The 113797-nt window shown below is 72.1% G+C and carries 102 protein-coding genes, 1 pseudogene and 1 riboswitch (2 of these 104 only partly in view); of the genes and pseudogenes, 52 read left to right on the forward strand and 51 right to left on the reverse strand.

Annotated features, from left to right (window positions below; translation table 11 throughout):
* Both HCN51_RS01025 and HCN51_RS01030 read left to right on the forward strand, forming a co-directional pair.
* A protein-coding gene (locus HCN51_RS01025) for an HAD family hydrolase (RefSeq protein WP_168005725.1) crosses the window boundary here: on the forward strand, positions 1-180 show its final stretch. 420 nt of this gene lie to the left of the window's left edge; only the last 180 of its 600 coding nucleotides appear in the window; its start codon lies off the left edge, out of view; its stop codon occupies positions 178-180.
* A gap of 107 nt (positions 181-287) precedes the next feature.
* Complete coding sequence (locus tag HCN51_RS01030; RefSeq protein ID WP_168005727.1) at positions 288-1847, forward strand: alkaline phosphatase D family protein; 1560 nt, start codon at positions 288-290, stop codon at positions 1845-1847.
* A 263-nt stretch (positions 1848-2110) separates the two neighbouring features.
* Here HCN51_RS01030 and HCN51_RS01035 read toward each other — a convergent pair whose 3' ends face one another.
* Positions 2111-3880, reverse strand: coding sequence for an efflux RND transporter periplasmic adaptor subunit (locus HCN51_RS01035; protein WP_168005729.1), 1770 nt, complete (start codon positions 3878-3880; stop codon positions 2111-2113).
* A gap of 146 nt (positions 3881-4026) precedes the next feature.
* On the opposite strand from HCN51_RS01035, the gene HCN51_RS01040 reads away from it, so the two are divergent.
* The 6 genes from HCN51_RS01040 to HCN51_RS01065 are packed head-to-tail and all read left to right on the forward strand — an operon-like array spanning position 4027 to position 9965.
* Positions 4027-5175 carry a permuted SH3 domain-containing protein gene (locus HCN51_RS01040; protein ID WP_168005731.1) on the forward strand — a complete coding sequence of 383 codons (1149 nt, stop codon included), beginning with the start codon at positions 4027-4029 and terminating at the stop codon, positions 5173-5175.
* A complete protein-coding gene (locus tag HCN51_RS01045) occupies positions 5172-5930 on the forward strand; it encodes an ABC transporter ATP-binding protein (RefSeq protein WP_168005733.1) in 759 nt (252 codons plus the stop codon). The genes HCN51_RS01040 and HCN51_RS01045 overlap by 4 nt, the downstream gene beginning before the upstream one ends.
* Positions 5927-7177: an ABC transporter permease gene (locus HCN51_RS01050; RefSeq protein WP_168005735.1), complete on the forward strand. Its 1251-nt coding sequence runs from the start codon at positions 5927-5929 to the stop codon at positions 7175-7177. The genes HCN51_RS01045 and HCN51_RS01050 overlap by 4 nt, the downstream gene beginning before the upstream one ends.
* A 30-nt stretch (positions 7178-7207) precedes the next feature.
* Complete coding sequence (locus HCN51_RS01055; RefSeq protein ID WP_168005737.1) at positions 7208-7768, forward strand: hypothetical protein; 561 nt, start codon at positions 7208-7210, stop codon at positions 7766-7768.
* The gene (locus HCN51_RS01060) at positions 7765-8457 is read left to right on the forward strand and encodes a response regulator transcription factor (RefSeq protein WP_168005739.1); all 693 of its coding nucleotides are present in this window, start codon (positions 7765-7767) and stop codon (positions 8455-8457) included. The genes HCN51_RS01055 and HCN51_RS01060 overlap by 4 nt, the downstream gene beginning before the upstream one ends.
* Positions 8454-9965 carry a sensor histidine kinase gene (locus HCN51_RS01065; protein WP_168005741.1) on the forward strand — a complete coding sequence of 504 codons (1512 nt, stop codon included), beginning with the start codon at positions 8454-8456 and terminating at the stop codon, positions 9963-9965. The genes HCN51_RS01060 and HCN51_RS01065 overlap by 4 nt, the downstream gene beginning before the upstream one ends.
* Before the next feature lie 89 nt (positions 9966-10054).
* Here HCN51_RS01065 and HCN51_RS01070 read toward each other — a convergent pair whose 3' ends face one another.
* Positions 10055-11473, reverse strand: coding sequence for an FG-GAP-like repeat-containing protein (locus HCN51_RS01070; RefSeq protein WP_168005743.1), 1419 nt, complete (start codon positions 11471-11473; stop codon positions 10055-10057).
* A gap of 104 nt (positions 11474-11577) precedes the next feature.
* Positions 11578-11745: a hypothetical protein gene (locus HCN51_RS01075; protein WP_168005745.1), complete on the reverse strand. Its 168-nt coding sequence runs from the start codon at positions 11743-11745 to the stop codon at positions 11578-11580.
* A 299-nt stretch (positions 11746-12044) separates the two neighbouring features.
* Between HCN51_RS01075 and HCN51_RS01080 the strand changes: the two genes are divergently transcribed.
* Positions 12045-13274, forward strand: coding sequence for a cytochrome P450 (locus tag HCN51_RS01080; protein WP_080040796.1), 1230 nt, complete (start codon positions 12045-12047; stop codon positions 13272-13274).
* Positions 13275-13310: 36 nt separating this feature from the next.
* On the opposite strand, the gene HCN51_RS01085 is transcribed toward HCN51_RS01080, so the two are convergent.
* The 4 genes from HCN51_RS01085 to HCN51_RS01100 all read right to left on the reverse strand — a co-directional run bounded on the left by HCN51_RS01085 (position 13311) and on the right by HCN51_RS01100 (position 17228).
* Positions 13311-14717, reverse strand: coding sequence for an MFS transporter (locus tag HCN51_RS01085; protein ID WP_168005747.1), 1407 nt, complete (start codon positions 14715-14717; stop codon positions 13311-13313).
* Between the two features lie 149 nt (positions 14718-14866).
* Positions 14867-15463 carry a TetR/AcrR family transcriptional regulator gene (locus HCN51_RS01090; RefSeq protein ID WP_168005749.1) on the reverse strand — a complete coding sequence of 199 codons (597 nt, stop codon included), beginning with the start codon at positions 15461-15463 and terminating at the stop codon, positions 14867-14869.
* Between the two features lie 225 nt (positions 15464-15688).
* Positions 15689-16339 carry a biliverdin-producing heme oxygenase gene (locus HCN51_RS01095; RefSeq protein WP_168005751.1) on the reverse strand — a complete coding sequence of 217 codons (651 nt, stop codon included), beginning with the start codon at positions 16337-16339 and terminating at the stop codon, positions 15689-15691.
* 127 nt (positions 16340-16466) lie between these two features.
* Complete coding sequence (locus HCN51_RS01100) at positions 16467-17228, reverse strand: alpha/beta hydrolase (protein WP_168005753.1); 762 nt, start codon at positions 17226-17228, stop codon at positions 16467-16469.
* 577 nt (positions 17229-17805) lie between these two features.
* Between HCN51_RS01100 and HCN51_RS01105 the strand changes: the two genes are divergently transcribed.
* Genes HCN51_RS01105 through HCN51_RS01130 form a run of 6 tightly spaced genes read left to right on the forward strand, consistent with a single transcriptional unit; the run spans position 17806 to position 23643 of the window.
* Entirely contained in the window at positions 17806-18645 is an 840-nt protein-coding gene (locus HCN51_RS01105) for an STAS domain-containing protein (RefSeq protein ID WP_168005755.1), read from the forward strand.
* The gene (locus tag HCN51_RS01110) at positions 18645-19010 is read left to right on the forward strand and encodes an STAS domain-containing protein (protein WP_168005757.1); all 366 of its coding nucleotides are present in this window, start codon (positions 18645-18647) and stop codon (positions 19008-19010) included. The genes HCN51_RS01105 and HCN51_RS01110 overlap by 1 nt, the downstream gene beginning before the upstream one ends.
* On the forward strand, positions 19007-19408 hold the full coding sequence (locus tag HCN51_RS01115; RefSeq protein WP_080040789.1) for an anti-sigma regulatory factor: 402 nt from the start codon (positions 19007-19009) through the stop codon (positions 19406-19408). Before HCN51_RS01110 ends, HCN51_RS01115 begins: the two co-directional genes overlap by 4 nt.
* On the forward strand, positions 19405-20427 hold the full coding sequence (locus tag HCN51_RS01120; protein WP_168005759.1) for an ATP-binding protein: 1023 nt from the start codon (positions 19405-19407) through the stop codon (positions 20425-20427). The genes HCN51_RS01115 and HCN51_RS01120 overlap by 4 nt, the downstream gene beginning before the upstream one ends.
* Complete coding sequence (locus tag HCN51_RS01125; protein WP_168005761.1) at positions 20414-22078, forward strand: ATP-binding response regulator; 1665 nt, start codon at positions 20414-20416, stop codon at positions 22076-22078. Before HCN51_RS01120 ends, HCN51_RS01125 begins: the two co-directional genes overlap by 14 nt.
* Positions 22075-23643 carry a SpoIIE family protein phosphatase gene (locus tag HCN51_RS01130; protein WP_168005763.1) on the forward strand — a complete coding sequence of 523 codons (1569 nt, stop codon included), beginning with the start codon at positions 22075-22077 and terminating at the stop codon, positions 23641-23643. Before HCN51_RS01125 ends, HCN51_RS01130 begins: the two co-directional genes overlap by 4 nt.
* A 2-nt stretch (positions 23644-23645) precedes the next feature.
* On the opposite strand, the gene HCN51_RS57920 is transcribed toward HCN51_RS01130, so the two are convergent.
* Positions 23646-25793, reverse strand: a complete 2148-nt coding sequence (locus HCN51_RS57920) for a hypothetical protein (RefSeq protein ID WP_206066384.1) — start codon at positions 25791-25793, stop codon at positions 23646-23648.
* Between the two features lie 112 nt (positions 25794-25905).
* Positions 25906-27267, reverse strand: a complete 1362-nt coding sequence (locus tag HCN51_RS01140) for a phenylacetate--CoA ligase family protein (RefSeq protein WP_168005765.1) — start codon at positions 27265-27267, stop codon at positions 25906-25908.
* A gap of 97 nt (positions 27268-27364) precedes the next feature.
* On the opposite strand from HCN51_RS01140, the gene HCN51_RS01145 reads away from it, so the two are divergent.
* On the forward strand, positions 27365-27820 hold the full coding sequence (locus HCN51_RS01145) for a hypothetical protein (protein ID WP_168005767.1): 456 nt from the start codon (positions 27365-27367) through the stop codon (positions 27818-27820).
* Positions 27817-28650, forward strand: a complete 834-nt coding sequence (locus tag HCN51_RS01150; protein ID WP_168005769.1) for a hypothetical protein — start codon at positions 27817-27819, stop codon at positions 28648-28650. Before HCN51_RS01145 ends, HCN51_RS01150 begins: the two co-directional genes overlap by 4 nt.
* A 73-nt stretch (positions 28651-28723) precedes the next feature.
* Here the strand turns inward: HCN51_RS01150 and HCN51_RS01155 are convergent, their stop codons facing one another.
* Both HCN51_RS01155 and HCN51_RS62045 read right to left on the reverse strand, forming a co-directional pair.
* Positions 28724-29380: a response regulator gene (locus HCN51_RS01155; protein ID WP_168005771.1), complete on the reverse strand. Its 657-nt coding sequence runs from the start codon at positions 29378-29380 to the stop codon at positions 28724-28726.
* The gene (locus HCN51_RS62045) at positions 29377-30954 is read right to left on the reverse strand and encodes a histidine kinase (protein ID WP_168005773.1); all 1578 of its coding nucleotides are present in this window, start codon (positions 30952-30954) and stop codon (positions 29377-29379) included. The genes HCN51_RS01155 and HCN51_RS62045 overlap by 4 nt, the downstream gene beginning before the upstream one ends.
* A 175-nt stretch (positions 30955-31129) precedes the next feature.
* Here HCN51_RS62045 and lon point away from each other — a divergent pair, with 175 nt between their 5' ends.
* From lon to HCN51_RS01190, 6 genes are all read left to right on the forward strand, one after another.
* Positions 31130-33490: an endopeptidase La gene (gene lon / locus HCN51_RS01165; RefSeq protein ID WP_168005775.1), complete on the forward strand. Its 2361-nt coding sequence runs from the start codon at positions 31130-31132 to the stop codon at positions 33488-33490.
* A 507-nt stretch (positions 33491-33997) separates the two neighbouring features.
* Positions 33998-34951: a methionine ABC transporter ATP-binding protein gene (locus HCN51_RS01170; protein ID WP_080040754.1), complete on the forward strand. Its 954-nt coding sequence runs from the start codon at positions 33998-34000 to the stop codon at positions 34949-34951.
* A 46-nt stretch (positions 34952-34997) separates the two neighbouring features.
* Positions 34998-35654 carry a methionine ABC transporter permease gene (locus tag HCN51_RS01175; RefSeq protein ID WP_186404057.1) on the forward strand — a complete coding sequence of 219 codons (657 nt, stop codon included), beginning with the start codon at positions 34998-35000 and terminating at the stop codon, positions 35652-35654.
* Positions 35655-35663: 9 nt separating this feature from the next.
* Entirely contained in the window at positions 35664-36491 is an 828-nt protein-coding gene (locus HCN51_RS01180; protein WP_168005777.1) for a MetQ/NlpA family ABC transporter substrate-binding protein, read from the forward strand.
* 75 nt (positions 36492-36566) lie between these two features.
* On the forward strand, positions 36567-38102 hold the full coding sequence (locus HCN51_RS01185) for an acyl-CoA synthetase (protein WP_168005779.1): 1536 nt from the start codon (positions 36567-36569) through the stop codon (positions 38100-38102).
* Positions 38103-38255: 153 nt separating this feature from the next.
* Positions 38256-39485: a S1C family serine protease gene (locus tag HCN51_RS01190; protein WP_168005781.1), complete on the forward strand. Its 1230-nt coding sequence runs from the start codon at positions 38256-38258 to the stop codon at positions 39483-39485.
* Positions 39486-39588: 103 nt separating this feature from the next.
* On the opposite strand, the gene HCN51_RS01195 is transcribed toward HCN51_RS01190, so the two are convergent.
* Genes HCN51_RS01195 through HCN51_RS01220 form a run of 6 tightly spaced genes read right to left on the reverse strand, consistent with a single transcriptional unit; the run spans position 39589 to position 44458 of the window.
* A complete protein-coding gene (locus HCN51_RS01195; protein WP_168005783.1) occupies positions 39589-40329 on the reverse strand; it encodes an ABC transporter permease in 741 nt (246 codons plus the stop codon).
* Entirely contained in the window at positions 40322-41203 is an 882-nt protein-coding gene (locus tag HCN51_RS01200) for an ABC transporter ATP-binding protein (protein ID WP_168005785.1), read from the reverse strand. Before HCN51_RS01200 ends, HCN51_RS01195 begins: the two co-directional genes overlap by 8 nt.
* Positions 41200-41523, reverse strand: coding sequence for a transcriptional regulator (locus HCN51_RS01205; RefSeq protein WP_346433482.1), 324 nt, complete (start codon positions 41521-41523; stop codon positions 41200-41202). The genes HCN51_RS01200 and HCN51_RS01205 overlap by 4 nt, the downstream gene beginning before the upstream one ends.
* Entirely contained in the window at positions 41520-42140 is a 621-nt protein-coding gene (locus HCN51_RS01210; RefSeq protein ID WP_168005787.1) for a hypothetical protein, read from the reverse strand. Before HCN51_RS01210 ends, HCN51_RS01205 begins: the two co-directional genes overlap by 4 nt.
* A 57-nt stretch (positions 42141-42197) precedes the next feature.
* Entirely contained in the window at positions 42198-43532 is a 1335-nt protein-coding gene (locus tag HCN51_RS01215; RefSeq protein ID WP_168005789.1) for a cytochrome P450, read from the reverse strand.
* Between the two features lie 14 nt (positions 43533-43546).
* Entirely contained in the window at positions 43547-44458 is a 912-nt protein-coding gene (locus HCN51_RS01220; protein WP_168005791.1) for a phosphatase PAP2 family protein, read from the reverse strand.
* Between the two features lie 157 nt (positions 44459-44615).
* On the opposite strand from HCN51_RS01220, the gene HCN51_RS01225 reads away from it, so the two are divergent.
* On the forward strand, positions 44616-45389 hold the full coding sequence (locus HCN51_RS01225; protein WP_168005793.1) for a hypothetical protein: 774 nt from the start codon (positions 44616-44618) through the stop codon (positions 45387-45389).
* Between the two features lie 30 nt (positions 45390-45419).
* Here HCN51_RS01225 and cydC read toward each other — a convergent pair whose 3' ends face one another.
* From cydC to HCN51_RS01245, 4 genes are read right to left on the reverse strand one after another with little or no spacing between them, the layout of a single operon-like run.
* Positions 45420-47210, reverse strand: a complete 1791-nt coding sequence (gene cydC, locus HCN51_RS01230) for a thiol reductant ABC exporter subunit CydC (RefSeq protein ID WP_240972295.1) — start codon at positions 47208-47210, stop codon at positions 45420-45422.
* Entirely contained in the window at positions 47207-48991 is a 1785-nt protein-coding gene (cydD, locus tag HCN51_RS01235) for a thiol reductant ABC exporter subunit CydD (protein ID WP_346433483.1), read from the reverse strand. The genes cydC and cydD overlap by 4 nt, the downstream gene beginning before the upstream one ends.
* Before the next feature lie 6 nt (positions 48992-48997).
* Positions 48998-49762, reverse strand: coding sequence for a cytochrome d ubiquinol oxidase subunit II (locus HCN51_RS01240; protein WP_168005795.1), 765 nt, complete (start codon positions 49760-49762; stop codon positions 48998-49000).
* Positions 49763-49777: 15 nt separating this feature from the next.
* Entirely contained in the window at positions 49778-50950 is a 1173-nt protein-coding gene (locus HCN51_RS01245) for a cytochrome ubiquinol oxidase subunit I (RefSeq protein WP_168005797.1), read from the reverse strand.
* A gap of 87 nt (positions 50951-51037) precedes the next feature.
* Between HCN51_RS01245 and HCN51_RS01250 the strand changes: the two genes are divergently transcribed.
* A complete protein-coding gene (locus tag HCN51_RS01250) occupies positions 51038-51373 on the forward strand; it encodes a helix-turn-helix transcriptional regulator (protein WP_080040727.1) in 336 nt (111 codons plus the stop codon).
* 13 nt (positions 51374-51386) lie between these two features.
* On the opposite strand, the gene HCN51_RS01255 is transcribed toward HCN51_RS01250, so the two are convergent.
* Positions 51387-52058, reverse strand: coding sequence for a permease prefix domain 1-containing protein (locus HCN51_RS01255; protein ID WP_168005799.1), 672 nt, complete (start codon positions 52056-52058; stop codon positions 51387-51389).
* A 101-nt stretch (positions 52059-52159) separates the two neighbouring features.
* Between HCN51_RS01255 and HCN51_RS01260 the strand changes: the two genes are divergently transcribed.
* From HCN51_RS01260 to HCN51_RS01270, 3 genes are read left to right on the forward strand one after another with little or no spacing between them, the layout of a single operon-like run.
* Positions 52160-52513: a VOC family protein gene (locus HCN51_RS01260; RefSeq protein ID WP_168005801.1), complete on the forward strand. Its 354-nt coding sequence runs from the start codon at positions 52160-52162 to the stop codon at positions 52511-52513.
* Positions 52510-52866, forward strand: coding sequence for a metalloregulator ArsR/SmtB family transcription factor (locus HCN51_RS01265; RefSeq protein ID WP_168005803.1), 357 nt, complete (start codon positions 52510-52512; stop codon positions 52864-52866). The genes HCN51_RS01260 and HCN51_RS01265 overlap by 4 nt, the downstream gene beginning before the upstream one ends.
* The gene (locus HCN51_RS01270; RefSeq protein WP_168005805.1) at positions 52844-53290 is read left to right on the forward strand and encodes an SRPBCC family protein; all 447 of its coding nucleotides are present in this window, start codon (positions 52844-52846) and stop codon (positions 53288-53290) included. Before HCN51_RS01265 ends, HCN51_RS01270 begins: the two co-directional genes overlap by 23 nt.
* Before the next feature lie 9 nt (positions 53291-53299).
* On the opposite strand, the gene HCN51_RS01275 is transcribed toward HCN51_RS01270, so the two are convergent.
* Positions 53300-54667 (reverse strand): pentapeptide repeat-containing protein, encoded by a 1368-nt coding sequence (locus HCN51_RS01275; protein WP_168005807.1) that lies wholly within the window; start codon positions 54665-54667, stop codon positions 53300-53302.
* Between the two features lie 220 nt (positions 54668-54887).
* On the opposite strand from HCN51_RS01275, the gene trxA reads away from it, so the two are divergent.
* Positions 54888-55262, forward strand: a complete 375-nt coding sequence (gene trxA, locus HCN51_RS01280) for a thioredoxin (protein ID WP_080040719.1) — start codon at positions 54888-54890, stop codon at positions 55260-55262.
* A 70-nt stretch (positions 55263-55332) separates the two neighbouring features.
* Here trxA and HCN51_RS01285 read toward each other — a convergent pair whose 3' ends face one another.
* From HCN51_RS01285 to HCN51_RS01295, 3 genes are all read right to left on the reverse strand, one after another.
* Positions 55333-56100, reverse strand: a complete 768-nt coding sequence (locus HCN51_RS01285; RefSeq protein ID WP_168005809.1) for an SAM-dependent methyltransferase — start codon at positions 56098-56100, stop codon at positions 55333-55335.
* Positions 56101-56297: 197 nt separating this feature from the next.
* On the reverse strand, positions 56298-57635 hold the full coding sequence (locus HCN51_RS01290) for a class II 3-deoxy-7-phosphoheptulonate synthase (protein ID WP_168005811.1): 1338 nt from the start codon (positions 57633-57635) through the stop codon (positions 56298-56300).
* A 91-nt stretch (positions 57636-57726) separates the two neighbouring features.
* The gene (locus tag HCN51_RS01295) at positions 57727-58923 is read right to left on the reverse strand and encodes an FAD-dependent oxidoreductase (RefSeq protein WP_168005813.1); all 1197 of its coding nucleotides are present in this window, start codon (positions 58921-58923) and stop codon (positions 57727-57729) included.
* 121 nt (positions 58924-59044) lie between these two features.
* On the opposite strand from HCN51_RS01295, the gene HCN51_RS01300 reads away from it, so the two are divergent.
* The gene (locus HCN51_RS01300; RefSeq protein WP_168005815.1) at positions 59045-59980 is read left to right on the forward strand and encodes an anti-sigma factor; all 936 of its coding nucleotides are present in this window, start codon (positions 59045-59047) and stop codon (positions 59978-59980) included.
* Between the two features lie 47 nt (positions 59981-60027).
* Positions 60028-62265, forward strand: coding sequence for a M64 family metallopeptidase (locus HCN51_RS01305; RefSeq protein WP_168005817.1), 2238 nt, complete (start codon positions 60028-60030; stop codon positions 62263-62265).
* A gap of 44 nt (positions 62266-62309) precedes the next feature.
* Here HCN51_RS01305 and HCN51_RS01310 read toward each other — a convergent pair whose 3' ends face one another.
* The 7 genes from HCN51_RS01310 to HCN51_RS01340 form a co-directional block, all read right to left on the reverse strand.
* Positions 62310-63293: a phosphotransferase gene (locus HCN51_RS01310; protein WP_168005819.1), complete on the reverse strand. Its 984-nt coding sequence runs from the start codon at positions 63291-63293 to the stop codon at positions 62310-62312.
* A gap of 10 nt (positions 63294-63303) precedes the next feature.
* A complete protein-coding gene (locus HCN51_RS01315; RefSeq protein WP_080040709.1) occupies positions 63304-64302 on the reverse strand; it encodes a LacI family DNA-binding transcriptional regulator in 999 nt (332 codons plus the stop codon).
* A complete protein-coding gene (locus HCN51_RS01320) occupies positions 64283-65692 on the reverse strand; it encodes a GH1 family beta-glucosidase (protein WP_080040708.1) in 1410 nt (469 codons plus the stop codon). Before HCN51_RS01320 ends, HCN51_RS01315 begins: the two co-directional genes overlap by 20 nt.
* Positions 65689-66519 (reverse strand): carbohydrate ABC transporter permease, encoded by an 831-nt coding sequence (locus tag HCN51_RS01325; protein WP_080040707.1) that lies wholly within the window; start codon positions 66517-66519, stop codon positions 65689-65691. The genes HCN51_RS01320 and HCN51_RS01325 overlap by 4 nt, the downstream gene beginning before the upstream one ends.
* Positions 66516-67472: a carbohydrate ABC transporter permease gene (locus tag HCN51_RS01330; RefSeq protein ID WP_080040706.1), complete on the reverse strand. Its 957-nt coding sequence runs from the start codon at positions 67470-67472 to the stop codon at positions 66516-66518. The genes HCN51_RS01325 and HCN51_RS01330 overlap by 4 nt, the downstream gene beginning before the upstream one ends.
* A gap of 58 nt (positions 67473-67530) precedes the next feature.
* Positions 67531-68868, reverse strand: a complete 1338-nt coding sequence (locus HCN51_RS01335) for an ABC transporter substrate-binding protein (RefSeq protein ID WP_168005821.1) — start codon at positions 68866-68868, stop codon at positions 67531-67533.
* A gap of 618 nt (positions 68869-69486) precedes the next feature.
* Entirely contained in the window at positions 69487-69999 is a 513-nt protein-coding gene (locus HCN51_RS01340; RefSeq protein WP_168005823.1) for a PadR family transcriptional regulator, read from the reverse strand.
* A 56-nt stretch (positions 70000-70055) separates the two neighbouring features.
* On the opposite strand from HCN51_RS01340, the gene HCN51_RS01345 reads away from it, so the two are divergent.
* A complete protein-coding gene (locus tag HCN51_RS01345; RefSeq protein WP_346433484.1) occupies positions 70056-71498 on the forward strand; it encodes an MDR family MFS transporter in 1443 nt (480 codons plus the stop codon).
* On the opposite strand, the gene HCN51_RS01350 is transcribed toward HCN51_RS01345, so the two are convergent.
* A complete protein-coding gene (locus HCN51_RS01350; protein ID WP_168005827.1) occupies positions 71499-72845 on the reverse strand; it encodes a sigma-70 family RNA polymerase sigma factor in 1347 nt (448 codons plus the stop codon).
* A 322-nt stretch (positions 72846-73167) separates the two neighbouring features.
* Positions 73168-73608, reverse strand: a complete 441-nt coding sequence (locus HCN51_RS01355) for a YciI family protein (RefSeq protein ID WP_168005829.1) — start codon at positions 73606-73608, stop codon at positions 73168-73170.
* 174 nt (positions 73609-73782) lie between these two features.
* On the opposite strand from HCN51_RS01355, the gene HCN51_RS62050 reads away from it, so the two are divergent.
* Positions 73783-74190 carry an RNA polymerase sigma factor gene (locus tag HCN51_RS62050; RefSeq protein ID WP_346433485.1) on the forward strand — a complete coding sequence of 136 codons (408 nt, stop codon included), beginning with the start codon at positions 73783-73785 and terminating at the stop codon, positions 74188-74190.
* 64 nt (positions 74191-74254) lie between these two features.
* A complete protein-coding gene (locus HCN51_RS57930) occupies positions 74255-74614 on the forward strand; it encodes a hypothetical protein (RefSeq protein ID WP_206066387.1) in 360 nt (119 codons plus the stop codon).
* 128 nt (positions 74615-74742) lie between these two features.
* Here HCN51_RS57930 and HCN51_RS01365 read toward each other — a convergent pair whose 3' ends face one another.
* On the reverse strand, positions 74743-75603 hold the full coding sequence (locus tag HCN51_RS01365) for a LysR family transcriptional regulator (protein ID WP_168005831.1): 861 nt from the start codon (positions 75601-75603) through the stop codon (positions 74743-74745).
* A gap of 58 nt (positions 75604-75661) precedes the next feature.
* On the opposite strand from HCN51_RS01365, the pseudogene HCN51_RS58830 reads away from it, so the two are divergent.
* Positions 75662-76183 (forward strand): annotated as a pseudogene (locus tag HCN51_RS58830) (alpha/beta fold hydrolase); the annotation flags it as partial.
* A 41-nt stretch (positions 76184-76224) separates the two neighbouring features.
* Positions 76225-76455, forward strand: coding sequence for an alpha/beta fold hydrolase (locus HCN51_RS58835; RefSeq protein WP_240972380.1), 231 nt, complete (start codon positions 76225-76227; stop codon positions 76453-76455).
* Here the strand turns inward: HCN51_RS58835 and HCN51_RS01375 are convergent, their stop codons facing one another.
* Positions 76456-77040 carry a TetR/AcrR family transcriptional regulator gene (locus tag HCN51_RS01375; RefSeq protein ID WP_206066388.1) on the reverse strand — a complete coding sequence of 195 codons (585 nt, stop codon included), beginning with the start codon at positions 77038-77040 and terminating at the stop codon, positions 76456-76458.
* 103 nt (positions 77041-77143) lie between these two features.
* On the opposite strand from HCN51_RS01375, the gene HCN51_RS62055 reads away from it, so the two are divergent.
* Positions 77144-78856 (forward strand): ATP-binding cassette domain-containing protein, encoded by a 1713-nt coding sequence (locus tag HCN51_RS62055; RefSeq protein ID WP_168005842.1) that lies wholly within the window; start codon positions 77144-77146, stop codon positions 78854-78856.
* Positions 78853-80724 (forward strand): ABC transporter ATP-binding protein, encoded by a 1872-nt coding sequence (locus HCN51_RS01385; protein WP_168005844.1) that lies wholly within the window; start codon positions 78853-78855, stop codon positions 80722-80724. The genes HCN51_RS62055 and HCN51_RS01385 overlap by 4 nt, the downstream gene beginning before the upstream one ends.
* A 30-nt stretch (positions 80725-80754) precedes the next feature.
* Here the strand turns inward: HCN51_RS01385 and HCN51_RS01390 are convergent, their stop codons facing one another.
* The gene (locus HCN51_RS01390; protein WP_168005846.1) at positions 80755-81312 is read right to left on the reverse strand and encodes a CGNR zinc finger domain-containing protein; all 558 of its coding nucleotides are present in this window, start codon (positions 81310-81312) and stop codon (positions 80755-80757) included.
* An 85-nt stretch (positions 81313-81397) separates the two neighbouring features.
* Here HCN51_RS01390 and HCN51_RS01395 point away from each other — a divergent pair, with 85 nt between their 5' ends.
* Positions 81398-82270: an alpha/beta fold hydrolase gene (locus HCN51_RS01395; RefSeq protein WP_206066389.1), complete on the forward strand. Its 873-nt coding sequence runs from the start codon at positions 81398-81400 to the stop codon at positions 82268-82270.
* Positions 82271-82291: 21 nt separating this feature from the next.
* Here the strand turns inward: HCN51_RS01395 and HCN51_RS01400 are convergent, their stop codons facing one another.
* The 4 genes from HCN51_RS01400 to HCN51_RS01415 form a co-directional block, all read right to left on the reverse strand.
* Positions 82292-83062, reverse strand: a complete 771-nt coding sequence (locus HCN51_RS01400) for a DUF6928 family protein (protein WP_168005850.1) — start codon at positions 83060-83062, stop codon at positions 82292-82294.
* Positions 83063-83544: 482 nt separating this feature from the next.
* A complete protein-coding gene (locus tag HCN51_RS01405) occupies positions 83545-84255 on the reverse strand; it encodes a CHAP domain-containing protein (RefSeq protein WP_168005852.1) in 711 nt (236 codons plus the stop codon).
* Positions 84256-84267: 12 nt separating this feature from the next.
* Positions 84268-84405, reverse strand: a riboswitch (cyclic di-AMP (ydaO/yuaA leader).
* A gap of 117 nt (positions 84406-84522) precedes the next feature.
* Positions 84523-85476: a Gfo/Idh/MocA family protein gene (locus HCN51_RS01410; RefSeq protein WP_168005854.1), complete on the reverse strand. Its 954-nt coding sequence runs from the start codon at positions 85474-85476 to the stop codon at positions 84523-84525.
* A gap of 75 nt (positions 85477-85551) precedes the next feature.
* Positions 85552-86373 (reverse strand): aldo/keto reductase, encoded by an 822-nt coding sequence (locus HCN51_RS01415; protein WP_168005856.1) that lies wholly within the window; start codon positions 86371-86373, stop codon positions 85552-85554.
* Positions 86374-86471: 98 nt separating this feature from the next.
* Here HCN51_RS01415 and HCN51_RS01420 point away from each other — a divergent pair, with 98 nt between their 5' ends.
* Complete coding sequence (locus HCN51_RS01420) at positions 86472-87416, forward strand: hypothetical protein (RefSeq protein ID WP_168005858.1); 945 nt, start codon at positions 86472-86474, stop codon at positions 87414-87416.
* Positions 87417-87418: 2 nt separating this feature from the next.
* Complete coding sequence (locus HCN51_RS01425; protein ID WP_346433510.1) at positions 87419-88585, forward strand: DUF6716 putative glycosyltransferase; 1167 nt, start codon at positions 87419-87421, stop codon at positions 88583-88585.
* On the opposite strand, the gene HCN51_RS01430 is transcribed toward HCN51_RS01425, so the two are convergent.
* The 5 genes from HCN51_RS01430 to HCN51_RS01450 form a co-directional block, all read right to left on the reverse strand.
* Entirely contained in the window at positions 88569-89810 is a 1242-nt protein-coding gene (locus HCN51_RS01430) for a polysialyltransferase family glycosyltransferase (RefSeq protein WP_168005862.1), read from the reverse strand. The genes HCN51_RS01425 and HCN51_RS01430 overlap by 17 nt on opposite strands.
* Positions 89811-89812: 2 nt before the next feature.
* The gene (locus HCN51_RS01435) at positions 89813-90793 is read right to left on the reverse strand and encodes a glycosyltransferase family 2 protein (RefSeq protein ID WP_080040685.1); all 981 of its coding nucleotides are present in this window, start codon (positions 90791-90793) and stop codon (positions 89813-89815) included.
* A gap of 28 nt (positions 90794-90821) precedes the next feature.
* On the reverse strand, positions 90822-92858 hold the full coding sequence (locus HCN51_RS01440; RefSeq protein ID WP_168005864.1) for an N-acetylneuraminate synthase family protein: 2037 nt from the start codon (positions 92856-92858) through the stop codon (positions 90822-90824).
* 73 nt (positions 92859-92931) lie between these two features.
* Complete coding sequence (locus HCN51_RS01445; RefSeq protein WP_168005866.1) at positions 92932-93597, reverse strand: response regulator; 666 nt, start codon at positions 93595-93597, stop codon at positions 92932-92934.
* Positions 93594-95090, reverse strand: a complete 1497-nt coding sequence (locus HCN51_RS01450) for a sensor histidine kinase (protein ID WP_240972296.1) — start codon at positions 95088-95090, stop codon at positions 93594-93596. Before HCN51_RS01450 ends, HCN51_RS01445 begins: the two co-directional genes overlap by 4 nt.
* Positions 95091-95183: 93 nt before the next feature.
* Between HCN51_RS01450 and HCN51_RS01455 the strand changes: the two genes are divergently transcribed.
* Complete coding sequence (locus HCN51_RS01455) at positions 95184-96512, forward strand: cation:dicarboxylate symporter family transporter (protein WP_168005868.1); 1329 nt, start codon at positions 95184-95186, stop codon at positions 96510-96512.
* 40 nt (positions 96513-96552) lie between these two features.
* On the opposite strand, the gene HCN51_RS01460 is transcribed toward HCN51_RS01455, so the two are convergent.
* From HCN51_RS01460 to HCN51_RS01470, 3 genes are all read right to left on the reverse strand, one after another.
* Positions 96553-97371, reverse strand: a complete 819-nt coding sequence (locus HCN51_RS01460) for an SAM-dependent methyltransferase (RefSeq protein WP_168005870.1) — start codon at positions 97369-97371, stop codon at positions 96553-96555.
* Positions 97372-97405: 34 nt separating this feature from the next.
* On the reverse strand, positions 97406-98755 hold the full coding sequence (locus HCN51_RS01465) for a sensor histidine kinase (protein WP_168005872.1): 1350 nt from the start codon (positions 98753-98755) through the stop codon (positions 97406-97408).
* A gap of 63 nt (positions 98756-98818) precedes the next feature.
* Entirely contained in the window at positions 98819-100312 is a 1494-nt protein-coding gene (locus HCN51_RS01470) for a glycoside hydrolase family 13 protein (protein WP_168005874.1), read from the reverse strand.
* 318 nt (positions 100313-100630) lie between these two features.
* On the opposite strand from HCN51_RS01470, the gene HCN51_RS01475 reads away from it, so the two are divergent.
* From HCN51_RS01475 to HCN51_RS01500, 6 genes are read left to right on the forward strand one after another with little or no spacing between them, the layout of a single operon-like run.
* Positions 100631-101893, forward strand: coding sequence for a sugar ABC transporter substrate-binding protein (locus HCN51_RS01475; RefSeq protein ID WP_346433486.1), 1263 nt, complete (start codon positions 100631-100633; stop codon positions 101891-101893).
* A gap of 4 nt (positions 101894-101897) precedes the next feature.
* A complete protein-coding gene (locus tag HCN51_RS01480) occupies positions 101898-103466 on the forward strand; it encodes an ABC transporter permease subunit (protein ID WP_168005878.1) in 1569 nt (522 codons plus the stop codon).
* 2 nt (positions 103467-103468) lie between these two features.
* Complete coding sequence (locus HCN51_RS01485; protein WP_206066390.1) at positions 103469-104317, forward strand: sugar ABC transporter permease; 849 nt, start codon at positions 103469-103471, stop codon at positions 104315-104317.
* A 20-nt stretch (positions 104318-104337) separates the two neighbouring features.
* On the forward strand, positions 104338-106116 hold the full coding sequence (locus tag HCN51_RS01490) for a glycoside hydrolase family 13 protein (RefSeq protein WP_346433487.1): 1779 nt from the start codon (positions 104338-104340) through the stop codon (positions 106114-106116).
* A gap of 58 nt (positions 106117-106174) precedes the next feature.
* Complete coding sequence (locus HCN51_RS01495; RefSeq protein WP_240972297.1) at positions 106175-107431, forward strand: right-handed parallel beta-helix repeat-containing protein; 1257 nt, start codon at positions 106175-106177, stop codon at positions 107429-107431.
* A gap of 21 nt (positions 107432-107452) precedes the next feature.
* Positions 107453-107755: a hypothetical protein gene (locus HCN51_RS01500; RefSeq protein WP_168005880.1), complete on the forward strand. Its 303-nt coding sequence runs from the start codon at positions 107453-107455 to the stop codon at positions 107753-107755.
* Here HCN51_RS01500 and HCN51_RS01505 read toward each other — a convergent pair.
* Complete coding sequence (locus tag HCN51_RS01505; RefSeq protein ID WP_168005882.1) at positions 107712-108317, reverse strand: TetR/AcrR family transcriptional regulator; 606 nt, start codon at positions 108315-108317, stop codon at positions 107712-107714. The two genes, HCN51_RS01500 and HCN51_RS01505, sit on opposite strands and share 44 nt — an antisense overlap.
* 53 nt (positions 108318-108370) lie before the next feature.
* On the opposite strand from HCN51_RS01505, the gene HCN51_RS01510 reads away from it, so the two are divergent.
* From HCN51_RS01510 to HCN51_RS01525, 4 genes are all read left to right on the forward strand, one after another.
* Complete coding sequence (locus HCN51_RS01510; RefSeq protein WP_168005892.1) at positions 108371-111487, forward strand: bifunctional cytochrome P450/NADPH--P450 reductase; 3117 nt, start codon at positions 108371-108373, stop codon at positions 111485-111487.
* A gap of 126 nt (positions 111488-111613) precedes the next feature.
* Positions 111614-112219 (forward strand): ACT domain-containing protein, encoded by a 606-nt coding sequence (locus HCN51_RS01515; protein ID WP_080040672.1) that lies wholly within the window; start codon positions 111614-111616, stop codon positions 112217-112219.
* Positions 112220-112290: 71 nt separating this feature from the next.
* The gene (locus tag HCN51_RS01520; protein ID WP_168005894.1) at positions 112291-112803 is read left to right on the forward strand and encodes a MaoC/PaaZ C-terminal domain-containing protein; all 513 of its coding nucleotides are present in this window, start codon (positions 112291-112293) and stop codon (positions 112801-112803) included.
* A 16-nt stretch (positions 112804-112819) separates the two neighbouring features.
* Positions 112820-113797 carry the 5' portion of an acyl-CoA dehydrogenase family protein gene (locus HCN51_RS01525; protein WP_168005896.1) on the forward strand. The gene runs 186 nt beyond the window's last position, so 978 of the gene's 1164 nt are visible here — the first part of the coding sequence; it begins with the start codon at positions 112820-112822; the stop codon falls past the right edge of the window.

Raw genomic sequence — 113797 nt, forward strand, 5'->3', positions numbered from 1 at the left:
CGGGAGATCTACGACGCGCTCGCCCAGGGCCTCGGCGCCGACCCGGCCGAGATCGTCTTCATCGACGACCGTCCCGAGAACGTCGAGGGGGCCGAGCGGGCGGGCATGACCGGCCTGCGCTTCACCGACGCCGCCGCACTCCGTACGGCACTGGAGAGCGTGCCGCGCGCCCGCCTCTGACGGGCGATGATCGCGCGCTGACGTCGCACGCTGACCGACCGGTGCTGTTCACCCGCGCTTGACTCCGCCGTCACGGCGGAGTCAGCGCGGGTGGACATACCTGGATCGTGGACCGCAGAGCCTTCCTGACAGCGGCGACAGCCGGCCTTCTCCTCCCGCAGCCCGCCGCCCCGGCGTGGGCCGCATCCTCCTCCCGAACGCTCAGATCCGACCCGTTCACGCTGGGCGTGGCCTCCGGCGACCCCTCCGCCGACGGCTTCGTCCTGTGGACCCGGCTGGCCGTGGACCCGCTCGGCGGCGACGGCCGCGGCGGCATGCCCTCCCGCGACGTGGAGGTCGACTGGCAGGTCGCCACGGACGAGCGGTTCGCCAAGGTGATCAAGAGCGGAACGGCCACCGCCAGGGCGCGCGACGCCCACAGCGTGCACGTCGAGCTGAAGGGCCTGGAGCCGGGACGCGACTACTTCTACCGGTTCAGGAGCCAGGGCCGCCTCTCGCCCGCCGGCCGCACCAGGACGACGCCGACGGGGGAGACGACGCCGCTCAGGTTCGCGGTGGCCGCCTGCGCGCACTACGAGCACGGCTACTACACCGCCTACCGCCGCCTCGCCGAGCAGGAGCCCGAGCTGGTGGTCTTCCTCGGCGACTACATGTACGAGTACGGCCCCAGCGGCTACACCGCGCTGGCCGGCCGCGTCCGCACCCACACCCCCGGCAAGTGCCAGACCCTGGCCGACTACCGCCTGCGGCACGCCCAGTACAAGAGCGACCCCGATCTCCAGGCCGCGCACGCCGTGGCGCCCTGGCTGATGTCGTTCGACGACCACGAGGTGGAGAACAACTGGGCCGGCCCCGTCTCCAGCACCGGCGCCCCCGGCTTCGAGCAGCGGCGGGCACAGGCGTTCCGGGCGTACTACGAGAACATGCCGCTGCGCCGCGCCAGCCTTCAGGGCGCCGTCCTCAAGGTGAACCGGCGCGTCTCCTGGGGCACGCTGGCGCGCTTTCACCTGCTCGACACCCGGCAGTTCCGCGACGACCAGGCGTGCCTCGACGGCGTGCGCGCCGGCTGCGACGAGCGGCTGGCGGACCGGCGCACGCTGCTCGGCGGCGACCAGTGGCGCTGGCTGGAGAGCGGCCTGAACGACTCCACCACCCGCTGGAACCTCCTCGGCCAGCAGATCATGGTCGCGCAGCGCGACTACAAGATCGGGCCGGGCCGCGAGGTGAACCTGGACTCCTGGGACGGCTACGCCGCCGAGCGCACCCGGCTGCTGCGCTCCCTCGCCCGCACCCCCAACCCCGTCGTGCTGACCGGCGACGCGCACATGCACCACCTGGCCGAGCTCAAGACCGACTTCGACGACCCCGACTCGCCGGTCGTCGCCAGGGAACTGGTGGCCTCCTCCATCGCCAGCGACGGCGACGGGTACCGGGACCGTACGTGGATCTCCGAAGCGCTCCAGGAGAACCCGCACATCTCCTACATCGACCAGCGGCGCGGATACCTGATGGCGCGGCTGACCAGGGACGAGCTGTCCGTGGACTTCCGGACGCTGGACTACATCTCCCGCCGGGGCGCCCGCGCCCGCACCGCCCACCGCCTCACGATCCCGGCCGTCACCGGGGCCGCGGCCGCAGGGCGGGCGGCGGCGCCTCCCGCGGGGTGAGATTGCCGGGCCGTTGCCTGAACGTCCGCTGGGAGCGCGCTGAGGATTCGCTCAACCGTTTCCGCCCGCATTCGGCCCGCATTCGGCCCGCATTCCGCCCGCATTCCGCCCGCACGATGAGACCCGGCCGGACTCCAGGTGGCAGGTGTGTCGGAGTCCGGCCGGGGGTGGCCGGCCCGGGCGGGCGGGTGGTTTCCGCCCGGACCGGCCGGCTCAGGTGCCGCGGCTCCCGTCCGGCGGGAATCGCCCGGCATGCTCGCAGGTCATGCGTCCGGCCAGCTTCCGTCGGGGAACTCGCCCGACGCCGCGCCCGACATGACCACCTGGTCGGCCTCCGACAGGCCGGAGACGACCTCGACGTACTGGTCGCCGCGCACGCCCGTCCGCACGGCCTTCGTCGAGTCCCGGCCGCCCGAGCGCACCGTGACCACCTGCGTGCCGTCCGCCCTGGTACGCACCGCCGCGGCCGGCACGTAGACGGCGTTCCTGGACTCGCCCGTGGTGATCGTCACCGACGCGGTCTGGCCCAGCATGAGCCCCGACGGCGGCTCGTCGAAGGCGAGGGTGACCGCGTAGCGGACGAGCTGCCCGTCCACCGTCGCGGTCGGCGCGATGGCCGTCACCGAAGCCTGGTGCTTCTCACTACCCCGGGTGGCCAGGGTGATCTGGGCTTTCTGACCGAGCTTGAGCCGGTTCACGTCGGACTCGGTGACCATGGCCGAGACCTGCAGCTCGTTGAGGTTACCGAGGCTGATGAACGTGCCGGTGCCCGCCGCGTCGCCCGCCCGGCCGGCGATCGACAGGACCGTGCCGGACGCGGGCGCCACGATGCGGGTGCCGCGCACGGCGTCGGCGGCCTCCTCCAGCGCCGCCTCGGCGCGGTCCACGTTCGCGGCGGCCTGCTCCTCACTCGTCCCCGCCCTGGCACCTGTGCTTGTGGCGCCGCCCGGGGTGCCGGTGCCCGTGTTCCTGGTGCCGGCCGGGGTGGCGCAGGCTTGCCCGCTGCTCCTGGCCGTGGGCTTCGCGCCCGCCGTGGGCTTCCCGCTCGCCGACGGCTTCCCGCTGGTGGACGGCTTGGCGCCGGCCGACGGCTTGGCAGTGGACGGGCGCGCGGTGGTGGAGGGGCCCGTGCTCGCGGAGGGGCCGCCCGTGCTGGACGGCTGCCCGCCGGGCTGCCCAGCCCCGTCGCCACCGGTCCCACCGGTCCCGCCAGTCCCGCCGCCGGGCGTGCCGTGCGTAGGAGTGGCGGTGACCGTCGTGGTGACGGTGGCGGTCGCCGTCACAGTAGCCGTCACTGTGGCCGTCACCGTGGCCGTCGCCGTGGGCTGCGGCTCGGGATCCGTGGTGCCGGGCGTGGGCGTCGGGTGCGGCGTGAGGTCGGGCGTGGGGCTCGTGCCGGTCCCGTCGCCGGAACGCGCGGCGGGCCCCAGCACGCCACCAGCGCCGCCGCCGTGCCCGGCCGGACCGCCGGTGGACGCGCTGGAGGCGGTGCCGGTCGCCCTGCGGGAGGGAGCCGGGCTCGCGCCCTTCGCGGGCGTCGTGCCGCCGGTCTTCACGGGCACACAGGCCGAGCCGGAAGCACCGCTCCCAGCGGGTGACGAGGCCCGGCCGCTGACCGCCGTGGAGCTGCCCGTCGGGCTAGCGGCCGGGGTGCCGGAGGACGCGGCCGGGGTGCCGGAGGACGCCTGCTCCAGCGCCTCCTCGGCGGCCGCCAGGTCGGCCTTGGCCGCCGCGTACGCCTCGCGCGCCGCCCGCCCGTCGATCCTGGCCAGGACCTGGCCCTTCTTCACCTTGGTCCCGACCTTGACGTACACCTTGGTCAGCGTCCCCGGGGAGCCGAACGCCAGGTCCCTGCGCGAGCCGTCCACGGTGCTCCCCGCCGCGCTCACCGAGGCCGTGACCAGGCCGCGCTGGGCGGAGGCCAGCCGTACCTGGACGGTGGGCGGGGTGTCGTCGCGCAGCGCCAGCACGAGGCCGGAGCCGGCCACGAGCACGGCGAGGGCGAGGCCGCCCAGCGCGAAAGTCGGTCTCATGACGGCACATCCTGGCCGAGCAGGATCGCGCCAGCCTGCGAGGACCCTCAGAGTTACCTGTGGGCCGGCGTGGCGCGCGGGGCTCCCAGCGGACGTTCAGCTTGCCCACGGCTGCGGCGCAGCATTGTGTGCAAGGGTCCTCGCTCGTGAAGGTGTCGATCAGGCGCAGAGCGCTGATTACCAACGGGGCGCTCGCGGTGCTCCTGCTGGGCGGTGCCGGGCTCGCCTACGCGCAGCTCGGCACGGGCCAGGCCGCCGGTGAGACCACCGTGCGGACGGTGACCGCGGGCCGCGGCTCCGTGACCGCCTCGGTGACGGCGTCGGGGGCGGTCGAGAGCTCCCGGTCCAGGGCGCTCTCGTTCGGGACGAGCGGGACCGTGGAGAAGATCTACGTCAAGGCCGGGGACAAGGTGGCCAAGGGCGACATCCTGGCCAGGCTGGACGATTCCGCCGCCCAGGAGAGCCTGGCGGCGGCGAAGGCCACGTACCAGAGCGCCCTCGACGACGGGACGGACACGGCCGCCCGCTACGCCGCCTACATCAAGGCCCGCAACGCCTACCGGGAGGCCCAGCGCACGGTCGCGGGGACGGTGCTGAAGGCGCCGTTCAAGGGCACGATCACCGCCGTGAACGGCTCGGTTGGGGGCACGTCCTCAGGCTCAGGGTCGGGCTCGGGCTCCAGTGCGGGCGGTGGCCAGGGCTCCGGGCAGACGACGAGCGCCACGAGCGGCTCCTCAGGCTTCATCGAGCTGGCCGACACCACGAAGCTGCAGCTCGTCGGCACCTTCACCGAGTCCGACGCCGGCAAGCTCAAGCAGGGCCAGGAGGCCACGATCACGTTCGACGCGCTGCCGGGCGTCACCGCGACCGGCGAGGTCACGCAGATCCAGCCGGTCGCCTCCACCAGCAACAACGTCGTCCAGTACCCGGTGACGATCACGTTCACGAAGGCCCCCGAGCAGGTCAGGCTGGGGCAGACGGCCACCGTCGAGGTCGTGGTCGGCCAGGCGGAGAACGTCGTCACCGTCCCCTCCACGGCGGTCTCCACCAGCGGCGGCCAGACCACGGTCACCGTGCTGCGCGACGGCCGCCAGACCAGGACCCCGGTCGAGGTCGGCGTGCAGGGCGCCACGCTGACCGAGATCAAGTCGGGCGTGTCGGAGGGCGACGAGATCGTGCCCCCGTCCACGACGACCGGCACCACGGGCAGCGGCGGCGGCGGGATGCGCGGGGTCGGCGGCACCGGCGGCGGGTTCCCCGGAGGCGGCGGCATGCCCGGTGGAGGAGGGCGATGACGGCCGCGGGGCCGCGCGTCGTGGAGCCCGTGCCGGTCCTGCGGGTGCGGGACCTCGTCAAGGAGTACGGCGACGGCGACGCCCGGGTGCGCGCCCTGCGCGGCATCAGCCTGGACGTCCAGCAGGGCGACTACGTGGCCATCATGGGCGCCTCCGGCTCCGGCAAGTCGACGCTCATGAACATCCTCGGCTGCCTCGACGTCCCGACCTCCGGCACGTACCTCATCGACGGGACCGACGTCGGCCTGCTGAACGAGCACCAGCTCGCCATCCTGCGCAACCGCCGGGTCGGGTTCGTCTTCCAGTCGTTCAACCTGATCCCGCGCATGAGCGCGCTGGCCAACGTGGAGCTGCCGCTCGTGTACGGCGGCGTCGGCCAGGCGGAGCGGCGCGCGCGGGCGCTGGCCGCGCTGGAGCAGGTCGGCCTGACCGACCGCGTGCACCACGAGCCGAACCAGCTCTCCGGCGGCCAGCAGCAGCGCGTCGCCGTCGCCAGGGCCCTGGTCACCGCGCCGGCGCTGCTGCTGGCCGACGAGCCGACGGGCAACCTCGACACCGCCTCGACCGGCGACGTCCTGGAGATCATGGACCGGCTCAGCGCGACCGGCCGGACGATCGTCCTGATCACACACGAGGACGACGTGGCCGCGCACGCCAAGCGGGTGATCAGGCTGGTGGACGGCGAGATCGTGGCGGACCGCCGCCAGGCGCCGGTGGACGGCCCGCCGCCGCGGCTCGTGGAGGCGACCACGTGAACCAGATCGAGATCCTCCGCTTCGCGCTGCGCGGCCTGCTGGCCAACAAGATGCGCAGCGCGCTGACCACGCTCGGCATCCTCATCGGCGTGGCCGCGGTCATCATGCTGGTCGCGGTCGGCGAGGGCTCCTCGCAGAGCATCCAGCAGAACATCCAGCGCCTCGGCGCGAACACGCTGACGATCTCGCCGTCCTTCTCCGGCGGAGGCGGCGCGATGCGCGGCCCCGGCGGCGGCGGGGGCGCGAACACCGGGCCGCGCACCCAGGCCAGGCAGCTCAGCCTCGCCGACGCCAAGGCGCTGACCGACAAGACGCTCGCCCCGTCGGTGAAGAGCGTCTCGCCGGTGGTCAACGCCTCCTCCTCCACCGCCACGTACGGCGCCGCCAGCCACTCCGTGGCGCAGTTCGTCGGCACCTACCCGAGCTACTTCGAGGCCGTCAACAAGCCCGTCGCCAAGGGCACGTACTTCTTCAACGACGACGTGCTGGCCGCCAGGAAGGTCGTGGTGCTCGGGCAGACGGTCGTGGAAGAGCTGTTCGGCGCCGTCGATCCCATCGGCAAGCAGATCAGCGTGTCGGGGGTGCCGTTCACGGTGGTCGGCGTGCTGAAGGAGGCCGGCTCCACCGGCATGCAGGACGCCGACGACATCGCCATCGCGCCGCTGCCGGCGGTGCAGCAGAGCCTGAGCGGGTTCGGCTCGCTCGGGCAGATCGTCGTGCAGGCCACCGGCGCGGGGACGACCACGTCGGCGCAGGCCGAGGTCACGGCTATCCTCAACCAACGACACGGCATCACGAACGACAACCCCGACTACCGCGTACTCAACCAGGCCACTCTGCAGGAGACCGTCAGCGAGGCGACCGGCACCTTCACCGTGCTGCTCGGCGCCGTCGCCGCGATCTCGCTGCTGGTGGGCGGTATCGGCATCACCAACATCATGCTGGTGACGGTCACGGAGCGCACGCGCGAGATCGGCATCCGCAAGGCCATCGGAGCACCCAGGAGCGCCATCCTGGGCCAGTTCCTGATGGAGGCGACGCTGCTGAGCCTGGTCGGGGGGCTGTCCGGGGTGCTGGTGGCGTTCGTGGGGACCAGGTTCACCATCGCCGGCATCGAGCCGGTCCTCGTGCCGTCATCGGTGGTGCTGGCGCTGGGCGTGTCGCTGGGCATCGGGCTGTTCTTCGGCAGTTATCCCGCCAATCGGGCGGCCAAGCTCAGGCCGATCCAGGCTCTGCGCCACGAGTAGGCCTCGCGCCACGAGTTAGGAGACAAGGACATGGACAAGCTGGACTCCTCCCCGTTCCGGGACGACCTGCGGGAGGAGCTCGCCGTCCAGCCCGCCAAGGGCACCTCCAAGGTCACGCTGGCGCTGGCCGCCGGCGTCGTCCTGGTGGCCGGGATCCTGATCGGCATCCAGGCGGAGAGCTGGTTCGGCGCCGCCGACGCGCCCCCGCAGGCCGCCGGTGCCGCGCAGCAGCGCGGCACCGGCGCCATGGGCGGCTACGGGCAGCGCGGCCAGTTCCCCGGCGGCGCGCAGCAGCCCGGCGGGCAGCAGCAGCCGGGCGGTGGCGGGGGGCAGCGCATGGGCGGCGGCACCGTCGGCACGGTCGAGAAGATCGAGGACGGCAAGGTGTACGTCAGGACCATGGACGGCGCCACCGTCACGGTCACCACCACCGACCGGACCACCGTGCAGATCTCCAAGCCCGGTAAGGTCTCTGACCTGGAGACCGGCACCACCATCGTGGTGCGCGGGCAGCAGGGCGCCGACGGCGCGGTCACCGCCACGTCGATCAGCCAGGGGAGCCAGGGATTCCAGGGAGGAGGCCCGCGATGAGCGAACCCGAGGCCAAGCTGCTGGTGGTCGACGACGAGCCCAACATCAGGGAGCTGTTCTCGGCCAGCCTGCGCATGGCCGGGTTCGAGGTGCTGACCGCGGCCGACGGCATGGAGGCCCTGCGGGTGGCCGAGGAGAGCTCGCCCGACCTGGTGATGCTCGACGTGATGCTGCCCGACCTGGACGGCCTGGCGGTCGCGGGAAGGCTGCGGTCCCGCGGCCGCCGGGTCCCGGTCCTGTTCGTGACGGCCAAGGACACGCCGGAGGACCGCATCGCCGGGCTGGGGCTCGGCGAGGACTACGTGACCAAGCCGTTCAGCCTGGAGGAGGTCATCGCCCGCATCCGGGCCGTGCTGCGCAGGACCAGGCGCGGCGCGCCGCCGCCCAACCGCCTGCGCGTCGCCGACCTGGAGCTGGACGAGGAGAGCCACGAGGTGTGGCGGGACGGCGTGCCCGTCCGGCTGTCGCCGACGGAGTTCCGGCTGCTGCAGTACTTCATGCTGAACGTCGGCCGGGTGCTGTCCAAGACCCAGATCCTCGACCACGTCTGGAACGGCGACTGGCGCACCGACGTCGGCCTCGTCGAGTCGTACGTGTCGTACCTGCGCCGCAAGGTGGACACCGGCGAACGCAAGTACCTGCACACCCTGCGCGGGGTCGGCTACATCCTGCGCCCGCCGCGAGTATGAGCCGGCACCCGTCGAAGGCCGTGCGCGGGATCGCCGGTGGCCTCAGGAGGCAGCTGTCCAGGGCGCCGCTCTGGCTGCGCCTCGTCTCGGCCACCCTCCTGCTGGTCACCCTCGCCATCACCGCCACCGGCCTGTTCGCCGTCCGCCTGCTGCGCAGCTACCTCGTCGAACGCGTCGACCAGCAGCTCCGCGTGGCCACCGCGCCCCGCGACCCGCCCCCACCACCGGTGGACCTGCGCCCCGACGGCCGGCCGCAACGCTACTTCGGCCTCTTCCACGGCGTCGTCCTCGGCCCGGACGGCCGGCTCGCCAGGACCATCAGCGAGTCCACCGAGGAGCACACGCCCGACCTGCCCGCCCTGACCCTCGCCGAGGTCATCGAGCTGAGGGGGCGGCCGTTCACCGTCGAGTCGCGCGACGCGGGCGGCCCGAGCTGGCGGGTCGTCGCCGTGCCGACCCGCGACGGCCAGAGCCGCATGATGGCCATCAGCCTCGCCGACGTGGACGCGACCGTCTCCCAGCTCATCCTGATCGTGGCGGTCGGCGGCGGCAGCACCCTGGTCGTGCTCGGCTTCGTCTGCTACGGCCTCGTCCGCCGCAGCCTGCGCCCCCTGCGCCAGATCGCGAGCACCGCGAACGACATCGCCGGCGGCGACCTGTCACGCCGCGTCCCCCTGTGGGCCGGCACCACCGAGGTCGGTAAGCTCGGCCGCTCGCTCAACACCATGCTCGCCCAGATCGAGGTGGCGGTCCGCGAGCGCGAGGAGGCCGCCGAGTCCGCCCGCGAGTCCGCCACGGCCGCCCGCCGCTCCGAGGAGCTGATGCGCCGCTTCATGGCCGACGCCTCCCACGAGCTGCGCACCCCGCTGACCTCGATCAGGGGCTTCGCCGAGCTGTACCGGCTGGGAGAGGAGAAGGACCTGGCCGAGGCCGTACGCCTGCTGAGCCGCATCGAGGGCCAGGCCGCCCGCATGGGGCTCCTCGTCGAGGACATGCTCCTGCTGGCCCGGCTCGACCAGCGGCGCGAGCTGGGCCAGCGCCCCGTCGACCTGCTCAGCCTGGCCGCCACCGTCGTCATCGACGCCCAGACGCTCGCGCCCGACAGGAAGATCGAGCTGGTCCGGCTGTACGGCGGCGAGGGCGACGTGATCGTGACCGGCGACGAGCCGCGCCTGGCGCAGGTGCTCAACAACCTCGTCACCAACGCCCTCACCCACACCCCGCCCGGCACCCCGTTCCAGGTCCGGGTGGGCGTGCACGGCGACCAGGCCGTGGTGGAGGTGGCCGACGAGGGCCCCGGGTTCTCGGAGGAGGTGGCGGAGCGGGTCTTCGAACGCTTCTACCGCGCCGACCCCGCCCGCAGCGCCGGCGGGTCGGGGCTGGGGCTGTCGATCGCGGCCACGCTGGTGGAGGCGCACGGCGGGATCGTGATGGCGGAGAGCGAGCCGGGCAAGGGCGCCTTGTTCCGCGTCATCCTCCCCCTGGAGCCGCCGCGGCCGAAGGCGTAGCGGGGCGGGCCCGGGCGCGGACCGGACCGGGAGCCCCGGCGCGGACCGGGAGCCTCGGCACGGACCGGACCGGACCGGGAAACGGGCCCTCAGCCGAAGGTGTAGCCGTAAAGACCGGCACCCTTGTCGATCTGCCGCACCTTCCCCAGCTTGACCTTCCCGGACCCCCGCCTGCTACCTGCCGCGTACATGATCAGCCCTTGGTCCGGCGCCGCCACCACCAGCCCGTACACGGCGGGCCGCTTGGCCAGCGACCGGTACCGCTCCCACCCCGGCAACGCGGTCACCGCCGCCCCGAAGTCCTGCCCCTTACCTTTGACCAGCAGATTCCCGACCCGGGTCAGCCCACCCTCGGACCGACCGGCGAGCACCTGCACCGCCTTCTCACCCGGCACCCCGATGGCCAGCTCGTCGTTGCCGTCCCCGTTGAAGTCCCCGGCGGCCAGCGCCGCCCCGAACCGGTCGTAGTAGCGGGGCTTGCCCTCCAGCGTGTTCTGCGACCACGCCTCGGTCCTGTCGGTACGCAGCCCGCCCCGCGACCCGTACAGCACGTCCACCGTGCCGTCCCCGTAGTCCATGGCCCGCTGATTGGCACTGAGCCCTTCGCCCGGCACGCCGATCGCCAGGTCGGCCTTCCCGTCCCCGTTGAAGTCCCCGGTCGCCAGCGCCGCACCGAAGTTGTCCCACTTCTCGGAGGCCCCCTTGATCCCAGGCGTGCTCTGCGTCAACAACCGGGCCCGCTTCCGCCGCACATCGATCACGGTCACGGACCCCTGCCCATCCACCCGCACACTGTCGGCAGGAGCCCCCACGACCAGCTCATCCCGCCCGTCCCCATCGAAATCCCCGGCCGCCAGCGACGCCCCCCACTGGTCGGTGACGCTCGCCGCCTGCCCCACCCATGCCGTCTTCTGCGTGATCCGGTATGCCTTGCGCCCCTTCATCCCGTACACCGTCACGACCCCGCCCGACCGATGACTGGGCGCCCCCACGACCAGCTCGTCCTTCCCGTCCCCGTCCAGATCCCCCGCCGCCAGCGAAGCCCCGAACCGGTCACTGGACGGCTTGTCCAGCCTCAGCTCCTTCCCCGCCACGAGCCCGCCCGGCCCGCCATCGAAGACTTGCACCACCCCGTTCCCGTCACCTCCCGGCACCCGCTCACCGAGAAACTCCTCCGACACCCCCACCGCCAGATCGGTACACCGATCCCCGTTGAAGTCCCCCACGGCCAGCGCCGACCCGAACGAGTCGCCCGCCTCCGCCCCCTCCTGCGTGAGCTTGACCTTCTTCCCCGACCCATACATAACGGTCACGGACCCGGCCCTGGCACCGTCGTAGGGCGCCGCCACAGCCAGATCAGGCCGCCCGTCCCCATCGAAGTCGAGCGGATGCCCGCCACAGGCGCGAACGGCGGGCCCCCGCTCGGCTGTGAACGAGCCGATTCCGGCGACCGGAGCTGCTCCTGAGGCGAGCGGAACGATCAGGCAGGCGGCGAGCAACGCATTCATACCGGAAGTAATGACCAGCGATGCCGAACCAGGCCTGAACGGCACGAGAACGCCCCAGGAGGACAGAATGCACATCACCCCCCACCACCGCCCACCTCCCGCCCCTACTCGCCTCCCGCCCCCGCGCCGCTCACCGCCACGCCGCTCACCGCCACGCCGTTTGCGTTCGCGCTCCCGCCTGTGCTGGCCGCCCGCCCGTCCGTCCGCGCCCGCACGGTGTTCGTGCCTGGGCCGCCCTCGTGCTGCACCGCCCACCACCACACTGCCCGCACCGCTCGCCCTCCTCGCTGCCCGCCGCGTCACACCAGCCGCCCCTTGGGGCCGCATGATTGCGGTTGTGGCCCGCCGTGACGGTAGTGCGCTGGGGGTGGGTGCGCGGGGCGATGGTGGGCAGGGTGGGCGGGTGTGGGGCGGAGCGGAGTGGGTGGGGAGCCGAGGGGCGGCGGGAGCGCGGGGCGGCGTGGGGCCCGGCGGGGCGGGCGTGGAACGAAGGGCACGGGAGTGCGGGCCGGGAGGCGATCCGGGACGCCGATGGGCCCTTCGGGGCGCGGGAACGTGCCAGGATAGATGGGTGGACATCGACCTCGCTGATCTGGATTTCTGGCGCAAACCCCTCAAAGAGCGGAATGAGGCGTTCGCCCGGCTCCGGCAATTGGAGCACCCGGTGTTCTTCCCGGAGAAGAAGGTGCCGTTCCTCCGTTCGGGCAAGGGCTTCTACGCCCTCGTACGCCACGCCGACGTGGTGGAGGCCAGCCGGAACGCCAAGGTCTTCTCCAGTGAGCCGGCCGTCACCAACCCCGAGCCGCCGAGCTGGGTGAAGCAGGTGTTCGGCGAGTCGATGGTCAACATGGACGACCCGCGTCACGCCCGGCTGCGCCGCATCGTGACCCGTTCGTTCAGCCCGAAGATGCTGGCGGGGCTGCAGAGCGACATCGAGGCGGCGTGTGCCCGCATCGTGGACGACGTGGTGCGGGACGGCCCGCGCGACTTCGTCAGCCAGGTGGCCGCGCGGCTGCCGATCCACGTGATCTGCGACATGCTGGACATCCCGCAGGAGCTGCGGGAGAAGGTGCATCAGCACGTCGACATCTCCACCGCCTACACGGGCGTGCGCCCCAGCCTGGCGCGTAGCGTGCAGATGGCCGGCCAGAACATGCTGGCCCTGCTCGCCCTGCAGCGCATGGTCATCAAGCTCGGCCACGAGCGGGTCGCCAACCCGAAGGGCGACCTGGTCTCGCTGCTGGTCAACGCCAACGTCGACGGGGAGAAGCTGACCGACAAGGAGCTCGGCTCGTTCTTCTCGCTGCTGCTGGTCGCCGGCAACGAGACGGCCCGCAACACGATGGCCCACGGCATCAGGCTCCTGACGGAGAACCCGGCGCAGCGCGAGCTGCTGATGAGCGACTTCGACGCGCACATCAACGGCGCCATCGAGGAGATGGTCCGCTACGTGTCGCCGATCATGCAGTTCCGCCGCACGGTCACCGAGGACTATTCGCTGCGCGGCCTGGAGCTGAAGAAGGGCGACAAGGTCGTGCTGTTCTACGGCTCCGCCAACCGCGACGAGTCGGTCTTCCCCGACGCCGACACGTTCGACATCACCCGCGACACCAAGCCGCACGTCGGCTTCGGCGGCCCCGGCCCGCACTTCTGCCTGGGCGCGAACCTGGCCAGGCAGGAGATGCGCACGATGTTCCGCGAGCTGCTGACCCGGCTGCCCGGCATCCGCTCGGTGGGCGAGCCGGAGCTGCTCCTGTCGAACTTCGACAACAGCGTCCGCAGCCAGGCGTTCACCTTCTGACCGCGACGGGGCCCGCCGTCGTGGCCTGGTCGGGAGCTAGTCGTCGGCGGCCAGGACGTTCGTCCTGATGGTGAGGAGCGTGATCAGCGCGGCCACCACCATCATCACCGCGCTGATCAGCATGGCCGTCCTGAACCCGGCGTCGAACACCTGGGGCTGCTCGAACGCGTCGCCCACCAGCCCCACCAGCGGCGGCACCGCCGCCACGGCCAGGAGGCTGCCGGTGCGGGCGACCGCGTTGTTGATCCCGCTGGCCGTGCCCGCGAGGTGGTCGTCGGCGGTGGCGAGGACGGTGGCGGTGAGTGGCGCGACCGCCGCCGACAGGCCCAGCCCGAACACGAAGACCGCGGGCAGCACGTGCAGCAGGTAGGAGGCGCCGGGCCCGATCGTGCTCATCAGCACGAACCCGCAGCCCGCCACCAGGATCCCGATCGTCATGGGCCAGCGCGGCCCCACCCGCTTGGCCAGCTCGCCGGCCCGGGCCGACAGCAGCAGCATCAGGATCGTCGTCGGCAGCATCGCCAGCCCGGCGGCGATGGGGGAGAACCCGGACACCACCTGGAGCTGCACCACCAGCAGGAAGAACACGACGCCCATGGCCGCGTACATGATCAGCGTCACGACGTTGACGGCCGTGAACGCCCGGTCCCGGAACATGCCGACCGGCACCAGCGCGTCGGGTGACCGGCGGATCTCCAGCGCCACGAACGCCGCCCCGACCGCCAGCCCGGCCACCAGCGGCACCGAGATCCCCTTCTGGATCAGCCCGTACGTGATGCCGGCCAGCGCCAGCGCCGCCAGCACCGAGCCGAGCACGTCGAACCGGCCCGCCGCCTCCTCGTCCTTGCTCTCGGGCACGTGCCGCAGCGTGACGAACACGACGAGCGCCGCGAACGGCAGGTTGATCAGGAACGCCCACCGCCATCCGGCCGACTGCACCAGCCAGCCGCCCAGCAGCGGCCCGATGGCGCTGGCGACGCCGCCGAGGCCGGACCACATGCCGACCGCCCTGGGCCGGTCGTGCCGGACGAAGGACGCCTGGATGATCGCCAGCGAGCCGGGCGTGAGCAGCGCGCCGCCGATGCCCTGGAGCGCGCGGGCGCCGATGAGGAACTCGATGTTCGGCGACAGGCCGCACAGGGCCGAGGCGATGGCGAACCAGACGGTGCCGACGAGGAAGAGCGTGCGGCGCCCGTAGCGGTCGCCGAGCGAGCCGCCCAGCAGGATCAGCCCGGCCAGGGTGAGGGTGTAGGCGTTGATCGTCCACTGCAGGCCCGCCATGCCCGCGTCGAGCTCCCGCCCGAGGAACGGCAGCGCGACGTTGACCACCGTGCTGTCGAGCATCGCCAGGCCGGAGCCGAGCACGGTGGCGAACAGGATCCACCGGCCGCGCGCGGACTTCAGCTCGACATGGCCGTGCAGCAGGGTGGGGTCGTCGGTCATGCAGGCCATCCTGTCACCGGCCTCCGACAGTCTCGCCGCCGAGGGTCACCTCCCGCTCACCGCCGAGAGTCACCTGCCGCTCGCCGCCGAGAGCCGCCGTCCCGCCGCATCCTGCCCGGCCGACCGGCCGCCGGTCGGCGGGGCAGGAGTCAGCCGTTGCCCAGCGCCCGCAGGACGAACTCCGACACCAGCTCCCCGGCCCCCTCCACCGTCACGTCCCCGCTGATCAGCGGCACCCGCTCGGCGCCGATGACCGCGAGGATCATGCGGGCCGTGGCGTCGACGTCGACCGTGCGGAAGTCGCCCGCCGCCATGCCGCTCTCGAGGATCTCCACCAGGACGCGCTGCATCGGCGCCACGTGCTCGGCCAGCCGCTGGTAGGCGTCGGGCCCGAGCGCCGCGCTGAGGTCGGCCGCGCCGGGGTGCGGGTGCGCGAGCAGCCCGGCGAGCTGCAGCCGGACGAACGCGCGCAGCCGGTCGGCGGGGGAGGCCCCGTCGGGCAGCTCCCGCTCGTAGCTCTCGATGAAGTAGCCGGTGACCCGCTCGGTGAACGCCAGCAGGAGCGCCGCCTTGTCGGGGAAGTAGTTGTACAGGACCGTGCGGGTGATGCCGGCCTCCCCCGCCACGTCGGTCATGGAGATGGCGTCGATGCCCTGCGTCCGCGACAGCCGCGAGACGGCCTGGAGGATGCGGTCTCGCGTCTGGGCGCGGTGCTCGCCGATGGTGGCGGCCGAGATGCGGGGCATACGCCCATGGTAGGCCGACCCCGACGACATGGCTTGTCGGATTCTTGCGTTGTTCATTTCGGTTCTTGCAGTACGGCTTGTGGCATCGTCGCCATGCCGAGACGCCTTTCCGACGTGGCCGCGTTCATCGGGCTCAGCGTGGCCACCGCCGGCCGCGTGCTGCACGACAAGCCGGGCATCGCCCAGGCCCCCCGCCGCGGCGCGTCGCTCACCCCGGTGGGCCGCTCAGGCGGCGGCCTTCACCACGTGCCGGAGCTCCGCCAGCACCTCCGTGTTGAGCTGGTATGCGAGCCTGACCTCGCCGATCATGCGTTGCTGCTCCCGCTCGTCCAGCTCCGCCCCCAGGGCGTCCAGGCGGGAGCGGTACTCGTTCTTGAAGCGGGGCAGGCTGCCCAGCTCGTCGAAGAAGTAGAAGTCGACGCCCCCGCCCTTCGTGTAGCCGTAGATCTTCTGCAGCTCCATCCGGATGAACTGCCCGCCGGACAGGTCGCCCAGGTAGCGGGTGTAGTGGTGGGCTACGTAGCCGCCGGGCCAGTCGGAGACCTGGTGGATGCGGGCCACGAGGGTGCGGGTGGACTTCGACGGGGTGATGCGCTCGCGCCAGGACGGTCCGTAGATCGTGGTGAGGTCGCGTTCGAGTGCCTGCTCGCGGTACAGCTCGGGGAAGACGAAGCGGCCGGCGACCGGGTGGTCGGCGAGCTGGCGGGACACGGCGTCGAGTGCGGTGTAGGCGAAGTAGTGCTGGGCGACCATCTCGCCGTAGTCGTGCTCGCTCAACCGGCCGCCCATGAGCGCGGAGAGGTAGCCCTCCGACTCGGCCGACTGGTGGTCGGCCCAGGTGGCGTTGCGCAAGGTCTCGGAGAACGGCGTGGTCACGGCCCACCTCTGCTCGTACTGGCGTTATATGACGAAGTGTCACAAACGGCAGCGCTAGACGTCAAGCTGATGACGACACCATGTCATCAAAGCCTGCCTCCCCCTCCCGTACCCAGGAACGGGTACGTCAAGAGCCGTCGTCGTCGGGGATCACCTCCTGGTCGCGGCCGAGGGAGATCAGGGCCAGGTTGTGCAGGGACGGGGTGCCCGGCGTGTAGTAGTCGCTGTGGCCGCCCGCGCCCGCCTCGAAGCGGCGGGCGCCGTACGCCGCGTTCATCGGGTCGGCGCCGAAGCCCAGGTGGCCGAGCTTGACTTTGGGCACGAGCCTGATCCAGTCGGTGTCGCCGAGCCCGGCCCAGACGCGCGCGCGGAGTGCGGGAGCAGGGCCCGCCGCGCCGACGCCGGGGCTGCCCATGAAGGCGAGGTCGGCCAGCGGTAAGCCGGGGGCTGCGCGGGCGCAGACGAAGGAGCCGTAGCTGTGGCACAGCAGGGCGACCGGGGCCGTGGTGCGCCGGTGCAGGGCCGTGACCGTGCGGCGCAGCTCCCGCGCGCCGGTGATGGCCGCGTGGTCGGTGAGGGCGCCCAGGCTCAGGGTGGGTGGTGAGTCGTAGCCCAGCCACGCCACCACGGCCAGCCGCACGCCGGGAGCCAGCCGGGCCGCCTCCGCCAGCAGGGCGCGCGCGGCCCCGCCGGGGTGCCTCGTGCTGGAGTCGAACGTCGCCACCCTGGTGTCGGCGCCGGGCACGATGATCGCCACCCGGTCGGCCGTCGCCAGGTCGCTGCCGTAGAACCGCACCAGGCGCTCCGCCGGCTGGGACGGCAGCGTCAGCAGCATCAGCAGCGTGCCGGTGAGGATGTGGCCGGCGGCGATGGCAAGGTTTCTGGGCATGCTGTGACGTTATGGAGAAGGGGGTGTGGCCCGCGTCCCCGCAGGGTTTGAACCTTGGCGTCATACCGGAGGGGGATGCGGCCGGCCCGATGGGTGAGAGGGCCGATGATGGGTGAGACGCCCGATGGGTGAGAGGTGCGCCTGGATATGGGGTGCTGCGGGATACGCCCCGGCGTAGGGTGGGGTCGCAGGCACGTCCCCCGTCCAAGGTCGCGGGCACGTCTCCCGCCCAAGGTCGCCTGCACGTCCCTCGCCCAACGCAAGATCACGGGCGCGTCCCCGACCCAAGGAGAGGTGGCGGGCACGTCCCGTCAAGGCAAGGTCGCGAGGCACGGGAGCGCCTTGCCCGCCCGCGAAGAGCCCCCGCCCACCACAGTGCCCCGGCACCACACTGCCGCCGCCCACAGAAAGCACCCCCGGCCAGCACCGGCCCCCGCCCACCCGGCCCAGCAGGGCCGGATCGAAGCCACAGTCGCACCCCCCAGGACCAGTGCGATGGATCTGATCGGAGTCCCGGGTACCGGGGGAACCGCACTAGCATACGAGCAACTGCCAGCCGCCCTCTCTGGAGAGTTCCTTGTCCGTTCATGCCGATGTAGCCAGGCGACGCATAGAAGAACTGCTCCGCACCCATGAGGAGCGGATCGTCCGTCGCTGGGCCGAGATCGCCTCCGCGCCGTCCGAGGAGCTCAAGGAGCTCTACCGGGCGCTGCTCGCCGCACTGGAAGAGGGCAAGAACGACCTGGCGGACGTTCGGGGCCTGCTCGCCGAGCTGTCCCGTTCGCGGGCCCGCGCCGGTTTCGCCCCGTCCGACACCGCGAGGGCCGTGTTCGGCCTGAAGGAGGCCATGTACGAGATCGTCGAGGCCGACACGGAGGGCGTCGAGGCCGCGCGCGGCTTCGTCTGGTTCTCGCGGCTGATCGACGACCTGGGGCTGTTCACGTTCGAGACGTACGCCGAGGCCCGCGAGAAGATCATCCTCGACCAGGCGGAGCAGCTTCTGGAGCTGTCCACCCCGGTGGTCAAGCTGTGGGAGGGCATCGTGGCGGTGCCGCTGGTGGGCACGCTCGACTCCGCCCGTACGCAGGTGGTGATGGAGAAGCTGCTGCAGACCCTGGTGGAGACGGGGGCGGAGCACGCGGTGATCGACATCACGGGCGTGCCGGCGGTCGACACGCAGGTCGCCCAGCACCTGCTGAAGACGGTGGTCGCGGCCCGCCTGATGGGCGCGGAGTGCGTCATCTCCGGCATCCGCCCGCAGATCGCGCACACCATCGTCACGCTCGGCATCGAGTTCGGCGACATCGTGACGAAGGCGTCGCTGGCCGACGCGCTGGCGCACGCGTTCAAGCGGGCCGGCATCGAGGTGAGCGGCGGCGGCAACGCCCGCGTCGTGATCCGGGCGGAGAGGGTCTAGTGCAGCGCGTTCCCATCCTCAAGCTCGGCGACATCCTGATCGTCTCCATCCAGATCGACCTGGAGGACCAGGGCGTGCTCGCCCTTCAGGAAGACCTGGCCGACGCGGTCGTCCAGCACGGCGCCAGGGGCGTCATCATCGACATCACCGCCGTGGAGATCGTCGACTCGTTCATCGGCCGGATGCTGGCCACGATCGCCTCGATGTGCGGCATGCTCGACGCGCAGACCGTCGTGGTCGGCATGCGTCCCGCCGTGGCGATCACGCTGGTGGAGCTCGGGCTGTCGCTCGGCGGCGTCCGTACGGCGCTCAACCTGGAGAAAGGGGTGGCGCTACTCGACCACATCAGGAGCGCCACCCCGTGAGCGGCGAGCGGGAGGTGGTCATCGCCGGCAGCGCGGACGTCGTGGGCGTCCGCCAGCTCGTCAGGAGCGTGGCCGTCGAGATCGGCCTGTCCCTCGTCGACCAGACGAAGATCGTCACAGCGGCCAGCGAGCTGGCGCGCAACGCCCTGGTGTACGGCGGCGGCGGTGACGTCCGCATCGAGATCGTCACGAACGGCCCCAGGCGCGGCCTCAAGCTGATCTTCACCGACGAGGGGCCGGGGATCCCCGACATCGAGCAGGCGCTCACCGACGGCTGGACCACGGGCGGCGGCATGGGGCTGGGCCTGGGCGGTTCGCGCCGGCTGGTCGACGAGTTCGACCTGGTCTCCGAGCCGGGCAAGGGCACCACCGTGACGGTGACCAAGTGGTCCCGATGACCACCTGGGTCCGCGCCGAAGACCCCAGCGCGGTCGGCGCGGTCCGCAGGAAGGCCGTCGAGCTGGCCGAGGCGGCGGGCTTCGACCAGGTGCTCATCGGGCAGACGGCCGTGGCGGTGAGCGAGGCGGTCTCCAACCTCGTCAAGCACGCGATGGAGGGCACCGTCATCGTGCGCCCGCACCCGGAGTCCGCGACCACGGTGGAGCTGATCACGGTGGACCGGGGGCCGGGCATGGCCGACGTGGCGCGCGCGTTGCGCGACGGCTACTCGACCTCCGGCACGCTGGGCATCGGCCTGGGCGCGATCTCCCGCATCGCCACCGGCTACGACGTGCACTCGCTGCCGGGCAAGGGCACGGTGCTGGCCATGCACTTCACCGGCCGCCCGCCCGCGCCGCCGCTGCGGGCCAGCGGCCTGACCAGGCCGATCGGCGAGGAGACGGTGTGCGGTGACGGGTTCGTCATCGCGCAGTCGGGCCCGGTCACGACGGTGCTGGTCAGCGACGGGCTCGGCCACGGCCTCATCGCCGCGCAGGCCACGCAGCGGGCGGCCGAGCTGTTCGGCGCCGTACGCGACCTGGAGCCGGCCGAGATCGTGGCGCGCCTGCACGCCGGCATGAGGGCGACCCGTGGGGGCGCGGTCGCGGTGGCGCGCGTGGAGCCGGGCCAGGTGAGCTACGCGGGGCTCGGCAACGTCTCCGGCTGGATCACGCACGCCGAGGGCCGGCAGGGCATGGTGTCGGTGCCGGGCATCGCCGGGCACCAGGGGGGCCGGCTGCGCCAGTACACCTACGACCTGCCCGCCTACGCCACCGTCGTCCTGCACACCGACGGGCTGACGGAGCGGTGGGACCCGTCGCTCCTTCCGGGGCTGTTCTCCCGCACGCCCGCCGTGATCGCCGCCGGGCTGATGCGCGAGGCGGGCAGCAGGCGCGACGACGCCTGCGTGGTGACGGTACGACCGAACCGTCAACAGGACCGAGCCGGTGGGGAGCCCAACAGCGATGGACAAGGCTGAAGCGGCCGAGCTCGTCCGTGTCCGGCTCGACACCGACCAGGACGTCTTCGTCCTGCGCGGCATCGGCAGGGCCGCCGCCGAGCTGGCCGGCCTGGAGCCACAGGACCAGATCCGGGTGGCGACGGCGCTCAGCGAGGCCGGCCGCGAGCTCTTCGGCAACGCTTCCAGCGCGGTCCTCATGCTCGGTGACCGCCACCTTCTCATCCGGCTGGAGCACTCGAAGCGCTCCGACGTGTCCGCGCTGGAGGGCCTGAGGCTGGCGGGCCGGCTGGTCGACGAGATCACGGTCGGCGAGGGCAGCGTGACGCTGGCCAAGCGGCTGCGCCCGCGCAGGACGTCCGCGTCGGTGGCGGAGATCCGCGCGAAGCTGGCCGCGCTCTCCCCGGTCTCCGCCCTCGACGAGCTGCGCGAGCAGAACAGGGAGCTGGCCGAGACGCTGGAGGACGTCCTGCGGCTCAATGCCGAGCTGCAGGAGACCAACACCGGCGTGATGGCGATGTACAACCAGCTCTCGGCCGAGCTGGAGGAGACCAACCGGGGCGTGGTCGCCCTGTACGCCGAGCTGGATGAGAAGTCGAGCCGGCTCAGGGAGGCCCAGGAGGCGAGAAACCGGTTCTGGGCGACGGTCAGCCACGAGCTGCGCACCCCGCTCAACTCCGTCATCGGCCTGGTCAGGCTGCTGATCGGCCCGGGCGGCGACCCCATGACGGAGGAGCAGGCGCACCAGGTGCGGCTCATCGGCACCTCCACCGAGACGCTGCTGGAGCTCGTCAGCGAGCTGCTCGACATGGCCAAGGCCGAGTCGGGCCGCCTCGACCCGCAGCCGTCGGCGGTGGATCTCGTCCGGATGGCCGACCAGCTCCACGTGATGCTGCGCCCGACGAGCGCGAGCACCGGCGTCGAGCTGCGCCATGAGGTGGCGCCCGAGGTCGCCGAGCTGTACGTGGACGAGGGCATGCTGCTGCGCATCCTGCGCAACCTGCTGTCGAACGCGGTCAAGTTCACGCTGAGCGGCGAGGTACGCCTGGAGGCCCGCCTCGACGAGGCCAAGGACGAGGCCGTGATCACGGTGACCGACACCGGCATCGGCATCCCTCAGGAGCACCTGACCCGCGTGTTCGAGGACTTCTACCAGGTGCCGGGCTCCCTCCAGGTCAGGTCCAGGGGCACGGGCATCGGCCTGCCGTACGCGCGCAGGCTCGCCGAGACGCTGGGCGGCACGCTGGAGCTGACCAGCACCGAGGGCGAGGGCACCACGGCCACGCTGCGGCTGCCGCACTACAGCGGCCCGCCGGAGCTGGAGCGGGTGCTGATCGCCGACGACGACGAGGTCTTCCGCGCCACCGCCCGCCGCATGCTGCACGGCTTCGCCGCGCACGTGGACGAGGCCGCCGACGGCGCCGCCGCGCTCGAAGCGATGGCGGCGGAGCGGCCCGACGTGATCCTGGTGGACCTGCTCATGCCGCGCGTGGACGGCAACGTGCTGCTGCAGCGCATGGCCGAGGACGACGCGCTGCGGGACATCCCCGTGGTGGTGGTGACGATCGCCCCCCAGCGCGCCCCGGATGACATGGTGGTGCTGGACAAGCACGGGCTGCGCAGGGACGACCTGCTCCAGGCCGTCCGGAGGGCGAGGGGGGAGCGGGTGTGAGCGAGACGGCGACCGTCCTGGTGGTGGACGACACGCCGACCAAGCGGTACATCCTGTCGAGCTGGCTGCGCCGCGCCGGCCACGAGGTGGTCGAGGCGGGCGGCGGCGAGGAGGCACTGGCCACGCTCGCCGCACGGCACGTCGACCTGGTCATCCTCGACGTGCGGCTGCCCGACATCCCGGGGCACGTGGTGTGCGAGCGCATCAAGGCGGACCCGGCGACCGCCTCGATCCCCGTCATCCAGGTGTCGGCCAACGCCATCACCGTGGCCGACCGGGCCGAGGGCCTGGAGCGGGGCGCCGACGCCTATCTCGCCGAGCCGATCGAGCCGGCCGAGTTCTCCGCCACGGTGGAGGCCATGCTGCGGTACTACCGGGCTCGGTGGCGGGCCGAGCGGATGGCCGAGCGCCTGGCGGGGCTGGCGGACGTGACGCTGCGCATGAACGAGGCCGACACGTTCGACGCGCTGCTGTCGGTCGCCGTGGAGGGCGCGGCCGGCGTGCTGGGCCGCTACTGCGGCACGCTGGTGCTGCTGCCCGACGGCCGCACCCGCCGCTACCGGGCCCGGCCCGGCGAGCGGGCCACGACCCACACGGCCGGCCCCGACCTGCTGCACCGCCTGAGCGGGATGGTGCAGCGGGAGACGCAGCGCGCCCACGTGTTCACGCTGCACGCGCGGGAGTGGCGCGACCTCGTGCCGGACGTGCGCTTCGACGGCGAGACCACCGGCGTGCTGTGCCGGACGAAGAACTCCGGCGCGCCCGTCTACCTGGGCGTGGAGAGCGACCCGCCGCTCGACGCCGACGAGGTGAACCTGCTGCGCCAGCTCGGCCAGCAGCTCGCCCTGGCCGTCGGCGCGCTGCGCGCCTACACCGAGGAGCACGCGATCGCGCTGACCCTGCAGCGCAGCCTGCTGCCCACCCGCATCCCCCAGGTGCCCGGCCTGCGCGTCGCGATGCGTTACGAGCCGGCCGCCGACAACATCGAGGTGGGCGGCGACTTCTACGAGGTGCTGCCGATCGGCGAGCGGGTGCTGGTGGCGATCGGCGACGTCGAGGGCCACTCGCTGCACGCCGCGACCGTCATGGCGGAGCTGCGGCACGCCATGCGCGCCTCGTTCATCGGGCAGGCCGACCTCAGCGCCTCGCTCGACCTGCTCAACCAGATGATGCGGCGCTACCACCCGCGCATGACGGCCACGCTCTGCCTGATGCTCATCGACCCGGCCACAGGGGAGGTCGAGATCGGCAACGCCGGCCACATCCCGCCCCTGTTCGCCGGGCCCGGCGGCACCTACCACAACCTGGGCAACCTGCTGCTGGGGGCGCTGCCGGAGACGTACACGGTGGACCGGCTGAAGCTGCCGCCCGGCGGCACGCTGCTGCTGTTCACCGACGGGCTCGTCGAGGACCGCAGGATCTCGCTGGACGAGAGCCTGGAGAAGGCCAGGAAGCTCGCCGAGGTCGTCGAGGACGACCTGGAGGACTTCGCCGACCGCATCCTGAGCGCGTTCGGGGTGCGCGAGGACGACGTCGCGCTGGTGGCCGTCCGCCGCGAGCCCTGAGCTCAGGGTTCCTGGAGCGGCGGCGGGAGGCCGCGCGTGTCCAGGTGGAAGGAGCCTCGCGCCGGGTCGAGCCGGCGGCCGTCGCCGTGGTCGGGCAGCAGCTCGTACGGCAGCGTGAACCCGCGGCTCGCGGACACCTGGCGCGGCCACTCGTGCACGTACTCGACGGAGGCCCCGCCCTGGGCGCGCAGGTGCGCGACCAGCGCCTGCTCGGCGGCGTCGCCCCAGGTGTCGGGCGAGCCGGTGAACAGGCCCGGCTCCTGCCTGATCGCGGCCTCGCACGCGGCCCGCAGGACGGGGCCCGCGCGGCCGATCCTCCTCGTCTCGGGCGGCTCCGAGGCGGGGCCGGCGGACACCATGTTCGCCGGGGCCCTGATGTGCCAGCGGTAGACGATCGCCATGCCCCGCTCGGAGGTGATCACGTCCTTGATCCTGGCCGGGCGCGGGCCGTCCGGGCCGGGGACGGTCCAGGCGGGCGGCCCCGCCGGGCCGTCCCAGGGCGTCTCGCCGACGTCACGCAGGCGCAGCCGCGCCATGTCCCACATCGCGCGGCGGAAGCCGTCCACGGTACGGCCGGCCATCTGCAGGCGGTAGAACCAGTGCCAGCCGCGGAACAGGTCGTACTCCTCGACCTTGCCCAGCTCGTACCGGCCGCCGCCCTCGCGGGGCAGGGCGGGGCGGCCGGTGTACTTGCGCTGGCCCGGCTCGAACAGCGCCGCGCCGTCCTGGCCCCACTCCGTGCCGACGTCCACCCCGAACCGGCCCACGGCCTGGGCGAACGCGTACCGGTCCGTCGCCTTCAGATACGCGATGAAGCCCCACAGCTCGCCCTCGTCCACGGCGCTGGCGGGGGAGGGGCCGGTGGCCAGGCCGGCCGTCCAGTGGCACGGGCCGAGCGAGACGAACGCCCGGTCGTAGGCGTTCATGCAGTCGAAGTAGCCGATGGCCTCGACCTCGCTGACCGCGCGCACCACCTTGTACGTACCGAGCGCCGCCTTATCGCCCACGCTGTCGCCCGCCTCGATGAGGTGCCCCAGCGTGGGGCCGGACCCGCCCGGCTCCGTGGCGGGCAGCAGGTGCTCGGGCAGCATCTCGCCCTCCGGCCGCCACGTGTGCCCGAACTCCGGCCACGCCCGCGGGCCCGCGTAGTCGCCGAGCACGCGGTAGTCGCCGGTCACGTCCAGCTCCGGACGTTCGGGCACGATCGGCGGGCGGGACGGGCGCCGCCACGTGCTCGTCAGGTCGCGGACGTACAGGCGCGGCCCGGCGGCGGTCACCTCGCGCGCGCCCCAGACGTTCCCGGCCCGGCGGGCGGGGCGGCCCTCGGCGGCGGGGATCGTGTGGAGGCGGTCCGGCCGGCCCTCCCGCAGCTCCCACGCCTCCACCACGATCGGGCAGCGCCGCCGCCCCTCCTTCCAGCGGCGCAGCACGAACCTGGTCCAGGCGTTGACGACCCCCGTGACCGGGTCGGCGTACCGCTCGTAGAAGGGGGCGTGCACCGGCACGAGCCGGTCCGACCAGCGGATCAGCGCCACCTCCGCGCCCCGCGCGTGGGCGGCCGCCGCCGTGCCCTCCACGCCGCGCGTCACCTTGAGCGCGGCGTCCGTCCCGATGGTCCGGGCGGTGGTGACGGCGGTGACCTCCATGATCTCCTCGCCCGCGAGCACCCGGAACGGCCCCCGCGGCGGGAAGGCGGAAGCGGCGCTCACGTGGAGGAGGGAGGCATCGGGCGGCACCTCGTCCAGGAGGGTCGCCGCGCGCGGCGCACGCTCGGTGGCCGCGTCCGACAGCGACGCGTACCGCTGGAACTCCATCACCGCGAGCCACGTGGCCGTCGTGAACTCCGCAGTGTCCTCCGCAGTGTCTGCCGCAGTGTCCGCCGCAGTGTCCGCCGCAGTGTCCGCCGCAGCGTTCTCCGCCGCTTCCTCCGGCGCGAGCAGGAAACCCAGCTCCCGCAGGTCCCGGTGCAGGTCACGGACGTGCGTGGTGCCGGACACGCCGGGCCGGTCCGCGCCGCCGTACCGGGCGGGCCGCCCCGGCCCCGGATCCCGGTCGCCGGGCCGCAGGTCGAACTCGCCGTACAACCCGGACACCGGCCGCACCAGGGCCGCCACCAGCCAGGAGAACATCCGGCCGAGATCATCCAGCATGAGGCGTCACCTGCTCCCTTCCGTCGGGTCCGCCCACCCGACGGTAGGCCCCGGGGCGCGCACCCGCCTCAGGGGTCGCACTAGGGAAAACTCTGGGCCCGCGGCCCCGCCCCTACCGGGTGTAACGGTGCTTGGCGCCCGGCGGGAAGTACTCCGGGTCGCCCGCCTCGCGCAGCCGGACGAACGGCGCCTGCCGCGGCACCGGCACGTACGCCGCGAACTCGCTGTTCAGCCGCAGCAACTGGGCCAGGATCGACGCGCCGACCGCCTGGGCGGTCTCCTCGGACGGCTTCTCCCCGGGCATCAGCTCCACCGTCACCGTCAGGTGCCGGTCGCGCCGCTCGTCCTCGGCCGCCTCCAGCACGAACTTGCCCGTCACCCGCTCGCTCACCCCGGGCTGCTCCAGGCCGATCGCGATGTTCTCCGGGTAGATGTTCGCGCCGTAGTAGGACACGGTGAAGTGCGAGCGGCCGAACACGTACACGAAGGGCCGCCGCGGCCCGTCCTCGCGCGGCTCGAAGCCGTGCCGCCGGACAAAGCCCAGCAGCTCCTCGTACGGGATGACGCCGCCATCGTCGGCGATGTGGTAGCGGACGAGCGGGACCCCGTTGTCGCCCGAGAACAGCAGGGTGCCCTCGTGCTCCTCGAAGAAGCGCACCTCCGGGTCGTACTGCACGAGCGTCGGCAGCCGCGACTCGCCGAACAGCTCCCTGGCCGTGCCCGGGCGGGCCGACAGGAACCGGCGCAGCTCCACCGACAGCGGCGTCTCGTTGCCGAGCACGCCCGCGTCGGCGGTGCCGTACAGGGAGGCGATGCCGCGCACCGGGTCCGCGATGCCGGCCCGCTCGGCGACCAGCGTCCGCCACTCCTCGCTGAACACCTCGCCCGCCGTCACCAGCTTGACGTCCCAGCTCGCCCAGGGCAGGTCCTCGGTGTCGACGACGTTCTTCAGGAACGGCGGATAGCCCAGCAGCACGACCTGCTCGAAGTACGGCGCCAGCTCCGGCAGCACCCGCGCGATCTCCCGCCGGTCCGTGCCGGGGGCGACCACGGTGATCGGCAGGCCGCGCTCGGCCAGGTGGCGGCAGCAGGCGACGGTGAACAGGCCGCCCACCCACGTGCCGAGCGCGAAGCAGACCACGGCCAGCGTGCGGCGCTCCCGGGCGCCGAACGAGCCGCCGAGCACCTCCTCGAACCGGTCGGCGATCACCCGCTCGTCCGCCGCCGAACGCGGCCAGAACGACGGCACGCCCGTGGACCCGGAGGAGACGGCGATCATGTCCCCGATCACGCCGTTCCTGCACAGGTCGGGGAGGGGGTGACGGCGGGTGTAGGTGTCCTTGGTCGTCATGGGCAGCCGCGCGAAGTCCTCGAACGTCACGACCTGCGCCGGATCGACCTGATGCTCCGCGAGGAACCTGCCGTAGGCGGGCACGGTGGCCGCCACCTGATGGAAGAGCTCAACCGGGTCCATCCGCCGACTGTACGACAAACCGCGCGCATGATCATCCTCTGTAACGAACCGGCAGCCGAACGTGATGACTTCTGTGTCATCACGGGGGGAGCCCACCATGAACATCGACCACCGGACGGCCGGGGCGGCGGCGGCCTTGGGCATCGCGGCGGTCCTGGCGCTGGGCGCGTGCGGAAGCGAGCCGTCCGGCCCCGCCGGAGACCCGGCGAGCAGCTCCATCGGGCAAGGGGCCGAGGGGCCGCGTGCGTCCGGCTCGGCGACGGTGAAGAAGAAGCGGCCGAAGAAGGGATCCTCGGCGGCGTGCCCGGCCGGGGGCGGCGACGTCGTCGCGGCGGCCTGTCCCAGCCTCGACACCGGGCACAGCCCGCGCGGCCGTTTCACCGAGCCCCGGACGGTGGGCACGTCCGAGACCCCGCAAACCGGGCTGACCGGACCGCTGGCCCCGACCGAAACGCCGGAAACGCCGGAACCACCGAACCCCGAACCCGGGCAGAAGCAGTCGCCGACCCCCGAACCGGAAGAGCAGCCGACGCCCGAGCCCGGAGACACGTGAGCGAGAACCCGTCCGGCCCGGCGGCCCCGGCGCGGACCGCCGCCACGATCGACCCGATCGCCCTGAGCACCTTCCTGCTGACCTCGTCCGCGACGGTCATCATCTACGTGGGCTGGGTCTACACCGACAGCTACCTGGAGCTGTTCCAGCTCGACGCCTCCGCCATCGGCTACCGGCTCGACGAGTACGCCCTGCGCGGCCTGAACCTCTTCCGCCCCGAGGTGCTGCCCTGGCTGGTCGTGCTGCCCCTCGTCGTGCTCGCGGCCGGCCTGCGCCGCGACGTCGCCCTACGGCGCAGGCTGCTCGGCGGTGCCGGGTCGGGCGCGACCGCGCTCGGGCTGGTGCTGGCGGCGGTGGCGCTGGCGGGCGGCTCGGTCAACACGATCCTGATCCTGCTGCTCATCGCGTGCGGCCTGCCCATGCTGGTCGCCCTCTTCCGCGAGCGGCCGCTCGGGCGGGTCGCGTTCATCATGGCGGCCGGAGTCGCCATCCTGTGCCTGCTCTGGAGCGCCGCCCTGTTCGCCCAGGTCCGCGGCGCCGAGGCGGCGCGCGCCTTCGCCGAGAGCCTGCCCCGCCGCACGCAGGTCTCGATCTTCGCCAAGGACCAGCTCGCACTCAACGCCGTGGGCGTCACCAGGACCGACCTGCCCAAGGGCATGTACCGCTACCGCTACGACGGGCTGCGCCTGCTGCTCAGCCGGGAGAGCAAGCACTACCTCGTGCCGGCGATGACGTACGACCAGTGGCGGCGCGGCCTCGGCCGGGTCGTCCTGCTGTCGGAGAGCGAGTCCGTACGCATCGAGCTGCTGCCCGGAGTCCGCTCCGGCTGAGCCACCGAGGCTCCGGCGTCCGCTGCGGCTGAGCCGTCAAAGTCCGGCGGCCGGGCCACCCCGGCACGCCCGCTCACTCGCCCGGCCGCACCAGCCCCGTCTCGTACGCGAACACGATCGCCTGCGCCCGGTCGCGCAGCCCCAGCTTCATCAGCACCCGCCCCACATGCGTCTTGACCGTCTGCTCGGCCACGAACAGCTTCTCCGCGATCTCCTGGTTGGACAGCGCCTGCGCCACCAGGCTCAGCACCTCGGTCTCCCGCTCGGTCAGCTCGTCGAGCCGCCGCCCCGTCACCGGCCGCGGCGCCCCCATCCGGGCGAACTCGGTGATCAGCCGCTTGGTGATCGCGGGCGCGATCAGCGCCTCCCCGGCCGCCACCACCCGGACCGCCTCGGCGAGCTGCGCGGCCGAGGCGTCCTTGAGCAGGAACCCGCTGGCGCCCGCCCGCAACGCCTCGTAGACGTAGTCGTCGAGGTCGAACGTCGTCAGGATGAGCACCTTCGCCGTGCCCTGCCGGGCCATCAGCTCCCGGGTGGCCTCCAGGCCGTTCATGACCGGCATGCGGACGTCCATGAGCACCACGTCGGGGCTCAGCTCGGCGGCCCGCTCGACCGCCTCCCGCCCGTCGGCGGCCTCGCCCACGACCTCGATGTCCGGCTGGCCGCTCAGGAACACCGTGAACCCCGTGCGCACCATGCCCTGGTCGTCGGCGATCAGCACCCGGATCAAGCGCTCTCCCTCTCCGTGATCGGTAACGTCGCGCGTACCTCGAAACCCCCGCCGCCGGTGGGCCCGGCCTCCAGCCTGCCACCGAGCAAGGCCGCCCGCTCCCGCATCCCCACCAGCCCCTGCCCGGCCCCGCCGGACGCCTCGCGCGGGCCGGTGCCGGGGCCGTTGGCGACGCGCAGCCGCAGCTCGCCGCCGCGGCGGGTGATCTCCACCACGACGGTGGCGCCGGGCGCGTGCCGCATCACGTTCGACAGCGACTCCTGCACGATCCGGTACGCCGACAGCTCCACCGCCTGCGACTGCCCGCCGAGCGAGCCGGACCGCTTCACCACCACGGCCAGCCCGGCGGCCCGCGCGTTGGAGACCAGCTCGTCGATGCGGTCGAGCCCGGGTTGCGGCGCCGTGTCGGTGCGGCCCTGCGAGTCGCGCAGCACGCCGAGCACCTGGCGCAGCTGCGCGATCGCCTCCAGCGACAGCCCCCTGATCTCCGCCAGGCCCGCTTCGAGCTGCGCCGCGTCACCGGCCGCCTTGAGCGGCACCGCCTCCGCCTGGATCGCGATCACCGACATGTGGTGCGCCACCACGTCGTGCAGCTCGCGGGCGATGCGCGCCCGCTCCTCCAGCACCGCCTGCGCGCCCTCCGCCTGCCGGGTGCGCCGCTCCTCCTCCGCCAGCCGGCTCGTGGCCATGCGCCGCGCGCGCACGTTGTAGCCGAACAGCACCGCGACCGAAGCGATGATCGAGGACAGGAACATCGAGTCGGGATGGACGATCCAGACGGCCAGCACCGTCAGCACCCACACGCCCGCCACGATGCGGCGCTCGCACCGCACCGCGACCGAGTAGAGGACCAGCAGGTACATGATGATCGCCATGATGGGGTAGGGCGGCTCGGTGCGGCCGACCGAACCGGTCGCCCAGATGATGATGGGCGCCATGACGGCGGCGACCCGCCAGGCCGCCAGCGGCCACCGGTCGCGCAGCGCGACGGGCAGTGAGACGCCGATCGCGGCCAGGTACAGGAAGATCACCGGGACGGGCCCGTGGACGGCGGGGTTGGCCGCGCTGACGCGGCCGGCGGTGTCGTTCCAGTCGAAGCCCATGCTCAGCATGAGGCCGTAGAGGATGAAGGCCAGCACGAGGTCGGCGGCCTGCACGGCGCTGTAGGACGTGAACGGCACGAGCGGCCTGAGCCGGCGCGGCACCTCGAACGTGAGCCGGCGCGCGGCCGGCGGCGGGTCGGCGTCGCCCTCGAACAACGCCAGCGCGAACGGCTGCCCGAGCGCCCGCCCGGCGCCCAGGACCCTCTCCCACGCACTCTCCCGCGAGAGCTTCCGCGCCGTCTCCCGCGAAGCCTCCCGCACCGCCTCCCGCGCCGTCTCCCGCACCGCCTCCCGCGCCGTCTCCTGCGCTGATTCCCCGGCACCCTTCCGCGCTTCCTCCTGGACCCCTTCCTGGACCCCTTCCTGGACCCCTTCCTGGACTCCTTCCTGGGCCCCTTTCCGCGCGCCCTTCCAAGGGCGGCGGCGGGTGAGGGACCGGCCGAGTGAGCGGGCGCGCTGGACGAGGATCACCTGGTCAAGCTTAGGAGCGCGACCGCGGCCGGTCGTCACACCAGGGTCTGATGTTCCCTCACCCTCAGGTATCGCTTACAACATTACGATCGCCGTGAGCGAACATCGGCAAGGAAGGGAACAGTCCCGGGCTCCAATGAGTTGAGCCGGTATAACTCAACCCTTTGGAGTTCGCATGAGTGAGAGCTTGATCCTCCCGGTCCTGCCGCTGGACGACGCCGTCGTCCTGCCGGGCATGGTGGTTCCGCTGGACCTGTCCGACTCCGAGGTGCGCGCTGCCATCGACGCGGCCCGTGCATCCGGTGGCAACAAGCCACGGGTCCTCCTCGTTCCCCGCATTGACGGCCGCTACGGCGCGATCGGCGTCCAGGCCGTCGTCGAGCAGGTCGGAAGGCTGCCGGGAGGCGAGCCCGCCGCCGTCGTGCGCGGCGTGAACCGGGTGCGGGTGGGCACCGGCACGACGGGCCCCGGCGCCGCACTGTGGGTCGAGGCCGAGACGATCGACACGGTCGCCGCCGGTGAGCGCGCCCAGGAGCTGGCCAAGGAGTACAAGGCGCTGGCCACCACCATCCTGCAGAAGCGCGGCGCCTGGCAGGTGGTCGACCAGGTCAACACCATCGACGACCCGTCGGTGCTGGCCGACAGCTCCGGCTACACGCCGTGGCTGACCACGGCGCAGAAGGTCGAGCTGCTGGAGGAGGCCGACCCGGCCGAGCGGCTGGCCAGGCTGATCGAGTGGTCCCGCGAGCACCTCGCCGAGCTCGACGTCGCCGAGACGATCCGCAAGGACGTCCAGGAGGGCATGGAGAAGCAGCAGCGCGAGTTCCTTCTGCGCCAGCAGCTCGCCGCCGTCCGCAAGGAGCTGAAGGAGCTCAACGGCGACTCCACCGAGAGCGAGGAGGAGGACTACCGGGCCCGCGTCGAGGCGGCCGACCTGCCGGAGAAGGTGCGCGAGGCCGCGCTTAAGGAGGTCGACAAGCTGGAGCGGACCCCCGACCAGTCCCCTGAGACCGGCTGGATCCGCACCTGGCTCGACACCGTCCTCGACATCCCGTGGAACGAGCGCACGGAAGACAACTACGACATCACCGGCGCGAGGGCCGTGCTCGACGCCGACCACACGGGCCTCGACGACGTCAAGGACCGCATCATCGAGCACCTGGCCGTGCGCAAGCGCCGCCAGGACAAGGGCCTCGGCGTGGTGGGCGGCCGGCGCAGCGGTGCCGTGCTGGCCCTGGCCGGCCCTCCCGGGGTCGGCAAGACCTCGCTGGGCGAGTCCGTGGCCCGCGCGATGGGCCGCAAGTTCGTCCGGGTCGCCCTCGGCGGCGTCCGCGACGAGGCCGAGATCCGCGGCCACCGGCGCACCTACGTCGGCGCGCTGCCCGGCCGCATCGTACGCGCCATCCGCGAGGCCGGCTCGATGAACCCGGTCGTCCTGCTCGACGAGGTCGACAAGGTCGGCGCCGACTACCGCGGCGACCCCACGGCCGCCCTGCTGGAGGTGCTCGACCCGGCTCAAAACCACACCTTCCGCGACCACTACCTGGAGGTCGAGCTCGACCTGTCCGACGTGCTGTTCCTGGCCACGGCCAACGTCCTGGAGGCCATCCCCGGGCCGCTGCTCGACCGCATGGAGGTCGTCACGCTCGACGGCTACACCGAGGACGAGAAGGTCGCGATCGCCCGCGACCACCTGCTGCCCCGGCAGCTGGAGCTGGCCGGGCTGACCGCCGAGGAGGTCACGGTCGAGGACGCGGCGCTGCGCAAGCTCGCCGGCGAGTACACCCGCGAGGCCGGCGTGCGCTCGCTGGAGCGCTCGGTCGCGCGGATCCTGCGCAAGGTGGCGGCCAAGGACGAGCTGCCCGTCACCGTGGGCGAGGACGACCTGGTGGGTTACATCGGGCGGCCCCGGTTCGTGCCCGAGTCGTCCCTGCCCGAGGCCAAGCAGCGCACCTCGGTGCCCGGCGTGGCCACCGGCCTGGCCGTCACCGGGGCGGGCGGCGACGTCCTGTACGTCGAGGCGTCCCTGGCCGACCCGGAGACCGGCGAGACGGGGCTGACCCTGACCGGCCAGCTCGGCGACGTGATGAAGGAATCGGCGCGGATCGCGCTGTCCTACCTGCGCTCGCACGGCGCGGAGCTGGAGCTGCCGGTCACCGCGCTGAAGGACCGCTCCGTGCACGTGCACTTCCCGGCGGGCGCCGTGCCGAAGGACGGCCCCTCTGCGGGCGTGACGCTGACCACGGCGCTGGCCTCGCTCCTGTCCGGGCGGCTGGTCCGCAGCGACGTGGCCATGACCGGCGAGATCTCGCTGACCGGGCGGGTGCTGCCGATCGGCGGCGTCAAGCAGAAGCTGCTGGCCGCGCACCGGGCGGGCATCACCACCGTCCTCATCCCGGCCCGCAACGAGCCCGACCTCGACGACGTGCCCCAGGAGGTGCGCGACGAGCTCACCATCCACACCGTCAGCGACGTGCGCGAGGTCCTCGACATCGCGCTGACCCCGGCGAAGGTCGCCACCACCGTGGCGGCGTGACGCCGGCGGCACCGCCCCGCCACACCCCTCCTTCCCGGGGTGCGGCGGGGCGTTCGCATGCCCGCCGGGACGGGGAGCGGCGGGCGTCCGCATGCCCGCCGGGACGGGGAGCGGTGGGCGTTCGCATCCCGCGGGGACGGGGTGCGGCCAGGTGTTCACAGGCTCGCCGGAGCCATCAGTGACGCAGATCACGAAACAGATCAGGAATACAGGGATCTTCCCCTGGCGTTAGCAACGGCGTGAACGAGGCATACGTGACCGGCCGCGGCGCCCCCATGGGCGGGACCGCGTGTCGACGCATGCGTATGGGGCGAATGCCGGCCCGTTAGAGCACAGTCCGTCCGCCCGTTCTCCTCGAAGGTCGCCATGATCACACCCGGTTTCGTGCTGCGCAGGCTGAGCCACCTGCCCTTCCACCCGGGCACCCGCTGAAGGCCGCAGCCCCTTCCTCCCTCCGGTGATGTACGTTCCCGCGGCCCCGGCCGCCCACAGTCATGGGGAATCCCAGTGATCCAGGCTTCAGGCCTGCGCAAGCAGTACGGCACGACCGTCGCGTTGGACGGCGTGGACCTGCACGTGCGCGAAGGCGAGATCTACGGTGTGCTCGGCCAGAGCGGCGCCGGCAAGAGCACCCTCCTGCGCTGCGTCAACCTGCTGGAGCGCCCCACCGCCGGCACGGTCACCGTCGCCGGCCAGGACCTGACCGCGCTCGGCGACCGCGACCTGAACCGCGCCAGGCAGCGCATCGGCATGATCCACCAGCACTTCGCCCTGCTGTCCTCGCGCACGGTCGCCGGGAACGTGGCCTTCCCGCTGGAGATCATGGGCGTGCCCAGGGCCGAGCGCGAGCGCCGCGTCGGCGAGCTGCTGGAGCTGGTCGGCCTCGACGGGCGCGGCAAGGACCGCCCGCACCAGCTCTCCGGCGGCCAGAAGCAGCGCGTCGGCATCGCCAGGGCGCTGGCCGGCAACCCGTCGGTGCTGCTGTCGGACGAGGCCACCTCGGCGCTCGACCCGGCCACCACCCAGTCGATTCTCGCCCTGCTCAAGCGGCTGAACACGGAGCTGGGCCTGACCATCCTGCTCATCACCCACGAGATGAACGTGGTCAAGAGCGTCTGCGACTCGGTCGCCATCATGGCGGCGGGCCGCATCGAGGAGTCCGGCGCCATCGCCGACCTCATCAGGACGCCCGGCTCACGCCTGACCAGGGAGATCTTCCCGCTGCCCGAGCCCGCGCCGGCCGGCTCGGTGACGCTGACGTTCACCGGCGACCCGCGCCAGCCCGTGGTGTCGGAGGTGGTGCGCAAGTTCGACGTGGACCTGAGCATCCTGGGCGGCTCCATCGAGGACCTGTCGGGCGGCTCCGTCGGCCGGCTGCGGGTGGCGCTGGACGGCGCCGAGGCTCCCGCGGCGCTGGCGTACCTGCGTGAATCCGGTCTGATCGTGGAGGAGGCGCCGTGAGCCGGGACTACCCGCGTGAAGCCGGCGCGATGGTGGAGGAGGCGCCGTGACCTGGGACGAGATGCTGCCGCTGCTGTGGCCGGCGACCGTGGAGACGGCCCAGATGGTGGGCTGGTCCACGCTGTTCACCGTGCTGCTCGGGCTGCCGCTGGGCGTCGCGCTCGTGGTGTTCGACCGCGACGGGCTGCGGCCGCTGCCGGCGTTCAAGTCGGGCCTCGGGTTCGTGGTCAACGTCGGGCGGTCGCTGCCGTTCATCGTGCTGATGATCGCGATCATCCCGTTCACCCGGCTGGTCGTCGGCACCACCATCGGGACGGCCGCGTTCGTGGTGCCGCTCACCGTCGGGGCGGTGCCGTTCTTCGCCCGGCTGGTCGAGACCGCGCTCAGGGAGGTCGGCACGGACGTCGTGCAGGCCGCCCAGGCCATGGGCGCGAGCAGGACCGCCATCGTGCGCAAGGTCCTGCTGCCCGAGGCGCTGCCGGGCCTGGTGGCGGGCCTGACCGTGACCGTGGTCGCGCTGATCGGCTACTCCGCCATGGCCGGCACGCTCGGCGGCGGCGGGCTGGGCGACCTGGCCGTCCGGTACGGCTACCAGCGCTTCGAGACGCTCCTCATGATCGTGACGGTCGTGCTGCTGCTCGTGATCGTGCAACTCCTGCAGAGCCTGGGCGACTGGGTCGCTCGGCGCCTATCGCATAAGTAAGGAAAAATCATGAAAATTCACCGTTTTGTGGGTGCCGTCGCGCTGGCTCTGTCGCTCGCCGCATGCGGCACGTCGCAGTCCGCGACCGAGACGCCGGCCGCCGAGGGCGCCGACACCGTCGTCAAGGTCGGCGCCAGCCCCGTGCCGCACGCGGAGATCCTCAACTTCGTCAAGGACAATCTGGCCCCCGCCGCCGGCATCAAGCTGGAGGTCGTGGAGTTCACCGACTACGTGCAGCCGAACGTGCAGCTCGACGAGGGCCAGCTCACGGCCAACTTCTTCCAGCACAAGCCGTACCTCGACGACTTCAACGCCACCAAGGGCACCAAGCTGAGCTTCGTCACGCCGGTGCACCTGGAGCCGCTCGGCCTCTACTCCAAGAAGATCACGAACGTCTCCGCGCTGGCCAGTGGCGCCACCGTCGCCGTCCCGAACGACGCCACCAACCTGGGCCGCGCGCTCAAGCTGCTCGCCGACAACGGCCTGATCACCCTCAAGGAGGGTGCCGGCACCGCCGCCACGGAGCGCGACGTGACGGGCAACCCGAAGAAGCTGCAGTTCAAGCCGCTGGAGGCGGCCCAGCTCCCGCGTTCCCTGGAGGACGTGGACGCCGCGGTGATCAACGGCAACTACGCCATCGAGGCCGGGCTCAAGCCCGCCTCCCAGGCATTGGTGCTGGAGAAGACGGCCGGCAACCCGTACGTGAACGGGCTGGTCGTGCAGGCCGGCCATGAGAAGGACCCGAACATCGTCACGCTCGGCAAGTTGCTGCAGGACCAGAAGGTCAAGGACTTCATCAAGCAGAAGTACGAGGGCTCGGTCATCCCGGCCGAGTAGCCGCCCGCGGGCGCCGCGCCGGGACCGGCGGCGGGTTCTGGCGCGGCGGCCGACCAACCGAATACTGTTCTGTTCATGCATCCGGGAGCCATCGCAGCAGTCACCCCCGACAAGCCCGCTGTGATCATGGCGGGCTCCGGACGGATCATCACCTTCCGCGAGCTGGACGAGGAGTCGAACCGCCTGGCCCACCTGTTCCGCGCGGCGGGCCTGCGGCCGGGCGACCACATCGCGTTCATGCTGGCCAACCACCCCCAGTTCCTGGCCATCGCCTGGGCAGCGCACCGCTCGGGCCTGTACTACACCCCGATCAGCTCGCGCCTGCAGACCGACGAGCTGGCCTACATCGTCGGCAACTGCGGCGCCCGGGTCTTCATCTCCAGCGCCGACCTGGCCGCCGTCGCCACCTCGATCACCGCCGGCACCCCCGGCGTCGAGCTGCGCCTCATGCTGGACGGCGTGGCCGAAGGCTTCGCGTCGTACGAGGAGGCGGTGGCCGGGCAGCCGGTCACCCCGATCGCGGACGAGTGCCAGGGCACCGACATGCTCTACTCCTCGGGCACCACCGGCCGCCCCAAGGGCGTCAAGCTGGCCGCATCGCACGGCCCGCTCGACGAGCCCGGCCTGCTGTTCAAGCTGATCCAGGGCCTGTTCGCGCCCGCGCCCGGCAGCGTCTACCTCTCGCCCGCGCCGCTCTACCACGCCGCGCCGCTGCGCTACAGCATGACGTTCCAGCGGCTCGGGGCGACGGTGGTGGTGATGGAGCGCTTCGACCCGGAGCGGTACCTGGAGCTGGTGGAGCGGTACGCGGTGACGCACACGCAGCTCGTGCCGACGATGTTCATCAAGATGCTCAAACTGCCCGAAGAAACCCGGGCAAAATACGATATTTCCTCACTTCGGTACGCGATCCACGCCGCCGCTCCCTGCCCCGTCCCCGTCAAGGAGCAGATGATCGACTGGTGGGGCCCGATCATCCACGAGTACTACGCCGGCACCGAGGGCAACGGCTTCCTCTACGTCGGCCCCGAAGACTGGCTGCGGCACAAGGGCACGGTCGGCCGCTCCCTGCTCGGCACCGTGCACATCTGCGACGAGAACGGCGATGACCTGCCGCCCGGCGAGCACGGCACGATCTACTTCGAGAACGGCGGCCGCTTCGAATACCACGGCGACCCCGACAAGACCCGCTCGTCGCAGGACCCGCTCGGCCGCGGCTGGACCACGCTCGGCGACATCGGCTACCTGGACGAGGACGGCTTCCTGTACCTCACCGACCGCCGCTCGTACATGATCATCTCGGGCGGCGTGAACATCTACCCGCAGGAGGCCGAGAACGTGCTGTCGGTACATCCGAAGGTGGCCGACGTGGCGGTGTTCGGGGTGCCGGACGAGGAGATGGGCGAGCAGGTCAAGGCCGTCGTGGAGCCGGCCTCCATGGACGAGGCGGGCCCGGCCCTGGAGGCGGAGCTGATCGCGTACTGCCGCGAACATCTGGCACACTACAAGTGCCCCAAGTCCGTCGACTTCCGCGCGCGGCTGCCCCGGCACCCCACGGGCAAGCTCTACAAGCGGCTGCTCAGAGACGAGTACTGGCCCGCGAGCAAGTAAAATCTTGGACGAGTTCTCCGGCCCCGCGCACCCGCGCGACCTCGATCGATAAGGGCCGCGTCAGGCCGGGCCGCCCCTCGCAATCACCGCCTTAACCAGGGCTTACGCGCTTCTTGACACCCTTGGAGTACAGGGATTTGAGGGAGATGGAAGATGAACGCGAACGAGCCTCGCGAGCAGGGCACCGGCGGGTGGAGCCAGTTCGGCGCCACCCCGCCGGCCGCCGGGGGCTTTCCCCGGCGGGACACGATCGCCATGGAGGTGCCCCCGCCCCCGCCGCCGCCTCCGTCTGACAAGCACCGTCTCACCGTCGCGCAGAAGGCCATCGCCGGGCTCGCCCTGGCCGCGATGGCGGTCGGCGGCGGCGTCGTGGGCGCCGCCGTCGCCACCTCGTTCCAGCCCGAGCCCGTGGCCGGCAGCAGCCCCAGCGCGCCCAGCCCCGTCTTCAAGTCGGCCTCCGACCAGCTCACCGTCGCCGAGGTCGCCGCGAAGGTGCAGCCGTCCGTCGTGATGATCCAGGGCCAGAGCGGCGAGGGCTCCGGCGTCGTCCTGTCGGAGGACGGCCTCATCCTCACCAACAACCACGTCGTCGTCGGCGCCGGGCAGGGCGGGCAGATGACCGTCAAGTTCAGCGACGGCAAGACGGCCAAGGCCACCGTCGTCGGCACCGACCCGGCCACCGACCTCGGCGTCATCCGCGCCGAAGGCGTCTCGGGCCTGACCAAGGCCACGCTCGGCGACAGCGACCAGCTCAAGGTCGGCGACCCGGTGCTCGCCATCGGCAGCCCGCTCGGCCTCGAAGGGTCCGTCACCGCCGGCATCGTCAGCGCCCTCGACCGGACGCTCAACCTCGGCGACGACCAGCCGCAGCTCCCGCCCGGCTGGGGCCAGCAACAGCAGCAGAGCGCGCCCACCACGATCGGCGGCGCCATCCAGACCGACGCCTCGATCAACCCGGGCAACTCCGGCGGCGCCCTCGTGAACGCCGCGGGCCAGCTCATCGGCATCAACACCGCGATCGCCTCGCAGGCACAGGGCGGCGGCGTCGGCTTCGCCATCCCGGTCAACACCGCCAAGCAGGTGGCCGACCAGCTCATCAGCACCGGCAAGGTCACCCACGCCTTCCTCGGCGTGAGCGTCACCGACGCGACCGGCGACGTGCCGGGCGCCCTCATCAGGCAGGTCACCGCCGGAAGCCCGGCGGAGCAGGCGGGCCTGAAGGAAGGCGACCTGATCACGAAGGTCGGCGACAAGACGGTTGACGGAGGCGATACGGTTGTCGGGCAGGTCAGAGGTTTCAAACCGGGCCAAGAGGTCAAGATCACATATATGAGAGACGGCACGACCCACGAGGTCACTGTCACCCTCTCGGAGAACAAGTAACAAGGACCCCCTCATGGACGGGTGTGCCGTTGAGATCGCTGCGGACTCGGCGGCACACCCCCCCGTCCTCTGGCCCGTCCTCTGGCCCGTCCTCTGGCCGTCCTCAAGAGAAGCGGCGCCCCTCGTCACGCCGGTACGCCCAGGCCGCCGCCACCGCCAGCACCACGGTCCAGCCGGCCAGCGAGACGATCGCCACCGCGTCCGGCGTGGTGCCCGCCGTGACCGCCCACAGCAGCTCCGCGACACCCCGGGTCGGCACGTACGGCGAGACGACCTCCACGAAGCCGGGCAGCATCCGCGGCGGCAGCAGCAGCCCGCCCACGATCGCCATCGGGAAGAACAGCACCTGAGACACCGCGATCGCCGCCCTGGCCGCCATCACGAGCCCGATGAGCAGGCCCATCAGCATGAACGGCACCACCCCCGCCAGCAGCGCGCCCAGCCCCAGCAGCAGCCGCGGCGGCGTCGTGGTCGCCTCGGTGAGCAGCACCGCGAGCAGCAGCACCGGCACCACCGAGACCAGCGTCCCGGCCAGCGTCGCCAGGATCCGCCCGGCGAAGCGCGGCAGCGGGCCCGCGGGGAGGGTGCGCAGGTACGGGTTCCACGGCTGCTCGCGGTCTTGTGCCACGGTGATGCTCAGGTTGATGAGCGCGCCCGCCATCGCGCCGAAGAAGATCATCGACCCGGCCGCCATGGTCGCGGCCCGCGGATCGTCCCCCGCGAACGGCACCACGAACGCGACGAACGAGATCGCCGGGAACAGCGCGCTCGCCAGCAGCCCGACGGGCACCCGCAGCTGCTCCAGCAGGAAGAGCCTGGCGTGCGCGGCGATCAGCTCAGCCATGTGACGGCTCCTTCGAGGTCAGGGCGAGGAAGGCCTCCTCAAGGGTGGTCGGCCTGATCTCCAGGCCCGAGAACGGCGTGCCGCTGCGGACGAGCTCGACGACCAGCCGGTCGGGGTCGGTGGTCAGCAGGTCGACCCGGCCGTCCACCCGTTCCGAGCCCACCACGCCGGGCAGCTCGGGCAGGTCCGGCGCGACGAACGAGATCCGCCGCACGCCCACGACGTCGCGCACGTCCCGGACGGTGCCGTCGGCCAGCACCCGGCCGGACCCGACCACCACCACCCGCTCGGCCAGCGCCTCGATCTCCTCCAGGTAGTGGCTGGTCAGCAGCACCGTGCCGCCGTCCCGGTGGAAGGACCTGACGCCCTCCCACAGCGAGCGGCGCGCCTCGACGTCGAGCCCGGTCGTCGGCTCGTCGAGGAAGACCAGCCGCGGCTTGCCCGCGAACGCCAGCGCCACCGCCAGCCGCCGCCGCTGCCCGCCGGACAGCCCGCCGACCTGCCGCCTGACCAGGTCGTCCAGGCCGAACCGGGCCAGCAGTTCGCCCTTGTCCGCCCGGTCGGGGAAGTGCGCCGACACGAAGTCGACGATCTCGCCCACCCGTAACGCCTCCGGCAGCCCCGTCTCCTGCGGCGTCACGCCGATGCCCCGGCGCACGGCCGGATCCTGGGGCGAGCCGCCGAACAGCTCGACCACGCCGGACGTCGGCCGGCGCAGCCCGGCGAACAGGTTGATCAGCGTGGACTTGCCCGCGCCGTTCGGGCCGAGCAGGCCCACCAGCTCGCCCGCCGCGATGTCGAGCGAGACGCGGTCGAGCGCCACCACGTCGCCGTAGCGGCGCGAGACCTCGATCGCCCGGGCGAGGATGGTCATGTCGCGCCTCCAGCGTTGTCCAGCAGGGTACGGATCGCCTTGGTGTAATCCTCGAAAGCCAGCCGCCCGCGCGTGGTGAGCGCCACGAACGTGACCGGCGTCCGGCCGCGATGCGTCTTGTTGATCCGGACGTAGTCGGCGTCCTCCAGCTTGGTCAGGTGCACCGACAGGTTGCCCGCCGTCATGCCGAGCAGCTTCCGCAGCGCGTTGAAGGCCATCTCGTCCCCCTCCCCGAGCACGTTGAGCGCGGCGACCACCCGCAGCCTGGCCTGGGCGTGGATGACGGGGTCGAGCTCCGGCAGCGTGTTGTCCGTCGTCACGAGCGGCGCCTCACCAGCACCCCCGCGACGATGTACCCGCCGCCCAGCAGCACCGCCGTCAGCAACGCGTGCCAGCCCGCCCCGAGCAGGACGCCCAGCGTGTTCACCGCGGCGACCCAGACGCCGAAGAAGAAGAACGTCCAGTTGTGGAAGAGGGCGCCGCCCGCCATGTAGAGGGTCGCCACCAGCATCAGCGACGAGCCCGCCCAGAGCAGGCCGCTCTCCTGCGGCGGCAGCAGCGGGCTCATCCTTGAGCAGATCACCACCATGAGCGCGAACCCGGCGAACCAGGCATAGCCGAACATGGCGCCGCGGGCGTTGGAGTCGCCGCGCGTGGTCTTGTTCATGCGCACGATCCCGTACGCGACGAAGGCCCCCGCGAGCAGCTGCGCGGCCATCAGCACACCCACCGCCTGCATCTGTGAGATCGGCGCGTAGGGGCGGCCGTCGAGCCCGTAGTGCAGGAACAGCGCCGTGAACCCGAGCATCCAGGCCACGCCCCACGGGGCGTAGAGGAACAGGGGGTCGCCCCGGAGCCATCTCGTGGTGGCGACGCTCTGCTCCTCGATGACGCGGAGCATCTCCTCGGGGCTCGGCGTCCGTTCGTCGTCCACCATGCAAACTCCTCGAAGCTTCAAAGTGGTTTGCATCGTAAACCTGATGGCCCCGCCAACTCAACCGGTGGTGGCGGCTCGGCGCCTGGCGACGACCCGGCAGCCCTCGCCCGGCGTGTTGGAGATCGCCATCAGGCGTACGGGCTCGTCGGCGGCTCGGGCGGGGGAGAGGTCGAGGGTGCGGGCGAAGACCTGGAGGAACACCTTCATCTGCATGATCGCCAGCTGGTCGCCGAGGCAGGTGTGCGTGCCGGCCCCGAACGGCATCCACCCGTAGCCGCCGGGCCGCCTTCCCAGCCAGCGCTCGGGACGGAACGTCTCGGGGTCGGGGTGGAGACCGGGGGCGTGGTGCAGGGAGCGCAGGTGCACGACGATCGTGGTGCCCGGTGACAGCACCCGGCCGCCCAGCTCGAACGGGCGGCGCACCACCCGGCCGAAGAACGCCACGGGCGGCCGGACGCGCAGCGCCTCGTACACCACGGCCCCGGCGTAGGCGTCTTCGGCACACTTGTCGCTCTCGGCGGTGAGCCGGCCCATCACCTCGGGGTGGCGTACCAGCCGCTCGAACGCCCACGTCAGGCCGGTGGCGGTGGTGGTGCGGGCCCCCGCGATCATGCTCATGACCTGGTCGCGGATCACCTCGTTGGTCAGCCGGGCGCCGTCGTCGCCGCGGGCCCGCAGGAGCATGCCGAGCAGGTCGTCACCACCGCCGTCGGCTTGATCGGGGTCGACGTGGTGGCGCCGGCGGGCGATCTCGTCGTGGATCAGCCGGTCGCAGGCGTTCCTGGAGCGGTGGAAGGACGGCCACAGGGCGAGCCCGCCGACCTGGCGCAGCAGATACCGTACGGAGATCTCGTAGGAGGCGGCCCGGCGGAACAGCTCGCGCAGCGGCCCCTCCCAGGCGCGTCGCGCGGCGGGGTCGAGGCCCAGGGTGATCGACAGGATCGCCTCCATGAGCGCCAGGTGCAGCCGCGGCCCCAGCGCGAACGGCACGCCGAGGGGGCAGTCGTCGGCGACCCGCTGGGCCAGCCGCTCCGTCGTGGCGCGCAGCCGCAGCGACACCCGCTCGCGGACGGCCGGCGCCATGACCTGCCGGAGCCGGCGATGCTCCTGCCCGTCGAGGCAGGCGAGCCCCCGCCGGCCGATGACCGGCTCCTGCACGCGGTTGGCCCGGGCGGCGTCGATGACGTCGGCGGGAGCCCGGCACACGTCTCTGACCAGGGCCGGATCGGCCAGCATGACGGCCTTGCCGGCGCCGGGCAGCCAGAGCCGGAACATGCCCCCGGTGCGCTCGAACATGCGCTCGACGAGCCGATCGTCGGAGCTGAGGGCGGCGAGCAGGGCGCCGCTGCCGAGCCACGGCTCCCACGCCGAGGCCGCTGGTCGTGGGGGCACGGGTCCTCCCGGGTTCATGGCTGCTCGGCGACGGTGAGCGGCACCGGACGATCGGGGACCGGCTGCCCGGGAGGAGGCCGGAACGCGGTGCCGCGCCCGGTGACGGCGTGGACGGCCAGGGCCACGAGGAACCCGGCCAGCGCGTCGGAGGCGTAGTGGTACCAGTCGTACACCACGGCGACGGTCAGCCCGGCGGTCGCCGCCCCCAGCGCGTACCGGACGAGCCTGGGGACGTGCCGCCGCAGGGTGAGCAGGGTGATCCAGGCGCCGGCCACGTGCGGCGAGGGGAAGCACGTGCCGGGCGGGTCGAACGCGGCCATGATCGCGTTCTGCAGGTCGGTGATCAGATACCCGTCGGGGCGGCCGGCCAGGAACTCCCGGGGCAGCGCGGCCGCCGGACCGGCCAGCGGGACGAACATGAAACTGAGATAACACGTCAGCAGCACCAGCAGCGCGGCGAACATGTAACGCTCGGCGAGCGGTTTCCGCCCGCGCGCGTACAGGAAGAAAGGAATGAGAAAACTGCCATAGTAGGAGAAATAGCAGATCGTCACGATCTCGGTGAGGAGGGGGGAATGAACGGCTCCCATGGCGACATTGGGGAATACGCCGAAAGCTGATTTCTCCCAGGCGTTGACGGCCTCGTCGACGTAGTGCCCGTGAAGGTAGAGAACCGTCCGGGCGGCGGAGGAGTACATGGGGGTGAGCATGAGCAGCGGGCAGGCGAACCTGAGCGCCGACAGCCGGAACCGCCCGCGAAAGCGCAGCTCGAGCCGGATCACCGCCAGGAGCAGGGTCGCCGGCAGGACGCACGTGACCACCGCCGTCGGCCCGTCGCGCGCCGGATCGCCGAGCGTGACGTGCAGGACGGCGGAAATGCCGAAATAGCCCAGGACGAGCAGCTCGACGGGCCGCAATTGGCGCATTTTCTCCCGGCCCCGATCTCGGCTGGTCCTCAGTAACATGGCTGGCCGTGAACAGTAATACTTCAGGTCCGGCGGCTTGTCCAACCGTGCCGCTGTCCTTTGGTGATCATTACGAGTGGTGTTTGGCCGCCGCCGCGAAACCGATTAGCGCCTGCACATGGCAATAGGCGCCCACATGCCCGGCGCCCCGCCCCCGCCCGAGACCTTGTGCGGGCTCGTCGCCGAGCGGGTCCGGCAGGCCGCCCCCACCCTGCGCCACCGCCTGACCGGAGGTGACGTCGCCGGCCGCACCGGCACCACGGTCGCGCAGGTCAGCCTGGCCCTCGTGGCCGGGGCGCTCCGGGCGTGGCGGCCCGAGCTTGCAAGCCCCGCCACAGGGGGAGGCACGGATCTCACCGTCAGCCTGCCGGTCAGCCTGCTCGGCCGGCGCGACCACCCGGCCATCGGCAACCACGTGGGCCTCCTGCCCGTCACCCTGCCTGTCACCCTGCCCGTCACCCTGCCCTGCTCCGAGCCGTCCCCGCGCGAACGGCTGCGCCGGGTCGCCGCCCAGCTGACCCTCCCCGAGATCGCCCAGCAGCGCCGCACCGCCCGCGGCCTCTACGCCCTCCCCGCCGCGCTGACCCGGCCGATACTCAGGGCCGTGCTGCCCATGGCGCTGCGCGGCCCGGCCGACCGGCTCGACGTCGGCGCCATCCACGCCCCGAGGGTGTTTCCCGGTGCCCGCGCCGCGTTCCTCTGCCCGCCGCTGGCCCCCAAGGCGGCGGCGATGCCGACCGTCCTGCACGACCGCGACATCGCGTCCGTCTCCGGCGTCTTCCACACCCACGTGGCCCGCCCCGAGCAGATGCTCGACCTGGTCCGGCAGGCCCTCGACGAGCTGCGCGCCGACGTCCTCACCCCCGAGACGACGGCGTGGCACGGGACCTGACACGAGGCAGGCGGCCAGGCCGTGCGGGAGCTAACGCCTGGTCAACGCCTCCGACTCCCACACGTCGCGGTAGTAGCCGGGCACCGCGACCAGCTCGTCATGACGGCCGCGCTGCGTCACCCGGCCCTCCTCCAGCACCACGATCTCGTCGACCAGCTCCAGGCCCTTGAGACGGTGCGTCACGAGCAGCGTCGTGCGGTCGCGGGTCACGTCGAGCAGGTCGGCCATCAGGCGGTCGGCCGTCTCCTCGTCGAGCGCCTCGGCCGGCTCGTCGAGCAGCAGCACCGGCGGGTCGTACAGCAGCGCCCTGGCCAGCGCCAGCCGCTGCAGCTGCCCGCCCGACACGGTCCTGCCGTCCTCGCTCAGCTCGGTGTCCCAGCCGGTGCGCTCCACCCACCTGTCGAGGCGCGCGTCCCGTACGGCGCGCCGCAGCGCCTCCTCGTCGGCGTCGGGGCCCGCCAGGCGCAGGTTGTCGCGCAGGGTGGTGCGGAAGATGTACGGGTCCTGGGTCAGGCCCGTCATCAGGGCGCGCACGTCGTCGCCCGCCAGGTCAGAGATGTCGGTGCCGTTCACCGTGATGCGGCCGGACGCGGGCTCGACCAGGCGCATCAGCGCCGCCAGCAACGTGCTCTTGCCCGCCCCGCTGGGCCCGACGATCGCGACCCGTCTGCCGGGCGTCAGCCGCAGCGACACGCCGTCCAGCGCGGCCCGCTCCGCGTCGGCGTACTGGGCTCCGGCTCGCTCCGCCGTGGCCGGGCCGCCGTTCGGCCGGGCCTTCGTACGGGCCTTCGTACGGGGCCCGCCGTCTTCGGCGGCCGGGGCCTCCGGGGTGGCGTGGCGGACCACGAGGTCCTTGATGTCGATCGTCAGGGGAGCCTCGGGGCGGGGCGCCGGCGCGGGGGGCTCCGTGGTGGCGGGGGCCGCCGAACGTACCTCGCGCAACCGCCTCAGCGCGGCCATGATGCCCGCCATGCGCTCGCCCGCCGCCGCCAGCGGCAGCACCGGCTCGAACGCGACCAGAGACGTCAGGGCCAGGACCGCCGTGCCGACCGAGCCGGCCCCGGCGCCCTGCGCGAGCAGGACGACCGCCGCGACCGTCAGGCCCTGCACCAGCGTGCCCCCGGCCAGGGCGGCGGCGTGGACGCGGGCCTGGCGGCGCTCCAGCGCGGCCAGCGCCTCGTCGGCCGCCAGCGCCTTCGCCAGGGCCTCGTCGTCCGCCCCGTACGCGGCCAGGTCCGCCGACCCGTGCACCAGGTCCGCCACCCGGCCCGCCAGCGCCGCCCGCGCCGGGGCGATCCGCGCCGACCAGCGGCGGGCCGCGGCGGCCGTGCCCGCGGGCAGCGCCACCCCGGCCACCAGCAGCCCCGCCACCAGCACCAGCGCCGCCACCGGCAGGATCGTCAGCCCGATGACGACCGCCGCCAGCCCGGCCATCGCCGCCGCCGCGGCGGGCAGCAGGCAGCGGACCAGCAGGTCCTGGACGGCCTCGGTGTCGTCCACCATCCGGCTCAGCAGGTCGGCGCCGCCGTGGCGGGGGCGCTGGGGCGGGATCAGGGCCTCGTAGAGCTGCTCCCGGGTGCCGGCCTGGGCGCGCAGGGCCACGTCGTGGCCGGTCAGGCGCTCGGCGTAGCGGAAGACGCCCTTGCCGGTGGCGAACGCCCTGGTCGCCACGATCGCCACGCTCAGCGCGGCCAGGGGCGGCTGCTCGGCGGCCCTGGTGATCAGCCACGCGGCGGCGGCGATGAGCCCCAGGCCCGCCAGGTCCGCGGCCGACCCCGCCAGGACGGCCCACACGAGGCGCGTGCCCATGCGCCGGTTCATCGCGCCTCCCCCTCACGCCGCGCCGCCGCCGCGACGCCGGCCGGGCCTCCGGCCGCTATGTCCGCCGCGTCGTCCACCGTCACGTCCGCCGGATCCGCGCCTTCGCCGGGCGCAGTGCCTGTGACGTGGGTGGTGTCGGAGAGGATGCGGCCCTCGTGGACGCGGATGACGCGGTCGGCGAGGTCGATCATGGCCGGGCGGTGGGCGACGATGACGGCCGTGCGGCCGCGTGAGAGTTCGGCCGTGCCCGACACCACCGCCGCCTCGCTGCGCCCGTCGAGGCGGGCCGTGGGCTCGTCCAGCAGCAGCACCGACGCGTCGGGCCGGCAGAAGGCGCGGGCGAGGGCGATGCGCTGGCGCTGGCCGGCCGAGAAGTTGGTGCCGCGCTCGCCGACCAGGGTGTCGAAGCCCTGGGGGAGGGAGTCCACGAAGTCCGCGTGCGCGGCCGCGGCGGCCCTGCGGACGTCCTCCGGCGTGGCCGCCGGGGCGCCGAGGCGGATGTTGTCGGCCACCGACGTGGCGAACAGGTGGGGCCGCTGTGCCACGAACGCCAGCCGCGCCCGCCAGCTCGCGAGGTCGAGCTCGCGCAGGTCCGTGCCGTCGACGAGGACGCGGCCCGCGGTCGGCTGGACGAAGCCGAGGATGAGGTGGAGCAGCGTGCTCTTGCCGCCGCCGCTCTCGCCGACCAGGGCGACGCGTTCGCGGGGGCCGATGGTGAGGGAGACGTTCTCCAGGGCGGCGCCGTCGCGGCCGGGGTAGCGCACGGTGACGTTCTCCAGCCGGATCTCCGGCGCCTCCCGCGCGGGTTCGAGGTCCCGTCCCGCCCGGGAGGTGGGTTCCGGTTCGTCCGCCGACCGGTCGAGGACGGCGAAGGCGGCGTCGGCGGCGGCCACCCCCTCCATGCTGGCGTGGAAGCGCGTCCCCATGGCCCGCAGCGGCAGGTACGCCTCCGGCGCCAGCAGCAGCACCAGCAGCGCCGTCGTCAGGTCGAGCGACCCGCCGAGCAGCCGCAGCCCGATGGGCACCGCCACCAGCGCCAGCGACAGGGACGCGCACAGCTCCAGCACCAGCGACGACAGGAACGCCACCCGCAGGGTCCGCATGGTGGCGCTGCGGTGCGCGTCGGCGATCTGCCGGATGACGCCGGCCTGGTAGCGGGCCCGGCCGAAGGCGCGCAGGGTGGGCAGGCCGCGGACGACGTCGAGGAAGTGCCCGCCGAGCCGCGACAGCGCCACGAACTGCCGCTCGGTGACGGCTTTCGTGGTCATGCCGACGAGCGCGCCGAAGACGGGGATGAGCGGCAGCGTGACCAGGACGATGACGGCGCTGGCGAGGTCGGCGGCGAAGAGCCGGATGAGGACGGCGACGGGCACGACGGCGGCCACCGCGATGGCGGGCAGGTAGCCGGTGAGGTAGTTGTCGAGCCCGTCGAGGCCGCGCCCGGCGAGGGTGACGAGCTCGCCGGAGCGGTGCGCGGCGAGCCGGGCGGGCCCGAGCTCGCGCAGCCGTTCCAGGAGCCGGTGCCGCAGGGCGGACTTGACGCCGGTGGCGGTGCGCCCGGCGAAGACGCCCTGCGTCCAGGCGAGCAGCGCCCGCACGCCCACGACGGCCGCCAGCACGGCCAGCACGCCCGTGGCGAACCGGCCGGACAGCACCCCGGCCAGCAGCTCGGCCTGCACCAGCACGAGCAGCCCGGCCAGCACGGCGGCGGCCATGGTGACGCCGAGGTGGCGGCGGACCGAGCGTTCGGCCCGCATGAGCGCGAGGAGATCCTTATGCACGTGCCCTCAGAAGAACGACGGGAGCCGGAAGGCGTCCTTGCCTGGCCGGAAAGTGCGCCATACCCATACTTGCGCGCCCAGCATGATGGGTGCGACGGGCAGGACCATGACACTGAGCACATTCAGCGTGGCGGCGGGCGCGCTGTGCTCCAGCAGGTACGGCATGGCGCCGCCCAGCACCCCCAGCGCGGGCAGCGCCGCGACGAGCGCCGACACCGCCAGCGCCCATCCCGGCCTGCTCACCCCGAACGTGCCGGGGGAGCGCCAGCCGAGGAACGTCCATCCGTGGAAGGCGAACAGCAGCGTGACGACCATGCCGAGCAGGAGCCCGAGCGGGTGCACGGGTGAGGCGTGGAAGCCGGTGGCGGCGGCGTACAGGGCCATGCCCCAGCCGGTGGACAGGCCGAGGGAGCCGAACGCGATGGCCGCGTCCCAGAAGCCCCGCCAGGCGGAGCCGCCGAGGCGGCGGCGGAACCACAGGCCGGCGTCGCGCAGGATCCAGCTCAGCAGCATGGCCACGACCAGCGGGTACAGCCCGAACAGCACCTCGCCTTCGAGCAGCGGGTAGACGCCGAACAGGGTTCCGGCGACGGCGACCAGCCACACCTCGTTGGCCAGCACGTACGGGGCGATGGCGGCGACCATCCGGTCCCGGTTCTGGCGGGTCCTGCCCAGGACGGGCAGCAGCAGCCCCACGCCGAGGTCGAAGCCTTCGAGGGCGAAATATCCGGCCAGCAGCACCGTGAAGACGGCGAACCAGATCACTTCCATGTCGCTGGACTCTCCTCAGTGGCTCAGCGCGGGGGTGCGCGGCTCTTCGCGGGTGGTGGCGCCGAGGTCGAGGTCGCGCGGGCCGCGCCTGATGACCCGGGCGATGAGGACGTAGTCGACGACCGCGAGCAGCCCCAGCACGGCGGCGAACCCGATGAGCGAGGCCGTCACCATCCCCTGGGTCAGCCCCGGCGACATGGCGTCGGCGACGGTGAGCCGTTCCCAGATCATCCAGGGCTGGCGGCCGATCTCCCTGGCCATCCAGCCGAGGATGGACAGCACGAACGGCAGCGGCGCCATCGCGATCAGGATCGGATGCGTCCACCGGGCCCGCGGCAGGATCCTGATCATCGGCAGCATCACGAACAGCACGACCAGCCCGAGCAGTTGCCCGAATTCGATCATGAATCCGAGCGGGGCGGCCGCGGCGAGGTTCTGGCCGCCGAACTTGCCCTCGGGGACGGCGCCGAACTGGGCGTATCCGAAGGCCATGGTGACGAAGATGCCGATGGCCGCGGTGACCACGCCCATGCGCAGCGACCGGCTGAAGAACTCGATCTCCTGGGCCTTGCGCCGCAGCCGGTACGCGCTCGCGCCGACCAGCACCATGCCGCCGGTGAACAGCCCGGCCCCGAGCACGTGCGGGAAGGCGAAGATCAGGGCCTTGTTGGTGAGCAGCGCCCCGAAGTCGACCAGCTCCATGCGGTCGCCGCGCACGACGGCGCCGGCGGGGTTCTGCAGGAACGCGTTGCCCATCATGATGAAGAACGCGCTCGCGTACGCGGTGAGCGTCACGAGCCAGATGCACGCGAGGTGCGCCCACTTGGGCAGCCGGCTCCAGCCGAAGATCCACAGCCCGAGGAACGTGGACTCCAGGAAGAAGGCCACGAGCGTCTCCATGGCCAGGGGCGCGCCGAAGACGTCGCCCGCGTAGTGCGAAAGGCCGCTCCACGACAGCCCGAACTGGAACTCCATCACCAGCCCGGTCACGATGCCGAGCGCGTAGTTGATGACGTATATCTGCCCCCAGAACCTCGTCATGCCCTCGTGCAGCGGCTTGCCCGACATCGCCCATCGGGTGTGCATGATCGCCACGAGCGGCGCCAGGCCCAGCGTGAGCACCACGAACAGGAAGTGCAGGCTGCCTGTCACCGCGAACTGTGTCCGCGCCAGATCCAGTACGTCCATGAACCGCTCCGTTGTTGTGCCTACCTACATATAGACAGCCTACATGTAGACTGGCTACTTAGCGGAATGGTGTTTAGGATCAGAGGCATGAACCCGGACGCGCTGCGCGGACACATGGACGCGCTGTTGCTCTCAGTGCTGGAGCGCGAGCCGCTGCACGGCTACGCCATCATCGAGGCGCTGCAGGAGCGCAGCGGCGGCGCGCTCAACGTGCCCACGGGCACCGTCTACCCGGCCCTGCGCAGGCTGGAGCGCATCGGCTACCTGTCCAGCGAGTGGGCCACGGTGGGCGGGCGCAAGCGGCGCACCTACCGGCTGACCGACTCCGGCAGGAAGCAGCTCCAGGGGGAGCGGTCGGCCTGGCGGGAGTTCACGAGCGTGATCGGCAGCGTCCTGCGCGCGGAGGCCACCGCCCTGCGCTGAGGGGCGCGGAGGGTCAGCGCGCCTCGGTCAAGGAGGTACGCGTGATGCGGACGCACCGCGTGGCACCGTAGAGCTGGATCGCCCACATCGCCGACGTCACCAGGTTGGCCACCACGCTGGGCAGGCCGTGCAGGGTGTTGGGGGAGTCCATCCCGTAGGTCATCAGCATCCCCAGCCCGGCCGTGATCGGCAGCGAGGCGAAGACGAGCACGCCCAGCGACCGGGTCGCCAGGCGGGGCCGGCGGATCCAGCGGGAGCCGCGGCTGAGCGCGAACAGCACGAGCCCGCCGTACAGGCCGGTGCCGAGCTGGACGAGGTCGAGCAGGCGGGAGGCGGGCGCGTACCACCACGGCTGGCTGAGCCAGGCCTGGTCGGTGCCCGGGTACAGCCGCCACAGCACCGACCACATGGCGACGGTGATCGGCACGCTGATGAACAGCAGCACCCCCAGCCGCCGCCCCGCGACGGCGGTCAGCTCGGCCTGGTAGCCGGGCGCGACCTCGTGGACCGCGCCGAACTCCGCGACGGCCAGCCGCTCGGCCTCCGCCCGCTCCAGCCCGCCGGCCTCCAGCGCGTCGGCGGTGTCGATCAGGCTGTCGCGTGCCTCAACGACGAGATCGCGCTTGGGGCCGTGCGGACCGCTCAGGGCGCCGTCGAGCTCGGCCACGTAGTCGTCGATGAGCATGGCTTCAAGTCTACGGAACGCGATCTAGGCGGTCCATCGGGGAGCTCCCTGAGATTCGCCCGGCTTGTCATGTAGGAAATTTCCTACGTATAGTGGCCGACATGCTCATCTCCTCCCTTCTCACCGTCACCGTGCCCGTCGCCGACCAGGAACGGGCGCTCGGCTTCTACACCCGCGTGCTCGGCTTCGAGGTGCGCACCGACAACCCGTTCCCCATGGGCCGCTGGCTCACCGTGGCGCCCGAGGGCGCCGCCACCACGCTGCTGCTGGCCTCCTGGTTCCCCTCCATGGCGCCGATCGGCGGCCTGGTCGTGGGCGCGCCCGACCTCGACGCGCTGGCCGCCAGGCTCCAGGAGCACGGCACCGCCTTCCAGGGCCCCAGCGAGGAGGCGTGGGGCCGGCAGCTGCTCTTCCACGACCCGTTCGGCAACGGCTTCGTGGTCAGCCAGACGTGAGCGCCGACCACGTCTTCACCGCGCTGGCCAGCCCGGCCCGGCGCGAGCTGCTGCGCCTGCTGCTCGACGAGGGTGCCCAGCCCGCCGGGCGGCTGGCCGAGCGGTTCGACATGAGCAGGCCCAGCGTGTCCGAGCACCTCAAGGTGCTCAAGGACGCGGGCCTCGTGGCCGAGACCCGCAAGGGCAGGGAGCGGCACTACCGGCTGGAGGCGGCGCCGCTCATGGAGATCCGCGACTGGCTCACCCCGTACGAGCGGTTCTGGCGCGAACGCCTCACCGCACTCACCACCCTTCTCGACGAAATGGACGACGACGAAATGGACGACAGCGATGGCCCACGACACGACGGCTGAAGACCTGCGCGCGATCAGGCTCGACCAGTTCCTCGCCCATCCGCCCGCCAAGGTGTGGCGGGCGCTCACCGAGCCCGACCTCGTCGCCCGGTGGCTCATGCCGGGCGACTTCAAGCCCGAGGTGGGCCACCGGTTCACCTTCACCACGACGCCGAAGAAGCAGGTCGGCTTCGACGGCATCGTCTACTGCGAGGTGCTGCGGGTCGAGCCGGAGAAGCTGCTGCGGATCAGCTGGAGCGACGGCAAGCGGGCCGACTGGACGGTCACCTGGCGGCTGGAGCCCGAGGGACGCGGGACCCGGCTGTTCCTCGACCACGAGGGCTTCGACCCCGGCGACGAGGTGCAGCAGCTCTCGCGGCGGATCATGGGCGGCGGCTGGCCGCGCATGTTCGGCGCCATCGAGAAGATCGCCGCCGAGCTGTGAGCACCCCCCTCACCGGTGCAGGGCCGGGCCGGGGACGAGGTCGGGCCGCTGCGCCGCGTGAGGGGTGGAGTTCCACGCCACGGCCGCTGCCATGAGGGCCATCACCAGGGCGAACCAGGCCGCCGCCCGCCCCATGCGCATGCCGTACCCGCACAGAAGCCACGACACCGACAGCCACCACCCGTGACCGGCCTGCCGCCGCATCTCCATGGCGGCGAAGGCGAAGTCGGCCGAGGTGGCACTGTCGGTGGGCCGCAGGCCGGCGTAGAGCGCCGCGAGCCGGTCGGGCGCGGCGCCCGGGTCGTCGGGGCCGGAACGCCCGTGCACGGTGCCCTCGTCGGCCAGCGCCCGGCGGCGGGAGAACCACCGCAGCATCGGCCAGCGCAGGCTCACCCGCACCCCGCGGGGCGTCAGCGCGAACGTGCACTCCTTCACCCGCACCCCCGAGGGATGGGTCAGGCCGGCGAACCGGCACGCCGACAGGTCGAGCCCGAACAGCTCCAGGCTGGCCGCGTCGACCTGCCGCAGCGAGGTCAGCACGGACCGGCCCCGCCCGCTGACGGTGGCCGGGCCGTGCAGCACGGCGCCCTCCAGGTCGGCCTGCGCGTCGGTCAGCCGCACGGTGGTCGGGCCCTTCACCTCCACGTGCCGCAGGTCCACCCCGCACCGCGTGACCGTCACGTCGAGCAGCCCGTCGGCGCGCGCCCTGGCCGCCGTGAGCCGGCCGGTGGCCGACAGGTACGCGTCGGCGGCGAAGTGCGCCGCCTCGAACCCGGCGTGCCCGCTGACCTTGCGGAACGACAGCGTCCGGCCGAACCGTGCCCCCCGGAAGGCGGCCCCGTCGCCGAGCCGGGCGCCGTCGAAGGTGGCGTAGCCGTCGAACCTGGCCCGCTCGCACGACAGCCCGTGGCCGAACACGGCCTGGCTGAACAGCGCGTCACGCGACATCACGGCCCGGTCGAGCGAGACGTGCCCGCGCGCGGTCACCCCGTGGAAGGACAGCTCCCTGGTGAACCGGACGCCCGCGAGCGAGACGTTCCCCTCGAACCGGGCGCCGAAGAACGAGGCCAGCCGGTCGAAGCGGGCGCCGTCGAGCGAGACGTCGCCGGTGAAGGTGACGCCAGAAAGCCTGACGTCGCCGGTGAACCTGGCCCGGTCGAGCCGGGTGCGGCCGGGTCTGCGGCCGGTCGCCTCGAGCACTCTGGACAGCAGGTCGCTGGTGATGGTGGTGCCGCGCAGGTCGAGCAGGCGGCCGGGGGCGAGCTCGCCCAGGGCCGCGGCGAGTGGTTCGGGATCGAGGTGAGCCAGGCAGAAGCCGGACGGCCGGCTAGCGACTCCGGTGCAAGCAGCCGAATACGCGCAGGTGACCCAGTCCATGCATGGGTGATACCCGCCGCGGCCCGGGTCAAGGATCGACAATTTTATGGTCTATCCACATTTGTGCTGATATATGCGGTCTAAAATCTCCCGATCTTCCGCGAAGTGCCCGCAGGGCCCGCGCACGAGGGTCCCGCGGGCCCGCCGGGCATGGAATGCTGGTGATGGGTACGTGGTTGAGACGGTTGCACTGCAAGCGACAACGAGCGAGGAGCCACTTGTGGCGACCATCGAAGTAACAGAGAAGAACTTCAACGACATCGCCGACAAGGGGATCGTGCTGCTCGACTTCTGGGCCGAGTGGTGCCCGCCGTGCAAGAAGTTCGGGCCGATCTTCGAGCAGGCGTCGGACAAGCACGACGACATCACCTTCGGCAAGATCGACACAGACGCGGAGCAGGGGCTCGCGCAGGGCTTCGAGATCACCTCGATCCCCACGCTGATGGCCATCCGCGACGGCATCGTGGTCTTCGCCCAGGCCGGCGCCATCCCCGCGCCCGCGCTGGAAGACCTGATCAGCCAGGTCAAGGCGCTCGACATGGACGCCATCAGGGCCGAGCTCAGCGAGGAGCTCAAGAAGGCCCAGCAGAACTGACACCCGGCCGACAGCGCTGCCGAAACGACGAAACCCCGCCCGAGCAGGCGGGGTTTGTCATGTGAAGCCCTTAAAGCTTGCGGCCGACGCCCACGTAGCCGAACTTGATGCCGTTGCCCGGCGCCGTCGGGTCGTCGGGGCGCCAGCCGTTCGGGTACGTCAGCCCCGGCTCGGCCAGCTCGTACCCCTCGAAGAAGCGCAGGATCTCCTCGCGGGTGCGCAGGTTCAGCGAGGCCGTGGCCTTCTTGTAGATCTCCAGGGCCTGCGGGGTGGCGTCCGGCGTCGAGTCCACGGCGTGGCTGATGACCAGGTGGCTGCCGGGCACGCTGACCTTGCGCAGCTTGGCCACCACGTCGTAGGCGCTCTCGTCGGGGATGAAGTGCAGGATCGCCAGCGCCAGGAACGCCACCGGCTGCTCGAAGTCCACCAGGCCGCCCAGCTTGTCGAGCAGCGCGTCCGGCTCGCGCACGTCGGCCTGGAGGAAGTCGACGTTGTCCTTCCTGGCCAGCAGCGCCCGGCCGTGCACGCACACCACGGAGTCGTAGTCGACGTAGACGACGCGGGCCTCGGGGGCGATCTCGTGCGTGTTGCCCTGCGTGGGCAGGCCGGCGCCGAGGTCGACGATCTGGCGGACGCCCTGGTCCACGACGTACCGGACGGCGCGGCGCAGGAAGGCGCGGTTGGCGCGGGCCCCCACCTTGGTGTCGGGGAAGTTCTTGAGGATCTGCTCCGCCGCCGCCCGGTCGGCGGCGAAGTTGTCCTTGCCGTCGAGGTAGTAGTCGTACATACGCGCGACGTTGGGGACGTTGGGGTCGACTCCCTCCGGAGCACTGTCCACGTTATTCTCCCGAAAAATGGGCTCTTTTCGGGGTGATCATAGCTCCGGAAGCTGCGCGTATACCGCTAAATCGGCAGACCGCCTGAATGAGAGGTAAATCACTCGAACGCGCGGTGACGAGGCCGACGCGGGCCGGAGTCTCCGGCCCGCGCGCGACGGCGGACGGGGGCGACGGACGGGGGCGACGGGCCGGGCGATCAGCCGCGGTAGAGCTCCGCCACCCGGAAGGCCAGGTCGAGCGACTGGCCGCGGTTGAGCCGGGGGTCGCAGGCCGTCTCGTAGCGGGTGGCCAGGTCGGTCTCGCCGATCTCGAACCCGCCGCCCACGCACTCGGTGACGTCGTCGCCGGTGAACTCGATGTGGATCCCGCCCGGGTGCGTGCCCAGCGACCGGTGCACCTCGAAGAAGCCCGCCACCTCGTCGAGCACGTCGTCGAGGTGGCGCGTCTTGTGCCCGCTCGGCGCCTCGAACGTGTTGCCGTGCATCGGGTCGCAGATCCAGGCCACCTTGGCCCCGGTCGCCGTAACCTCCTTGACCAGCGCGGGCAGGTGCTCGCGGATCTTGGAGGCGCCCATCCGGGTGATGAACGTGAGCCGGCCCGCCTCGTTGGCGGGGTTGAGCTTGTCGATCAGCGCCAGCGCCTCGTCGGGCGTGGTCGTCGGGCCCAGCTTGACGCCGATCGGGTTGCGGATCCTCGAGAAGAAGTCGACGTGCGCGCCGTCGAGCTGGCGGGTGCGCTCGCCGATCCAGACCATGTGCGCCGACACGTCGTACGGCAGCCCCGTACGCGAGTCGATGCGCGTGAGCGCCCGGTCGTAGTCGAGGATGAGCGCCTCGTGCGAGGAGTAGAACTCGACCGTGTGGAACTCCTCGGGGTCGGCCCCGCACGCCCGCATGAACGCCAGCGCCTGGTCGATCTCCCTGGCCAGCTGCTCGTAGCGGCGCCCGGCGGGCGACTCGGCCACGAAGTCCTGGTTCCACGCGTGCACCTGCCGCAGGTCGGCGTAACCGCCCTTGGTGAACGCGCGCGCCAGGTTGAGCGTCACGGCCGAGGAGTGGTACGCCTTGAGCAGCCGCCACGGGTCGGGCCTGCGCGCCTCGGCGGTGAAGTCGAAACCGTTGACCATGTCGCCCCGGTAGGCGGGCAGCTCGACGCCGCCCCGCACCTCGGTGCCCTTGGAGCGCGGCTTGGCGAACTGGCCGGCCACCCGGCCGATCTTCACCACCGGCACCCGGCCCGCGTACGTCAGCACGATGGCCATCTGGAGCAACGTCTTCAGCTTTTGGCGCACGTTGTCGGCCGTCGCGCCGGCGAAGGTCTCGGCGCAGTCACCGCCTTGCAGGACGAACGCCTCGCCGCGGGCGACCGCGGCCAGTTGCTCCTTGAGCTGGTCGCACTCGCCGGCGAACACCAGCGGGGGGAGGCTGCCGAGCTCGGCGACAACCTTGTCGAGCTCGCCGCGGTCCGGCCAGTCGGGCTGCTGCGCCGCGGGGAGGGCTCGCCAGGAATCGAGATCCACTAGATTGCTGCTCACGAGATACGAGGGTATTCCACTGGCTCGGCCCCACCGACCCCCTTGTCCACGTTGTGAGAATGCGGTTATACGCAGACGAATCTCGGAGAGGTCAAAGTTCCTTTACGGTCACGTGCTCCGGCCGCACGCCGTGGCCGACGAAGCGCGGGGCCACCCGGTTGAGCAGCGGGATCCTCGTCAGGTCGCGCGGCAGCCGCGACGGGTCGATCCGCCGCCGCAGCGCCGGGCCGATGACCAGGCTCTGCACCACCCGCTGGGCCGTCTGCGTGACCACGGTCGGCGGCATCCGGCGGCGTTGCAGCCGGTGCAGCGTCGCCTCCGGGATCGGCGCCCCGGCCCGCAGCGGCGCGGCCAGCAGGTTGGCGGCGGCCACGGCGTCCTGGACGGCGAGGTTGATGCCCACCCCGAACACCGGCGACATGGCGTGCGCGGCGTCCCCGACGCACAGGAAACCGGGCCGGTGCCAGCGGCGCAGCCGGTTGATCGTGACCGTGAGCACGCTGACGTCGTCGTACGAGCCGAGCCCCTGGAGCCGGTCGGTCAGCCACGGCAGCAGCGCGGCCACCGGGCGGCGCAGCGCGTCGATGCCCCGCGCGGCCATCTCGTCGTAGCCGCCCTTGAGGATGAGGTAGGCGAGCTGCCAATAGCTCTCCCTGTTGATCGCGACCATCATGTGGCCCGGCGAGATCCGCAGGAACGTGTCGTCGCGGTCGCCGGCCTCGCGCGGCAGCCTGAACCACACCACGTCCATGGGCGCGCCGAGGTCGCGCGGCACGAGGCCGGCCCGCCCGCGCAGCACCGAGTGCCGCCCGTCGGCGGCGACCGTCAGGGCCGCCCTGATCTCGTGCTCGCCGGACGGGTCACGGTAGCGCAGGCCGCGCACCGCCCCGCCCTCGCGGATGAGGTCGTACGCCTCGGCGTTCATCAGCAGCCGGAACCCGGGATAACGCCCGGCGGCCGACGTGATGAGGTCGAGGAAGTCCCACTGCGGCACGAACGCGATGTACCGGTAGGCGCCGGGCAGCCGGCGCAGCGTCGCGATCCGCACGTCGCCGCCGTCGGTGACCAGGTTGAGATCGTACGCCTTGCGGTGCGGCAGCTTCAGGAACTCCCGCACCAGCCCGAGCTCGTCGAGCACCTGCAGCGTCGAGGGGTGGATGGTGTCACCCCGGAAGTCGCGCAGGAAGTCGCCGTGCTTCTCCAGCAGCGTCACCTCGACGCCCGACCTGGCCAGCAGCAGGGCCAGCATCGCTCCGGCGGGCCCGCCGCCCGCGATCACGCATCCCATAATTCATCACCCAATGAGATTGTGTCATCTCCCGCGAAATGAGCAAGGCCCAAGGCCATCCGGCGTGCCGCAACCACCGAAGTACATGCAGTGAGCCGCCTCTCACACACAGGGAGTGGACATGAAGGACGAACTCCACACCCTCTCTGGCGCCTACGCCGTGCACGCACTGCCGTACGCCGAGTGGGTGCTGTTCGAGGAGCACCTGCACGCGTGCGGGCCGTGCGCGGACGAGGTGCGCCACCTGCGCGAGACGGCCGCGCGGCTGGCGGAAGCGGTCGCCGAGCGGCCCCCCGCCCGGCTGCGCCGCCGCCTGCTCGACGCCGCCTCCCGCTCGCGCGGCTTCGAGGACCCTCCCGAGCCGGTACGCGACGACAGCCCGACCGTCTGGCGACGCCCTCCCGCCGTCGGCGCCCGCCCGTCCGGCGACGCCTTCCCGCCCGGCGACGTTCGCCCGCCCGGTGAGGCCCTGCCGTCCGGCGAGGCCCCGGACCCTTCGACACTCAGGCTGCCGCCCGCCCAGAACCCCTACCGCACGGCGGCGGCGATCCCCGTGACGGCCGACGGCGGCCAGGTGGTGCCGCTGCCGCGCCGGCGCACCAGGGCGATGGCGGCACTGACCGCCGTCGCCGCCGCCGCGGCCGTCGCGCTCGGCGTCGTCGCCCTCGACGCCCGCCACGACCTCAGCGAGCTGACCAGCAGGAACGAGGAGCTGGTCACGGTGCTGGCCGCCCCCGACGCCAAGACCATGCGCCGCCCTGTCAAGACCGGCGGCACCGGCACGGTGGTGATCTCCCGCGACATGGGACGCATGGTGTTCACCTCGTCCGGCCTGCCCGAGCTGCCCGACTCCCAGGGCTACGAGCTGTGGCTGATGGGCCCCGGCGGCCCGCGCCCGGCCGGCCTGCTCGACCGGCGGCAGGACGGGGTGAGCCACCCCATGCTCCTGGCCCCGCTGGACCGCGACGGGCGCGTGGCGCTCACCGTCGAGCCCGCCGGCGGCTCCGAGCGGCCCACCACGACGCCCATCATGCTGGCCGAGCTGCCCAAGGCGTGATCCAACCGGGATGGACGGGCGGCCCCGGCGGGCCGATAGTTTCGATCATGCGTATCTTCGCCGCCCTGACCCTGGCCACCGCCCTGTTATGCGTCTCCCCAGCGGCACCCGCCGCGGCCACTTCGAGCGGGACCGCCGCGCCGGGCTCCGCGACGGTCGTGCCCGTGCAGGTCACGGGCGCCCCGGCCAAGAGGTTCAACCTGGTCATCCTCGGCGACGGCTACACCGAGGCCGAGCAGGCCAGGTTCAGGGCCGACGCCGACCGGCACCTCAACGTGATGTGGTCGATCGAGCCGTTCAAGTCCTACCGCAACTACATCAACGTCTACCGCGTCGACATCGTCTCCGGCGAGTCCGGCATCAGCTGCGACCCCGGGCTCGACGCGCCCCGCCGTACGACGCCGCTCAGCATGGGCTTCTGGGGCCGCTGCAACCCGGCCAGCGTGCAGCGGCTGATCACCATGGACAACGCCGCCGCCACCCGCTACGCCGACCTGGTCACCGGCACCACCTCCGGCAACCGGCAGATCCTCGCCCTGGCCAACAGCGGCACGTACGGCGGCGCCGGCGGCTCGTACGCGACCGCCTCCGGCAGTAACAGCATGTCCGCCCTGATCAGCCCGCACGAGCTGGGCCACTCCCTGGGCGGGCTGCAGGACGAGTACGACTACTACCAGCGCGGCGTCCCCGGCGGCGCGTACACCGGCGGCGAGCCGGCCAGCGCCCACCACACGCTGCTGACCGAGCGGGAGATGCTCGACCAGCGCAGGAAGTGGTGGCGCTGGCTGGGCGAGCCCAGCGAGTCGGGCGGCCGGATCGGCCGCCACGAGGGCGGCCTCTACTACACGACCGGCGTGTGGCGGCCCAGCGCCCACTCGATGATGAAGACCCTCGGCTACTACTTCGACCAGGTGAGCCGCGAGGTCATGACGCAGCGCATCACCGCCAAGACCATGCTCGTCCAGGACGCCACGCCCGCGGACGGGCCCGTCGGCGCCGACCGCGTGCTCTGGGTCGAGCCCATGCGCCCCGTCGGCCACTCGCTCGTGACCACCTGGTCCGTGGACGGCAAGGACCTGCCCGGCGACCGCGACTCCCTCGACCTGCGGACGCTCGGCCTCGCCCCCGGCACGCACACGGTCACCGCGACCGTCTCCGACCCGACGGAGTTCGTCCGGGACCCGGCCATCAGGGCGGCCATGACCAGGACCCGCACCTGGACCGTGGACACCGCGATCACCACCCCGCCGGACGGCCTCCAGCCCGAGATCGTCTCCTCCACCCCCACCGACCGGCCCGTCGGCCGCGACGACGTCGTGTACGTCGAGACGACCCACCCGGCCGCGACCGTCCCCGACGTCACCTGGACCCTGAACGGCCGCACCTACCACGGCACCGACCTGGACCTCGGCGCGCTGGACGCCGAATCGGGCCCGCTCACCGCCACCCTCGGCGGCCGCACGCTCACCTGGACGGTCGACGCGGCCAAGCCGTCCACGGCGTACGAGCTGTCGAAACCCCTGGCCCGCTCCGGCGACACCTACGTCTACAACGGCCCCTTCACCATGCGCCTCACCGGCACCGACGATCGCGACGGCCACGTGGTCTCGGAGTCGCGGGTGGACGGCGACGGCTGGTTCAACTACTTCGGCTGGCCGACCTCCTCGCAGCTGCCGTGGACGTTCTCCGAGCAGGGCACGGTGATCGACTCCCTCGTGTACGGGAAGCTGCCGCGCGGCCGGCACGTCGTCGAGTACCGCTCCATCGACGCGGCCGGCAACTACGGCAAGGCGAGGAGCTTCACCGTCACCACCATCGCCCCGCCGCCCGCCTGCACCAGCACCGTCACCGGCACCCACCGCGGGCCGCTCACCGTCACCGGCGGCGTCACCTGCCTCGACGGCGCCCAGGTCACCGGCGTGGTCACGGTCAGGCCGGGCGCGTCGCTGGTGGTCACCGGCGGCCGGATCACGGGCGCGGTCACCGCCGACCGGCCCGCCGAGGTGCACCTGCTCGGCGCCCGCGTGGACGGCGCGCTCGCCGTGCACGGCGCCGCCACGCTCACGATCGCCGGCGCGGACCTGCGCGGCGCCGCCCTGCTGACCGGCGGCGGCACGGCGGTCCTGACGGGCAGCACGGTCAAGGGCGCGCTCGCCTGCCAGGGCGTCCGCCCCGCCGACCTCGGCGTGCCGAACACGGTCAAGGGCGGCAACCGCTGCGGCGACCTGCCCGACGGACGTCCCGCCGGGCGCGCGTACGAGGCCGTCCAGCACACCGGCCGGTGACCGGCCCACCGGACCACCCGCACGAAGCGGACCGGCACGCCGGCCTACCGGACCGCCCGCGAGAGGCGGTCCAGCACGCCGGTCAGTGACGCCGTCGCGAGATCGCGGACCCTGGCGTACTCGTCCTCCGGGTACTGCCGGGGCCCGTTCTCGATCAGCAGGATCAGGTACAGGTAGGCGCGGTAGAGGTCAAGCCGGGTGTGCGCCGCCGGCGTCAGCTCCAGCGGCGTCACCTCGCGGTAGCCCGCCAGCAGCGGATCGTCCTCCGCCAGCTCCCCGAAGATCGTCGGCGTGACGAACTCGGCCAGCGGGTCGCCCCAGAAGGCCCGCTCGTGGTCGATGATCGCCTGGATCCGCGGCGTCCCCCTCAGGTCGAGGAAGACGTTGCCCGCCCACACGTCGAAGTGCACCAGCCGCGGCGTCGTCACCTCGTCGAGCACCGGCGCCGCGGCCTCGACCACCGCCATGATCTGCTCGGCGGGCAGGGGCAGCGGCGCCGGGTAGCGCTCGGTGTCGCCGAGCAGCGCCGCCACCATCGCCAGGAACGCCTCCCGCCACGTGGCCCCCGTGATGCCCGCGTGCGGGTAGCCGAACACCTCGCCCGTCACCGCGTTGAACCGGGCCAGATGCCCGCCCAGCTCCCTGCGCAGCGCCGCGTGCCCGTCCGGCTTGACGTCGTTCCACGACACGCCGTCGAGCGCGGCCAGCAGCAGGTAGTCGCCGCCGAGCACCGGGTCGTCGTAGCCGGCCCGCAGCAGCCCCGCCACGGGCACGCCCGCCGCGGAGGCCAGCCCGATCGCGGTGGCCTCCATGCGCAGCAGGTTGCGCTCGTAGCTGAGCTGCTCCAGCTCGGGCGGGGGAGACAGCTTGAGCACCGCCTCGCGCCCGTCGTCCAGCTTCAGCCGCCAGACGGCGTTGGCGTAGCCGTCGGTCAGCTCGGTGGCCGCCGTGACGCCCGCGCCCACCGCCCGGCGTACGAGGGCGTCGAGCTCGGCCTCCGTTAACCGGCGCTTGGTCCTGCTGTCCACGCGACCCCTTTCAGGCCGATTCCCGGCGCACCAGATGCGTGTCGAGGATCACGACCGGCTGGCGCAGCTCCTCGCCGTGGATCCGGGCCACCAGCAGCTGCGCCATCTGCCGGCCCATGGCCTCGGTCGGCTGGTGCACGGTGGTCAGCGGCGGGTCGGCGTGCAGCGCGGCCTTGGAGTCGTCGAAGCCGATCACCGCCACGTCGCCGGGGATCGAGCGGCCCTCGGCCTTGAGCACGCGCATCGCGCCCAGCGCCATCGGGTCGGACGCGGCGAACACGGCGTCGAGATCGGGATGCGCCCGCAGCAGCTCCTGCATCGCCGCCGCCCCGCTGTGCTCGGAGAAGTCGCCGTAGGCGACCAGCTCCGGCAGGCCGGACGGCAGCAGCGCGTCGCGGTAGCCCGACAGACGGTCGACACCCACGCCCATGTCCTGGGAGCCGGCGATCGTGGCGATCGCCCGGCGGCCGAGACCCAGCAGGTGCTTGACCGCCTGCCGGGCCCCTGCCCTGTTGTCCATGTCCACGTAGCTGTAGGGGTCGAGGCCGACGGGACGGCCGCCCAGCACGGTCGGCACGCCCATCGCCTCCAGCCTGCCCGGCAGCGGGTCGGCGCCGTGCAGCGACAGCAGCAGCACGCCGTCGACGTGCTGGCCCGTCAGGTAGTGCTCCAGCCGCGCGTGCTCCTCCGGGGTGCGCGCCATCGCGAGGATGAGCTGCAACCCGGTCTCGGCCAGCGCCGAGCCGATGCCGCGGATGGTGCCCGCGAAGTACGGCTCGTCGAAGACCCGGAACTGCGACTCGGACACCACCAGGGCGACAGTGTCCGTGCGGCGCGTGACCAGCGCCCGCGCCGCACGGTTGGGCACGTAGCCCAGCTCGCGGATGGCCAGCTCGACGGCCTCGCGGGCCTTCGCGCTGACGTTCGGCGAGCCATTGATGACTCTAGACACCGTGCCCCGGCCTACCCCGGCCCGAGCCGCGACTGCCTCAAGAGTCGGTCGGTTCATGGCGCCTATTCTGCCGGATGATCTCCGCGTACCAGAGCGCGCTGTCCTTGACCAGCCGTTCCTGCGTCTCGAAGTCCACGCGGACCAGGCCGAACCGCTTGCCGTAGCCCCACGCCCACTCGAAGTTGTCCATCAGTGACCAGGCGAAATACCCCTCCAGGGGCACGCCCGCGTCGATGGCCTCCTTGCACGCCCCGAGGTGCGCCTCCACGTACGCCAGCCGCTCCCGGTCGTGGATGCGGCCGCCGTCCAGCACGTCCTCGAAGGCCGCGCCGTTCTCCGAGACGACCATCGGGATCGGCGGGTACTCCCGCGCGACCCTCGTGAGGATCTCCACGAGGCCGCCCTCGTCGATCTCCCAGCCCATCGCGGTGACCGGCCGCCCGCCGTTGACGAACGACACGTGCTCGCTGCCGACCCACGGGGAACCCGAGTCCGTGGGGGCCGCCGCCGCCGACGCCTTGCCTCCCGGTGCTCCCGAGACCGTGAAGCGGCTGTAGTAGTTGACGAGCAGCACGTCGATGGGCGCGTTGATGGTCTTCATGTCGCCCGGCTCGATGAAGCCCTTGTCGAACGGCAGGTCCGCCAGGACGTCCTCCGGGTAGCGGCCCAGCAGCAGCGCGTCCAGGAAGAAGCGGTTCTGCAGGCCGTCGATGCGGCGGGCGGCGTCCAGGTCGCGCTCGCTGTCGGTCTCCGGGCTGATGGCGTACAGGTTCACGCAGCCGCCGACCCTGCGCGCGTTCATCGCCTGCACGGCCAGGCCGTGCGCCAGGTTGAGGTGGTGCGCGCCCCTGATCGCGTTCTCCGGCTCGCGCCTGCCCGGGGCGTGCTCGCCCGAGGCGTAGCCGAGGAACGCGGCGCACCATGGCTCGTTGACCGTGCTGAAGGTGTGGACGTAGTCCTTGAGGGCGTCGTGCACGGCCGCCGCGTACTCCGCGAACCGGTAGGCCGTGTCCCGGTTGGGCCAGCCGCCCTTGTCCTCGAGCGCCTGCGGCAGGTCCCAGTGATAGAGGGTCAGCCACGGGTCGATGGCGTGCTGGCGCAGCTCGTCGCAGAGCCGCTTGTAGAAGTCCAGGCCCTTCTGGTTGACGGCGCCGGAGCCGGTCGGCTGGATGCGCGGCCACGACACGGAGAACCGGTAGGCCGACAGGCCCAGGTCCGCCATGATCGCGACGTCCTCGCGGTAGCGGTGGTAGTGGTCGATCGCCACGTCCGCGTTGTGCCCGTTGAGCACCTTGCCAGGGGTCTTGGCGAAGGTGTCCCAGATCGACACGCCGCGCCCGTCCTCGGCGACGGCCCCTTCGATCTGGTACGCCGACGTCGCCGCCCCCCACGCGAAGCCCGCGGGGAAGCGCAGCTCGGCACGCGTCTGTTCTTCTTGTGTCGTCACGCCTTGACCGCACCTTCCATGAGTCCGCCGACGATCTGACGGCCGAAGAGGACGAATACCAGCACGAGCGGGATGATGGACAACGCCGTTCCCGCGAAGATCAGCGAGTACTCCGTGGAGAACCGGGCGTTGAGCCCGTTGATCGCGATCTGAACGGTCGGGTTCTCCTGGTTGAGCACGATCAGCGGCCACATGTAGTCGTTCCACATGAGCATGAACGTGTTGATGCCGAGCACCGCCATGCCGGGCCGCACGGCCGGCAGCACGACGTTCCACCAGATGCGCAGCGTCGCCGCGCCGTCCACCCGGGCGGCCTCGACCAGCTCCATCGGCACCGACTGCCGGGTGTACTGCGTCATCAGGAACACGCCGAACCCGTTGAGCAGGTACGGCAGGATGACCGCCTTGAGGGTGTTGGTCCACTCCAGGCTCACCATGAGCCGGTAGAGCGGCACCACGCCCATCTGCTGCAGCGGCACCGCCATCGTCAGCAGCACGAGCAGCAGCAGCGCGTTGCGGCCCTTGAAGTTCAGGTTCGCGAACGCGAAGCCGGCCAGCGTCGAGATGAGGATGACCGAGACGGTCACGACGCTCGCCACGATGAACGAGTTCGTCAGGCCCAGCAGGAACTGGGCCTCCGGGTGGGTCAGGACGCGCACGATGTTGTCGCCCAGGTTCCCGCCGGGCAGGAACTTCGGCGGCGAGGCCACCGCGTCGGCGTTCGTACGGGAGGCGATGACCAGCATCCAGTACAGCGGGAACGCCGACAGGAAGATCGCCAGACCCAGCATGACCCTGGTCAGGACGGTCGGTTTCCAGACGGTCATCGCGTGCCCCCGATCCTGCGCACGAACAGGAAGTTGATCGCTGCTCCGACGAGGATCAGCAGGAAGAGCAGCCAGGCGGCCGCAGAGGCGTAGCCGTAGTCGAACTCCCGGAAGGCCTCCTTGTAGACGAACATGGCGACCGTCTGGAACTGGCCCTGCGACCCGCCGTCCGGATTGCCGTTGTAGAACGTCATCGGCTCCGAGAACAGCGTCAGCCCGCCGATCGTGGAGTTGAGCACCACGAAGATCATGGTCGGGCGCAGCATCGGCAGCGTGATCTGCCAGAACTGCCTGCGCCGCGAGGCACCGTCGATCGAGGCGGCCTCGTACAGGTCCTTCGGGATCGTCTGCATGCCGGCCAGGAAGATGATCGCGTTGTAGCCGGTCCAGCGCCAGTCGACCATCGTGGCGATCGCGATCCACGACGGGACGCGCTCGGCCCGCCAGTTCGTGTGGTCGATCCCGAACCAGCCCAGGATGTAGTTGACCAGACCCCAGTCGCGGGCGAACAGCTGCGTGAACACCACCGCGACCGCGACCACCGACGTGACCAGCGGGAGCAGCACGCTCATCCGGATCGGCAGGCGGAACTTCATGTGCTTGTTCAGCGCGTTGGCCAGGAACAGGGCCAGCAGCATCTGGGGGACGGTGGCGATGAGGAACATGGCCACGGTGTTGATCGTGGCCCGCCAGAAGTCGTCGTCGCCCAGCAGCGCGACATAGTTCCCCAACCCGGTCCACTCCGTGGTCCCGGTCAGGTCGTAGTCGTAGAACGAGTAGTAGAGCGTGAAGGCCAGCGGGAAGAGCCCGAAGGCGGCGAACAGGATGAAGTAGGGGGACACCAGGGCGTACGGCATCGCCTTGACGTCCAGTCGGGAACGCCAGCGGCGGCCGGGCGGACGGTCACGGCGATGGGTGTTGCGTGACGCCCGCGGAAGGGTGTCGAGGCTCATAACAGACCTTTCGGCGGCAACATGCCCGGCCCGCTTCCAGGCGGGCCGGGCGGGAGGATCAGCCCGCGGCCTTCACCGCGTCGTCGACCAGCTGCTGCCAGGCCTTGTCGTAGGGGACGGAGCCGTCGTCCATACCCTGGATGACCGACTCGATGGCGTTCTTGACCTGGGCGTGCTTCACGCCGAGGAAGACCGGCTGGAGGCTCGCCGCCGACTTGGCGAAGATCTCACCGATGGGGGCGTCGTTGAAGAACTCGTTCTTCGCGCCCTGGACCGCCGGGTCCTGCTGCGCCTTCGTGTTGCTCGGCATGTTGCCGAAGTCGGTGAAGATGCTCGCCTCGGTCTGCGCCTGCGTCAGGTAGTCGGCCACCATGGCCGCTTCCTTCGGGTGCTTGCTCTGCTTCGGCACGGCCAGCCACGAGCCGCCCCAGTTGCCGCCGCCACCCGGCACCGACGCCACGTCCCACTTGCCCTTGGCGTCGTCGCCGGCGTTGCCGCTGACCACGCCCAGCATCCACGACGGGCAGCCGACCGTGGCGAACGAGCCCTTCTGGGTGCCCGTCGCCCACTCGTCGGTGAAGTTGCGCAGCTTGGCCGTCAGGCCCTGCTGGCTCATCTTCTGCGCGAAGTCGAACGCGGTCTTCACGGCCGGGTTCTTGTCGACGATGAGGTTGTTGCTCTTGTCGAAGTAGCTGACGTTGCCGTTCTTGGCGGCCTCCTGGTAGAGGACCACCTGGTACAGCGTGTTGGTGCCGTCAGCCCACTTGGTGTCCTTCACCTTGGACTGGAACTTCTTGCCGACGTTCATGAACTCGTCCCACGTCGGCCACATCGCGCTGACCTCGGTACGGTCGGTCGGCAGCCCGGCCTTCTCGAACAGGTCCTTGCGGTAGCAGAGGCTCATACCGCCGATGTCGGTACCCAGCGCGAACAGCTTGCCGTCGGCCGTGACCCCGTTCTCCCACTTCCAGGCGGGGAAGTCGGCCTTGCGCGACTCCAGGCCGTACTCCTTCAGGTCGGCCCACCACTCGGTGCGCGCCTTGGCCAGGCCCATGCCGCCCTCGTCGATGCCGACGACGTCACCCGCGCCCGTGCCCGAGGTCAGCCACTGGATCATCTGGGGCCAGTACTGCTGCTCGAACTGGTCGGTGAGGTTCTCGTGCTTGATCTGGATGTCCTTGTGCTCGGCGTTCCACTTGGCCACCGCGTTCTTGTAGCCGAAGTTCTCGCCGCCGCCGAACGTCTGCACCCGGATCGTGACCGGCTCGGCCGCGGCCGAGGAGGCGGGAGCGCTGGACTGCGGAGTACCGCCGGAGCTACAGGACGCGACGGCGAGCGCCGCCGCGGCCAGGGCCGAAGCCGCGGCAAGACCGCCGCGACGCTTGCTGATCATCATGGTGGACCCCTTCTCGGGTGAATGTTGGGGGAGTGCACCGCGGCACGCGCTCCGCCGCGGTGGGAGTCTTTGGGAGCGCTCCCACAAAGGGTGCACTCAGCGGGTGTGCACGTCAATCCCGCGAAACGTAACCGTTACCAATGGTGCAGTTTGGACTAGAGAAACTGCCTTTATGGTGATAAACCGCCCAAAGAGCCGATTGGGAGCGCTCCCACCTCAAGAGGCACGTTTCGTGTCACATCAAGGGCATGTCACCCGTACTCGCCCCCCTTTCCGCCGGTCACCGCCCCAGTCACCGCCCCAGCCGCATCGGGCCGGCCGACGGCCCGACCCCGCCGCCGGCCCTCTGCGCCACCGCGTCACGCCGGCCACCGCGTCACCCGTCACGCCCGCGGCCGCATCATCCGGCACGCCAGCTCCTGTGCCGCCCGTTATGCCAGCCCCCGCGCCGCAGAGTCACGCCCGCCACCGCATCGGCCGGCACGCCAGAGGCCGGGTCCGGTTGTGGTCCGGCTCCGGGCCGGCCACCGAACCGGTCGCCGGTCGGCTGCGTCCCCAGTGCGCGGGCCGGCCGCCGAACGGGTCGCGGGTCGGCCGGAGAGCCGTCGTGGGGGCCGGTCACTGAGCGGTGTGGCGCTTCCTGAGGTCGGCGAGGGTCTCGTCGGCCCAGGCGAGACCCGTGCGTACCTGGGCGCGCCCGAGGCTGAGCGCGTACCTGCCGAAGGAGCCTTCCGCGGGCAGGCAGTCGAGCTGCTCCAGCCGGGCCAGGTACCGCGCCCTGATCCGCTCGACCACCTTGATGGCCTGATCAGGGTCATCCAGCAGGGGCAGCAGGAACGCCTGCAGCGCCGGCTCGCTGCGGATCGTCATGCTGGGGTCGTGCTCGGCGAGCCACTCGTGCAGCTCGCGCTTCCCTTCCGCCGTGATCGTGTACGTCTTGCGCCCCCGCGCCCCCTCCGCCTCGGCCTCCACCAGCCCGTCGGCGGCCATCTTCACCAGCTCGGGATAGATCTGCGTGTGCCCGGCCTGCCAGACGTGGTTGAGCGAGTGCTCGAACTTCTTGGCCAGGTCATAGCCGCTGGCCGGTCCGACCGCCGACAGCAGCCCGAGCAGGGCGATGCGTAGGGACATGCCTGCCAGCATATCGAAGACTTGACATGTCAGGACTTACATATAACTCTTCACATGTGAAAACTGACACAAAGACTGACGGGCTCGTCCTGCTGGCCGTCCTCGGCGGCATGTTCCTCGCGATGCTCGACCAGACGATCGTGGGCACCGCCCTGCCCCGCATCACCGCCGAGCTGGGCGGCAGCGCGCTCTACACCTGGGTCGTGACCGCCTACCTGCTGACCTCCACGGTCACCGTGCCGCTCTACGGCCGGCTCTCCGACCAGCACGGCAGGAAGCCGCTGCTGCTCATCGGCATGATCGTGTTCGTGGTGGGCTCCGCCCTGTGCGGCGCGGCACAGGACATGGGGCAGCTCATCGCCTTCCGCGCCCTCCAAGGGCTGGGCGCCGGCGCGCTGCTGCCGCTGTCGCTGGCGTTGATGCTGGAGATGTTCCCGCCGACCAGCGGCCGCGGTGCCCGCACGCAGGGCGCGATCGGCGGGGTGATGGGGCTGACGTACCTGGCGGGGCCGTTCCTCGGCGGGCTGTTCACCGACCAGGCGAGCTGGCGCTGGGCCTTCTACGTGAACGTGCCCCTCGGCATCGCCCTGATCGCGATCGTCGTGCTGCGCCTGCCCAGGCGGCCGGGCACCGGCGGCGGGCGCCCCGACTACGCGGGCATCACCGTCTTCACCGTGGCCATCAGCGCCCTGCTCCTCGGCCTGACCGAGAAGGGCCTGGACGGCCACACCTGGACCGACGCCGCCGTCGCCGGGCCGATCCTGCTCGCGCTGGTGCTGCTGGCCGTGTTCGTGCTGGTGGAGCTGCGGGTGGCCGACCCGATCATGCCGATGAGCCTGTTCGCCAACCGCACGTACACGCTCGTCATGGCGACCTCGTTCTTCACCGCCTTCTGCCTGTACGCCGGCTCGGTGTTCCTGCCGCGCTTCTTCCAGCAGGCACTCGGCGTCAGCGCCACCGAGTCGGGGCTGCGGATCTACCCCATGATGCTGGCCATGGTGGGCGGCAGCGTGCTGATGGGCGCGCTCATGTCCAGGACCAGGAGGTACAAGCCGTGGCTGGCCGTCTCCCCGCTCCTGCTGATCACGGGCGCGCTGCTGTGCTCCGGCCTGAGCGTCGGGACCGGCGGGCTTGCGCTCGCCCTGTGGATGGTGCCGCTGGGCCTCGGCATCGGGCCGATGCTGTCCGGCCTGACCGTGGCCGCGCAACAGGCGGTCGAGCCGCAGTACATCGGCACCGCCTCCGCCAACCTGACCTTCTTCCGCCAGATCGGCGGCTCCGTGGCGCTGGCCATCGGCGGCACCCTCTACACCTCCGAGGTCACCGTGAGCGCCCCCGCCCACGGGCTGGCCGCCGCCCACGCCTCCGCCTCGGCGCTGGTCATCCCGGCGCTGGGCGTCGCGGGCGCGGTCATCGCCCTGGTGGCGCTGATCGCCATGCCCGACAAGCGCCTCCAGGCCCCGCCCACGCCCGCCGCCAAGGTCGAGGCCGCCGTGTGATCACGAGGACCGGCAGGCGGCGGCCCGTTCCTCCAGCAGCGCACGCTCGCGGGCGTTACGCGTCATCCCCGCCGCCCGCTCGAACTCCGACCGCGCCTCCGCCGCCCGTCCCAGCTTGACCAGCAGATCGCCGCGCACGCTCGGCAGCAGGTGATAGCCCTTGAGCGACGGCTCGTCCACGATCTGGTCGAGCAGCTCCAGCCCGGCCGCCGGGCCGTAGGCCATCGACAGGGCCACGGCCCGGTTCAGCTCCACGACGGGCGAGCGCGACATCCTGGCCAGCGCCTCGTACAGCTCCGCGATCCGGACCCAGTCGGTGTCCTCGGGGGTGATCGCGCGCGCGTGACAGGCGGCGATGGCCGCCTGCAGCGTGTACGCCCCCAGCCCGCTCCCCGGCTTCCCCATCCAAATCTCCGCCGATTCCCGGGCCCGTCCGTCCGGAAGGGCCCGTCCGTCCGGAAGTATCCCCGCCGGCCCTTCCGCCTTCCCCGCCGCCAGCTTCTCCGCCCGGTCGAGGGCGGCCAGGCCGCGGCCGATGAGCAGGCGGTCCCAGCGGGTCCGGTCCTGCTCCAGCAGCAGGACCGGCTCTCCGGAGGGGCCGACGCGGGCCGCCGAACGGGACGCCTGGATCTCCATGAGCGCGACCAAACCGTGCACCTCGGGCTCCTTGGGCATCAGCCCGGCCAGCACCCGGCCCAGCCGCAACGCGTCCGCACACAAACCGGGACGCATCCAGTCGTCGCCCGCCGTCGCGGAGTACCCCTCGTTGAAGATCAGGTAGATGACCTCCAGCACCGACGACAGCCGCCCCGCCAGCTCGGCGCCCTGCGGCACCTCGAACGGGACCCGCTTGTCGGCCAGCGTGCGCTTGGCCCGCACGATGCGCTGCGCCACGGTGGGCTCCGGCACCAGGAACGCCCGCGCGATCTCGTCGGTGCTCAGCCCGCCGAGCACGCGCAACGTCAACGCCACCCTGGCCTCCATCGACAGCGCCGGATGGCAGGCCGTGAACACCAGCCGCAACAGGTCGTCCTCGATCTCGTCGACCTCGGGCAGCTCCTCCTCCAGGTCGAGGCGATGGCCGAGCTCGGCGAGGTTGCGCTGCAGGCGTTCGTTCCTGCGGATCAGGTCGATGGCGCGGCGCTTGGAGACGGTCATCAGCCAGGCGCCGGGATTGCGCGGCACCCCCGACTCCGGCCACTGCTCCAGGGCGGCGACCAGCGCATCCTGAGCCAGCTCCTCGGCCAGGCCGACGTCACGCACGAGCCCGGCGAGGCCGGCGATGAGCCGCGCGGCCTCGATCCGCCAGACCGCCTCGATCGCCCGATGGGTGTCCACAGCCGTCACCGGCCCATGAGACCAGCCCCACCCACCCCCACGCAACCACCCCCACCCCGAACCCGCCTCCCAGCCCAGCCCCTCCCACCCGTCCCGAGGCTCAGCCCCTCCCACCGATCTCCCGGCCCAGCCCCTCCCATCCGTCTTCCGGCGTAGGCGCTTTCCGCGTGGCGGATCTGATCTCCCGGCCCAGCCCCTTCCACCCGTCTCCCGGCGTAGGCGCTATCCGCCTGACCGGATCTCGTCTCCCCCCGGACCCACCCTGCCCGGCTTGGGCGCCCCGCCCAGCCTCCGCCCTTCACCAGGCCGCTCTGGTGGGGCGCCTGCCGGTTCAGGCGTCCGGGGTGTCCACGCCGAGGCGTTCGCGGAGCGCCTCTTCGCGGGCGCGCTCCTGCGGTGGCAGCGAGTCGTCCGGTACGTCCGCCGCGTCGAACACCCGCCACACGTCCAGCCCGACCCCCTCGGCCCCGGGCGGGACGGGCAGCCGCAGGGCCCACTCGATGGCCTCTTCCCGTGACTTGACCTGGATCAGCCAGAACCCGGCGATCAGCTCCTTGGCCTCGGTGAACGGCCCGTCGATCACGTTCGCCTTCCCGTCGCTGTAGGCGATCCGGGCGCCGTACGAGCTGGGGTAGAGCCCCTCGCCGGCCAGCAGCACCCCCGCCTTGGTCAGCGCCTCGTTGTAGGCGTGCATGTTGTCGACCAGTTCCTGACTGGGAAGCTCCCCGGCTTCGGTCTCGGCGCTCGCCCTGCCGACGATCATGAACTTCATCGCTGTCGCGTCTCCTTCGGCTCGTTACCGGCTCTCACCGACGCGTCGAACGACGGCGGCGCGAATCGACAGTGCGGGGAAAACCGCACGGGGCCCATCCTCCCGCCTGTCACAGCCATCACAAAGCCGGACATCTGCCCTCACGTGAGATTTCCGGAGCAGAAGGAAGATGACGTGGGAGCAGCCGAGCGGCGGCGTTTCGAAGAGCTCTACACGGAGCACTACGGGGCCGTCTCCGCCTACGTCCACCGCCGCACCGACCATCCCGATGACACCGCGGACCTGCTCGCGGAGACGTTCACGACGGTCTGGCGGCGGCTCGGCGACCTGCCGCCCGGCGACCAGGCCAGGCTCTGGCTGTACGGGGTCGCCCGGCGCGTGCTGGCCAACCACCGGCGCGGCCAGTCCCGCAGAACGGCCCTGGCCCAGCGCCTGCGCGACGAACTGGCCGCCTGGCGGCCACCCCCGGCCCAGGCACCGCCGCCTGGCAGCCACCCCCGGCCCAGGCACCGCCGGACGGGGTGCCGCACGGGGTGCGGGAAGCGTTCGCCCGCCTGGCGGACGCCGACAGGGAGGTGCTGACGCTCGTCGTCTGGGAGGAACTCGGCATCGCGGAGATCGCGACGGTGCCGGGCTGCTCTCCCGAATGGCCGCCCGCCAGCGCCTGCACCGCGCCCGGGTCGAGGTCATGCGGCACGGGCATCCGGTGATTCCCGCGTCCGGGCGGGAGGTGACGTTCACCCAGCAGGTACGCGGAGGCCGCCTGTACGTGATCCCCTCCGACGCCCGGCCGCTGCTCGCCGCCGGATCGTTCGATCAGCGCCTGTTCGACGTCACCCAGTCGCTCCAGTGGGGCTACGGCGACGCGGGCCGTGCGGACCTTCCGTTGATCGCCGAGGGCTTGGACATCCGGGGAACCCGTAAGGTCAGGTCGCTCACGGGGCTCGGCATGACCGCGTTGCGCGTGCCCAAGGCCGTCGGTGCGGCTGGAGGCGTCCGCCGATGACGGCAGGACGTGGCGTCCCGTGCCGGTCGAAGCGTCGGGGAAGGGCTGGGTGGCGACGGTGCGCAACCTGGGGGAGCGGGGGTTCGTGTCGCTGCGGGCCGAGGCGACGGGCCCGTCCGGGTCGATGCTCACGCAAAGGCGGCCAGCTCGTCCAGGAACGCGCGCGCCGTCGGCGCGCAGTCCTCCAACGAGGGGACGGCCAGCGCCAGCGACCGCGTCAGCCCCGGCTCCAGCGGCCGGGTGACCACCCCGGGCAGGCCGGCGGGCAGGCCGAGCGTCGGCACGATGCTGACGCCCAGCCCCGCGCCCACCATCTCCAGGATGGCGGCCGGCCCGCTGGCCTCGAACGCGATGTCCAGGCCGACCCCGGCCGCCAGCGCCGCGCCCGTGATCAGCGGCCGGCAGCCGGCGGTGGTCAGGATGAACGGCCGCCCGGCCAGGTCGGGCAGCCGCACGGCAGGTTGGTCGGCGAGCCGGTCGCCGGACGGCAGCACGCACACCATGTCGTGCGTGCTGAGGTGCACGGTGTGCAGGCCGGGGGCGGGGAGGGTGACCACCCCGACCTCGGCCGCGCCGTGCCGCAGCCAGGCGCGCACGTCATCGTCCATGCCCTCGAACAGGCGCACCTTGACCTGCGGGTAGCGGTCGGTGAACGCGCGCAGCAGCCGGGCGACGAGCGTGCCCGTGGCGCTGGGCAGGCTGGCCAGGCGCAGCTCGCCGGTGATCCGGCCGCTGGCGGCGGCCACGTCGGCGCGGATGAGGTCGAAGTGGCGCAGCGCCTCGCGGGCCCGGGCGTGCGCGCGCCGGCCGGCCTCGGTGAGGGCGATGCCGTCACGATGGCGGACGAACAGGGCCGCGCCCAGCTCCCGCTCCAGGCTCGCGACCGCGCGGCTGACGGCGGGCTGCGACATGCCCAGCAGCTCGGCCGCGGCGGTGAACCCGCCCTGCTCGGCCACCTCGACGAGCACTCTGAGCTGCGTCAACGTCATACCGCCATACCCTATTTGGTATTTGACCGGGCAGGTCCCAGAACATCATGGTTATGCCATGTCAACGCGAACGACGATCGAGGTCGACGGGCGTCAGGCCAGCTATCTGACGGCCGGCGCGGGCCCGGCGGTGTTGCTGCTGCACGGCACGTACTGGAGCAGGGTGTGGGAGCCGGTGCTCGACCGGCTGGCCGCGGCCGGGCTGCGGCCCGTCGCGGTCGATCTTCCGGGGCTGGGGCGCTCGGAGGGCGAGCTGACGCCGGAGACGGCCACCGTGCCGGCGCTGGCCGCCTGGGTGGGCCGCTTCGCCGCGGCGATCGGCGCGGACGAGCCGCTGGCGGTGGCGGGCCACGACATCGGGGGCGCGATCGCCCAGCACCTGCTCGCGGGCGGGGTGGCGAAGGTGCGGGGGCTGGCGCTGGTGAACTCCGTCACGTACGACTCGTGGCCGGTGCCCGCCGTGGCGCGGTACCGCGACCCGGAGGTGGTGGCCGCCACGACCGTGGACGAGCTGCTGGCCGCGCGGCGTACCGCGGTCACCACCGCGCTGGGCCGGCCCGCGACGGAGGAGGAGCTGGCCGGCTACCTCGACCCCTGGCGCGACCCGCGGGTCTGCCGGTCGTGGATGAGGCTCGCCGGCGCCGCCGACAGCCGCTGCGCGCCGACCGCACGCCGAAGCTGCTGGTGTGGGGGGAGGACGACCCGTTCCAGCAGGTGCACTACGCCGAACGGTTCGCCGCCGAGATGCCGGGGACGCGGCTCGTGCGCGTCCCGTCGGCCGGGCACATCCCCATGGAGAACGATCCGGAGCGGGTGGCGGGGGCGCTGGCCACCTTCTTCCTCGCTCTCTGATCAGCGGTCGAGGGCGGCGATCGCGTCAAGGACCCGCTCCCGGGCCACGTACGGCGGGGTGAGATCGATGAGCACGTACGCGGCCAGCCCCTCCGCCAGCGCCACCAGAGAGAGCGCCGCCTCCATGTCGGGCCGGCCGGGATCGACGAGGGCGGCGACGCGGCGGTGGAGGTCGTCGTAGAGGACGCGCAGGCGGGCCGCGATGCGCTCGTCGGCGAAGGCCAGGGCGTGGAACGACTGGCGGACGCGCATGTGGGCCCGGGTGGCGGCGTCGTACGGGATGAGCTCGGTGAGGACGGTGGTGAGCACCTCGCGCGGGTCGGCGTCGCCGAGGTCACGGCCGACGAGCCGCCGGATGCGGGCGGCGCTCAGGGCGTTGCCGCGGTCGAAGGCCGCCTCGATGAGCTGCTGCTTCGCCGGGAAGTAGTGCTGGACGCGGCCGGGGGAGATGCCGGCCTCGGCGGCGACCTCGGCGAGGGAGACGGCGGCCAGGCCGCGGTCGGCGACGATGGCGAGCACGGCGTCGGCGATCTGGTTGCGCCGCTCCTCGTGGTGGGCTCCGCGGCCGCGGGTCCGCCGTTCCAACCGTTCGCCGCCTTTTCGATGTGATCCCATTGGATTGACTCGGCCAGTCTAGCCGGGTTACGGTCGCGTGCATGACAAACCGATGTGATCGCATTGGATTGTGGTGAGCGCCCGGGACGCGGGGGGCCCGCTCGCCCTCGCCAGGCTGCTGCCGCTGGCCGGGATGCGCCTGTTGGCGCCGTTCCTGGTGCTCGGCGCGGGGGCGGCGGTGCTGGGCCCGCTCAGCACCGTCCCGCTCGGGCGGCTGGTCGCGGGTGGCGGCTTCGGCGCGCTGAGCGCGTTGCTGCTGATGCTGCTCGCGCAGGAGCTCTGCACCGCCATGCGCGAGCCCGCCGGAGCCGCCGTGGCCCGCCGCGTGGACGGGGTGCTGCGGGCCCGCGTGCGCGCGGCGGCGGCCGCCATGCCGCCGGCCCGTCTGGAAGATCCGCGGGTCCAGGCCGACCTGCGGCTCGCACTCCGCGGGCACCGTGGCCGTACTGCGGGGGCGGCGGCGGTGGCCGTGGCGGGCGAGGCGGGCCGGCTGGCGTCGGCGGTGGCGGGCGCGGCGATCCTGTCGGTGCACGTGTGGTGGCTCGGGACCGCCGCGCTCGCACTCTCCGCGGCCCAGAACCGGCGGATCGCCACCATACTGGTCGGTCCCGGGGGAGTGGACGCGGTGGGCGAGGCCGGGCAGGCGCGGCGGCGGGCCGACTACCTGGCCGATCTGGCCGGTGGGCCTGGTGGTGCCGCGAAGGAGATGCGCGTCTTCGGGCTGGAGGCGTTCCTCGTCGGGCGTTACGTGGCGGCGATGCGGGCCTACCTCGCCCCGCGGGTGCGCAGGCGGCGGTCGGTGGTGCGCGGCTACGGGTGGGTGCTCGGGGTCCAGGCGGTCTCGGCGTGCGGCACGTTCGCCGTGCTGGGCCTGCACGCGGCCGCGGGGCGGCTCGGGGCGGGGGAGCTGGCGGGGTGCGTGGTGGCCGCCCTGCTGGTCTTCGCGTACGGGGCGGGCGGCCACCACATGTTCGACCTCGCTCACGGCGCCGAGCCGTACCGCGCCGTCACCCGCCTCCTGAAGCCCGTCCCCGCGCCGGCACTCGCACGGACGGGCGGCTTCGCCCTCACCGGCGTGACCTTCACCTACCCGCACGCTCCCGCCCCGGTGCTGGAGCACCTCGGCCTCCAGGTGCGCCCCGGGGAGCGGCTGGCCGTCGTCGGACGCAACGGCGCAGGCAAGACCACCCTCGCCAAGCTGCTCACCGGCCTCTACACCCCCACGTACGGCAGCGCCACCACCTCCCCGGCGGCCGTCGTGTTCCAGGACTTCGTCCGCTATCCGCTGCCGCTGCGCGACAACGTCCGCCTCGGCGACCCCGCCTTCGCCGGCACGGACGCCGACGTGCTCGCCGCGCTGACGGCGGTCGACGCCCTCGACCTGCTGCACACCCTTCCCGCCGGCCTCGACACGCCGCTGTCGCGCGCCTTCACCGGCGGGCGCGACCTGTCCGGCGGGCAGTGGCAGAAGGTGGCGCTGGCGCGGGCCGTGTACGCCATGAACGCCGGCCGCGACCGCGCCCTCATCGTGGACGAGCCCACCGCCCACCTCGACGCCCGCGCCGAACGCGAGGTCTTCGAGCGGCTCCTGCACCACACCCGGGGGCGCACGCTGGTGCTCATCTCCCACCGCTTCGCCACCGTCCGCCGCGCCGACCGGATCGTCGTCCTGGACGGCGGCGCGGTCGCCGAGCAGGGCGGCCACGCCGAGCTGGTGGCGGCGGGCGGCCACTACGCGCACTGGTACCGCCTCCAGGCCGACCTGATCACGAGGAGCGACCCATGACCGATCCCTCGGACGGCCCCGAGCGACCCTCCGGCCGGGGGCGGGTGACCGGCACCGCGACGTGGGGCACGCTCCGCACGCTGCTCGTCCTCGCCTGGCGGACGGATCGGCGGGCCGGGCTCGTCCTGGCCGCGTTCCTCCTGTGCGGCGCGGTCAGCCACGGCCTGGTGGGCGTCTTCCTGCGCGAGCTGACCGACACGATCTTCACGGGGGCGGTGGCGGGGGCCGCCGGGCTGGAGGCCGGGCTGTGGGCGCTGGCGGCCGGGGGCGCGTTGGCGGCGGGTGTCGCGTTCGGGCGGGCCGAGCTGGCGCTGATGCAGGAACTGGCCGAGCGGATGGGCGTCGCCGTCCAGGAGGAGATCCTGACCCTGACCTCGGGCGTGCCCACGATCGAGCACCTGGAGCGCCCCGAACACCTCGACCGGTTGCGGACGCTGCGCGAGGAGAGCTGGCAGCTCTACTTCGCCGTGTGGGCGCTGGCCCTGGTGGTGGAGCACGCGGCGCAGATCGGGCTCGGGGTGGCGCTGCTGGCCGCGGTGCATCCGCTGCTGCCGCTCCTGCTCGGCGGCGCCGTCCTGCCGTCCCTGCTGGTACGAGGCCGCGCGGCCCGGCACATCGACGCCGCCGCCGAACGGACCGCCGAGACCACCCGGCTGGAGCAGCACCTGTCCGAGACGGTCACGGACGCGGAGCCGGCCAAGGAGGTGCGCCTCAGCGGCGCCGCCCCCGCCCTGGACGGGATGGCCCGCCGGCACTGGGAGGAGGTGTCCGGCGTCCAGGCGCGGGCCGGGGTGCGTGCGGGGCTGCTCACGTTCGCCGGCTCGGCCACGTTCCTGGCCGGGTACGTCGCCGCGCTCGGCCACACCGCCTGGCTGGCGCGGCAGGGCCTGGCCACCGCGGGGGACCTCGTGCTGGTGGCGACGGTCGGCGTGCAGTTCGTCACCCAGGCGTCCCGGCTGGCCTTCCACTTCGGTTCGGTCACCGCGGGCCTGCGTGCCGCCGCCCGCCTGGCCTGGCTACGCGCCTACGCGAACGATCCCCGGGTCGGCGACCGCCGGCCCGTGCCGCGCCCGCTCGCCCCTGCCCTGCCCGATCGGCTGGACGACGGCATCACCCTGCACGGGGTGTCGTTCGCCTACCCGGGCACCACCCGTCAGGTCCTTCACGACCTCGACCTGCGCCTGCCGGCCGGAGCCACGGTCGCCCTGGTCGGCTCGCACGGATCGGGCAAGACCACCCTCGCCAAGCTCCTGTGCGGCCTCTACCACCCCGACCACGGTGAGATCCGCGCGGACGGCGTCCCCCTCCACGACCTGCCCCCGCAGGCGTGGCGGCGGCGCATCAGCGCCGTGTTCCAGGACCTGGCGCGTTTCGAGCTGACCGCCGCCGAGACGGTCGGCGTCGGGGACCTGCCCCGCCTCGGCGACCGCCGCGCCGTGGAGGACGCCCTGGCCCGCGCGGGCGCCACCGGTCTGATCGCGGACCTGCCCGACGGCCTGTCCACGGAGCTGGGCGACACCTTCGAGCGTGGACACCGCCTGTCCGGCGGGCAGTGGCAGCGGCTCGCCCTGGCCCGCGCCTCGATGCGCCGCTCCCCGCTCCTCCTCGTCCTGGACGAGCCGACGGCCTCGCTCGACGCCCTGGCCGAGAGCGCTGTCTTCGCCCGCTACGCCGAGGCGGCCCGCCGCCACGCGGGCGCCGTCACCCTCCTGATCACCCACCGCTTCCCGACGGTGCGCACGGCGGACCTGATCGTCGTCCTGGACGCCGGCCGCATCGTCCAGCAGGGCACCCACGACGCCCTCATGGCCCGCCCCGGCCCGTACGCCGATCTGTACGCCATCCAGCGCGCCGCCTTCACCGGCTGAGCCGCGCCGGCGGCACCGACGTGCGCTCGTTCAGGCGGAGGGCTTGTGTCGTCGGTAGTGGCGGGCGACGCGGACGCGGTTTCCGCAGCGGGCGGCCGAGCACCAGCGGCGGCGCGGGTGGGCGGGCAGGAACAGCATGACGCAGTCGTCCGCCTCGCACTCGCGCACGTTCGTGACCGCCGGATCGGCCAGCAGCTCGGCGGCGGCCTCGGCCAGCCAGGCGGCCAGCCGCTCCCCGGCGGACCCGTCGGCGCGGCGGCGGGTGGCGCGGACGGTGGTGCCGGACCAGGTCAGCTCGGTGATGGCGGGGGCGGTGCGCTGGGCCTGGTTGAGTGCGGCGAGATCGGCCGCCGCGGGCTCGGCGCCGCGCCTGACGCGGTCGAGGGCTCGCGCCGTGTGCTCGCGGACCCGCCGCACGGCCTTCAGGTCGCCCTCGGTCAGCTCTCCGACGTGCGGAAGCCGGTCGGACTGGAGGCGTAGCCACGCCCGCAGCTCGTCGGGTGTGGAGAGCAGATCGCCGATGGCCGTGCGCGTGTTGACCAGGTCGAGAGCCAGCGGCTCCCCGGTCAGCGGTCCGAGCTCGCTCATGTCTCTAATGGTACATCCCGCTATTGACCCATTAGAAGGATCCGCGCTATACCTAATGCATCATCCACCGGAGAAGGAATTAGGCATGCTGCCCACGGTCCCGCGCATCACGCACCACCACGTCGACATCGACGGGGTCGACGTCTTCTACCGGGAGTCGCACCCCGACCGCCCCGACGCCCCCGTGCTCCTGCTCCTGCACGGCTTCCCGTCCGCCTCGCACCAGTTCCGGCGCCTCATGGACGTCCTCGGCGCCCGCTACCGGCTGATCGCCCCCGACTATCCCGGTTTCGGCCACACCCGGGCGCCCGGCGGCTTCACGTACACCTTCGACCGGCTCGCCGACGTCACGGAGGGCTTCGTGCGGCGGCTCGGGCTGACCCGCTTCGTCATGTACGTCTTCGACTTCGGCGCGCCGGTCGGCTTCCGGCTGGCGGAGCGGCACCCGGAGTGGATCGCGGGCCTGGTGGTGCAGAACGGCAACGCCTACACCGAGGGCCTGTCCGACGGCGCCAGGGACTTCGTCGCCCTGCGCCCCGAGACCCCGGGAGCCGAGGGGACGATCCGCGACCTGCTCACCCTGGACGGCACCCGGCGCCAGTACGAGACCGGCGTCCCCGACCCGGCGGTGATCGCCCCCGACGGCTGGACGCTCGACCAGCACTTCCTCGACCTGCCGGGCCGCAAGGAGGCCCAGGTGGCGCTGGCCTTCGACTACCACACCAACGTGGAGCGGTACGGAATCTGGCAGGAGTGGCTGCGCACGCACACCCCGCCGGCGCTCATCACGTGGGGCGCCGACGACCCGTTCTTCCCCGAGCCGGGAGCCCGCGCCTACCTGCGCGACCTGCCCGAGGCCGAGCTGCACCTGTTCGCGACGGGACACTTCGCGCTGGAGACGCACCTGGCGGAGATCGCGCCGCTCATCGCCGATTTTCTCGACCGGGTGTGGAGCTGACCGGCGCGCTCGGGGGAGCTGTCAGCCGAGGTCGTCCCAGCCGACCTCCTTGAGTGAGCCGTCGGGCTGGGGGCGGAAGATGCGCGGCTCGCCCATCCGCGCCACCAGGGCCTCGAACTCGGCGCGCCGCTCCTCGGGCGTGGGCCCGTCGGGGTCGATGACGGTGAAGCCGAGCAGCTCCACCTCCTCCGCGTCCACGTCGCCGGGCTCGACCGTGCCCTCGATGGTGAAGCCGAGCAGCTCGCGCAGCGCGTCCTCGCCCAGCTCGAGCGGGTGGAACGGCAGCGGGTACGGCTCTTCGTCCGGCTCGTCGGGGGTGGGCGGGACGGGGTGCTCGCCGTTCCAGTAGGGCAGTTCGAACGGGTACGGCTCGCCGACGTTCTCGATGATGCCGTTGCCGGGGGAGAGGCTGAGGGAGCGGACGAGGCGGCCGTCCTCCCAGACGGCGAAGGCGAGCCAGTCGACGACGCTGTGCATGGCGTGCAGCACGAGCCGGCGGCCCTCACTCGCCGCCACCAGGTGGGCGGGGAGCTGCGAGGGGTGGTCGAGCATGAAGTGCGCGCAGCAGATGAGGTCGACGCCGGGGAAGCTGGTCGCGTAGGCGAGGTCGTCGGGCGGGCGGATGTCGTCGAACAGCGTGCCGGGCTCGGCCGGGGAGATGCGCCAGCCGGGGAAGGAGCGCTCGATCAGGGCGGCGGTGGCGGCCGCGTCGGGGCGGGCGGGGGTGCGGAGCAGGCGGGGGAGTGGGGTGTCGGAGGAGGAGTAGGCGATGACGCCGGTCTTGGCTCCCATGCGGGTCTCCGGGGGGTGAGTGCTCAGAACAACCTCGGAAGAAGCAAGGTAGCGAGCCGCTCCGACAGAACCGGCCCGCCCGACCCGGGACCGGCCCGCCCGACCCGGGACCGGCCCGCCCGACCCGGGACCGGCCCGCTCGACCGCAGCCACGCCGCCCGACCGTAACCGCGCTGCCCGGCGCAACGGTGCTGCCTGGCGCAACGGCGCTGCCCGGCACAGCGAAGATCCTGGTCGAGGCGGGTGGGTGGCGCTGTGCCTGGTCGGCCGGTTGGCGAGGTGGCCGGGCAGCGTGGCGCGCCGCCCGGCACGGTCCGGCGGTGAGACCCCGGCAACGCGCGAGCCGTGGCGCGCCGCCCGGCGCGGCGCGGCCCCCCGGAAGACCCCGGCAACGCGCGAGCGCGCGTCCCCCGGTGGGGACGCGCGCTCGTGAGCGTCACATGGAAGGTGAAGGGCGGGCGATCAGGCCCTGGAACGTTCCGTCAGCCGGCGTACTGCGGGTACCCGTACCCGACGACCTGCGACTTCGGCCGGATGCGCTCCTCGACCTTGCCGTTGCCGGTGTTGCCCTCGATGGTGGAGATGGTGCCGTTCTGGTTGTCCTTGACGACGAACCCGACGTGCTGGATGTCGCTCAGGCTCTTGCCGCCGCTCCAGGAGAAGAACACGACGGCGCCGGGCTTGGCGACGGTGCCCCAGCGGTGGTTGGCGGCGAACCACTTGGCGTGGGCGACGGTGTAGGCGTCCCAGCCGACCTGCGGGCGGGCGCCGGTCTGCTCACCGACCCAGGAGACGAACATCGAGCACCAGGCGGCGTTCAGGTACGCGGTGCGGCTGCCGCCGTCGCGGGCGACGGTTTCGGCGGCGCGCTGGGAGTTGGCGTACCACTGCTGGAACTTGGTGCCGCCGCCGGCGGCGTTCTCGGAGGTGCCGACCTGGGCCCTGGCCATGGCGAGGACCTGGTCAGCGGTAACGTTGATCTTGGTCTCGGCGCGGTCGTCCGCCGAGCCGGCCTTGTGGGCGGCGAGGGCGGTGGCCGGGTGCTTCGCGGCGGTGGCCGCGGCGACGCCCGTGGCGGTGTCGGCGTTGGCCGTCATGGCGTTGACGCCGAGGGCCGAGGCGAGGACGGTGGCGCCGAGGGCGGCGCGGGCGATGTTGGTCTTCGAGACAGCGTTGATACGGTGCTTGGCCATCGAGGGAGGTGCTCCTTGCTTCCATGCCGCTTACCGGGTTAGCTGACGGGCTCGGGCGTGGAAGCTGCCCTACGGCACCGGAGTGCCGATTCGCCCCAAAGGACCTGGGTCCCCGGTTCCGCCTGAAGGCGGATTCAGCGGTCGCAGGACGATCCTGCGATCTTTCGTGCGATGGTCTGACATAGCCGGACAAACCGGACGTATGTCCCGATGTGCCCCATAAGGTAATACATGAGGCAAGAGGATTACAAATCCATAAAAGCCCAGCTAGGCAATCTGCCTGCGAGCGTCGGCCAGAAGCCCCATCATGGCAAGGGATTCGTCAAGAGGCATGATCGAGGATTCGGTCCTGCCTTCGGCCACTGCGGCGCGGACTTCGCGGATCTCTCCGGCATATCCGTTGTCGGCCGGATCGAGCACATGCTCTTCCGGCTCCATGGAGGGCCCGGTGAGAACGATCCGCTGCGGAGCCCAGAACGGCGCCTGGAGGTCCGCCCGCATCTGAGTACCTACAACACTGGCCTGGTTCGGGTAATTCCCGAGCAATGAGGCCGCCACGAGAGCGTGCCTGCCGCCGGGGTAGAGCAAAACGCCGGCCGCCTCCGCGTCCACCCCGCTGGGGGCCAGGGAGCCGGTGACGCGCAGGCCGGAAGGCATGCCGAGGAGGAGCTGGGCCAGCCCGAACGGGTAGATCCCGAGGTCGAGCAGCGCTCCGCCGCCCAGCTCGGGAGCCCAGAGGCGGTGCGCCGGGTCGTAGGGCGCCGCGAAGCCGAACGACGCCTGCACCGAGCGGATCTCGCCGAAGCGCGGATCGTCCGCGATGCGCCGGACGAGCGGGTTGAACCGCATCCACATGGCTTCCATCAGGAAGACGCCCGCCTCGCGCGCCAGCCGCACCATCTTCTCCGCGTCCTGCACGGTGGCGGCGAGGGGCTTCTCGCAGAGCACGGCTTTACCTGCGGCGATGGCCGCCTCGGCCACCTGGAGGTGCTGCGCGTGCGGGGTGGCCACGTAGATCGCGTCCATCCCCGGGTCGGCGCACAACTCCTCGTAGGAGCCGTACGCCGACTCCGCCTCCAGCGTGGCGGCCAGGGCCCGCGCCCTGGCCAGGCTCCGTGAGCCGACGGCGGCCACCCGCATGCCCGGCTCCGCCACGATGGCGGCCCCCACGGTGCGGGCGATACCGCCGGTGGCCGCAATTCCCCAAGTGAAATCTCGCATCCGGAGATGTTATAGGGGAGGTAAAGGGCAATATGTCATTAAAGGGCGCGGCGTCACCCGTGCCACGCCTGTCACTCAGGCCACGTTGAACGTGTCAGGGTCCGGCCCCAGCCGCTGCCCCTTGTTCAGCGCCCCGATGGCCGACATGTCCTCCGAGTCGAGAATGAAGTCGAACACGCCGATGTTCTCCTTGATCCGCGCGGGCGTGACCGACTTCGGGATCACCACGTTCCCGAGCTGCAGGTGCCAGCGCAGCACGATCTGCGCGGGCGTCTTTCCGTACTTCTCCGACAGCACCGCCAGCGCCGGGTCCGACAGCAGCCCCTTGCCCTGCCCGAGCGGGCTCCACGCCTCGGTCAGGATGCCGTTGGCCTCGTGGAAGGCGCGCATCTCGCGCTGCTGCAGGTAGGGGTGCAGCTCGATCTGGTTGATGGACGGCGTGATGCCGGTCTCGTCCATGAGCCGGGTGAGCGTCTCCACGGTGAAGTTGGAGACCCCGATGGCCTTGGCCCGGCCGTCACGGTAGATCTTCTCCATCGCCTTCCACGCCTGCACGTACTTGTCCTGCTTCGGCACCGGCCAGTGGATCAGGAAGAGATCTATGTGGTCGAGGCCCAGCCTGGCCAGGCTCTCGTCGAAGGCGGCCTCGGCGCGGCCGTGGTCGCCGTTCCACAGCTTCGTGGTCACGAACACCTTCTCGCGCGGCAGGCCGCTCCCGCGCACGGCCCGCCCCACGCCCTCCTCGTTGCCGTAGGCGGCCGCGGTGTCGATGTGCCGGTAACCGGCCTGCAGCGCGGTGGTGACCGCCTGCTCGGCCTCGTCGGCGGGAACCTGCCAGACGCCGTACCCGAGCTGCGGGATCTGCACGCCGTCCGTGTTGAGCATGAGCGAATTCATACCCTCCATTGTTCATGCAGCGTTTCTGACGGCTTAAGGCGGTGGGGCTAGCTTGAAGCGGTCGTTAACGCGCCATCACCCCGCTGGGAGGGCAACGAGTGGTCGAACAGGCGTCGGCCTGGGTGGAGTCCCCGCTCCAGATGCTGTGCGCCGTCGAGGCCCACCACGCCGGGCTGCTCGGCCCCGAGACGGCCGTCGTGCCGCGGGCGGGCCTGCGGCCGCTGAAGGCCACCCGGCGCGAGCTGGGCTCGCTGGGGCTGCCGGACGGCCTGGTGCTGGCCGAGCCGCGCGAGCGCATGCCCAGGCGCGTGCAGGCCGTCGGGGACGCCTTCTCCGGCAAGGTGCAGCTGCGCTGGCTCACCTCCCGGCCGGGCCGCATCGTCATCGTGGACGACGGCCTGGCCACGCTGCGGCTGCTCGAACTGCTCGCCGAGGGCCCGTACCGGCCGCTGCTGCGCGCCCGAGCCCACCCCACGAGGCTGCGCGCCGCGCTCGGCCTGGCGGCGGCGCTGCGGCTGCGCCTGAGCAAGGTGTCGGTCTTCACCGCCCTGAGCGTGGACGACAAGCTGGAGGAGGCCGTCCGCCGGGCCGGCGTCGACCTCGTCCGCCACGACTTCGCCTGGCTGCGGGCCCAGCCGCCCAGCGCGCAGGGCCCGGCCGAGCGCACGGTCGTGCTCGGCACCTCCCTCGTGCGCAACGGCCTCGTGCACCGCGACCACTACCTGCGCTGGCTGACCGACCTGGCCGCGCGCGAGCCGCTGGCCTACTACCCGCACCGCCGCGAGGACCCCGTGGACGTCGCCCTGATCAGGGAGCGCCCCGGCATCACCGTGCATGACGCCGGCGTGCCCGCCGAGCTGACGCTGCGCGGCCTCGACGCGGGCCAGCGGGTGCTCAGCCTCCCCTCCACGGCGATCACCTCGCTGCGGGTGCTGCTCAGCCCGCGCGGCGTCGCCGTCGAGCCCGTGGACGTTCCCGATGACTGGTGGACCAGCAGGGCGGCCCCCGCCCTGCGCTCGCATTTGACCGGAGTGCCCAGTTGAAAGTGTTGGCGGTCGCCGACTCCGACTCGTATCTGAAATGGGCGGCCTGCCTGCTCGGTGACCTGCCCGCGGGCTGCGTGACGGAGCTGGTCGTGGTGCGCACGCCGATCGCGCCGTCCCCGGAGCAGATCGCCGCGGCGGTGAGCGGCCGGCCGGGCGACCCGCCGCCGGTGCTGTCGGCGCGCTCCGTGCGGCGGCTGGCCGAGCGCACGCTGCCCGACGTGATCCTCGTGGCCTGCACGGGCCCCGTCGTGGACGTGCTCGTCGCCGAGGTGCTGAACGAGCTGCGCCCGCGCCCGGTGTTCGTCAGCGGGCTGCCCGGCATCTCGGTGCCGGCCACGGAGAAGGCGTGGCTGTTCCGCAGCGGCTGCGACCTGTTCGTGGTGCACAGCGAGCGGGAGGTGGCCGAGTTCTCCCAGATCGCCGCCAGGCTCGGCGGCGGCGGGGCGGTGGGCCTGGCCCGGCTGCCGTTCCTGCGGGCCGAGCCGGCCGCCGCCGGCGGCAACCGAGTCGTGTTCGCCACGCAGGCCAAGGTGCCCAGGGAGCGGGAGCAGCGCGAGCGGATCCTGCTGGCGCTGGCCGAGCTGGCCCGGCGCCGCCCCGACCTCGACGTGGTCGTCAAGCTGCGCGCGCTGGAGGACGAGCGGCAGACGCACAACGAGCGCTTCCACTACCAGCGGCTGTGGCGGGAGATGGGGGAGCCGGGGCGGCTGACGTTCGCGGCCGGCTCGATGCAGGAGCAGCTCCAGCGGGCGGCCGGGTTCGTGACGGTCAGCTCGACGGCGGCGCTGGAGGCCATCGCGATGGGCGTGCCGTCGCTGGTGCTGAGCGACTTCGGCGTGAACGCCGAGATGATCAACCTGGTGTTCGAGGGCAGCGACCTGCTGGGCACCCTCGACGAGCTGGCCGCCGGCGAGTTCCGCACCGCCGCCGCGTCCTGGTGCGCGGCCAACTACTTCCAGCCGGCCGAGGACAACGACTGGGCCGGGCTGCTGGCCGGGTTCGTCGTCTCCCGCCCCAGGCCGGCCGCCACGTCGCTGCTCGACGGGCCCGAGCACGCGGCGGCGCGGCGCCGGGCCCGGCTCCGCGTGGAGGTGCCGCCCAAGATGCTGCGGGTGGGCTACCGGGCCAAGCGCCGCATGCGCCGCTACCTCAGATCGCTGACCTGATCTTCCTGCGGATCCTGGCCAGGGTGCTGGGCTTCTGTCCCGCGACGAAGCCCAGCGTCTCCAGCCGCTTGCGCTTGAAGTAACGCGGGTCGAAGTCGATGCGCTCCGGCCGCAGGTCCGGGTAGGTGTCGGCCTGCATGCAGTAGCCGACGGCCCGCACCAGCTCCTGGAGGTCCGTCGCGGGCGGCTGCTCGACGCGCCCCTCCGGCGACAGCCTGGGCAGCAGGGCGTCGACGATGGTGGCCGGGATCCGGTTGCTGTTCTCGTACGGGGTCAGCCGCTCCAGCACCAGGTCCGTGCCGTACGAGGCCACCTGGAGCCCGAAGTAGCGGCGCGCGGTCACCAGCCCCGTGGAGAAGCAGCCCACCACCAGCTCGGGCCGCAGCGCCGCGAAGCACACCTCGGCTGGCACGCTCTCCGCGGCCACCGACAGCCGCACCCCCAAAGGGCCGGCGGCCGCGCGCAGGAGCTGGGCGTGCCGTCGGCCGGCGGCCGGGTGCGGCTTGAACACGACGTCGGTGCAGCCGCGCGCGACCAGCGCCTTCAGCATGGTCTCGTGCAGCCCGGCCTCCTCCTCCGCCGTGAGCAGCTCCAGCGCCGACAGGTACTGGCCGAGGATGACCGCCTGCCCGGCCATCATGTCGGGGGCGGTGGCGGTGACCTCGTGCACGATCGACAGGAACCGCTCGTCGGGCAGCAGCTCGGGGGCGACGCCGTACTCGCTGAGCAGCAGCGGCGTCAGGCCCGGCACGAGGTCGAGGTGGAGCAGCCGGGTGATGCGGCGGAAGATCTCGGCGGGCAGCGGGTCGCGGGTCGGGCCGTAGCTCATCAGCCCGTCGGAGTAGACCGTGATCGGGCAGTCGCGCACCAGGCCCGCGATCGTGCGCGCCGGCGGCACCGCGATCGACTCCAGCACCAGCTCCTCGACGTCGCCCAGGCCCCAGTGCGCGCGGATGAGGCGCTCGAACATCGGCACCTCGATGACGCGGGCCCGCCAGTCGGAGGGGTGCAGCGGCGCGATCAGCTCGTTCCACGAGTGCACCGCGTCGAAGCGGGAGCGCAGCGCGGCGAAGCCGGGCGTGCGGTCCAGCGGCGTCGCCACCTCGGGGATGGCCGCGTTGTTCGACACGACGAGGACGCGCCGGCCGTCGCCGAAGCGGCCCTCGTCGATCGCCGCCGCCAGCGACATCGCCCCGAACAGCGTCGAGGCGTAGAAGACCTTCACCTTTAGGACTCCTCCCGGTCGCGGCGGACCCGGACGTGCGGGCTGGGGGGCAGGTCGGGCACCAGGGCCCGCAGGACGCTCTCGCGCTCGGCCGACATCCGCGACACCGCGTCGGCCACCAGCTCCGGCGGCAGCGAGCGCACCATCTGCGCGCCGCGCTCCTCGAAGCGGGCGCGCAGCGCCGGCGTGAGCCGCTCGCCGATCTCCAGGTGGTGGGCGAGCAGCGCGCAGAAGTTGCGCGCCGCCTTGGGCAGGAACTCCGGCTCCAGGTCCTTGAAGACCAGCTCGAACGCGTCGAAGAAGTGCAGCTGGCGCTCGTCGCCCACCTGGGTCAGCGACCCGGCCACCATGCGCCGGTAGAAGATCCCGGCCAGCGACACCACCGCGAACGTGGCCGCCTCCCGGTGCAGCCGCCAGATCCACGGCCGGTCCTCGGCGGTGTGCAGCGAGCCGGGGAAGTGCAGCAGGTCGCCCAGGGAGCGCCGGTAGATCCCGGCCCAGGCGTACGGGTAGTCGACCATCGTGCGCACGCCGGCCGGCAGGATGGCGTCGCGGGGGGCGAGCACCGTGCCCCGCCGCGCCAGCGGGGCACGGTGCACGACCCGTTTTCGGCCCTCCACCTGCACGTGGTCGACGCGCACGAAGTCGCAGCCGAGCCCGTCGATCGCCTCGACGAGCCGCGCCAGGTAGCCGGGGGCCAGCCAGTCGTCGCCGTCCATGTAGGTGACGTACCGGCCGGTCGCGGCCGACAGGCCCGTGTTGCGCGCGTCCGCCAGCCCCACCGGCGCGGGGTTGCGGATCACGACCAGGCCGGGCAGCTCACCGATGAAGTCGTCGATGATCTCGCCCGTGGCGTCCACGGACCCGTCGTTCACGATGATGAACTCGAAGTCGGCGCGCGCGTTGCGGGACAGCGAGGTGAGCGCGTCGGCGATGAAGCGCTCGCCGTCCCGGATGGGCACGACGACCGAGAGCGTGATCAATGTTGTCGGTTCTTCCTGATGGGGACGGTCAGACGGTCACGCGGCGCAGGCGGGCCTTCGGCGCCTCCTCGCCGGGGAAGACCCGCTTGACGCCGTCGCCCAGCGCCTGCTCGATGATGCGGATGTCGCGCACCAGGTGCTCCAGGCCCGCCGGCTCCAGCGAGGCGGCGTGGTCGGAGCCCCACATGGTGCGGTCGAGCGTGATGTGCCGCTCCACGCAGACCGCGCCGAGCGTGACCGCGGCCAGCGAGATCTGCAGGCCGCGCTCGTGGCCGGAGTAGCCGACCGGGACGCCGTAGCGCTCCTTGAGCGTGGTGATCGTGCGCAGGTTCGCCTCCTCCGGCGGCAGCGGGTACGTGGAGGTGGCGTGCATCATGATCAGCTTCTCGGTGCCGAGGATCTCCACGGCGGCGTCGATCTCCGACAGCGTGGACATGCCGGTCGACAGGATGATCGGCTTGCCGGTGGCGGCCAGGGCGCGCAGCAGCTCGTGGTCGGCCACGCTGGCCGAGGCCACCTTGTGCACCAGGACGTCCATCTCCTCCAGGAACTCCACCGACGGCACGTCCCACGGCGAGGCGAACCAGTGCAGGCCCCGCTCGTCGCAGTATTTCGCGATCTGCGTGTACTCGTCGCGGCCGAACTCGGTGCGCTCCTTGTACTCCAGGTACGTCATCTCGCCCCACGGCGTCTGCCGGATCTGGCCCTTCTGCTCCTCGGGCACGCAGATCGCGGGGGTGCGCTTCTGGAACTTGACCGCCTGGCAGCCGGCCGCCGCCGCGACGTCGATGAGCTGCCTGGCCAGGTCGAGGTCGCCGTTGTGGTTGATGCCGATCTCGCCGATGACGTACACCGGCTCGCCGTCGCCGACCAGCACGTCCCCGATCGCGACCGGCCCGAACTGCGGCCGGCTGCGCACCTCCACGGGAGCCGGCTCGGGGCGGGCGGCCACGACGCGGTCGCACAGCTCGCGCACCGCGCCGGACCCGCCGGCGCTGGTCAGCACCACGCGGGCGGCGGCACGCACCCGGGGGTGGGCGTCGGGGGTGGCGACCGGCCAGCCGACCTCGGCCATCGGGCCCAGGTCGTTGACGTCGTTGCCGACGTAGGCGACGCGGGCCGGGTCGAGCCCCTCGATGCGCAGCCAGTCGCGCAGCACCGTGCGCTTGTCGGCCAGGCCCTGCAGCACGGGCACGCCCAGCTTGCGGGCGCGGGCGGCCACCACCGGGTTGTGCTCGGTGGACATGATGAGCACCTTGACGCCGGAGCGCTTCAGCAGCGACACGCCCATCCCGTCGGAGCGGCTGACCAGCACCATCTCGCGGCCGTCGGAGTCGACGTAGGCGCGGTCGTCGGTGTGCACGCCGTCGAAGTCGGTGATGACGGCGTCCACGTCGATCGGCTCGGGCTGGTCGATGAACGGGGCGAGCGCTCGCACGAGCTCCAGGTCCTCCGGGTTGTCGATCTCGATGGCGTGCTTGGTCGGCACCGGCTGGACGGCGATCTCGCCGAAGAAGCGGTGGCCGTGCTCGCGCAGGCCGGCGGTGCGCATCACGTAGAAGGCGCCGTTCTCGCGGAACTCGGGCGCGCGGTCCTGGCGGCGCTGCCGCACGGCCGGGTCGTGGTTGATCCCGGCGCCGGTGGCCGTCCACAGGAACTCGTGGGTGGGCAGCCCGGACACGACGGAGTCGGCCTCGCCGTCGAGGACCTTGCGCACCGCCGCCGACAGGTCGGGCGGGTCGATGAACGCGCTGGTCGCCTGCACCAGCACGACGACCTCGGGGTCCGCGCCCAGGGCGTCGAGCGCGTGCAGCACCGCCGACTCGCTGGAGGCGGTCGCGCCGCTCAGCTCCGCCGGGCGCTCCACCACGAGCGCGCCCGCCTGCCTGGCGGTCTCGGCGATCCCGTCGTGGTCGGTGCTGACCACGACCTGGTCCACCAGCTCGGCGCGCAGGCACGCCCGCACCGCCCGGGTGACCAACGGGACGCCCCCGACCAGGGCGAGGTTCTTCAGGGGTACGCCCGCCGAACCTCCGCGGGCGGGAACAACGGCCAGGACTCGCAAGGTGTGTCTCCTCAGTGCATCGGATTGCACCCAGAAGCTAGAGGGCCGGATTGAACGGCCAGCGTCACCACCATTAACACTCCATGGGGATCCGGTAGAGCAACTCTGGCCGGCCCACCCCGCCGTACTGCGGCATGCGGGCCGCCACACCCAGCTCGACCAGGTATTCCAGGTATCTGCGCGCCGTCACTCTGGACACTCCGATCGCGTCGGCCACGGCCTGCGCGCCCATGCCCTCCGGCCGCTCCCGCAACCGGGCCGCCACCGCGTCGAGGGTGTCGCGCGCCATGCCTTTCGGCAGCTCCGAGGGACCGCGCAGGGTGCCGAGCACCCGGTCCACGTCGCCCTGACCCACCGCGAGGCCCGCCTCCTCCTTGAACCGGGCGTAACGCGTCAGCTTCTCCGCCAGTGTCGCGAACGTGAACGGCTTGAGCAGGTACTGGGAGACTCCCAGCGACACCGCTGAACGGACCATGGCCAGATCGCGAGCGGAGGTGACCGCGATCACGTCGCACATCAGGCCGCCGGCCCGGACCGCGCGGCACACGTCCAGCCCGTGCATGTCGGGCAGGTAGAGGTCGAGCAGGATGAGATCCACCGGTCGCGCACGCAGGAAGCGCAGCGCCTGCGCGCCCGACCGGGCCACCCCGGCCACCTCGAAGCCCGGCACCCGCTCCACGTAGATGCGGTTCGCCTCGGCGGTGATCTCCTCGTCCTCCACCACCAGTACGGAGATCATGGCCGCGGCAGCCTCACCGTGAACGCCGAGCCCTCGACCGTGATCGTGCCGCCCAGCCGCCGCACCGCCTGCCCCACCAGCGCCAGCCCCAGCCCGCGCCCGTCGCCCTTGGTGCTCCAGCCCTTCTCGAACGCGTCGGCGCAGGCCGGGCCGGGCCCGTCGTCGCTCACCCGGATCAGCACGCCCCGCTCGTCGGCGCTCAGGTGCACCTCCACGCGGGAGGCCGCGTCGATGGCGTTGTCGATCAGGTTGCCCACGATGGTGACCAGCTCGCGGGCGTCCAGGCCCAGGTCGTCCAGCTCGCTGTCCTGGCTGATCACCAGCTCGGAGCCGCGTTCCGCCGCCTGCGCGCTCTTGCCGAGCAGCAGCGCGGCCAGCACCGGCTCGCGCACCGCGCCCACCACCCGGTCGGTCAGCTCCTGCGCCGCCCGCAGCTCCGCCGTGCCCAGCGCCACCGCCTGCTCGGTGCGGCCCAGCTCGACCAGCGTGATCACGGTGTGCAGCCGGTTGGCCGCCTCGTGCGCGGCCGAGCGCAGCGACTCGGCGAAGCCGCGCTCGGCGTCGAGCTGCCCGGTCAGCGCCTGCAGCTCGGTGTGGTCGCGCACGGTGACGACCGTGCCGAGCCTGCTCGGGGCGCTGTTGACGGCCAGCACCCGGTCGCCGACCAGGTGGACGCGCTCCTCGTCGTCGTCCACCACCGCCGAGAGGCCCAGGTCCCGCACGTGCCGGCCCTCGGCGTCGGCGGGCAGGCCGAGCAGCAGGCGGGCCGCGTCGTTGCACAGCGTCAGCGTGCCGTCCCTGCCGACCAGCAGCAGGCCCTCCCGGACGGCGTGCAGGACCGCGTCATGATGCTCGTGGATGCGGCCCAGCTCGACCGGGCCCAGCCCGTGCGTCTGGCGGCGCAGCCGGGCGGTGACCAGCCACGTGCCGGCCGCGCCGACGCCGAGTGCCAGCGCCACGATGAGGCCGCCCCAGGCGAGCTGGTCGCGCAGCCTGGCGCTGATCCGGTCGACCGTGATGCCGGCGCTGACCAGCGCCCGCACCTGCCCGCCCGCGACGACCGGCGTCACCGCGCGCTTGGAGGTGCCGAGCGTGCCGGTGTAGGTCTCGGTGAACGTCTCGCCGCGCAGCGCCCGGTCGATGTGGCCGAGGAAGCGCCTGCCGATCTCGGCCTCGTTCGGGTGGGTGTAGCGGGTGCCGTCCGTCTTCATGATGGTGATGAAATCGACCCCCGTCGCCGCCCTGGCCCGCTGCGCGTACGGCTGCAGCCGTACGGTCGGATCCCGCTCGCCGAGGGCCTCCAGCACGTCGGGCGAGGCCGCCACGCTGACCGCCACGGCCGTGGCCGTGGCGCCCGCCTCCTGCTCCAGCAGCTCGGACGCCTGCCACAGGGCCAGCACCGCGCCGCCCGCCGCCGTGACGGCGACGACGAGCAACTGCAGGACCAGCATCTGCCCTGCCAGGCTCCAGCGCCGCATCGGGTTCCCCTTCATGTACGAAACTTACGCAATGGTGACCTGCATCACTCGTGAGGCGCATAGTCGCACGACGAGAAGGTCCATCGAAAACCGGCGGAGAACCCCCCTATGCGCGATCGCACCCGTTATCTCTACCTGGCCGTCATCGTGGCGGTCCTGCTCGGGATCCTGGTCGGCTTCATCTGGCCGGACGCGGGCCAGGCGCTCAAACCCCTCGGCACCGGCTTCGTCGCGCTGATCAAGATGGTGATCGGCCCGATCATCTTCTGCACCATCGTGCTCGGCATCGGCTCGGTACGGCAGGCCGCCCAGGTCGGCAAGGTCGGCGGGCTCGCCCTCGGCTACTTCATCGTGATGTCCACGGTCGCCCTGGTCATCGGCCTCGTCGTGGGCAACGTCATCGACCCGGGCTCGGGGCTGCACCTGACCGACACGGCCCGGCAGGCCGCCGAGGCGGAGGCCGCCAAGGGCGCCGACGCCAGCACCGTCGACTTCCTGCTCGGCATCATCCCCGAGACGGTCGTCTCGGCTCTCACCGACGGCTCGGTGCTGCAGGCGCTGCTGGTGGCGCTGCTCGCCGGGTTCGCGCTGCAGGCCATGGGGCCGAAGGGCGCGCCGATCCTGCGGGGCGTGGAGCACTTCCAGCGGCTCGTGTTCCGCATCCTCGCCATGATCATGTGGGCGGCGCCGGTCGGCGCGTTCGGGGCGATCGCGGCCGTCGTGGGCGCGACCGGCATCGAGGCGCTCAAGAGCCTGGCCATCATCATGGTCGCCTTCTACGTGACGTGCGTGCTGTTCGTCGGCGTGGTGCTCGGCACCGTGCTGTGGCTGGTGGCCCGGATCAACCTGTGGTCGCTGCTGAAGTACCTCGGACGCGAGTTCCTGCTCATCCTGTCCACGTCGTCGTCGGAGACCGCGCTGCCGCGCCTCATCGCGAAGATGGAGCACCTGGGCGTCAGCAAGACCGTGGCCGGCATCACCGTGCCGACCGGCTACTCCTTCAACCTCGACGGCACCGCGATCTACCTGACCATGGCGACGCTGTTCATCGCCTCGGCCACGGGGGCGCCGCTGGAGTTCGGGGAGCAGGTGGCGCTGCTGCTGTTCATGATGGTCGCCTCCAAGGGCGCGGCCGGCGTCACCGGCGCGGGCCTGGCCACCCTCGCCGGCGGGCTGCAGGCGCACCGGCCCGAGCTGGTCGACGGGGTGGGCCTCATCGTGGGCATCGACCGCTTCATGTCCGAGGCGCGGGCGCTGACCAACTTCGCGGGCAACGCGGTGGCCACCGTCCTCGTCGGCACCTGGACCGGCGAGTTCGACCGGGAGCGGGCGGAGCTGGTGCTGGCGGGGCAGGCGCCGTTCGACGAGGCCACGCTGCTGGACGACGATGACGACACCGGCCAGGGCGAGCCGGCCAAGGAGCTGTCCCCGGCGTGAGGCGAGGGCGGGCAGGCCCCGGGCCTGCCCGCCACCCGGGTCAGGGCTTGCGGCCGATCCCCGCGTACGCCATCCGCGCCAGCTCCTCGTCCACGAAGACCGGGTTGAGCGGGTCGTTGAACGGCCAGATCGCGTGCTCGGGCAGCCCCGTGGCCAGGCCGGGCGGGATGAGCTCGAAGTCGCCGAAGAAGGCGCCGATCTCGGCGCCGGAGCGCGGCGTGAAGTCCGCGTTGGCCTTGCGGTAGAACTCCGACACCTGCTCGGCCCGCTCCGTCGCCACGTCGTTGGTGACGTGCGAGATGGCCAGGTAGCTGCCGGGCGCCAGCGCGTCGCGGTAGGCGGCCACGAAGCGCTGCGGCTCGTCCTGCTCGGTGATGAAGTGCAGGACGAACATCATGAGCACGGCCACCGGCCGGTCGAAGTCGAGCAGCCCGCGCACCTCGGGGTCGGACAGGATCTCCTCCGGCCGGCGGCAGTCGCCCAGCACCATCGCCACCCGGTTCGGGTCGGCCAGCAGCGCCCTGCCGTGCGTGGCCACCACCGGGTCGTTGTCCACGTACACCACGCGGGCCTCCGGGGCGTGGCGCAGCGCCACCTCGTGCACGTTCTCCTGCGCCGGCAGGCCGGAGCCCAGGTCGAGGAACTGGGTCACGCCCTGCTCGCACAGGTAGCGCACGACACGGCCGATCAGCGCGCGGTTCTCCCGGGTGCCGTCGCGGACTTCGGGCATCACGCTGAGCACCATGTCGCCGAGCTCCCGGTCGGCCTTGAAGTTGTCCTTGCCGCCCAGGAAGTAGTCGTACATCCGCGCCGCGTTGGGGATGTGCGGGTTCACGCCCTGCGGCGCCTGTTCCGTCATGCCGTCCATGATCCACGACTGGGACAGGTGAAATCTACCGATTCGCGAGGGGCAGCCGCAGCACGAACCGGGCGCCGCCCGGACGGTCCTCGACGCGGATCTCGCCGCGGTGCGCCATGGCGACGTCCCGCGCGATGGCCAGGCCCAGGCCGGTGCCACCCGCGTCGCGGCTGCGGGCGGCGTCGAGCCGGGTGAAGCGCTCGAAGATGCGCTCGCGGTCGCACTCGGCGATCTCCATGCCGTCGTTCTCGACCGCCAGCACCGCCGTGCCCGGCTCCTCCGCGCGGACGGTGACCCGTACGGTGTGCTCGGCGTGCCGCTGGGCGTTGTCCAGCAGGTTCGTCAGGACCCTGGCCAGCTGCAGCCGGACGCCCTCCACCACGACGCCGCCGGCCAGCTCCACCCGCACGGGCACCTTGTCGCTGCGTACGGCCAGCTCGTTGCGCACCAGCTCGGCCAGGTCCACGGGCTCCTTGACGACGTCCACCCGCGAGCCGATCCTGGCCAGCAGCAGCAGGTCGGTGATGATGGCCTCCAGCCGGTCGGTGTCGCGCAGCGCGCTGCTGACCAGCGCCTCCATGTCGGTGTCGTCGGGGTAGAGCTGGGCGCTCTCGAGCTGGGCGCGCAGCCCGGCGATCGGGGTGCGCAGCTCGTGGGAGGCATCGGAGGCGAACTGGCGCTGCTGCTCGGCCGAGCGCTCCAGGCGGGCCAGGGTGCCGTTGACGGAGCGGGCGAGCTGGGCCACCTCGTCGTCGCCGGGCGGCTCGGTGACGCGGTGGCTGAGGTCGCCGGCGTGCACGGCGTCCAGCTCGTGCCGCAGGGTCGCGACCGGGCGCAGCGCCCGCCCGGTGACCAGCCACGTGGCCCACGCGGTCAGCGCGACGAGCAGGGCGACCTCGGCGAAGACGATGACTTCGAGGGTCCGGCTGGCCAGCACGTCGGGCGTGCTGCGGCCGGCGTAGACGACGGGGGAGTCGGCGAACATGCTGACCCGCACCGCCGTCAGGTGCACGCACTCGGTCGGCAGGCAGCTCGTGGTGCTGATGACCCGGTTCTTGGCGGTCGGGCGCACGTCGCTCAGCGGCGGCAGGTTCCTGGCGGCGTCACTGGAGGCCAGGATGCGCCCGTCGGGGCCGACGACCTGGATCAGGTCGACCGACGGGCGCGGCACCGGGATGGCGGCGCCCATGGGCAGGGCGCCGCCGCGCATCTCGTAGGCGATCCGCTCGGCGGTGTCCCGGGTCTCGCTGAAGACGCTCGCGGTGACCACGGACCTGGTGACGAGGACGCCGGCGATGCCCACGGGGATGAGCACGAGGGCGGCTACGGCCGTCGCGATGAAGGTGACGCGTCCGCGCAGGGACCTGGCCCACCAGGGTGCCATCTCATGAGGCTACCGAGAGTGATCGCCGACAATTGCCGCGTAGCGGGAAAGGTTTTCCCAACCTCAGCGCTGGAGCCACACCGTGGTGTCCGGCGGGATCGTGCCGTCGGCCGGCAGCGGGCCGCTGGACAGCAGCACCTCGCCGCCCAGGTCGAGCCGCACCGGCTGCTCGCCCGTGTTGAGCACCACGACGAGCCCGGGGGTGCGCTCGATGGCCAGCACGTCCTTGGGGGAGTCGAGCCAGGCCAGCGTGCCGCCGCCGAGCGCGGGGTGCTGCTTGCGCAGCTTGAGCGCGGCTCGGTAGAGGTTCAGCGTCGAGCCGGGGTCGTCCTCCTGCGCCTCGGCCGACAGCCGCGCCCACTCGGCCGGGATCGGCAGCCACGGGTCGCGCCAGCCGAGGTCGCCGCTCGACGTCCAGGGCAGCGGCACCCGGCAGCCGTCGCGGCTCTCGCCGCGCCGCCGGAACGCCGGGTCCTGGCGCAGCTCGTCAGGCAGGTCGAGCACCTCGGGCAGGCCGAGCTCCTCGCCGTTGTAGAGGTAGGCCGAGCCGGGCAGCGCCAGCATGAGCAGGGTGGCCGCGCGGGCGCGGGCCAGGCTGCCGTGGCGGGTGACGTGGCGCGGCTTGTCGTGGTTGGACAGCACCCAGGTGGTGGGCGCGCCGACCAGGTCCGCCTCGCGCAGCGACTTCTCGATGACGGTACGGAACGACTTGGCGTGGAAGTCGGCCATCATGAACTCGAAGTTGAACGCCTGGTGCAGCTCGTCCGGCCCCACGTAGCGGGCCAGCCGCTCGGGCGAGGACACCCACGCCTCGGCCACGGCCATGCGCCCGCCCGGGTAGGAGTCGAGGATCGGCCGCCACTCGCGGTAGATGTCGTGCACGCCGTCCTGGTCGAAGTACGGCACCTGCTCGTCGCCGAGCATCTCCGCCTGCGGGCCGTCCTTCTGGCCCACGTCCGGCAGCCCCTCGGCCTTGATCATGCCGTGCGCGACGTCCACGCGGAAGCCGTCCACGCCCCGGTCGAGCCAGAAGCGCAGGATGTCGCGGAACTCGGCGCGCACCTCGGGGTTGTCCCAGTTGAGGTCCGGCTGCTCGGGGGCGAACAGGTGCAGGTACCACTGCCCGTCCTCGACCTGGGTCCAGGCGGGCCCGCCGAAGATGGACTCCCAGTCGTTGGGCCGGTCGCGGAAGATGTAGCGGTCGCGCAGCCCGGCCCGGAACCAGGGGTGCTGGTCGGAGGAGTGGTTCGGCACCAGGTCCACGATGACCCTGATGCCCAGCGCGTGCGCGTCGGTGACGAGCGCGTCGAAGTCGGCGAGCGTGCCGAACATGGGGTCCACGTCCCGGTAGTCGGCCACGTCGTAGCCGCCGTCGGCCATGGGGGAGGTGTAGAAGGGGCTCAGCCAGATGGCGTCCACGCCGAGCCTGGACAGGTATCCCAGGCGCTGGCGCACGCCTTCCAGGTCGCCCATGCCGTCGCCGTCGGCGTCGGCGAAGCTTCGCGGGTAGACCTGGTACACGACGGCGTCACGCCACCAGTCGTCGTTGCCGAGCATGGCTGTCCTTCCCCCGGATGACCCGAGATGTCGGGTGATGTTCTGGTCAACGATGTCGCGATCACCAGTGAGCGGTCAAGTGCAAGTTGCGGAAACTTGCGGCCCGCAGCCATCAGCATACGGACCCACAGTCGCGAGGTCAGGCGGGCTGTGGCCGATGTGGATCAGGTAACGCTCTTTCGCAAGTTCTTCCAATTCTTGCAAAGAGCCGCTAACGTCCCGGAAACGTTCGAGCTTTCTCCCCTGGCGGCGGCGCGTGCGGCGCCGCCGTTCCTCCGTGACCTCAGGAGGTCATCCATGCGCATGCGGGCTCTGGGTGTGGCAACACTCGCGACCCTGGCGTTCGCCGCGACAGCGTGCGGTAGCTCCCCGTCGGCCGCCCCGGCGGCCGGGCAGCAGAGCGGGCAGCCGAGCGCGTCCGCCTCGGCACCGGCGGCGGGCGGCGGCACGCTCGTGATCTGGGCCGACCCGCTGCGGGTCAAGCCGCTGCAGCCCTTCGCCCAGCAGTTCGGCACCGAGAACGGCGTGACCGTCGAGGTGAAGGAGATCAGCAAGGACAACCAGATGACCTTCCTGACCGCCTCCCAGCAGGGCAGCGGCCCGGACATCATGATCGGCGCGCACGACTGGATCGGCAACCTGGTGCAGAACGGCGCCATCGACCCGGTCACGCTCACCGAGGAGCAGAAGGCGTCGTTCTCCGACAAGGCGATCCAGGCCGTGACGTTCAACGGCCAGATCTACGGAGCCCCGTACGCGCTGGAGAACATCGCCCTGATCCGCAACACCGGCCTCGCCCCCGACGCGCCCGCCACGATCGAGGACATGATCGCCAAGGGCAAGGAGCTCAAGGCGGCCGGCAAGGTCAAGGAGGTGCTCTGCCTGCCCGTCGGCCAGAAGGGCGACGCCTTCCACGTCTACCCGATCTTCGCCTCCGGCGGCGGCGCCCTGTTCGGCACCACCGCCACCGGCGACCCCGACCCCAAGCAGGTGCTGCTCGGCTCGGCGGACTCCGTCAAGGCGTTCGGCAAGCTCAAGGAGCTCGGCGAGAAGGGCGACGGCGCGCTGCGCACCTCGCTGACCAACGAGAACTACATCGTCAACTTCGCCGGCGGCAAGTGCGCCTACCTCGTCTCCGGCCCGTGGGCGATCAGCGAGGTCAAGAAGGGCGGCGTCAAGTACGACATCAGCCCCGTCCCCGCCTTCAAGGACGGCAAGCCCGCCACCCCGTTCGTCGGCGTGCAGAGCTTCTTCGTCGCCTCCAAGGGCAAGAACGAGGCCCTCGCCCAGGAGTTCGTCGCCAACTATGTGACGAACAAGGACGTCGCCAAGGCGCTGTACGACGCCGACCCGCGGCCCCCGGCGCTGACCGCCGCGCTGGAGGAGGTCAAGGCGAGCGACCCCGACGCCGCCAAGTTCCTCGACGCCGGCAAGGACGGCCTGCCGATGCCCGCCATCCCCGAGATGGCCGCCATCTGGGAGCCGTTCGGCATCGCCGAGAACGCCGTCGTCAAGGGCGGCGACGCGGCCAAGGCCGCCGCGGCGGCGCAGAAGGCCATCGACGGCTCGCTCAAGAACTGACGACATGGCTCTCGACGTGCGCCAGGCCGCTCCCGCCCCCGCGCGGCAGCGGCCCCGCCGGGAGATCACCACGGCGTTCGTGGTGAGCAGGATCGCGGTGCTCGCCGTGGCGGCCGCGATCCTGCTCTACGCCGCGCCGCCGCTGGCCGCCACCGGGTCGTGGGTCGCGCTCGGGCTGCTGTGCGCCGTGAGCGCGGGCATCGCCTACCTCTACCTGACCCGGCGTTTCATCCCGGCGAAGTACCTGATCCCCGGCACCGTCTTCCTCGTCGCCTTCCAGGTGTTCCCGGTCGTCTACACGCTGACCACCGCGTTCACCAACTTCGGCGACGGGCACCGCGGCGACAAGGCCGCCGCGATCACCGCCATCGAGACCGGCTCCGTCCGGCAGGCGCCCGGCTCGCCCGAGTACGCGCTGTCGGCCGCGCTGCGCGGCGACGAGCTGGTGTTCCTGCTGGTGGACCCGGCGACCAAGCGGGTCTCCCTGGGCACCGCCGACGGGCTGATGCCGCTGGCCGGCGCGCAGGTCGGCGTCACCGGCAAGGTGCTGTCCGCGCCCGGCCTGACCGTGCTCAAGGCGCCCGAGGCGGCCGCGCGCGGCCCGGAGATCACGGCGCTGGCCGTGCCGACCGCCGACGGCGTGATCAAGGCCAACGGGCTCAGCCGCGCCGTCGAGGGCAAGGCCGCGCTGCGTTACGACGCCGCCTGCGACTGCGTCCGCGGCGACGGCGGCACCTGGACGGCCGACGAGAGCCAGGGCTACTTCGTCAACGCCAAGGGCGAGCACCTGGCGCAGGGCTGGCAGGTCAACGTCGGCCTGGACAACTTCGCCCGGGTGCTGACCAACCCCACCATCTCCGGATACTTCGCCGGAGTGCTCGGCTGGAACCTCGTCTTCGCCCTGGCCTCCGTGCTCGGCTGCTTCGGCCTCGGCATGGGCGTCGCGCTCGCGCTGCACCACCCGCGCATGCGCGGCACCAAGGTCTACCGGATCGTGCTGATCCTGCCGTACGCGATGCCCGCCTTCGCCATGCTGCTGGTCTGGCGCGACCTGTTCAACCGCGACTTCGGCCTGATCAACCAGCTGCTCGGCGCCGAGATCGACTGGCTCGGCCAGACCGGCACCGCCCGGCTCGGCGTGATCCTCGTCAACATCTGGCTCGGCTTCCCGTACATGTTCCTCGTCACCACCGGCGCGCTGCAGGCGATCCCGCGCGAGCTGACCGAGGCCGCCTCGATCGACGGGGCCACGCCGTTCAAGGCGTTCCGCCGGGTGACGCTGCCGCTGCTGCTCGTCGCGCTCACGCCGCTGCTGATCTCGGCGTTCGCCTTCAACTTCAACAACTACAACGCCATCGCGCTGACCACCGACGGCGGCCCGTTCCCCGCCGACAGCCCGCAGGTGGGCGGCACCGACCTGCTCATCACCTACACCTTCAGGCTGGCCTTCGGCGCGGGCGGCGCGCAGTTCGGCTTCGCCGCGGCGATCTCGGTGTTCATCTTCGCCATCGTGGCCGTCATCTCGGCCGTGGCGTTCCGCCGCACCCGCAAGCAGGAGGAGGTCTACGCGTGAGGATGACAGGCGTGAGGATGACGCTGCGGCACGTCTTCGTGCTGCTCGTATGCGCGTTCGCGGTGTTCCCGATCCTGTTCGTGGTCTCCGCCGCGATCAACCCGATGGGCACGCTGGCCTCCACGGACCTGCTGCCCACGGGCGCGAGCCTGCACAACTTCGCCAACCTGCTGACCTCCGACACCTACCCGTTCGGCCGGTGGTTCTTCAACTCGGTGTTCATCGCGCTGGTGTCGTCGTTCGCGAGCCTGCTGCTGTCGATGTTCGCCGCGTACGCCTTCAGCCGCATGCGCTTCGCCGGCCGCCGCGTCGGCATGATGGCGCTGTTGCTCATCCAGATGTTCCCGCAGTTCCTGGCCATCGTGACGATCTTCATGATCTTCACGGAGGTGACCGAGCTGTACCCGGCGTTCGGCTTCAACACCGTGTGGGGCCTGCTGCTGCTCTACCTCGGCGGCGCGCTCGGCGTGAACACCTGGCTGATGAAGGGCTTCCTCGACACCGTGCCCAAGGAGCTGGACGAGGCCGCCACCGTGGACGGCGCCACGCACGCCCAGATCTTCTGGCGGGTCATCATGCCGCTGGTCACGCCGATCCTCGCGGTCACCGCGCTGCTGGCGTTCATCGGCACCATGAGCGAGTTCCTCATGGCCAACGTGTTCCTGCGCGACCCGGAGAGCAAGACCCTCGCCGTCGGCATGTTCGGCATGATCGCCGGCGACCACCGCAACGCGAACTTCGGCATGTTCGCCGCCGGCACGCTCATTACCGCCGTTCCTACGGTCGGTGTGTTCCTCTGGTTGCAGAAGTACATCGTCTCCGGCCTGACCGCCGGAGCAGTCAAGGGATAGGCACAGTAGGGAGAGGCACAGTGCTGCGATTTCTGGGGGAGCCGCACCACGACGGCTCGGCTCTGTACGTCTCCGACCAGCGGCCGGAGCTCGGCTCGCGGGTCACGCTCTGGCTGCGCGCGCCGCTGGCGGCCGGCGTCACGGCCGTGCACGTGCGCGCCGTGCACGACGGCGAGCCGCGTTACGTCGAGGCCGCGGTCGACCGGGGCCGGCGGGCGAGCGGGTACGGCGGCACCGACGTCTGGTGGCGGGCCGAGATCACCGCGGTCAACCCCGTCACCCCGTACCGCTTCCTGCTGCACACCACCGGCGGCCAGCGCTGGCTGAGCGCGGCCGGGCTCGCCGCGCACGACCTCACCGACGCCGGCGACTTCCGCCTCGTCTGCCACCAGGCGCCGCCGGAGTGGCTGTCGGACGCGATCGTCTACCAGATCTTCCCCGACCGCTTCGACCGCTCCCGCCCCATGCGGGACGTGCCCGACTGGGCGCTGCCCCGCGACTGGGACCGCGACCCGGTCATCCCGAGCGGCCCCGGCACCTCCCAGCAGTTCTACGGCGGCGACCTCGACGGCGTCATCCGGCGCATCGACCACATCCAGAGCCTCGGCGCCGACACCGTCTACCTGACGCCGATCTTCCCGGCCCGCTCCAACCACCGCTACAACGCCTCCACGTTCGAGCACGTGGACCCGCTGCTCGGCGGCGACGAGGCGCTGCACCGCTTGTCCGGCGCGCTGCACGCGCGCGGCATGCGGCTGCTCGGCGACATCACCACCAACCACACCGGCGACACGCACGAGTGGTTCACCGCGGCCGTCTCCGACGTGCACGCGCCGGAGCGCGAGATGTTCTACTTCGACCCGGTGACGGGCGACTACGAGTCGTGGTGGGGGTTCAAGACGCTGCCCAAGCTCAACTGGGGCAGCGAGCGGGTCCGCGCCGGCATGACGGCGGTGCTGAAGAAGTGGCTCGGCCCGTTCGACGGCTGGCGCGTGGACGTGGCCAACATGACCGGCAGGCGCGCCGCCGACGACTACGCGCACGAGGTCGCCGCCCTGCTGCGCGCCGAGCTCGGCCCCGAAGCCGCCTTCATCGCCGAGCACAACCACGACGCCACCGGCGACCTCGACCGCGACGGCTGGCAGGGCACCATGAACTACGGCGGCTTCACCCGCCCCGTCTGGACATGGCTGCGCGGCCCCGGCTGCGACCTGGAGACCTTCCTCGGCGTGCCGGGCGGCGTGCCGCTGCGCGACGGCACCGCCATGCTGGCCGCCTACCGCTCGTTCGCCTCGCAGATGTCGTGGCGCTCGCTCGTGCACTCCTGGCAGCTCCTCGACTCCCACGACACGCCCCGCGTGCGCACCGTGACGGGCTCGCGCGAGCGCCAGCTCCTCGCCGTCGGGCTGCAGGCCACGCTGCCCGGCACCCCCATGGTGTTCGCCGGCAGCGAGTACGGCCTGACCGGCGTGAACGGCGAGCACTCCCGCACCCCGATGCCGTGGGACCGGCCCGCCGACCAGGACCTGGAAACCCTGGCCGGCTACCGGGAGCTGCTCGGGCTGCGCCGGGCCGAGCCCGCCCTGCGCCACGGCGGCCTGCGCTGGCTGCACGCCGACGCCGACTGCCTGGTGTTCGCGCGAGAGACGTACGAGGAGTCGATCGTCGTGGCGGTGCGGCGCGCGCCCGGCGCGCCGCTCACTCTCGGTACGCACGCCACGGGGCTTTACAACGCGGAGGACGGCGACGTGATCCCGGGGGAAGGACCTTCGCTGCGCATGTGGCGCCTCACGCGCTGATCACGCTACGGTGTCCTCTGCTGACTCTCCCGACCCAACTAGATAGTGGTGTGCGCGCATGAGGTTGCTGTCCGTAGCCGTCCTGGCCTCGCTCCTTCCCGCCGTCTCCGTCGCGGCCACCGCTCAGGCGAGCGCGGGCACCACTTATTACGTCGACTCCCGGGGCGGCGACGACGGCGCGGCCGGCACCAGCGCCGGCACCGCCTGGAAGTCGCTGGAGAAGCTGGCCGCCGCCGAGCTCAAGCCCGGCGACACCGTCGCCTTCAAGCGTGGCGGCAGCTTCGCCGGGCCGCTCAAGCTGGAGACCAGCGGCACCGCCGCCCGGCCCATCACGATCACCTCGTACGGCAGCGGCGCCCTGGCCAGGATCAGCGGCGCCGACGACGACTGCGTGGTCGTCAACGGCAGTCACTGGCGCATCAGCGGCCTGCGTGCCTCCAACTGCCGCTGGGCGGGCTTCGAGCTCGGCGGCGACTCCAACGTGCTGAGCGGCGTCGAGGCCGACCACAACATCGCCGGCGTCCTGGTCACGCCCACCGGCTCCCGCAACGTCATCCGCGACAGCGTCCTGACCGACAACAACCGCATGAGCGTCAACGACGAGGGCGGTGACAACGACTCCGGCGCGTTCGGCGTGCTGCTCAACGGCGACGACAACATCGTGACCGGCAACACCATCACCGGCAGCTTCGCGAGGAGCGCCGACTACGGCACCGACGGGGCGGCCGTCGAGATCTTCAACGGCGACCGCAACCGGATCACCCGCAACATCTCCAGGAACAACGAGACGTTCACCGAGCTCGGCGCGCAGAAGGGCAAGACGGCCAGCGGCAACGTCTTCGCCTTCAACGTCGTCACCTCCTCGCGCGGCCGCGGCTCCTTCCTCATCACCCGCGGCCCCCGCCACATCGTCGGGCCGGTCAAGGGCACGATCGCGGTGCACAACTCCGTCTACCTGCCGGCCAAGGACACCATCGGCTGGTCCTGCCACGACGGCTGCTCCCCGTCGATACTCAAGCTGCGCAACAACGTCATCGCGGTCGGCGGCGAGGCCGGCTGGGAGGACGGCACCGGCGCCGACGAGGACGGCGGCGTCTACCAGGGGCGCACCGACAAGTTCAAGCTGGGCCCGAAGTCGGTCGTGGCCGACCCCAAGTTCCGCTCCCGCACCGACCTGCGCCTGCTGCCGGGCTCTCCGGCGTTGGGGCGCGGCGTGGCGCTCACGCCGAAGTGGTACGGCGGCAAGGCGTTCGGCAAGGACATCAAGGGCAAGGCCGTGGCCGGCTCGCCCGACTCGGGCGCCTACCAGCACTGAGCGGCTGGCTAGAGTAGCGCTGTGGTTCCTGATCTCCGCCAGCCGCTGGTGCGGCAGCTCGCCGAGTCCGACGCCCCCCGCCACTACTGGCACCTCGGCGACGAGGACGGCCGCGCCTGGCTGTTCGAGAGCGTCGAGGGCGACAACGGCGAGCAGTGGGCGATCCGGCAGGTCGAGGTGGGGACGGACCGGGGCGCCCGCCGCTACTGGTGGCGGCACCTCCAGGACGAGTACGGCTTCCTGACCGACCAGCCGCTGGAGGTCTGGGAGCTGACCGAGATCACCCCTGAGATGTTCGAGGCGGTGTGGGAGGCCGCGGGCTGACCCCGGTCAGCCCTTCCACGCCTCGCGTGATGAGCCGGATGGCGGTGTCGAAGCCGCGCTCCACCTCCTCCGGATCGTCGGGCAGGTGACCCTTCGTCTCGGCGATGACGAAGCCCATGACGAACGCGTGCAGCACGTCGCTCGTGCGCCGCAGCTCCGGCTCCGGCACCCCGGCCAGGCGCAGGATGCGGTAGAGCGTGCGCCAGATGACCAGGTCGCGGTCCTGGATGATCTCGGGGTGGTCGTGCAGGTGGCTCCACATCGCCGGGTGCTCCATCGCGTTGCGGTGGTAGGCGACGGCCAGCGCCCGGAGCTGGTCCTGCCACGGTGAGCCGTCGTCGGGCGGCAGCTCCATGCGTTGCGCGGCCGTCGAGCAGATCACCCGGATCAGCGCTTCCTTGTTGTCCACGTGGTGATACAGCGACATCGGGTTGACGTCGAGCTCGGCCGCGAGCTTGCGCATGGACAGGCCCGCCACCCCGCCCTCGTCCATCAGGCGCAGGGCGGTGGTGCTGATCTCCTCGAGAGTCAGGGGTGCACCCCTGCGCGCGCTCACGGCCATACACCGTATGGTAGCGTCAGCCATACGGTGTATGGCTATGGAAGGGAGCACTCATGGCTCGGATCCCCGCCCCACAGGGCCTGCCGATTCTGGGCAACACGCTGCAGATCCCCGCGCAGGCGCCGATCGAGCACTTCGTGAAGGTCGCCTCCGGCTACGACGAGGGCATCTTCCAGCTCGAGATCGCCGGCCGGCGGGTCATCCTCGTCTACGACCCCGACCTGGTGGCTGAGGTGTGCGACGAGAGCCGCTTCGTCAAGCGGATCAAGCCTCCGCTGTCGATCGTGCGCGACTTCGGCGGCGACGGCCTGTTCACCGCCGACCCCGACGAGCCCGTGTGGGGGCACGCCCACCGCATCCTGATGCCGGCCTTCAGCCAGCGCTCGATGAAGGCGTACTACCCGCAGTTCCTGGAGGTCGCCGAGCAGCTCGTCGCGTCGTGGACGGCCCGCCAGGGGGAGGACCTGCCCGTCGCCGACGACATGACCAGGCTGACCCTCGACACGATCTCGCTGACCGGCTTCGGCTACCGGTTCAACTCCTTCGACTCGCCCGAGCTGCACCCGTTCCTCCAGGCGATGGGCGGTGCGCTGACCGAGGCCATGCACCGCAACCAGCAGCTCCCGTTCGTCACCAAGCTCAAGAAGAAGAACGAGGAGAGCTACCGGCGCGACGTCGCCACCATGCAGGCGCTCGTCGACGAGGTGATCAAGCAGCGCCGCGCCGACGGCGGCGGGGGCACCAAGGACCTGCTCGGGCTCATGCTGGAGGCGTCCGACCCGCAGACCGGCGCCCGCCTGTCGGATGAGAACATCCGCAACCAGGTGCTCACCTTCCTCATCGCCGGGCACGAGACCACCAGCGGCCTGCTGTCCTTCGCCCTGTACAACCTGCTGCGCGAGCCGCACGTGCTGGCCCGCGCCTACGACGAGGTGGACCGGCTGCTGCCCGGCGACGAGCCGCCCACCTACGAGACGATCATGAAGCTGGACGTCATCCCCCGCATCCTGGAGGAGACGCTGCGCATCTGGTCGCCCATCCCCGCCTTCAGCGTCACCGCCGAGCGCGACACCATGCTCGGCGGCTCCTACCTCATCCCCAAGGGCCAGGGCGTCGCCGTGCTGCTGCCGTCGCTGCACCGCAGCCCCAAGGCATGGGAGCGGCCGGACGAGTTCGACATCGACCGCTGGCTGCCGGAGAACAAGAAGGGGCACCACCCCGCCGCCTACAAGCCGTTCGGCAACGGCGAGCGGGCCTGCATCGGCCGCCAGTTCGCGCTCACCGAGGCCCGGCTGGCGCTCGCGCTGATCCTGCGGCGCTTCGCCCTGTCCGACCCGAACGTCTACCGGATGAAGATCAAGCAGACGCTCACGCTCAAGCCGGACGGGTTCACGCTGCGGGTGCGCGAGCGGCGCGCCCACGAGCGGGCCGTCGTGGCCGCGCTGCCCGAGCAGGAGAGCGAGCAGCAGGACATCGCGGTCACCGGCGTGCCGCTCACCGTCGCCTACGGCTCCAACCTCGGCACCAGCTCCGACATCGCCGAGCGGCTGGCCGAGCGGGCCGGGCGGGCCGGCTTCGCCACCACGCTCACCACGCTCGACGACCTCACGCCGCCCGCCGAGGGCCTGCTCATCGTGGTCGCCTCCTCCTACAACGGCAAGGCGCCCGACAACGCCCAGCGCTTCGACGCCCTGGAGACGCTGCCCGACCTGTCCGGGGTGCGGCTGGCCGTGCTGGGCTGCGGGAACACGCAGTGGCCCACGTACCAGGACTTCCCGCGACGGGCGTACGAGAAGCTGACGGCGGCGGGGGCCGTCCCGCTCATCGAGCGGGGCGAGGCCGACACCGACGGCGACTTCGACGGCGACGTCTCCGCCTGGACGGCGCGCCTGTGGGCGGCGCTGGCCGAGGAGTACAGCGCCGACGCCGGCGCCGCCGGCCCCCGCTACGAGATGGAGGTGCTCAGCGAGGCCGAGATCCGGCCGGCCGTGGTGTCCGAGCGGGCCTTCCCGCTGACCGTGATCTCCAACGAGGAGCTGACCGGCGACCCCGAGGGGCTGTGGGACTTCTCCGTCGAGGCGCCGCGCCCCGGCGTGCGCTCCATCGTCGCCAGGCTGCCCGAGGGCGTGACGTACTCGGCCGGCGACCACGTGGCCGTCTTCGCCAAGAACGACCCCGAGCTGGTGGAGTGGGCGCTGCGCTGCCTGCGCGTCCCCCGCGAGCAGGTCGTCCGGCTGCGCGCGGCCGGCGCCACCCACCTGCCCGTCGACACGCCGGTCACGGCCGGGCTGCTGCTGACCGAGTTCGCCGAGCTGCAGGAGGTGGCCACCCGCGCCGACCTGGAGGCGCTGGCCGCGCACACCGCCTGCCCGTGGACCAAGGGCCAGCTCGCCGAGCTGACCGCGAGCTACGCCGACGAGATCCTGGCCAAGCGCGTCTCGCCACTGGCGCTGCTGGAGCGCTTCCCCGCGATCGAGCTGCCGCTGCCGGTCTTCCTGGAGATGGCCGGGCCGATCAAGCCGCGCTACTACTCCGTCTCCTCCTCGCCGCTGGCCGACCCCGGCACCGTCCGGCTCACCGTCGGCCTGGTCGAGGGCCCCGCCTGGTCCGGCACCGGCACCTACCAGGGCATGTGCTCGGCGTACCTGGCCGGGCTGAAGGAGGGCGAGGTCTTCTACGGCTACGTCCGGGTGCCCGCGCCGCCATTCCGGCTGCCGGACGACCCGGCCACGCCGGTGATCCTCGTCGGGCCCGGCACCGGATTCGCGCCGCTGCGCGGCTTCCTGGAGGAGCGGGCGCTGCGCGGGGCGAGCGGGCGCGCCGAGGTGTTCACCGGGTGCCGCCACCCCGAGCACGACCTGCTGTACGCGGGCGAGCTGGCCTCATGGGAGGCGGCCGGGGTGCGGGTGCACCGGGCGTACTCGGCCGTGCCGGGGCATCCGTACCGGTTCGTGCAGGACGCGGTCGCGGCGCACGCGGACGAGGTGTGGGAGCTGCTGGAGCAGGGCGCCCACGTGTACGTCTGCGGTGACGGGCTGCGAATGGCGCCGGCCGTCCGGCAGGTGCTGCTCGACATGCACCGCGACCGGACGGGCGGTAAGGAGGACGGCGCGGCGTGGCTGGCCGGGCTGGAGGCGGCGGGCCGCTACCAGCAGGACGTGTTCGCCTGAACCTTTATCGACAATCCGGACTTAACGCTGCATCTTGGGATATAACCGCAGCATGTACGACATATCCGTGGAACATGCTGGAAACCTTTCCACGGCACTGTGAGAGCCTCTGGAAAGGGGGCGGACATGCTGCTGCGACTGAGGGTGTCGTTGCCCGACCGGCCGGGCGGCCTCGGCCAGGTCGCCAAGGCGCTGGGCGCGCTGGGAGCGGACATCCTGCAAGTCACCGTGCTCGAACGCGAGGCCGGAAGGGCCGTGGACGACTTCACCGTCTCATGGCCGCACCCGGTGACCGCGGCCGAGGCGCGTGAGCGGCTGTCCGCCATGCCCGGCGTACGGGTCGAGGGGGTGTGGGCCACCAAGGACGTCCCCGGCTCCGCCCCCGACTACGACCTGCTCATGCACGTGGCCGCCGAGCCCGCCAGGGGCTTCGCCACCCTCGTGGACGCCCTGCCCGCGCTGTGCGGCGCGGAGTGGTCGGTGGCCGTGGCCGACGGCGCGGTCCGGCACGCCTCGCTGGCCGCGCCCGCCGAGTTCGAGCTGCCGGAGCCGCCGCCACGGGCCATCTGCGTGGAGGCCGAGGACGTGCGGCTGATGCTGCTGCCCGTGCTCGCGGCCGGAATGCACCTGGTCGTGGCGCGGGCGGAGGGCCCGGTCTTCCACCGCGCCGAGGTGGAGCGGGCCGCCCGCATCGTGGACGTGGTCTCGAAGCTGGCGGCGCGCGCCTCCTGACCGGATGATTGACCGAACAATCATCTGGTCACTAACGTGGGCCTCCTGATCGCGAGCGACAGGAGCAGCACGTGACCGTGCACGAGCCCGCCATCGGCCGCTACTACGAGGACTTCACGGTCGGCGACGTCTACCAGCACCCCATGGGCCGCACGATCAGCGAGGCGGACAACACCTGGTTCACGCTCCTGACCATGAACACGAACCAGAACCACTTCAACGCCCACCTGGCCGCCAAGTCGCCCACCGGCAAGATCATCGTCAACTCCGGGCTCAGCGTCGCCATCGTGCTCGGCCTGTCCGTCATCGACGTCAGCCAGACCGCGATCGTCAACCTGGGCTGGGAGGAGATCAAGCTCACCCACCCCGTCTTCGTCGGCGACACGCTGTACGCCGAGTCGAAGGTGACCGCGAAACGGGAGTCGAAGTCCCGTCCGTACGCCGGCATCGTCACCTGCTTCACCCGCGGGCTCAACCAGGACGGCGACGAGATCATGTCCTGGACGCGGACCGTCATGGTCTACCGGCGCGACGCCCCGCACGACAAGGGTTACTTCCCCCAGGCCAAGACCGGCCCGCTCTGAAGAATCGAGGCGGCACATGGACTTCGAGCTGACCGACGAGCAGAAGGCGTTCCGCGAGACCCTGCGCGCGTTCGTGGACAAGGAGATCGTGCCGGTCGCGACCGAGTGGGAGCACTCCGGGCGCTACCCCGCCGAGATCGTCGACAAGATGAAGCAGATGGGACTGTTCGGGCTGTCCGTGCCCGAGGCGTACGGCGGCATGGCGGCCGACATGGTGTCGTTCGCGCTGGTCTTCGAGGAGATCGCGCGCGGCTGGATGGGCGTGGCCGGCACCATCGGCTCCCACTCCCTGGCCTGCTGGATGATCGCCCGCCACGGCACCGAGGAGCAGAAGCGGCGCCACCTGCCCGACCTCGCCTCCGGCACCCGCCGTACCGCGATCGCGCTCACCGAGCCAGGGGCCGGCACCGACCTCCAGGGCATCCAGACCCGCGCCGTACGCGACGGCGACCACTACGTCGTCACCGGCACCAAGACGTGGATCACCAACGCCCGCCACGCCGACCCGCTGCCCGTGCTCGTCAAGACCTCGATCGCCGAGCCCGCCCACCAGGGCATGTCGGTGCTGCTGGTGGACCCGGCCACGCCCGGCTTCAGCGTCAGCCGCGACCTGCCCAAGCTCGGCTACAAGGGCACCGAGACCTGCGAGGTCGTCCTCGACGAGGTCCGCGTGCCCGTCTCCGCCCTGCTCGGCGGCGTCGAGGGGCGCGGCATGCAGCAGGTGCTCGGCGGGCTGGAGCTGGGCCGGGTCAACATCGCCGCCCGCGCCGTCGGCGTCGCCCAGGCCGCCTACGACGCCGCGCTCGGCTACGCCCGCGAGCGCACCGCGTTCGGGCAGCCCATCGCCGACTTCCAGGCCATCCAGCTCAAGCTCGCCGACATGGCCACCGAGATCCAGGCCGCCCGGCTGCTCACGTACTGGGCCGCCTCCCAGGCCGACGGCGGCCGGCGGGTGGACATGGAGGCGGGCATGGCCAAGTACTTCGCCTCCGAG

The organism is Nonomuraea composti (assembly GCF_012034275.1).
In the GTDB taxonomy this organism is placed as follows: domain Bacteria; phylum Actinomycetota; class Actinomycetes; order Streptosporangiales; family Streptosporangiaceae; genus Nonomuraea; species Nonomuraea composti.

What these genes read in the sequence shown, in the direction of transcription:
- HCN51_RS01455 (WP_168005868.1), top strand. Translation starts at nt 95,184, where the DNA reads ATGCGCGATCGCACCCGTTATCTCTACCTGGCCGTCATCGTGGCGGTC.
- HCN51_RS01295 (WP_168005813.1), bottom strand. Translation starts at nt 58,923, where the DNA reads ATGGGATGCGTGATCGCGGGCGGCGGGCCCGCCGGAGCGATGCTGGCC.
- HCN51_RS01090 (WP_168005749.1), bottom strand. Translation starts at nt 15,463, where the DNA reads ATGCCCCGCATCTCGGCCGCCACCATCGGCGAGCACCGCGCCCAGACG.
- HCN51_RS01450 (WP_240972296.1), bottom strand. Translation starts at nt 95,090, where the DNA reads ATGAAGGGGAACCCGATGCGGCGCTGGAGCCTGGCAGGGCAGATGCTG.
- HCN51_RS01275 (WP_168005807.1), bottom strand. Translation starts at nt 54,667, where the DNA reads ATGGACTGGGTCACCTGCGCGTATTCGGCTGCTTGCACCGGAGTCGCT.
- HCN51_RS01185 (WP_168005779.1), top strand. Translation starts at nt 36,567, where the DNA reads ATGCATCCGGGAGCCATCGCAGCAGTCACCCCCGACAAGCCCGCTGTG.
- HCN51_RS01510 (WP_168005892.1), top strand. Translation starts at nt 108,371, where the DNA reads ATGGCTCGGATCCCCGCCCCACAGGGCCTGCCGATTCTGGGCAACACG.
- HCN51_RS01245 (WP_168005797.1), bottom strand. Translation starts at nt 50,950, where the DNA reads ATGGACGTACTGGATCTGGCGCGGACACAGTTCGCGGTGACAGGCAGC.
- HCN51_RS01355 (WP_168005829.1), bottom strand. Translation starts at nt 73,608, where the DNA reads ATGAAGTTCATGATCGTCGGCAGGGCGAGCGCCGAGACCGAAGCCGGG.
- HCN51_RS01100 (WP_168005753.1), bottom strand. Translation starts at nt 17,228, where the DNA reads ATGCCCAGAAACCTTGCCATCGCCGCCGGCCACATCCTCACCGGCACG.
- HCN51_RS01335 (WP_168005821.1), bottom strand. Translation starts at nt 68,868, where the DNA reads ATGATGATCAGCAAGCGTCGCGGCGGTCTTGCCGCGGCTTCGGCCCTG.
- HCN51_RS01480 (WP_168005878.1), top strand. Translation starts at nt 101,898, where the DNA reads ATGGCTCTCGACGTGCGCCAGGCCGCTCCCGCCCCCGCGCGGCAGCGG.
- HCN51_RS01515 (WP_080040672.1), top strand. Translation starts at nt 111,614, where the DNA reads ATGCTGCTGCGACTGAGGGTGTCGTTGCCCGACCGGCCGGGCGGCCTC.
- HCN51_RS01390 (WP_168005846.1), bottom strand. Translation starts at nt 81,312, where the DNA reads ATGAGCGAGCTCGGACCGCTGACCGGGGAGCCGCTGGCTCTCGACCTG.
- HCN51_RS01250 (WP_080040727.1), top strand. Translation starts at nt 51,038, where the DNA reads ATGAACCCGGACGCGCTGCGCGGACACATGGACGCGCTGTTGCTCTCA.
- HCN51_RS01225 (WP_168005793.1), top strand. Translation starts at nt 44,616, where the DNA reads ATGGCAATAGGCGCCCACATGCCCGGCGCCCCGCCCCCGCCCGAGACC.
- HCN51_RS01255 (WP_168005799.1), bottom strand. Translation starts at nt 52,058, where the DNA reads ATGCTCATCGACGACTACGTGGCCGAGCTCGACGGCGCCCTGAGCGGT.
- HCN51_RS01470 (WP_168005874.1), bottom strand. Translation starts at nt 100,312, where the DNA reads ATGCTCGGCAACGACGACTGGTGGCGTGACGCCGTCGTGTACCAGGTC.
- HCN51_RS01200 (WP_168005785.1), bottom strand. Translation starts at nt 41,203, where the DNA reads ATGACCATCCTCGCCCGGGCGATCGAGGTCTCGCGCCGCTACGGCGAC.
- HCN51_RS01270 (WP_168005805.1), top strand. Translation starts at nt 52,844, where the DNA reads ATGGCCCACGACACGACGGCTGAAGACCTGCGCGCGATCAGGCTCGAC.
- HCN51_RS01340 (WP_168005823.1), bottom strand. Translation starts at nt 69,999, where the DNA reads ATGTCCCTACGCATCGCCCTGCTCGGGCTGCTGTCGGCGGTCGGACCG.
- HCN51_RS01460 (WP_168005870.1), bottom strand. Translation starts at nt 97,371, where the DNA reads ATGACGGAACAGGCGCCGCAGGGCGTGAACCCGCACATCCCCAACGCG.
- HCN51_RS01085 (WP_168005747.1), bottom strand. Translation starts at nt 14,717, where the DNA reads ATGACCGACGACCCCACCCTGCTGCACGGCCATGTCGAGCTGAAGTCC.
- HCN51_RS01035 (WP_168005729.1), bottom strand. Translation starts at nt 3,880, where the DNA reads ATGAGACCGACTTTCGCGCTGGGCGGCCTCGCCCTCGCCGTGCTCGTG.
- HCN51_RS01385 (WP_168005844.1), top strand. Translation starts at nt 78,853, where the DNA reads ATGACCGATCCCTCGGACGGCCCCGAGCGACCCTCCGGCCGGGGGCGG.
- HCN51_RS01400 (WP_168005850.1), bottom strand. Translation starts at nt 83,062, where the DNA reads ATGGGAGCCAAGACCGGCGTCATCGCCTACTCCTCCTCCGACACCCCA.
- HCN51_RS01220 (WP_168005791.1), bottom strand. Translation starts at nt 44,458, where the DNA reads ATGCGCCAATTGCGGCCCGTCGAGCTGCTCGTCCTGGGCTATTTCGGC.
- HCN51_RS57930 (WP_206066387.1), top strand. Translation starts at nt 74,255, where the DNA reads ATGGCCGCCCGCCAGCGCCTGCACCGCGCCCGGGTCGAGGTCATGCGG.
- HCN51_RS01300 (WP_168005815.1), top strand. Translation starts at nt 59,045, where the DNA reads ATGAAGGACGAACTCCACACCCTCTCTGGCGCCTACGCCGTGCACGCA.
- HCN51_RS01195 (WP_168005783.1), bottom strand. Translation starts at nt 40,329, where the DNA reads ATGGCTGAGCTGATCGCCGCGCACGCCAGGCTCTTCCTGCTGGAGCAG.
- cydC (WP_240972295.1), bottom strand. Translation starts at nt 47,210, where the DNA reads ATGAACCGGCGCATGGGCACGCGCCTCGTGTGGGCCGTCCTGGCGGGG.
- HCN51_RS01260 (WP_168005801.1), top strand. Translation starts at nt 52,160, where the DNA reads ATGCTCATCTCCTCCCTTCTCACCGTCACCGTGCCCGTCGCCGACCAG.
- HCN51_RS01120 (WP_168005759.1), top strand. Translation starts at nt 19,405, where the DNA reads ATGACCACCTGGGTCCGCGCCGAAGACCCCAGCGCGGTCGGCGCGGTC.
- HCN51_RS01415 (WP_168005856.1), bottom strand. Translation starts at nt 86,373, where the DNA reads ATGAATTCGCTCATGCTCAACACGGACGGCGTGCAGATCCCGCAGCTC.
- HCN51_RS01180 (WP_168005777.1), top strand. Translation starts at nt 35,664, where the DNA reads ATGAAAATTCACCGTTTTGTGGGTGCCGTCGCGCTGGCTCTGTCGCTC.
- HCN51_RS01405 (WP_168005852.1), bottom strand. Translation starts at nt 84,255, where the DNA reads ATGGCCAAGCACCGTATCAACGCTGTCTCGAAGACCAACATCGCCCGC.
- HCN51_RS01495 (WP_240972297.1), top strand. Translation starts at nt 106,175, where the DNA reads ATGAGGTTGCTGTCCGTAGCCGTCCTGGCCTCGCTCCTTCCCGCCGTC.
- HCN51_RS01315 (WP_080040709.1), bottom strand. Translation starts at nt 64,302, where the DNA reads ATGAACCGACCGACTCTTGAGGCAGTCGCGGCTCGGGCCGGGGTAGGC.
- HCN51_RS01465 (WP_168005872.1), bottom strand. Translation starts at nt 98,755, where the DNA reads ATGGCACCCTGGTGGGCCAGGTCCCTGCGCGGACGCGTCACCTTCATC.
- HCN51_RS01210 (WP_168005787.1), bottom strand. Translation starts at nt 42,140, where the DNA reads ATGGTGGACGACGAACGGACGCCGAGCCCCGAGGAGATGCTCCGCGTC.
- HCN51_RS01190 (WP_168005781.1), top strand. Translation starts at nt 38,256, where the DNA reads ATGAACGCGAACGAGCCTCGCGAGCAGGGCACCGGCGGGTGGAGCCAG.
- HCN51_RS01485 (WP_206066390.1), top strand. Translation starts at nt 103,469, where the DNA reads ATGACAGGCGTGAGGATGACGCTGCGGCACGTCTTCGTGCTGCTCGTA.
- HCN51_RS01070 (WP_168005743.1), bottom strand. Translation starts at nt 11,473, where the DNA reads ATGAATGCGTTGCTCGCCGCCTGCCTGATCGTTCCGCTCGCCTCAGGA.
- HCN51_RS01445 (WP_168005866.1), bottom strand. Translation starts at nt 93,597, where the DNA reads ATGATCTCCGTACTGGTGGTGGAGGACGAGGAGATCACCGCCGAGGCG.
- HCN51_RS01325 (WP_080040707.1), bottom strand. Translation starts at nt 66,519, where the DNA reads ATGACCGTCTGGAAACCGACCGTCCTGACCAGGGTCATGCTGGGTCTG.
- HCN51_RS01145 (WP_168005767.1), top strand. Translation starts at nt 27,365, where the DNA reads ATGAACATCGACCACCGGACGGCCGGGGCGGCGGCGGCCTTGGGCATC.
- HCN51_RS57920 (WP_206066384.1), bottom strand. Translation starts at nt 25,793, where the DNA reads ATGCTGGATGATCTCGGCCGGATGTTCTCCTGGCTGGTGGCGGCCCTG.
- HCN51_RS01395 (WP_206066389.1), top strand. Translation starts at nt 81,398, where the DNA reads ATGCTGCCCACGGTCCCGCGCATCACGCACCACCACGTCGACATCGAC.
- HCN51_RS01055 (WP_168005737.1), top strand. Translation starts at nt 7,208, where the DNA reads ATGGACAAGCTGGACTCCTCCCCGTTCCGGGACGACCTGCGGGAGGAG.
- HCN51_RS01330 (WP_080040706.1), bottom strand. Translation starts at nt 67,472, where the DNA reads ATGAGCCTCGACACCCTTCCGCGGGCGTCACGCAACACCCATCGCCGT.
- HCN51_RS01305 (WP_168005817.1), top strand. Translation starts at nt 60,028, where the DNA reads ATGCGTATCTTCGCCGCCCTGACCCTGGCCACCGCCCTGTTATGCGTC.
- HCN51_RS01240 (WP_168005795.1), bottom strand. Translation starts at nt 49,762, where the DNA reads ATGGAAGTGATCTGGTTCGCCGTCTTCACGGTGCTGCTGGCCGGATAT.
- HCN51_RS01410 (WP_168005854.1), bottom strand. Translation starts at nt 85,476, where the DNA reads ATGCGAGATTTCACTTGGGGAATTGCGGCCACCGGCGGTATCGCCCGC.
- lon (WP_168005775.1), top strand. Translation starts at nt 31,130, where the DNA reads ATGAGTGAGAGCTTGATCCTCCCGGTCCTGCCGCTGGACGACGCCGTC.
- HCN51_RS01365 (WP_168005831.1), bottom strand. Translation starts at nt 75,603, where the DNA reads ATGACGTTGACGCAGCTCAGAGTGCTCGTCGAGGTGGCCGAGCAGGGC.
- HCN51_RS01140 (WP_168005765.1), bottom strand. Translation starts at nt 27,267, where the DNA reads ATGGACCCGGTTGAGCTCTTCCATCAGGTGGCGGCCACCGTGCCCGCC.
- HCN51_RS01125 (WP_168005761.1), top strand. Translation starts at nt 20,414, where the DNA reads ATGGACAAGGCTGAAGCGGCCGAGCTCGTCCGTGTCCGGCTCGACACC.
- HCN51_RS01045 (WP_168005733.1), top strand. Translation starts at nt 5,172, where the DNA reads ATGACGGCCGCGGGGCCGCGCGTCGTGGAGCCCGTGCCGGTCCTGCGG.
- HCN51_RS01065 (WP_168005741.1), top strand. Translation starts at nt 8,454, where the DNA reads ATGAGCCGGCACCCGTCGAAGGCCGTGCGCGGGATCGCCGGTGGCCTC.
- HCN51_RS01505 (WP_168005882.1), bottom strand. Translation starts at nt 108,317, where the DNA reads ATGGCCGTGAGCGCGCGCAGGGGTGCACCCCTGACTCTCGAGGAGATC.
- HCN51_RS01060 (WP_168005739.1), top strand. Translation starts at nt 7,765, where the DNA reads ATGAGCGAACCCGAGGCCAAGCTGCTGGTGGTCGACGACGAGCCCAAC.